This window comes from Curtobacterium sp. MCBD17_021 (genome assembly GCF_003234525.1).
Classification (GTDB): Bacteria; Actinomycetota; Actinomycetes; order Actinomycetales; family Microbacteriaceae; genus Curtobacterium.
Map to the genome: position 1 here is coordinate 1 of NZ_QKTS01000001.1, position 115088 is coordinate 115088.

The 115088-nt window shown below is 71.5% G+C and carries 102 protein-coding genes, 3 tRNA genes and 1 pseudogene (1 of these 106 running past the window's edge); 37 read left to right on the forward strand and 69 right to left on the reverse strand.

The features are described 5' to 3' along the window. Positions 1-516: 516 nt before the first annotated feature. The 15 genes from tyrS to infC form a co-directional block, all read right to left on the reverse strand. The gene (gene tyrS / locus DEI83_RS00005; protein WP_181431006.1) at positions 517-1830 is read right to left on the reverse strand and encodes a tyrosine--tRNA ligase; all 1314 of its coding nucleotides are present in this window, start codon (positions 1828-1830) and stop codon (positions 517-519) included. Between the two features lie 32 nt (positions 1831-1862). Further along, the gene (locus DEI83_RS00010; RefSeq protein WP_309146576.1) at positions 1863-2543 is read right to left on the reverse strand and encodes a DNA-3-methyladenine glycosylase; all 681 of its coding nucleotides are present in this window, start codon (positions 2541-2543) and stop codon (positions 1863-1865) included. Positions 2544-2546: 3 nt separating this feature from the next. Beyond that, the gene (argH, locus tag DEI83_RS00015) at positions 2547-4016 is read right to left on the reverse strand and encodes an argininosuccinate lyase (protein WP_181431007.1); all 1470 of its coding nucleotides are present in this window, start codon (positions 4014-4016) and stop codon (positions 2547-2549) included. Positions 4017-4177: 161 nt separating this feature from the next. Further along, positions 4178-5374: an argininosuccinate synthase gene (locus DEI83_RS00020; protein WP_111079800.1), complete on the reverse strand. Its 1197-nt coding sequence runs from the start codon at positions 5372-5374 to the stop codon at positions 4178-4180. Between the two features lie 28 nt (positions 5375-5402). Next, on the reverse strand, positions 5403-6329 hold the full coding sequence (argF, locus tag DEI83_RS00025) for an ornithine carbamoyltransferase (RefSeq protein WP_111079801.1): 927 nt from the start codon (positions 6327-6329) through the stop codon (positions 5403-5405). After that, positions 6326-7552: an acetylornithine transaminase gene (locus DEI83_RS00030; RefSeq protein WP_111079802.1), complete on the reverse strand. Its 1227-nt coding sequence runs from the start codon at positions 7550-7552 to the stop codon at positions 6326-6328. Before DEI83_RS00030 ends, argF begins: the two co-directional genes overlap by 4 nt. Beyond that, positions 7549-8625, reverse strand: coding sequence for an acetylglutamate kinase (gene argB / locus DEI83_RS00035; protein WP_258370979.1), 1077 nt, complete (start codon positions 8623-8625; stop codon positions 7549-7551). Before argB ends, DEI83_RS00030 begins: the two co-directional genes overlap by 4 nt. Further along, positions 8625-9776, reverse strand: coding sequence for a bifunctional glutamate N-acetyltransferase/amino-acid acetyltransferase ArgJ (gene argJ, locus DEI83_RS00040; RefSeq protein ID WP_111080101.1), 1152 nt, complete (start codon positions 9774-9776; stop codon positions 8625-8627). Before argJ ends, argB begins: the two co-directional genes overlap by 1 nt. 59 nt (positions 9777-9835) lie before the next feature. After that, a complete protein-coding gene (locus DEI83_RS00045) occupies positions 9836-10933 on the reverse strand; it encodes an N-acetyl-gamma-glutamyl-phosphate reductase (protein WP_111079803.1) in 1098 nt (365 codons plus the stop codon). Positions 10934-11006: 73 nt separating this feature from the next. Beyond that, positions 11007-13499, reverse strand: a complete 2493-nt coding sequence (pheT, locus tag DEI83_RS00050; RefSeq protein ID WP_111079804.1) for a phenylalanine--tRNA ligase subunit beta — start codon at positions 13497-13499, stop codon at positions 11007-11009. Beyond that, positions 13499-14539 (reverse strand): phenylalanine--tRNA ligase subunit alpha, encoded by a 1041-nt coding sequence (pheS, locus tag DEI83_RS00055; RefSeq protein WP_111079805.1) that lies wholly within the window; start codon positions 14537-14539, stop codon positions 13499-13501. Before pheS ends, pheT begins: the two co-directional genes overlap by 1 nt. 147 nt (positions 14540-14686) lie before the next feature. Further along, on the reverse strand, positions 14687-15544 hold the full coding sequence (locus tag DEI83_RS00060; protein WP_111079806.1) for an RNA methyltransferase: 858 nt from the start codon (positions 15542-15544) through the stop codon (positions 14687-14689). A gap of 119 nt (positions 15545-15663) precedes the next feature. Beyond that, complete coding sequence (rplT, locus tag DEI83_RS00065; RefSeq protein ID WP_110824044.1) at positions 15664-16047, reverse strand: 50S ribosomal protein L20; 384 nt, start codon at positions 16045-16047, stop codon at positions 15664-15666. Between the two features lie 29 nt (positions 16048-16076). Beyond that, positions 16077-16271, reverse strand: coding sequence for a 50S ribosomal protein L35 (rpmI, locus tag DEI83_RS00070; RefSeq protein WP_110824045.1), 195 nt, complete (start codon positions 16269-16271; stop codon positions 16077-16079). A gap of 59 nt (positions 16272-16330) precedes the next feature. Further along, a complete protein-coding gene (infC, locus tag DEI83_RS00075; protein WP_111079807.1) occupies positions 16331-17002 on the reverse strand; it encodes a translation initiation factor IF-3 in 672 nt (223 codons plus the stop codon). Between the two features lie 336 nt (positions 17003-17338). On the opposite strand from infC, the gene DEI83_RS00080 reads away from it, so the two are divergent. Continuing rightward, the gene (locus DEI83_RS00080) at positions 17339-17662 is read left to right on the forward strand and encodes a DUF1844 domain-containing protein (protein ID WP_181431026.1); all 324 of its coding nucleotides are present in this window, start codon (positions 17339-17341) and stop codon (positions 17660-17662) included. A 73-nt stretch (positions 17663-17735) separates the two neighbouring features. Here the strand turns inward: DEI83_RS00080 and DEI83_RS00085 are convergent, their stop codons facing one another. Next, entirely contained in the window at positions 17736-19055 is a 1320-nt protein-coding gene (locus tag DEI83_RS00085) for a phosphotransferase (protein ID WP_111079809.1), read from the reverse strand. 195 nt (positions 19056-19250) lie between these two features. Between DEI83_RS00085 and DEI83_RS00090 the strand changes: the two genes are divergently transcribed. After that, positions 19251-20681: a CHAD domain-containing protein gene (locus DEI83_RS00090; protein ID WP_111079810.1), complete on the forward strand. Its 1431-nt coding sequence runs from the start codon at positions 19251-19253 to the stop codon at positions 20679-20681. Positions 20682-20739: 58 nt separating this feature from the next. Then, positions 20740-22590, forward strand: a complete 1851-nt coding sequence (locus DEI83_RS00095; protein WP_111079811.1) for a glycoside hydrolase family 2 protein — start codon at positions 20740-20742, stop codon at positions 22588-22590. 105 nt (positions 22591-22695) lie between these two features. Here DEI83_RS00095 and DEI83_RS00100 read toward each other — a convergent pair whose 3' ends face one another. Then, entirely contained in the window at positions 22696-23547 is an 852-nt protein-coding gene (locus DEI83_RS00100) for an alpha/beta fold hydrolase (RefSeq protein ID WP_111079812.1), read from the reverse strand. 117 nt (positions 23548-23664) lie between these two features. Between DEI83_RS00100 and DEI83_RS00105 the strand changes: the two genes are divergently transcribed. Then, the gene (locus DEI83_RS00105) at positions 23665-24921 is read left to right on the forward strand and encodes a hypothetical protein (protein ID WP_181431008.1); all 1257 of its coding nucleotides are present in this window, start codon (positions 23665-23667) and stop codon (positions 24919-24921) included. Between the two features lie 43 nt (positions 24922-24964). Here DEI83_RS00105 and DEI83_RS00110 read toward each other — a convergent pair whose 3' ends face one another. The 6 genes from DEI83_RS00110 to galU form a co-directional block, all read right to left on the reverse strand. Further along, positions 24965-26017 (reverse strand): amidase domain-containing protein, encoded by a 1053-nt coding sequence (locus tag DEI83_RS00110; RefSeq protein WP_111079813.1) that lies wholly within the window; start codon positions 26015-26017, stop codon positions 24965-24967. Positions 26018-26082: 65 nt separating this feature from the next. Then, positions 26083-26505 (reverse strand): VOC family protein, encoded by a 423-nt coding sequence (locus tag DEI83_RS00115; protein ID WP_181431009.1) that lies wholly within the window; start codon positions 26503-26505, stop codon positions 26083-26085. 107 nt (positions 26506-26612) lie between these two features. Next, a tRNA-Ala gene (locus DEI83_RS00120) sits at positions 26613-26688 on the reverse strand. A 75-nt stretch (positions 26689-26763) separates the two neighbouring features. Beyond that, complete coding sequence (locus DEI83_RS00125) at positions 26764-27891, reverse strand: hypothetical protein (RefSeq protein WP_111079815.1); 1128 nt, start codon at positions 27889-27891, stop codon at positions 26764-26766. 132 nt (positions 27892-28023) lie between these two features. Beyond that, entirely contained in the window at positions 28024-28683 is a 660-nt protein-coding gene (locus DEI83_RS00130) for a GNAT family N-acetyltransferase (protein ID WP_111079816.1), read from the reverse strand. Positions 28684-28772: 89 nt separating this feature from the next. Then, complete coding sequence (gene galU / locus DEI83_RS00135) at positions 28773-29663, reverse strand: UTP--glucose-1-phosphate uridylyltransferase GalU (protein WP_111077980.1); 891 nt, start codon at positions 29661-29663, stop codon at positions 28773-28775. 103 nt (positions 29664-29766) lie between these two features. Here galU and DEI83_RS00140 point away from each other — a divergent pair, with 103 nt between their 5' ends. The 4 genes and pseudogenes from DEI83_RS00140 to mscL all read left to right on the forward strand — a co-directional run bounded on the left by DEI83_RS00140 (position 29767) and on the right by mscL (position 31313). Further along, entirely contained in the window at positions 29767-30351 is a 585-nt protein-coding gene (locus DEI83_RS00140) for a 5-formyltetrahydrofolate cyclo-ligase (RefSeq protein ID WP_111080103.1), read from the forward strand. A gap of 1 nt (position 30352) precedes the next feature. After that, a pseudogene (locus DEI83_RS16300) lies at positions 30353-30445 on the forward strand (FmdB family zinc ribbon protein); the annotation flags it as partial. Next, positions 30445-30753 (forward strand): hypothetical protein, encoded by a 309-nt coding sequence (locus tag DEI83_RS00145; RefSeq protein ID WP_309146579.1) that lies wholly within the window; start codon positions 30445-30447, stop codon positions 30751-30753. The pseudogene DEI83_RS16300 and the gene DEI83_RS00145, both read left to right, overlap by 1 nt. A gap of 50 nt (positions 30754-30803) precedes the next feature. Then, positions 30804-31313, forward strand: a complete 510-nt coding sequence (gene mscL, locus DEI83_RS00150) for a large conductance mechanosensitive channel protein MscL (RefSeq protein WP_111079818.1) — start codon at positions 30804-30806, stop codon at positions 31311-31313. Positions 31314-31350: 37 nt separating this feature from the next. On the opposite strand, the gene DEI83_RS00155 is transcribed toward mscL, so the two are convergent. Together DEI83_RS00155 and DEI83_RS00160 are read right to left on the reverse strand one after the other, a co-directional pair. Next, complete coding sequence (locus tag DEI83_RS00155; protein WP_111079819.1) at positions 31351-31938, reverse strand: CDP-alcohol phosphatidyltransferase family protein; 588 nt, start codon at positions 31936-31938, stop codon at positions 31351-31353. A 383-nt stretch (positions 31939-32321) separates the two neighbouring features. After that, positions 32322-36074: an AAA family ATPase gene (locus DEI83_RS00160; protein ID WP_258370981.1), complete on the reverse strand. Its 3753-nt coding sequence runs from the start codon at positions 36072-36074 to the stop codon at positions 32322-32324. Positions 36075-36246: 172 nt separating this feature from the next. On the opposite strand from DEI83_RS00160, the gene DEI83_RS00165 reads away from it, so the two are divergent. From DEI83_RS00165 to DEI83_RS00175, 3 genes are all read left to right on the forward strand, one after another. Continuing rightward, on the forward strand, positions 36247-37119 hold the full coding sequence (locus DEI83_RS00165; protein WP_111079821.1) for a CoA ester lyase: 873 nt from the start codon (positions 36247-36249) through the stop codon (positions 37117-37119). A gap of 10 nt (positions 37120-37129) precedes the next feature. Next, positions 37130-37624, forward strand: coding sequence for a DUF6264 family protein (locus DEI83_RS00170; RefSeq protein WP_111079822.1), 495 nt, complete (start codon positions 37130-37132; stop codon positions 37622-37624). Between the two features lie 61 nt (positions 37625-37685). Continuing rightward, positions 37686-38567, forward strand: a complete 882-nt coding sequence (locus DEI83_RS00175) for an aldo/keto reductase (RefSeq protein ID WP_111079823.1) — start codon at positions 37686-37688, stop codon at positions 38565-38567. 98 nt (positions 38568-38665) lie between these two features. On the opposite strand, the gene DEI83_RS00180 is transcribed toward DEI83_RS00175, so the two are convergent. Next, positions 38666-39169: a hypothetical protein gene (locus tag DEI83_RS00180; protein WP_111079824.1), complete on the reverse strand. Its 504-nt coding sequence runs from the start codon at positions 39167-39169 to the stop codon at positions 38666-38668. A gap of 177 nt (positions 39170-39346) precedes the next feature. Between DEI83_RS00180 and DEI83_RS00185 the strand changes: the two genes are divergently transcribed. Beyond that, positions 39347-40324: an NAD(P)H-quinone oxidoreductase gene (locus tag DEI83_RS00185; protein ID WP_111079825.1), complete on the forward strand. Its 978-nt coding sequence runs from the start codon at positions 39347-39349 to the stop codon at positions 40322-40324. 45 nt (positions 40325-40369) lie between these two features. Here the strand turns inward: DEI83_RS00185 and DEI83_RS00190 are convergent, their stop codons facing one another. The 7 genes from DEI83_RS00190 to DEI83_RS00220 form a co-directional block, all read right to left on the reverse strand. Further along, the gene (locus DEI83_RS00190; protein WP_111079826.1) at positions 40370-41116 is read right to left on the reverse strand and encodes an amino acid ABC transporter ATP-binding protein; all 747 of its coding nucleotides are present in this window, start codon (positions 41114-41116) and stop codon (positions 40370-40372) included. Continuing rightward, positions 41113-41991, reverse strand: a complete 879-nt coding sequence (locus DEI83_RS00195; RefSeq protein WP_111079827.1) for an amino acid ABC transporter permease — start codon at positions 41989-41991, stop codon at positions 41113-41115. The genes DEI83_RS00190 and DEI83_RS00195 overlap by 4 nt, the downstream gene beginning before the upstream one ends. Before the next feature lie 7 nt (positions 41992-41998). Beyond that, complete coding sequence (locus tag DEI83_RS00200; RefSeq protein WP_111079828.1) at positions 41999-42820, reverse strand: ABC transporter substrate-binding protein; 822 nt, start codon at positions 42818-42820, stop codon at positions 41999-42001. Positions 42821-42902: 82 nt separating this feature from the next. After that, positions 42903-43409 (reverse strand): cupin domain-containing protein, encoded by a 507-nt coding sequence (locus DEI83_RS00205; protein WP_258370982.1) that lies wholly within the window; start codon positions 43407-43409, stop codon positions 42903-42905. Next, positions 43406-44734, reverse strand: coding sequence for an amidohydrolase family protein (locus DEI83_RS00210; RefSeq protein WP_111080105.1), 1329 nt, complete (start codon positions 44732-44734; stop codon positions 43406-43408). Before DEI83_RS00210 ends, DEI83_RS00205 begins: the two co-directional genes overlap by 4 nt. A gap of 59 nt (positions 44735-44793) precedes the next feature. Further along, on the reverse strand, positions 44794-46518 hold the full coding sequence (locus DEI83_RS00215; RefSeq protein ID WP_111079829.1) for an adenosylhomocysteinase: 1725 nt from the start codon (positions 46516-46518) through the stop codon (positions 44794-44796). Between the two features lie 58 nt (positions 46519-46576). After that, positions 46577-47584: a PrsW family intramembrane metalloprotease gene (locus DEI83_RS00220; protein ID WP_258370983.1), complete on the reverse strand. Its 1008-nt coding sequence runs from the start codon at positions 47582-47584 to the stop codon at positions 46577-46579. Between the two features lie 75 nt (positions 47585-47659). On the opposite strand from DEI83_RS00220, the gene DEI83_RS00225 reads away from it, so the two are divergent. From DEI83_RS00225 to DEI83_RS00235, 3 genes are all read left to right on the forward strand, one after another. Then, positions 47660-47923 carry a glutaredoxin family protein gene (locus DEI83_RS00225; protein WP_111079830.1) on the forward strand — a complete coding sequence of 88 codons (264 nt, stop codon included), beginning with the start codon at positions 47660-47662 and terminating at the stop codon, positions 47921-47923. A 106-nt stretch (positions 47924-48029) separates the two neighbouring features. After that, entirely contained in the window at positions 48030-48308 is a 279-nt protein-coding gene (locus DEI83_RS00230) for a GlsB/YeaQ/YmgE family stress response membrane protein (RefSeq protein ID WP_111079831.1), read from the forward strand. Positions 48309-48480: 172 nt separating this feature from the next. Next, positions 48481-48885: a hypothetical protein gene (locus DEI83_RS00235; protein WP_146241636.1), complete on the forward strand. Its 405-nt coding sequence runs from the start codon at positions 48481-48483 to the stop codon at positions 48883-48885. Between the two features lie 80 nt (positions 48886-48965). Here the strand turns inward: DEI83_RS00235 and nadE are convergent, their stop codons facing one another. Continuing rightward, complete coding sequence (gene nadE, locus DEI83_RS00240) at positions 48966-49793, reverse strand: ammonia-dependent NAD(+) synthetase (protein ID WP_111079833.1); 828 nt, start codon at positions 49791-49793, stop codon at positions 48966-48968. Positions 49794-49911: 118 nt separating this feature from the next. On the opposite strand from nadE, the gene DEI83_RS00245 reads away from it, so the two are divergent. After that, positions 49912-50871 carry a DMT family transporter gene (locus DEI83_RS00245; protein ID WP_111079834.1) on the forward strand — a complete coding sequence of 320 codons (960 nt, stop codon included), beginning with the start codon at positions 49912-49914 and terminating at the stop codon, positions 50869-50871. Between the two features lie 87 nt (positions 50872-50958). Here the strand turns inward: DEI83_RS00245 and DEI83_RS00250 are convergent. From DEI83_RS00250 to DEI83_RS00270, 5 genes are all read right to left on the reverse strand, one after another. Beyond that, a tRNA-Arg gene (locus tag DEI83_RS00250) sits at positions 50959-51033 on the reverse strand. A gap of 115 nt (positions 51034-51148) precedes the next feature. Next, positions 51149-51643 carry an HNH endonuclease gene (locus DEI83_RS00255; RefSeq protein WP_111080107.1) on the reverse strand — a complete coding sequence of 165 codons (495 nt, stop codon included), beginning with the start codon at positions 51641-51643 and terminating at the stop codon, positions 51149-51151. Positions 51644-52053: 410 nt separating this feature from the next. Then, positions 52054-53070, reverse strand: coding sequence for a C40 family peptidase (locus tag DEI83_RS16305; protein ID WP_181431010.1), 1017 nt, complete (start codon positions 53068-53070; stop codon positions 52054-52056). Between the two features lie 586 nt (positions 53071-53656). After that, the gene (locus DEI83_RS00265) at positions 53657-54055 is read right to left on the reverse strand and encodes a hypothetical protein (protein ID WP_181431012.1); all 399 of its coding nucleotides are present in this window, start codon (positions 54053-54055) and stop codon (positions 53657-53659) included. A gap of 468 nt (positions 54056-54523) precedes the next feature. Beyond that, positions 54524-55219: a metal-dependent transcriptional regulator gene (locus DEI83_RS00270; RefSeq protein ID WP_111052613.1), complete on the reverse strand. Its 696-nt coding sequence runs from the start codon at positions 55217-55219 to the stop codon at positions 54524-54526. Positions 55220-55391: 172 nt separating this feature from the next. Here DEI83_RS00270 and serC point away from each other — a divergent pair, with 172 nt between their 5' ends. Continuing rightward, positions 55392-56510, forward strand: a complete 1119-nt coding sequence (serC, locus tag DEI83_RS00275; protein WP_111079837.1) for a phosphoserine transaminase — start codon at positions 55392-55394, stop codon at positions 56508-56510. A gap of 175 nt (positions 56511-56685) precedes the next feature. Here the strand turns inward: serC and DEI83_RS00280 are convergent, their stop codons facing one another. Beyond that, complete coding sequence (locus DEI83_RS00280) at positions 56686-57288, reverse strand: DUF3027 domain-containing protein (protein WP_111079838.1); 603 nt, start codon at positions 57286-57288, stop codon at positions 56686-56688. 2 nt (positions 57289-57290) lie between these two features. Further along, positions 57291-57668: a cold-shock protein gene (locus DEI83_RS00285; protein ID WP_111079839.1), complete on the reverse strand. Its 378-nt coding sequence runs from the start codon at positions 57666-57668 to the stop codon at positions 57291-57293. Between the two features lie 54 nt (positions 57669-57722). Between DEI83_RS00285 and DEI83_RS00290 the strand changes: the two genes are divergently transcribed. The 5 genes from DEI83_RS00290 (at position 57723) to DEI83_RS00310 (ending at position 64162) form a co-directional block, all read left to right on the forward strand. Next, the gene (locus DEI83_RS00290) at positions 57723-58025 is read left to right on the forward strand and encodes a multidrug ABC transporter ATPase (protein WP_111079840.1); all 303 of its coding nucleotides are present in this window, start codon (positions 57723-57725) and stop codon (positions 58023-58025) included. A gap of 26 nt (positions 58026-58051) precedes the next feature. After that, complete coding sequence (locus DEI83_RS00295; RefSeq protein ID WP_111079841.1) at positions 58052-59836, forward strand: helicase-associated domain-containing protein; 1785 nt, start codon at positions 58052-58054, stop codon at positions 59834-59836. Positions 59837-59894: 58 nt separating this feature from the next. Continuing rightward, positions 59895-61592: a DNA repair helicase XPB gene (locus tag DEI83_RS00300; protein WP_111079842.1), complete on the forward strand. Its 1698-nt coding sequence runs from the start codon at positions 59895-59897 to the stop codon at positions 61590-61592. Positions 61593-61673: 81 nt separating this feature from the next. Next, positions 61674-62369 carry a response regulator transcription factor gene (locus DEI83_RS00305; RefSeq protein ID WP_110824090.1) on the forward strand — a complete coding sequence of 232 codons (696 nt, stop codon included), beginning with the start codon at positions 61674-61676 and terminating at the stop codon, positions 62367-62369. A gap of 83 nt (positions 62370-62452) precedes the next feature. Further along, positions 62453-64162, forward strand: a complete 1710-nt coding sequence (locus tag DEI83_RS00310; RefSeq protein WP_111079843.1) for a cell wall metabolism sensor histidine kinase WalK — start codon at positions 62453-62455, stop codon at positions 64160-64162. Between the two features lie 97 nt (positions 64163-64259). On the opposite strand, the gene DEI83_RS00315 is transcribed toward DEI83_RS00310, so the two are convergent. The 7 genes from DEI83_RS00315 to DEI83_RS00345 all read right to left on the reverse strand — a co-directional run bounded on the left by DEI83_RS00315 (position 64260) and on the right by DEI83_RS00345 (position 70317). Then, positions 64260-65189, reverse strand: a complete 930-nt coding sequence (locus tag DEI83_RS00315) for a hypothetical protein (protein ID WP_146243199.1) — start codon at positions 65187-65189, stop codon at positions 64260-64262. 283 nt (positions 65190-65472) lie between these two features. Then, complete coding sequence (gene groL / locus DEI83_RS00320) at positions 65473-67095, reverse strand: chaperonin GroEL (protein WP_111079845.1); 1623 nt, start codon at positions 67093-67095, stop codon at positions 65473-65475. 214 nt (positions 67096-67309) lie between these two features. Continuing rightward, the gene (locus tag DEI83_RS00325) at positions 67310-67513 is read right to left on the reverse strand and encodes a cold-shock protein (protein ID WP_022903461.1); all 204 of its coding nucleotides are present in this window, start codon (positions 67511-67513) and stop codon (positions 67310-67312) included. Positions 67514-67781: 268 nt separating this feature from the next. Continuing rightward, complete coding sequence (locus DEI83_RS00330) at positions 67782-68378, reverse strand: LytR C-terminal domain-containing protein (RefSeq protein ID WP_111079846.1); 597 nt, start codon at positions 68376-68378, stop codon at positions 67782-67784. Continuing rightward, a complete protein-coding gene (locus tag DEI83_RS00335) occupies positions 68375-68674 on the reverse strand; it encodes a DUF3263 domain-containing protein (protein WP_111079847.1) in 300 nt (99 codons plus the stop codon). The genes DEI83_RS00330 and DEI83_RS00335 overlap by 4 nt, the downstream gene beginning before the upstream one ends. A gap of 123 nt (positions 68675-68797) precedes the next feature. Next, positions 68798-69841 carry a DUF2332 family protein gene (locus tag DEI83_RS00340; RefSeq protein WP_111079848.1) on the reverse strand — a complete coding sequence of 348 codons (1044 nt, stop codon included), beginning with the start codon at positions 69839-69841 and terminating at the stop codon, positions 68798-68800. Next, on the reverse strand, positions 69841-70317 hold the full coding sequence (locus tag DEI83_RS00345) for a GNAT family N-acetyltransferase (RefSeq protein WP_111079849.1): 477 nt from the start codon (positions 70315-70317) through the stop codon (positions 69841-69843). The genes DEI83_RS00340 and DEI83_RS00345 overlap by 1 nt, the downstream gene beginning before the upstream one ends. 73 nt (positions 70318-70390) lie before the next feature. On the opposite strand from DEI83_RS00345, the gene msrB reads away from it, so the two are divergent. Both msrB and DEI83_RS00355 read left to right on the forward strand, forming a co-directional pair. Further along, the gene (gene msrB, locus DEI83_RS00350) at positions 70391-70792 is read left to right on the forward strand and encodes a peptide-methionine (R)-S-oxide reductase MsrB (protein ID WP_111079850.1); all 402 of its coding nucleotides are present in this window, start codon (positions 70391-70393) and stop codon (positions 70790-70792) included. A 72-nt stretch (positions 70793-70864) separates the two neighbouring features. Then, positions 70865-70937 (forward strand) — tRNA-Thr (locus DEI83_RS00355). A 12-nt stretch (positions 70938-70949) separates the two neighbouring features. Here the strand turns inward: DEI83_RS00355 and DEI83_RS00360 are convergent. Together DEI83_RS00360 and DEI83_RS00365 are read right to left on the reverse strand one after the other, a co-directional pair. Beyond that, on the reverse strand, positions 70950-71981 hold the full coding sequence (locus DEI83_RS00360) for an aldo/keto reductase (RefSeq protein ID WP_111079851.1): 1032 nt from the start codon (positions 71979-71981) through the stop codon (positions 70950-70952). Positions 71982-72266: 285 nt separating this feature from the next. Next, the gene (locus tag DEI83_RS00365) at positions 72267-73052 is read right to left on the reverse strand and encodes an alpha/beta fold hydrolase (protein ID WP_111079852.1); all 786 of its coding nucleotides are present in this window, start codon (positions 73050-73052) and stop codon (positions 72267-72269) included. A gap of 34 nt (positions 73053-73086) precedes the next feature. On the opposite strand from DEI83_RS00365, the gene DEI83_RS00370 reads away from it, so the two are divergent. Next, positions 73087-73851, forward strand: coding sequence for an NAD(P)H-hydrate epimerase (locus tag DEI83_RS00370; protein WP_111079853.1), 765 nt, complete (start codon positions 73087-73089; stop codon positions 73849-73851). Between the two features lie 147 nt (positions 73852-73998). Further along, positions 73999-74892: a neutral zinc metallopeptidase gene (locus DEI83_RS00375; protein ID WP_111079854.1), complete on the forward strand. Its 894-nt coding sequence runs from the start codon at positions 73999-74001 to the stop codon at positions 74890-74892. A 78-nt stretch (positions 74893-74970) separates the two neighbouring features. On the opposite strand, the gene DEI83_RS00380 is transcribed toward DEI83_RS00375, so the two are convergent. Further along, entirely contained in the window at positions 74971-75885 is a 915-nt protein-coding gene (locus DEI83_RS00380) for a thioredoxin domain-containing protein (protein ID WP_111079855.1), read from the reverse strand. A gap of 262 nt (positions 75886-76147) precedes the next feature. Between DEI83_RS00380 and DEI83_RS00385 the strand changes: the two genes are divergently transcribed. Both DEI83_RS00385 and DEI83_RS00390 read left to right on the forward strand, forming a co-directional pair. Next, a complete protein-coding gene (locus tag DEI83_RS00385; RefSeq protein WP_111079856.1) occupies positions 76148-77248 on the forward strand; it encodes an ABC transporter ATP-binding protein in 1101 nt (366 codons plus the stop codon). 204 nt (positions 77249-77452) lie between these two features. After that, the gene (locus DEI83_RS00390) at positions 77453-78745 is read left to right on the forward strand and encodes a DUF4032 domain-containing protein (RefSeq protein ID WP_111079857.1); all 1293 of its coding nucleotides are present in this window, start codon (positions 77453-77455) and stop codon (positions 78743-78745) included. 269 nt (positions 78746-79014) lie between these two features. Here the strand turns inward: DEI83_RS00390 and rlmB are convergent, their stop codons facing one another. The 4 genes from rlmB to DEI83_RS00410 form a co-directional block, all read right to left on the reverse strand. After that, positions 79015-80034, reverse strand: coding sequence for a 23S rRNA (guanosine(2251)-2'-O)-methyltransferase RlmB (gene rlmB / locus DEI83_RS00395; protein ID WP_111079858.1), 1020 nt, complete (start codon positions 80032-80034; stop codon positions 79015-79017). 28 nt (positions 80035-80062) lie between these two features. Further along, complete coding sequence (gene cysS / locus DEI83_RS00400; protein WP_111079859.1) at positions 80063-81472, reverse strand: cysteine--tRNA ligase; 1410 nt, start codon at positions 81470-81472, stop codon at positions 80063-80065. Between the two features lie 170 nt (positions 81473-81642). After that, a complete protein-coding gene (ispF, locus tag DEI83_RS00405; RefSeq protein WP_181431014.1) occupies positions 81643-82968 on the reverse strand; it encodes a 2-C-methyl-D-erythritol 2,4-cyclodiphosphate synthase in 1326 nt (441 codons plus the stop codon). A gap of 7 nt (positions 82969-82975) precedes the next feature. Then, a complete protein-coding gene (locus DEI83_RS00410; protein ID WP_017888066.1) occupies positions 82976-83458 on the reverse strand; it encodes a CarD family transcriptional regulator in 483 nt (160 codons plus the stop codon). A 187-nt stretch (positions 83459-83645) separates the two neighbouring features. Between DEI83_RS00410 and DEI83_RS00415 the strand changes: the two genes are divergently transcribed. Next, a complete protein-coding gene (locus DEI83_RS00415; RefSeq protein ID WP_146241518.1) occupies positions 83646-84233 on the forward strand; it encodes a hypothetical protein in 588 nt (195 codons plus the stop codon). 126 nt (positions 84234-84359) lie between these two features. Here DEI83_RS00415 and DEI83_RS00420 read toward each other — a convergent pair whose 3' ends face one another. Together DEI83_RS00420 and DEI83_RS00425 are read right to left on the reverse strand one after the other, a co-directional pair. Then, a complete protein-coding gene (locus tag DEI83_RS00420; RefSeq protein ID WP_111079861.1) occupies positions 84360-85040 on the reverse strand; it encodes a response regulator transcription factor in 681 nt (226 codons plus the stop codon). Further along, a complete protein-coding gene (locus tag DEI83_RS00425) occupies positions 85037-86203 on the reverse strand; it encodes a cell wall metabolism sensor histidine kinase WalK (protein ID WP_111079862.1) in 1167 nt (388 codons plus the stop codon). Before DEI83_RS00425 ends, DEI83_RS00420 begins: the two co-directional genes overlap by 4 nt. A gap of 146 nt (positions 86204-86349) precedes the next feature. Between DEI83_RS00425 and phoU the strand changes: the two genes are divergently transcribed. Beyond that, positions 86350-87021 carry a phosphate signaling complex protein PhoU gene (gene phoU / locus DEI83_RS00430; protein WP_111079863.1) on the forward strand — a complete coding sequence of 224 codons (672 nt, stop codon included), beginning with the start codon at positions 86350-86352 and terminating at the stop codon, positions 87019-87021. Between the two features lie 167 nt (positions 87022-87188). Further along, positions 87189-87731: an AAA family ATPase gene (locus DEI83_RS00435; protein WP_111079864.1), complete on the forward strand. Its 543-nt coding sequence runs from the start codon at positions 87189-87191 to the stop codon at positions 87729-87731. Positions 87732-87987: 256 nt separating this feature from the next. Here DEI83_RS00435 and DEI83_RS00440 read toward each other — a convergent pair whose 3' ends face one another. After that, entirely contained in the window at positions 87988-88734 is a 747-nt protein-coding gene (locus DEI83_RS00440) for a phosphoglyceromutase (RefSeq protein ID WP_111079865.1), read from the reverse strand. Positions 88735-88777: 43 nt separating this feature from the next. On the opposite strand from DEI83_RS00440, the gene DEI83_RS00445 reads away from it, so the two are divergent. Beyond that, complete coding sequence (locus DEI83_RS00445; RefSeq protein WP_111079866.1) at positions 88778-89566, forward strand: class I SAM-dependent methyltransferase; 789 nt, start codon at positions 88778-88780, stop codon at positions 89564-89566. 99 nt (positions 89567-89665) lie between these two features. Here the strand turns inward: DEI83_RS00445 and DEI83_RS00450 are convergent, their stop codons facing one another. The 3 genes from DEI83_RS00450 to DEI83_RS00460 form a co-directional block, all read right to left on the reverse strand. Next, positions 89666-90742, reverse strand: coding sequence for a folate-binding protein YgfZ (locus tag DEI83_RS00450; protein WP_111079867.1), 1077 nt, complete (start codon positions 90740-90742; stop codon positions 89666-89668). Further along, complete coding sequence (locus DEI83_RS00455; RefSeq protein ID WP_111079868.1) at positions 90742-91344, reverse strand: FABP family protein; 603 nt, start codon at positions 91342-91344, stop codon at positions 90742-90744. Before DEI83_RS00455 ends, DEI83_RS00450 begins: the two co-directional genes overlap by 1 nt. A 153-nt stretch (positions 91345-91497) precedes the next feature. Next, positions 91498-91803 carry a hypothetical protein gene (locus DEI83_RS00460; protein WP_111079869.1) on the reverse strand — a complete coding sequence of 102 codons (306 nt, stop codon included), beginning with the start codon at positions 91801-91803 and terminating at the stop codon, positions 91498-91500. A 99-nt stretch (positions 91804-91902) separates the two neighbouring features. On the opposite strand from DEI83_RS00460, the gene DEI83_RS00465 reads away from it, so the two are divergent. The 3 genes from DEI83_RS00465 to DEI83_RS00475 are packed head-to-tail and all read left to right on the forward strand — an operon-like array spanning position 91903 to position 95581. Then, positions 91903-92583, forward strand: coding sequence for a response regulator transcription factor (locus tag DEI83_RS00465; protein WP_111079870.1), 681 nt, complete (start codon positions 91903-91905; stop codon positions 92581-92583). Next, positions 92583-93404, forward strand: a complete 822-nt coding sequence (mshD, locus tag DEI83_RS00470; protein WP_111079871.1) for a mycothiol synthase — start codon at positions 92583-92585, stop codon at positions 93402-93404. The genes DEI83_RS00465 and mshD overlap by 1 nt, the downstream gene beginning before the upstream one ends. Positions 93405-93451: 47 nt before the next feature. Further along, positions 93452-95581 (forward strand): serine/threonine-protein kinase, encoded by a 2130-nt coding sequence (locus tag DEI83_RS00475; protein ID WP_111079872.1) that lies wholly within the window; start codon positions 93452-93454, stop codon positions 95579-95581. A gap of 150 nt (positions 95582-95731) precedes the next feature. On the opposite strand, the gene DEI83_RS00480 is transcribed toward DEI83_RS00475, so the two are convergent. The 8 genes from DEI83_RS00480 to DEI83_RS00520 all read right to left on the reverse strand — a co-directional run bounded on the left by DEI83_RS00480 (position 95732) and on the right by DEI83_RS00520 (position 111980). Continuing rightward, on the reverse strand, positions 95732-100015 hold the full coding sequence (locus DEI83_RS00480; protein ID WP_111079873.1) for an FtsK/SpoIIIE domain-containing protein: 4284 nt from the start codon (positions 100013-100015) through the stop codon (positions 95732-95734). A gap of 167 nt (positions 100016-100182) precedes the next feature. Then, a complete protein-coding gene (locus tag DEI83_RS00485) occupies positions 100183-101544 on the reverse strand; it encodes a hypothetical protein (RefSeq protein WP_111079874.1) in 1362 nt (453 codons plus the stop codon). After that, entirely contained in the window at positions 101541-104231 is a 2691-nt protein-coding gene (locus DEI83_RS00490) for a hypothetical protein (RefSeq protein WP_111079875.1), read from the reverse strand. Before DEI83_RS00490 ends, DEI83_RS00485 begins: the two co-directional genes overlap by 4 nt. A 562-nt stretch (positions 104232-104793) precedes the next feature. Further along, on the reverse strand, positions 104794-105216 hold the full coding sequence (locus DEI83_RS00500; RefSeq protein WP_111079877.1) for a hypothetical protein: 423 nt from the start codon (positions 105214-105216) through the stop codon (positions 104794-104796). 48 nt (positions 105217-105264) lie between these two features. Next, positions 105265-105585: a hypothetical protein gene (locus tag DEI83_RS16100; RefSeq protein WP_111079878.1), complete on the reverse strand. Its 321-nt coding sequence runs from the start codon at positions 105583-105585 to the stop codon at positions 105265-105267. 175 nt (positions 105586-105760) lie between these two features. Further along, entirely contained in the window at positions 105761-106210 is a 450-nt protein-coding gene (locus tag DEI83_RS00510) for a hypothetical protein (RefSeq protein ID WP_111079879.1), read from the reverse strand. A 27-nt stretch (positions 106211-106237) separates the two neighbouring features. Then, the gene (locus DEI83_RS00515; protein ID WP_111079880.1) at positions 106238-111592 is read right to left on the reverse strand and encodes a DUF6531 domain-containing protein; all 5355 of its coding nucleotides are present in this window, start codon (positions 111590-111592) and stop codon (positions 106238-106240) included. Positions 111593-111698: 106 nt separating this feature from the next. Continuing rightward, positions 111699-111980: a pyrophosphorylase gene (locus DEI83_RS00520; RefSeq protein ID WP_110824133.1), complete on the reverse strand. Its 282-nt coding sequence runs from the start codon at positions 111978-111980 to the stop codon at positions 111699-111701. A gap of 208 nt (positions 111981-112188) precedes the next feature. Between DEI83_RS00520 and DEI83_RS00525 the strand changes: the two genes are divergently transcribed. Both DEI83_RS00525 and DEI83_RS00530 read left to right on the forward strand, forming a co-directional pair. After that, positions 112189-114354 (forward strand): RNA degradosome polyphosphate kinase, encoded by a 2166-nt coding sequence (locus DEI83_RS00525; RefSeq protein WP_111079881.1) that lies wholly within the window; start codon positions 112189-112191, stop codon positions 114352-114354. Beyond that, positions 114351-115088, forward strand: partial view of an NUDIX domain-containing protein gene (locus tag DEI83_RS00530; RefSeq protein ID WP_111079882.1) — the 5' portion only. The gene runs 210 nt beyond the window's last position; only the first 738 of its 948 coding nucleotides appear in the window; the start codon lies at positions 114351-114353; its stop codon lies beyond the right edge, outside the window. Before DEI83_RS00525 ends, DEI83_RS00530 begins: the two co-directional genes overlap by 4 nt.

The following is a 115088-nucleotide window of genomic DNA, read 5'->3' on the forward strand; positions in this document are numbered from 1 at the left end:
GAATTGCTCCACACCCGATCAGCCGAAACCGACCAGGCACGGGGTCAATAAAATTGGCATTGACAATGTGCACGCTGTTGAGTTCTCAAGGACCAGACGCACTCCCCACTCCGCACCACCAGGATGCTTCGCCAGAGAGGCTGTCGTTCTCGAACCCACCGATGTCGTCGAACCCGCCAACACGATCCGTGCTGTCAGATCCAGTGGCTCATCCCGTAGGAGAGAACCGGTGGAGTAGTCATCCTAAGCGTCGAAGCGACCCAGCACAAGGCTAGATCTGAACTCCAGTGGAGGATGGTCCCGCTTGAGGGCCGACGTGCTCTGGGCTTTCGCTCCAGCCGCTCCGCCGCACCTTTGGGGTGACGAGGGATTACTTTACGCAGCCCCCACACCCACCACCAACCCACCCCACATCCCGGGCGTGTCGCACACTGCAACAGGGTCTGCGAACACCGCGGACGACGGAGACGCCCGGCTCCTCGAGGGAACCGGGCGTCTCCGGGGTAACGCAAGGGGTCAGGCGACGGTCACGCCGGCGAGGGTCTTCTTCCCGCGCCGGAGCACGACGACTCCTGCCGGCAACACCACGGAAGACAGGGTCGCGGCGGGGTCGTCGACCCGCTCGTTGTTGACGTACACGCCACCCTGGGTGATCGCACGCCGGGCCTCACCGAGGGACTTGACCAGCTCGGTCTCCACCAGTGCTCGGGCGAGGTCGGCATCACCGGCCAGGGTGACCGACCCGGGGACCTCCGCGATCGCCGACCGCAGGGTCTCCGGATCGAGCGCGGCGAGGTCGCCGTTCCCGAACAGCGCCGCCGACGCGTCGATCGCGGCCTGGGTCGCTGCTTCCCCGTGGACCAGGGCGGTGACCTCGAAGGCCAGGGTGCGCTGGGCCTCCCGGCGGAACGGCTCGTCGGCGACGGCACGCTCGAGGCGCTCCACCTCGGCGCGGGACAGGAAGGTGAACTCCCGCAGGCGCGCGACCACGTCGGCGTCCGCCGTGTTGAGCCAGAACTGGTAGAAGGCGTACGGCGAGGTCATCGTGCCGTCGAGCCAGATCGCGTTGCCCTCGCTCTTGCCGAACTTCGTGCCGTCCGAGTTCGTGATGAGCGGTGTCCCCAGCGCGTGCGCGGACACGCCCTCGGTCCGACGGATGAGTTCCGTGCCCGAGGTGAGGTTGCCCCACTGGTCGGACCCGCCGGTCTGCAGGGTGCACCCGTACTGGCGGTAGAGTTCACGGAAGTCCAGGCCCTGCAGGATCTGGTAGCTGAACTCGGTGTAGCTGATGCCGGCGTCCGAGTTCAACCGGGCGGCGACCGCGTCCTTCTTGAGCATCGAGTTGACGCGGAAGTACTTGCCGATGTCGCGCAGGAAGTCGATCGCGGACAGCGGCGCGGTCCAGTCCAGGTTGTTCACCAACCGGACGCCGTTGTCACCGTCGGCGCTGAGGAACCGGGAGACCTGGCCCTGCAGCCGTCCGACCCATTCCTCGACGGTCTCGCGGGTGTTCAGCGTGCGCTCGGCGGTCGGCCGCGGGTCCCCGATGAGCCCGGTCGATCCACCGACGAGCGCGAGCGGCTTGTGCCCGGCCAGCTGCAGGCGACGCATGGTCAACAGCTGGAGCAGGTTCCCGCAGTGCAGCGACGGCGCGGTCGGGTCGAACCCGCAGTAGTAGGTGACCGGGCCGGCATCGAGGGCCTCTTGCAGTGCGGTCTCGTCGGTGGAGACGTGCACCAGACCACGCCAGCGCAGTTCGTCCCACACCGAGGCGAAGGCGGGGTCGTTCTGCTGGCGCGTCAGGACGTCGGGAGCGGTATCACTGGACACCTCGTCATCGTACCGGCGCGCTCGGCGCCACCTCAGCCGATCGCGCCCTTGTGCCGGCGGTACGCCGACACGGTCGGGTCTCCCGGCAGCCAGAACCGCCACGGGAACGCCGCTCCCCCGGCGACCCCGCCCACGCCGGTCCGCGGACCGCGGGCGACGAGGCCGCCGGACAGGAGGTCGTCGACGACCTGCGCCACCGGGACGGAGGCGAGCCGGGCCTCCAGGGCAGGAGCCAAGCGGAGCGTGTACGGGCCGGAACCATCGAGGACCGAGGTGCCGTCGTCCGCGCCGAGGACCGCGCCGAGCGCGACGCCGAGGTTCCCCGGTCCGCGTGCCAGCGCGACGTCGGCCACGGTGGGCCCGCGACGCTCGCGGGCGACCTCGGCGCCGACCACCACGGCCGCCCCGCGGAGCAGGGAACCGGACGACAGGCCAGCCGGACCGCTCACGACGTTCACACACGTGTGGATGCCGTACGACCGGTAGGCGTACAGCGTCCCCGGCGGACCGAAGAGGTGCCGGTTGCGCTGCGTCATGCCACGGTGGCCGTGCGAACCCGGGTCGACCTCGCCGGAGTAGGCCTCGACCTCGGTGATCCGCAGCGTCACGCCCTTGCCCGTGATCGTCGCGCCGAGGAGTGCGGGCGCGCACACCGGCGCGGGCTCGCGCAGGAGCGCGAGCAGCGCGTCCGACGGCATCTCCTCAGCCGACACGGTTCACCGGGTGAAGGGGGTCCCGGCCGCGATCTCCCGGACGGACCGGGTCAGGGCGGCGAGCTGCTCGGCGACGCGCTCGGGTGCCGTGCCACCGACCCCGCGACGGGACGCGACGCTGCCCTCGATCGTCAGGACCCCGCGGACCTCCGGGGTCAGGTGCTCGGAGACCGCGGCGTACTCCGCATCGGTCGGGTCGTCGAGGTCGATGCCGCGTTCCTCGCAGTACCGGACGAGCGCGCCGGACACCTCGTGCGCATCGCGGAACGGCACGCCCTGCCGGACCAGCCACTCGGCGACGTCCGTCGCCAGGGAGAACCCCTGCGGTGCGAGCTCCGCCATCCGGGCGGTGTCGAAGGACAGGGTCGCGATCATGCCGGTGAAGGCGGGGAGCAGGACCTCGAGCGTCGCGACCGAGTCGAAGACGGGCTCCTTGTCCTCCTGCAGGTCGCGGTTGTACGCCAGCGGCAGGCCCTTGAGGGTGGCGAGGAGCCCGGTCAGGTTGCCGATCAGCCGGCCCGACTTGCCGCGCGCGAGCTCGGCGATGTCGGGGTTCTTCTTCTGCGGCATGATGCTCGACCCGGTCGAGAACCCGTCGTGGAGCCGGACGAAGCCGAACTCCTTCGTGTTCCAGAGGATGACCTCCTCCGCCAGGCGGGAGACGTCGATGCCGATCTGGGCGAGGACGAAGGCGAACTCGGCGACGACGTCACGCGCGGCCGTCGCGTCGATCGAGTTGTCGGCAGGACGGTCGAAGCCGAGCTCGTGGGCGATCGCGGTCGGGTCGAGCCCGAGGGAACTGCCCGCCAACGCACCCGCGCCGTAGGGGCTGACGCTCGCGCGGCCCGCCCAGTCGCGGAGGCGCTCGAGGTCCCGCACGAGCGGCCAGGCGTGGGCGAGCAGGTGGTGCGCGAGGAGGACGGGCTGCGCGTGCTGCAGGTGCGTCCGGCCGGGCATGACGGCGCCCTCGTGCTCGGACGCCTGCTGGCTGATCGCGTCGACGAGGTCGATCACCATCCGGCCGATCCGCCGGCCGTGGTCGAGCATGTGCATGCGGCCGAGCGTCGCGATCTGGTCGTTGCGGCTCCGGCCGGCGCGGAGCTTCCCGCCCAGTTCCGGCCCGAGGTCCGCGATGAGCAGCCGCTCGAGCGCGCCGTGCACGTCCTCGTCGGACTCGTCCGGCTGCAGGGAGCCGTCGGCGTGCGCGTCCTCGAGGCGGTCGAGGCCGGCGAGCATCCGGTCGAGTTCGTCGGCCGTGAGGTAGCCCGCCACCTGGAGCGCCCGGGCGTGCGCACGTGAGCCGGCGATGTCGTACGGGGCCAGCTGCCAGTCGAAGTGCGTCGACTTCGACAGGGCGGCGAGTTCCGCGCTCGGACCGTCCGCGAACCGACCACCCCACAGGGCGCCCGTGTTCGTCGCGTCGGTCTTGCTGCTGGCTTCTTCCGGCCGGGAGGCTCGGGGGGCGTCCGTCATGAGGGTCCTGCGTCGTCTCGGGTCGGGTCGGTCGGGGGTCGGGGGATCCGGGTTTCCGGGCTACGCGCGCCTGCCGGACCGGCGGCGACGGGACGGGCGCGTGCCGCGCCTCCCGTCCGGCGAGGACGGCGGGACCGACCGGTCCCGCCGTCCTCGGTCGCTCAGTTCGCCAGGTCGCGGCGAGCGGAGATCTTGCTCGGCAACGACCACAGTTCGATGAAGCCCTTCGAGAGCGACTGGTCGAACGTGTCGCCGGTGTCGTACGTGGCGAGGTCGAAGTCGTAGAGGCTCTGCTCCGACCGACGACCGGTCACCGTGGCTCGACCGCCGTGCAGCTGCATGCGGATGTCGCCCGACACGTACTCCTGCGTGGAGTCGATGAAGGCGTCGAGGCTGCGCTTCAGGCCACCGAACCAGAGACCGTCGTAGACCAGGTCGGCCCACTCGGACTCAACACCGCGCTTGTAGCGGTTCACGTCGCGCTCGAGCGTCAGGCTCTCGAGCTCCTCGTGCGCGGCGATGAGCGCCATCGCGGCCGGGGCCTCGTAGACCTCGCGCGACTTGATGCCGACCAGGCGGTCCTCGACCACGTCGATGCGGCCGACGCCGTGCTTGCCGGCGAGGGCGTTGAGCTCCTGCACGATGCGCAGGACGCTGAAGCGCTGGCCGTCGATCGCGACCGGGACGCCCTGCTCGAACGTGATCGTGACCTCGTCGGCCTCACGGTCGACGGCGGGGTCCTGCGTGTACGCGTACAGGTCCTCGATCGGGGCGTTCCACGGGTCCTCGAGGAACCCGGTCTCCACCGCGCGACCCCAGACGTTCTGGTCGATCGAGTACGGCGACTTCTTGCTCTGCAGGATCGGCAGGTCGTGCTCCTGCGCGTAGACGATCGCCTTGTCGCGGGTCAGCGCGAGGTCACGGACCGGGGCGACGCTCGTCAGGTCGGGGGCGATCGCGGCGACCGCGGCCTCGAAGCGGACCTGGTCGTTGCCCTTGCCGGTGCAGCCGTGCGCGACGCTGTCCGCTCCGAGCTGCTTCGCCGTGGTGGCGAGGTGCTTCGCGATGAGCGGCCGGCTCAGCGCGGAGACCAACGGGTAGCGCTTCTGGTAGAGCGCGTTGGCCTTGAGGGCCGGGACGAGGTAGTCGTCCGCGAACTCGTCCTTCGCGTCGATGACGACCGACTCCACCGCGCCGCAGTCGAGCGCGCGCTGGCGGATGGCGTCCATGTCCTCGCCGCCCTGGCCGACGTCGACGGCCAGTGCCACGACCTCCTTGCCGGTGGCGTCCTTGAGCCAACCGATCCCGACGGAGGTGTCGAGCCCTCCTGAGTACGCCAGTACGACGCGGTCTGCCATGTGATGTCTCCTAGGGGTGTTGGGGGAATCAGTTGTTCGCGGCGAGGAGCCAGGCGAGCAGGGCCTTCTGGGCGTGCAGGCGGTTCTCCGCCTCGTCCCAGATGATGCTGCGCGGTCCGTCGATGACCTCGGCGGTGACCTCGTAGCCGCGGTCGGCGGGCAGGCAGTGCATGAACACGGCGTCGTCCGCGGCGTGCGCGAGCAGCTCGTCGTCGACGCGGTACCCGGCGAAGGTCGCGAGCCGCTGCTGCTTCTCGTCCTCCTTGCCCATCGAGACCCAGGTGTCGGTCACGACGACGTCGGCACCGGCCACCGCGGCGACCGGGTCGGTCACGACGAGCACGGACCCGCCGGTCTCGGCAGCGCGGTGCTCCGCGTCGGTCACGACCTGCGGTGCGGGCGAGAACGCGACCGGCGATGCGACACGCACGTGCATCCCGGCCGTCGCGCAGGCCAGCAGGTACGACTGCGCCATGTTGCTCGCGCCGTCGCCGACGAACGCGATCGTCTGCCCGGCCAACGCGCCGCGGTGCTCGCGGATGGTCAGCAGGTCGGCGAGGAGCTGGCACGGGTGGAAGTCGTCGGACAGTGCGTTCACGACCGGCACCGTGGTGCTCGCCGCCATCTCCTCGAGCCCGGCCTGGCCGTAGGTGCGCCAGACGATCGCCGACACCATGCGCTCGAGCACGCGGGCGGTGTCGGTCGGGGTCTCCTTGCCACCGAGCTGGCTGTTCGCGGTCGAGATGATGAGCGGGCTGCCGCCGAGGTCGCTGATGCCGACGTGGAAGGACACCCGGGTGCGGGTGGACGACTTGTCGAAGATCACGGCGACGCTCTGCGGACCGGCGAGGGGCTTGGCGCCCCACCGGTCGCGCTTCATCTCGACGGCGAGGTCGAGGATCGCGGACTGCTCGGCCTGGGTCAGGTCGTCGTCCCGGAGGAAGTGGCGGGTCATGCGGAGGTCTCCTGGTCGGCGCCCTCGACGGCCGCCATGCTCTGGGCGAGGATCGCGAGGAACGCGTCGATCTCGTCGTCGGACACGATGAGCGGCGGCGCGATGCGCAGGCTCGACTCGTTCGGTGCGTTGATGATGAGGCCGCGCTCGAGCGCGGCGGCCGAGACCGCGGCGGCGACCGGGCGACGGAGGCCGACGCCGATGAGCAGGCCGCTCCCCCGGACCTCCTCCACCAGGTCGGAGCCGAGCGCGGTGATGCCGGCGCGGATGCGCTCGCCCTTGACGACCGCACCGGCCACGAGGTCGGCGCGCTCGATCTCCGCGAGCACCGCGTTCGCGACGCGGGTACCGAGCGGGTTGCCGCCGAAGGTCGAGCCGTGCTGGCCCGCCGAGAACAGGTCGGATGCCCATCCGAAGGTCACGAGCGCCCCGATCGGGAAGCCGCCGGCGATGCCCTTGGCGACCGTGATCGCGTCCGGGACCACGCCCGTGTTCTGGAAGGCGAACCAGGCTCCGGTGCGGCCGATGCCCGTCTGGATCTCGTCGAGGATGAGCAGGGCGCCGTGCTGTTCGGTCAGGGTCCGGGCGGCCTGCAGGAAGCCCTCCGGCAGGTCGACCACGCCGGCCTCGCCCTTGATCGGCTCGAGGATGAGCGCGGCGACGGTGTCGTCGATCGAGCGCTCGAGTGCCTCGATGGAGGTCTCGATGTGCTCGACGCCCGGGATCATCGGCAGGAAGTCCTGCTGGAGGGCGGGCTTGCCGGTGAGGGCGAGCGCGCCCATGGTCCGCCCGTGGAACGCCTGCTGCAGCGCGATGATCCGCGTCTTGCGACCGTCCTCGCCACGGTTCAGCCGGGCCAGCTTGAAGGCCGCCTCGTTCGCCTCCGCCCCGGAGTTGCCGAAGTACACGCGACCCGCTTCGCCCGCGCCGGAGATCCGCTTGAGGCGTTCCGCGAGCTCGAGCTGCGGCGGGGTGGCGAAGTAGTTCGACACGTGCACGAGCTTCGCGGCCTGGTCGCTGACCGCCTCGACGAGCGCCGGGTGGGCGTGGCCGAGCGAGTTCACCGCGATGCCGGCGAGGAAGTCGAGGTACTCGTTGCCGTCGACGTCCCACACCCGACAGCCCTCACCGCGCTCGAGCATGATCTTCGGCGGGGTCAGGGATCGCATGAGCGACGCCCCGAACCGGTCGTTCCAGGTCTCGGTCTGCGTCTCCGTGCTCACCGTGCTGTGCCCTTCTCGTCGTCGTGCTGGATCGTCTGGTCGTCGCCGCGTCGAGCGACGTGCTGACCACCCGGGGCGTCGTCGTGACCGCTGCCCGGGGCGTGGACCGCCGCGCGTCGGCCGATCTCGGCGTGGGTGTTCTGGTTCTCGGTCCGACGGCTCGGGTCCGGGATGACCTCGGTGCCCGCGCCGCGGAGCGTGAAGACCTCGAGCAGGATCGAGTGCGGGATGCGGCCGTCGATGATGGTCGCGCCACCGACCCCGCCGACCACGGCGTCGAGGCACGCGGTCATCTTCGGGATCATGCCGGACTCGAGCGACGGCAGCAGCTGGCGGAGTTCCTCGACCGCGATGAGGTCGATGATCGAGTCGCGGTCCGGCCAGTTGCGGTACAGCCCGGGCACGTCGGTCAGCATCATCAGCTTCGACGCGTTCAGCGCGATCGCGAGTGCGGCCGCGGCGGCGTCGGCGTTCACGTTGAGCGCCTGGTCCGGGTGGGCGTCGTCGATCGCGATGCTCGACACCACGGGGATCCGGTCGGCGCGGATCGCCGCGAGGACCCCGGACGGGTCGACGTGCGTGATGTCGCCGACGTGGCCGAGGTCGAAGTGCTCGCCGTCCACGACGACGCCCTTCTTCTCGCCCGTGAACAACGACCCGCCGTCACCGAACACCCCGACGCCGAGTCCGTCACCGTGCTCGTCGATGAGGTCCACGATCTCGCGGTTCACCTCACCGGCCAGGACGTCGCGGACGACGGTGATCGCCTCGGTCGTGGTGACGCGGTAACCGCCGCGGAACTCGGACTGGATGCCCTGCTCCTTCAGCGCCGCCGAGATCTGCGGACCGCCGCCGTGCACGACGACCGGGTGCAGGCCGGCGTACCGGAGGTAGACCATGTCCTCGGCGAACGCCCGCTTGAGGTCGTCGTTCACCATCGCGTTGCCGCCGAACTTGACGACGACGATCTTGCCCGAGAACCGCTTCAACCACGGCAGGGACTCGATGAGCGTCGCGGCCTTGACGGTCGCGAGCTCGTGCTCTTCTTCCTTCGAGAGGTCCGCGTCGCTCATCAGCTGGAGTACGCGCTGTTCTCGTGGACGTAGTCGTGCGTCAGGTCGTTCGTCAGGATGGTCGCCGAGGACGATCCCACCCCGAGGTCGATGAGCACGTGGGTGTCCCGCGGGGTGAGGTCGACGGCGTCGCTCGGCTGATCGGGGGCTCCGGCGTGGCAGACCCGGACGCCGTTCATCGAGACGTCGACCGCGTACGGGTCGAACTCGGCGTCGGTCGTCCCGATCGCCGCGAGGACGCGGCCCCAGTTCGGGTCGTTGCCAAACACGGCTGCCTTGAACAGGTTGTTGCGGGCGACGCTCCGGCCGACCGTGACGGCGTCGTCCTCGCTCACCGCTCCGACGACCTCGATCGTGATGTCGTGCGCGGCGCCTTCGGCGTCCTGCTGGAGCTGACGCGCCAGGTCCGCGCAGACCGCGGTCAGGGCCTGCTGGAACTCGTCGGTCCCCGGCGTCGTGCCCGACGCTCCGGAGGACATCAGCACGACGGTGTCGTTCGTCGACATGCAGCCGTCGGAGTCGACCCGGTCGAAGGTCACCCGCGTGGCCGCACGCAACGCCCGGTCGAGGTCGTCGGACGGCAGAGCGGCGTCCGTGGTGATGACGACGAGCATCGTCGCGAGGCCCGGTGCGAGCATGCCCGCGCCCTTCGCCATGCCGCCGACGGTCCAGCCGCCTGCCGTCACCACGGACTGCTTCGGCTTGGTGTCGGTCGTCATGATCGCGGTCGCGGCGTCCGCGCCCCCGTCGTCGGTGAGGGCGTCGGCCGCGAGCGAGACCCCGCGCAGGACGTTGTCGCGGAACGTCTGGTCGCCGACGCCGATGAGCCCGGTGGAGCAGACGACGACGTCACCGGCACCCACACCCAGGGCGCCACCGACGGCTTCCGCGGTGAGGTGCGTCGTCTGGAAGCCGAAGGGACCCGTGAAGCAGTTCGCGCCTCCCGAGTTGAGCACGACGGCGCGGGCGACACCGTCACCGACCACCTGCCGGGACCAGATGACCGGGTGCGCCTGGGCGCGGTTCGTGGTGAAGACGGCGGCCACCGCGTCGGACGGACCGTCGTTGACGACGAGCGCGACGTCCGGCCTGCCGCTCGCCTTGAGACCGGCGGTGACACCGGCCGCGCGGAACCCGGCGGCGGCGGTCACGCCCCGCAGCGCGAGAGCCGGGAGGCCCGTGGTCGGCTCGGACTGGTTGCTGGTGTCGGTCACGGGGCGACTCCGTCCACGCTGAGGCCGAGGGTCTCGGGGAACCCGAGCGCGATGTTCGCCGACTGGACGGCGGCACCGCCGGTCCCCTTGGCGAGGTTGTCGAGCGCGGTCACCGCGACCACGCGGCCGGCGGCCTCGTCGACCGCGATGCCGACGAGCGCGGTGTTGGCCCCGATCGTGTCGGCCACCCTGGGGAAGACGCCCTCGGGCAGGAGGTGCACGAAGGGCTCGTCGGCGTAGGCCTGCTCCCACGCGAGGCGCACGTCGTGCGCGGTGACCCCCGGAGCGAGGCGAGCCGTCGTGGTGGCGAGGATGCCACGGGCCATCGGCACCAGGACGGGCGTGAACGAGACGCGGACGTCGGAAGCACCGGCCACGCGCAGGTTCTGCTGGATCTCCGGGACGTGCCGGTGCTTCCCGCCGACCGCGTAGGCACTGGCGGAGCCCATGATCTCGGCCGCGAGGTACGTGGGCTCGAGCTTCTTGCCGGCACCGCTCGGGCCGACGCTGAGGACCGCGACGACGTCGTCCGACTCGACGAGACCGGCCTGCACGCCGGGCTGGATGCCGAGGGTGATCGCCGTGACGTTGCACCCGGGCACGGCGATCCGCTTCGTGGCGGCGAGCTCGGTGCGCTGCCGTCCCTGCGGCACGATGTCGTCGACGTCCCGCCACTCGTCGGCAGCACCCGGAGCCGGCGGGGCGTGCAGGAGTTCCGGGAGACCGTAGGTCCACGCCCCGTGGTACTCGCCACCGTAGAAGGCGGCCCACGCGTTCTCGTCCGTCAGGCGGTGGTCTGCACCACAGTCCACGACGAGGGTGTCCGCGTCGAGCTCGGCCGTGATCGCGCCCGACTGGCCGTGCGGCAGGGCGAGGAACACCACGTCGTGCCCACGGAGGTTCTCCGGGGTCGTCTCCACGAGGGTCAGGTGCGCGAGCGACCGCAGGTGCGGCTGCGTCGCGATCAGCGGCTGTCCGGCGTTCGAGAACGCCGTCACCGTCCTGACGTCGAACTCGGGATGAGCGGAGAGGATGCGCAGCAACTCGCCACCCGCATAGCCGCTGGCTCCCGCCACGGCGACGGATACGGACATGGGTTCCACCTTTGGTCGGACTGTTCGTCGAGAGAGTCGGAGGCGGCGACCCCGGGCGGTGATCCGTCGTGGATCAGTCGCGCAGGGTCGCCCCGAATCGCTCGCCGGCACGTCGGACGGCGCCGTCACGGGCCTCGGAGGCCTCGGCAGCGGTCAGCGTGCGGTCCGTGGCACGGAAGCGCAGGGCGAACGTCAGGGACTTCTGTCCCTCGTCCACGCCGGCACCCCGGTAGTCATCCACGAGCCGAGCATACTCCAACAGCTCTCCGGCACCAGAGCGGACCGCGGCCAGTACGTCACCGGCGGGGACCGCCACGTCGACCACGAGGGAGAGGTCCTGCGTCGCCGCGGGGTAGGAGACGATCGCCGCCACGTCCACGACGTCGGGGGCCGCGCCGACGAGGGCGTCGAGGTCGAGCTCGACGACCGCCACCACCCGCGGGAGGTCGGCGTCGGCCGCGCGCTCCGGCAGCAGTTCGCCCGCGACCCCGACGACGGTCCCGCCGACGAGCAGCGCGGCAGCACGACCGGGGTGCAGCGACGGGTGGCTGGTATGCGCGACCGACAGCTCGACGCCGACCGCCCAGGCGACGGTCCGCGCGACGTCGAGGGCGTCCGCGATGCCGAACGGCTCCGGCGCGGTGCCCGGCTGCTTGACGACGGCGTTGCCGAGGAGCAGGGCGCTCACGTGGAACGGCTGCGGCGGCAGGGCGGCGTCGAGGCCCGCGAGGGTCTCGACGGACGGCAGCTGCGCTCCCACGGGCACGTCGGTCGTCCCGAGCTGGACGCCCTCCTCGGGCAGGAACACGCGGGACGTCTCGTACACGGCGACGTCGACGAGTCCGCGCGACACGTTCCGCCGTGCGACGTCGACGAGGGCCGGCACGCCGCTGCGACGCAGGTGGTCCTGCGCGCTGTCGAGCGCGTTCGCGAGCACGACGCTCGGACCGCCGGCCGGGTCGATGCCGGGGTAGGCGGCAGCGGTCGTCGCGGAGACGAAGGGCGCGGTGACGACCTCGGTCAGCCCGGCGGCGGCCAGCGCGGCGGACACCCGCCGGCGCGCCTGCTGGTGCCGGGTGAGGCCACGGCCGGGCGGTGCGACGGGCAGGACGCTCGGGATGCGGTCGTAGCCGACGACACGGGCGATCTCCTCGACCAGCGAGACGTCGTCGCCCAGGTCGGGGCGCCACGTCGGCGGGGTGACGGCGAGCACGTCGCCGTCGAGGTCCACCGTGGCACCGATCGCCCGGAGGGTGTCGAGCACCTCGGCGTCGGTGTACTCGACACCGATGAGCTCGGCGGCCCGGGCGAGACGCATCGTCACGGTCGCACGCGGCGTCTCGTCGACCAGGGTCGATCCGAGCGCGTCCGGCGTCCCACCGGCGAGGTCGACGAGGAGTTCGACCGCGCGGTTCGCCGCGGCCTCGGCGACGAGCGGGTCGACGCCACGCTCGAAGCGCCGCGAGGCCTCGCTCGGGAGCTTGTGGCGGCGCGCGGTGCGCGCGATCGAGACCTGGTCGAAGCCCGCGGCCTCGATGAGGACGTCGGCGGTCCCCGCGGTGATCTCGGTGCGGGCACCGCCCATCACGCCCGCCAGCCCGACGGCGCCCGCGTCGTCCGCGATGACGAGGTCCTCGGTGTCGAGCGCCCGCTCGACGTCGTCGAGGGTGGTCAGGCGCTCGCCGGCCGTGGCGCGACGGACCGTCAGCCCGCCCTGCACCGTCGCGAGGTCGTACCCGTGCAACGGCTGGCCCAGTTCGAACATGACGTAGTTCGTGATGTCCACGGGCAGTGAGATGGAGCGCACACCGGCCAGGCTCAGACGTGCGACCATCCAGGCCGGAGTCGGTCGGGACGCGTCGATCCCACGGACGACACGGGTGACGAAGGTGTGCGCGCCGACACGACCGCGGATCGGGGCGGCGTCGTCGATGGTCACCGGGAAGCCCTCGCCCGTGCGCGGCAGGACGCGATCGGCCGGGTCCGAGAAGGTCGCACCGGTGGCGTGCGCGTACTCGCGGGCGACACCGCGCATGCTCATCGCGTAACCGCGGTCGGGCGTCACGTTGATCTCGACCGCGGCGTCGTCGAGACCGAGCAGTGCGATGGCGTCCGCACCGACCTCGGGCTCCATCCCGAGGTCGGCGAAGCGCAGGATGCCGTCGTGCTCGTCGCCGAGCCCGAGTTCACGAGCGGAGGCGATCATGCCGTCCGACACGTGGCCGTAGGTCTTGCGCGCGGCGATCGGGAACGGACCGGGGAGCACGGCGCCGGGGAGCGTCACGACCACGAGGTCGCCGACGTCGAAGTTGTGGGCACCGCAGACGATGCGGCGGGGCTCGGGCTCGCCGACGTCCACCTGGCACCAGTTGATCGTCTTGCCGTTCTTCTGCGGCTCCGGCACGCGCTCGAGCACCCGACCGACCACGACGGGGCCGGTCAGGTCGAAGGTGTGCACGGCTTCCTCCTCGAAGCCGACCGACACCAGTGCGGCGTGGACGTGCTCGAGGGAGACGTCGTCGGGGAGGTCGACGGACTCGCCGAGCCAGCGGAGTGGGACGCGCATCAGACCACCGTTCCGAACTGCTGCGAGAAGCGGATGTCGCCCTCGAGGAAGTCACGCATGTCGTTCAGGCCGTTGCGGAACTGGAGCGTCCGCTCGATGCCCATGCCGAAGGCGAAGCCCTGGTACTCGTCCGGGTCGATGCCGGCCGCACGGAGGACGTTCGGGTTCACCATGCCGCAGCCACCCCATTCGACCCACCGCGCGCCGCCCTTGGCGTTCGGCTGCCAGACGTCCATCTCGGCGCTCGGCTCGGTGAACGGGAAGTAGTTGGGGCGCAGGCGGATCTGCGCTTCGGCGCCGAACATCTGGCGCGCGAAGTGCTCGAGCGTGCCACGCAGGTGCGCCATGGTCAGGCCCTTGTCGATCGCGATGCCCTCGACCTGGGTGAAGACCGGCAGGTGCGTGGCGTCGAGTTCGTCGGCACGGTAGACCCGCCCCGGAGCGATCACGTAGAGCGGGAGCTCACGGGACAACAGGGAACGCACCTGCACCGGCGAGGTGTGCGTGCGCATGAGCAGGTGCCGGTCGACCGGCTCGACGAAGACCGTGTCCGCCATCGCCCGTGCCGGGTGGTCCTGGTCGAAGTTCAGCGCGTCGAAGTTGAACCACTCGTGTTCGAGCTCGGGGCCTTCGGCGACCTCCCACCCCATCCCCACGAAGATGTCGGCGACGGTCTCGTTGAGGAGCGAGAGCGGGTGGCGCGAACCGGGCGTCCGTCGCGACGGCAGGGCCGTGACGTCCACGCGCTCCGACTCGAGCCGCGCGCGCTCTTCGGCCTCGGCCAGCACGGATTCCTGCGCCGCGACGGCCTGGTTCACCCGGCCACGGGCCTGACCGACGAGCTTGCCCGCGGCGGCCTTCTGCTCCGGCGGGACGCTGCGCATCGACGCGTTCATCCGGGCGAGCGTCGACTGCTCACCGGTGTGCTCGGCACGGGCCTGCTTCAGCTCCGCGACGGTGGTCGTGGCGTGGACGGCGGCCAGGGCCGCGTCCACGGCGTCGGCGACCGCCGATTCGCTGATCTCGAGAGGTTCTGACACGAGAGCCAAGCCTACCGGCCGATGGGATACCGCCGTCCTGCACCGATCGGACGGTCCCCACGCGTCGCGGACCCCGTGGAACGACGTGTCGGCCGAGGCCGCGGGGAGGGACGTGTCGGCCGAGCCGCGGGGAGGGTCGGCGCGCCGTCAGTCCGTGGCCGTGGCGGGACCGGTCCGCTGGGCGAACGCGCTCTCGTACAGGCACACCGAGGCCGCCGTCGCCAGGTTCATCGACTCCGCGCGACCGTAGATCGGGACCTTCACCGCACGGTCGACGAGCGCCAGGTCCTCTGCCGTCAGCCCCCGCGCCTCGTTGCCGAACACCCACACGGTCGGTCCGTCGAGCATGCCGTCGGCCCGGACGTCCGGCAGGTCGTCGCCGGAGACGTCGGCCGCCAGGATCGTGTACCCGAGGCCGCGGGCACGTTCGATCGCGTCCGCCAGGGTCACGCCGACGGAGACCGGCACGTGGAAGAGCGAACCGGTGGTCGAACGGACGACCTTCGGGTTGTACGGGTCGACGCTGCGACCCGTGAGCACCACGGCGTCCGCACCCGCGGAGTCCGCCGCGCGGATGATGGTCCCGGCGTTGCCCGGGTCGCGGACCTCCTCGAGGATCGCGACCAGTCCGGGCCGGGCGTCCGACCCGTCGGCGTCGGCACGGGCGCCCGCGCGGGCGTCCGGGAAGACGTCCTTCACCGACGTCGGGAACTGTTGGCACACCGCGACGACGCCCTGCGGGGTCACCGTGTCGGCCATCGCGTCGAGCACCTGTTCCGTCACGAACCAGGTGTCGACCGGCGCGTCGTCCAGACCGTGGCGCGCCGCCGCGGTCGGTGTGACGTACAGCTCGCGGAGCAACTCGGGGCGGTACTCGATCGCCTCGCGCACGGCCTGTGGCCCCTCGAGCAGGAACAGCCCGGTCTCGGCACGGACGTCCTTCTTGGCCAGGGCAGCCACGGCCTTGACGCGGCCGGCACGGGGGTTCTCGAGGAGATCGCTCACGTGCCCAGTCTAGGAACGACGCGACGGCGACCCCGCACCGGTGTGCGGTCGGCCGTGCCCGGGGACGACGGAACCCCCACTCCCGGAGGAGTGGGGGTTCCGGTGCACGGCGACGTGGCTCAGGCGGCCTTCGGCGCCGAGGTGTCGGCCGGCAGGGCCTTCTTGGCGGTCTCGACGAGCGCCGCGAACGTCTCGGCGTTGTTCACGGCGAGGTCCGCGAGGATGCGACGGTCGACCTCGACGCCGGCCAGGTTGAGACCCTGGATGAGGCGGTTGTAGGTCAGGCCGTTCGCACGCGAGGCAGCGTTGATGCGCTGGATCCAGAGGCGACGGAACTCGCCCTTCTTCGCGTGACGGTCGCGGTACGCGTAGACGAGGGAGTGGGTGACCTGCTCCTTCGCCTTGCGGTACAGGCGCGAACGCTGGCCGCGGTAGCCCTCGGCGCGCTCGAGGATGACGCGGCGCTTCTTGGCGGCGTTGACCGCTCTCTTCACTCTTGCCATTGATCTGTTCCTTTACGTTCCGGGACGGCTCAGTGGCCGAGGAGCTTCTTGACGGCCTTGACGTCGGCCTTGGCGAGGACCTGGTCCTCGTTGAGGCGGGCCTTGCGCTTGGCGGACTTGACCTCGAGGTTGTGGCGCATACCGGCCTGCTGCTTCATGATCTTGCCGCTGCCGGTGACCTTGAAGCGCTTCTTCGACCCGGAGTGGGTCTTCTGCTTGGGCATCGTGTGCCTTTCCGTGGGGTGGATGGGGGCCGCGCGAGCGCGGGATCGGTCTGGGGGACCTATTCGGCCGACGAGTCGGCCGGGGCTGCTGCGGCGGTCCCGGACGTGGTCTCGTCCGCCGGCTTGGTCTTCGCGGAGTGCTCGGAGGCCTTGCGCTCGGCCTTCTCGGCGGCGCGCTTGGCGTTCTGTTCGCCCTTGACGTCCGACTTGTTCTTGAGCGGCGCGATGATCATCGTCATGTTGCGGCCGTCCTGGGTCGGACGCGACTCGACGACGCCGAACTCGGCGATCTCCTCCGCGAACTTCTGGAGGAGTCGGACACCCTGTTCCGGGCGCGACTGCTCGCGACCGCGGAAGAGGATCATCGCCTTCACCTTGTCGCCACCGAGGAGGAACCCCTCGGCGCGCTTGCGCTTCGTCTCGTAGTCGTGCACGTCGATCTTCAGGCGGAAGCGGACCTCTTTCAGGTCGGTGTTGACCTGGTTGCGGCGGGCTTCCTTGGCCTTCTGAGCGGCTTCGTACTTGAACTTGCCGTAGTCCATGATCTTGGCAACGGGCGGCTTCGAGTTCGGCGCGACCTCGACCAGATCCAGCTCGGCTTCCTGCGCGAGGCGCAGTGCGACGGCGATGGGGACAACGCCGACCTGCTCGCCCTGGGGGCCGACGAGTCGGACCTCGGGGACGCGGATTCGGTCGTTGGTACGGGGATCGGTGATGCGGAGCTCCTTCAATCAGGTGGTGGCCGTCCGGGGCGTGTGCCCGGGACGACGGCACGAGAGAGGAGATCTGACGCACGGATCGAGACCCGCTCGGCAGCCGCCCGACGCCGACCCTTGCGGTCCGGCCGACCGGTGCGCACTTCGTGAGCGCCGGCGGAGCGGTGGTGACCCGGTAGCCTTGGTGCAGCCACGGGTGGGAGGAACTCCTCTTTCGTGACACTGTCCTGACTTCCGGAGGGATCCGGGCGCGCGGACAGCGTCTGCCGTCGGCGAGTCTAGCAGAGGAGCACCGTGACCGACACCCCGAGCAACCCCGACCCCGATCTCGACCAGAACGGGCTCGACGGTGTGGACGACGCCGCCAGGGACATCTCCGAGGTCCCCGCGGTCGAACTCATCAACACCGTGGCCGTGCACCTGCTCAGCGCCGCCGCCGTGAAGGTGGGCCTGGCCGACGACCCCGAGCAGCAGACCGACCTGGACGAGGCACGCAAGCTCATCACCTCGCTCGCCGGCCTCGTCACCGCCGCGGCCACCGAGATCGGCGACCACCACGCCCGCCCGCTGCGCGACGGACTGCGGTCCGTGCAGCTGGCGTTCCGCGAGGCCTCGGCCATCCCGGACGCGCCGGGCAAGGGCCCGGGCGAGAAGTACACCGGGCCGGTCAACTGACCGGGTCCCCCTGGACGGACGGGAGGCCCGTGGCGGTGTCGCCACGGGCCTCCCGTCCGTCGTCCGGGCCGGGTCAGCCGGCCGAGCGCGCGACCAGGCGGTCGACCGCCGCGACCGGGATCCCGACCCAGGTGGGGCGGTTGCGTGCCTCGTACACGACCTCGTACACGGCCTTGTCGAGCTCGAACGCGTCGAGCAGCGCGCGGTGCGCGCGCAGGTCGGAGCCGCTGCCCCGCTCGTACCCGTCGAGGAACGCGCTGCGGGCTTCGTGCGCCCAGTCGCCGGTGTCCACCGGCGACTCGTCGTGCGCGAGCGCGCCGGCCACGTAGTCGAAGGACCGCAGCATGCCGGCGACGTCCCGCAGCGCGACGTCGGGGCGGGACCGCTCGGGCATCGGACGGAGCGGTTCGCCCTCGAAGTCGAGGAACACCCACCCTCGTGGCTCGGGTGCGGACAGGACCTGTCCCAGGTGCAGGTCGCCGTGGATGCGCTGCATGGTCGGCCACGGCACCGTCGCCGCGCGGTCGTAGACACGGGCGACGGCCTCGGCGTGCTCGGCGACCTGCGGCACCTCGGCCGCTGCGGTCTCGAGGCGGCGGCGCATGGTCGCGACGGCCTCGTCGACCTGGTCTGGTCCGGCGGTCGCCGTCGGCATCGCGTCCGCGAGCACCGTGTGGACCTCGGCGAGCGCTGCTCCGAGCCGGTCCGCTGCGCTCGCGAAGGACGCACGACCGCGGGCAGCGGTCAGGGCGACGCGCCAGGCGTCCTCGAGCCCGGGCAGGAACTCCTGGGCGAAGGCCAGGTGACCGTGGGCGGTGCCGCCGGGCTGCGCGTCGTCAGGCCACTCCCCCGCGAGCGCGCCGAACGTCCGCGGCACGCGGTCGGACCCGGCGGCCGACAGGGCACGCTGCGTCACGACGTCGGGGTTGTCGCCGTCGTGCAGCACGCGGAAGACCTTCGTGATGACCTGACCGCTCTGCTCCGTCCCGCAGATGATCGAGGTGTTCGACTGTTCGCCGCTGAGGACGCGGGCGTCCGTGACGGGCCCGATGTGGTCGCCGTCGGCCTCGATGCGGGCGAGCAGCCACCGTGCGTAGGCGACGTCGTGCGGCGCGTCGTAGACGTGGACCCCGTCGACCTCGGCCACGAGGGCGTGCGCGAGTCCGGGTTCGGGCGCCTGCCGGAGCGTGAGCGGCACCTGGTAGAGGACGGCCCCGGTGGGTGCGTCGTCGAGGACGAAGAGGGTGCGGATGCGGGCATCGGCGGTGTCGTCGCTGCGTTCGGCGAGGACGCGGATGCTCGGGGTCCCACCCTTCGCCGCGTACCAGCGTTGGTCGGCCATCCAGCCGGCGACGGCTGTCTCGAGGGGGTCGGCGTGCACGGCATCGGTCATGTCGGGGACGCTACCCGTCGCGGCTGCACCGGTCCGGGGGTTCGGGTCGCACTGTCCGTCCGCGGCGGTCCGCGACCCGGTCGACGCCGTCCGGGTGGCGCGCGTGCTCCTGCACAGGCGGCACTCGCCGGGTCTGTTGTCCACAGGTCGCGGCTGTCGGACCGCTGCCGGGCACTGCGGACGACACTGACTCGCATGCACGCTCCTGACGAACCCCGGCACGACGGCCTCCCGGCACCGCGCCGCACCTGGCGCATCCCCGACGCTCGTCGGTTGCCGGCACTCGAGCCGTACGCGGACGACGTCCTGCGGGTCCCCGTCGTGTCCGTCCGCGAGACCGTCTGGGACAGCGAGGACGGAGTGCTCGCCGCGGCCGGCGTCGAGGTGCTCCGCGCCGAGGACGGCACGTGGACGATCGACCGGGGGGCGGGCCCACAGGTCGTCGACGGTGCCGGTGCCGGTGCCGGCGCGGACGGGCTCCGGGACCAGGTCGAGGTGTTCCTCCGGGGCCGCCCGCTCGCCGTCGTCCGCGTTCGTGACACGGTGACCACGCTCCTCGTCCTGCACGGCAAGGACGGCCGACGGCGTGCCGAGGTGGCGGACGTCCGCGTCGACGAGGGTTCACCGGACTCGGCCGTGCTGCGGTCCGGGCGATGGTGGGCGCTGACCGACGACGGCAGCACCGGCTCCCTCGTCCGCGGGGTGGAGCGGGCCCTCGACGACGCAGCCTCCGACGCCCCGGCCGATGACCACCCGGCCGGACCGGTCCCGCGACTGGCCCCGGTCCGGCGACCCGGCCGCCCGCACCGGCCACGCTCCGGGACGTCGGCGCGGTTCGTCGTCGACGTCCTGGCCGGGCTCCGGGCCGACGTGGTCGAGGCCGACCCGTACGCACGTGCCGACGCTCCCGAGGCCGTGCACGACCTGCGCAAGGTGTTGCGGCGACTCCGGAGCGTCCTGGCGGCGTACCGCGGAGCGCTCGACCGAGCGGCGACGGAGTCGCTCCGGCGGCGCCTGTCGGTGATCGGTCGCGCTGCGGGGCGGGTGCGGGACGCCGAGGTGCTCGCAGCCGGGCTGACCCCGACCGCGGAGCGTGCGCCGACGGGTCTCGTCGAGGACGGTGCCCTCGGGGCGCTCCGTGACCGGTTCCTCGACGAGCGCCGCGCTCGGCTCGCGGACCTCCAGGACGCGCTGCGATCGCCCGAGTGGTTCGCGGCGCTGGACGCACTCGACGCGCTGATCGCAGCGGCACCGCCGGGACCGCGCGCAGATGACCCCGTCCGCGGCTTCGTCGAACGTCGGCTGCACCACGAGCGACGCCGGGTCCGGCGAGCCCGAGACCGCGCCGCGAGCCGGGACGACCTGGCGACGCTGCACGAGGCGCGGAAGGCGGCACGACGACTCCGGTACGCCGTCGAGGCCGCCGGTGGGTTCGCGGCGAGCCACCAGCACCTCGGACGCCTGCGCCGCGTGCAGGAGGTCCTCGGTGCCGGGCTCGACGCAGCCCACGCCGCCGAGGCACTCCGCGACGAGTCCGGGTTCACCGCCGGCGTCCTCGCGACGGTCGACCAGCAGCGGTCCGACCGTCGCGTCCGACGGGGGCGGGAGCTGCTGGCCCGGATCTGACCGACCAGCGGACCGCGTCCGCCTTTACATCGATGTACACCGCGACCAGCATGGACCCATGAACGCACACCTCGGCAACGACGCCGCCCCCGGACTGCCCCTCGCGACCCGCCAGGACGGCGAGTACCCGCGGCCCCAGATGATGCGGGCTCGGTGGGCCGACCTCGACGGGACCTGGTCGTTCCGGAACACCGGCGACGACCCGTCGTGGCGTGCGGGCTTCCCCGAGCCCCGGGACATCGTCGTCCCCTTCCCGCCGGAGTCGGTCGCATCCGGCATCGACGAGCCCGGCTTCCACCCGGTGGTCTGGTACTCGCGGACCGTCACCGCGGCGGACCTCGAGACCGCCGGCCACGACGAGGACACCCCGCGCCTCCTCCTGCACTTCGGCGCCGTGGACCACCGTGCCCGGGTCTGGATCGACGGGCAGTTCATCGGTGGGCACGAGGGCGGCCACACCCCGTTCACCCTCGACGTCACGGACGCCCTCACGGGCACGGGCACGGGCGCCGATGCCGCGCACACCCTCGTGGTCCGGGCCGAGGACGACCCGCACGACCTCACCCAACCCCGCGGCAAACAGGACTGGCACGAGCAACCGCACGACATCTGGTACCGCCGCACCACCGGCATCTGGCAGACCGTCTGGCTCGAGGCCGTGCCGACGACGTCCGTCCGCCACCTCCGGTGGACGAACGTCGACCACGAGACGATGCGGCTCACCGTCCGGCTGACGGGCACCCATCCGGCCGGGACGCGCCTGCGGGTGGAGGCGCACTGGACGGAGCACGACGAGCACCTGGCGACCGTCGAGGTCACCGTCGCCCCGACGGCGCACGAGGTCGACCTCGTCGTGCCGATCGCCCGGCAGGCGAACGGGCAGGCCGAGCAGGAGCTGCAGTGGAGCCCGGACGCACCGCACCTCGTCGACGCCGTCGTGACCCTCGTCGCCGCCGACGGCGCACCCCTCGACGCCGTCAGCTCCTACTTCGGCATCCGCACCACCGCGATCGGAAGCGGCCGGTTCCTGCTCAACGACCGCAGCATCGACGTGCGGAGTGTCCTCAACCAGGGGTACTGGCCGGAGTCGCACCTGACCGCGCCGACCCGCCAGGCCCTCCGCCGCGAGGTCGAGCTCATCAAGGAGCTCGGCTTCAACGCTGCTCGGAACCACCAGAAGATCGAGGACCCGCGGTTCCTGTACTGGGCGGACCGTCTCGGCCTCATGGTCTGGGGTGAGGCACCGGGCGCGTACGCGTTCTCCCCCACCGCCGTGCAGCGACTCATGCGCGAGTGGATGGACGCCGTCGAGCGGGACGCCTCGCACCCGTCGGTCGTCACCTGGGTCCCCGCGAACGAGAGCTGGGGCGTACAGCACATCGCCAGCGACCCGGCTCAGCAGGCGTACGCCCGTTCCCTCGCCGACGTGACACGGGCGCTCGACCCCACCCGCCCGGTGATCTCGAACGACGGGTGGGAGCACCCGGACTCGGACATCATCTCGGTGCACGACTACGAGGGGGACGGTGAGCGGCTGGCCCGCACCTACGCGGACGACGCCGCGCGTCGACGACTGCTCGACGGGATCGGTCCGGCCGATCGTCCGATCCTGGTCGGCGGCGCCCAGGACCACGGACAACCGGTGATGCTCACGGAGTTCGGCGGCGTCAACCACCAGCCCGGCGTGCAGCGCGACGACGCCTGGGGGTACACCACCGCGGCCGACGGTGACGACTGGATCGCCAGGATCACCGCCCTGTACGACGCCGTCCGGGCCAGCTCCTTCCTGGCGGGCAGCTGCTGGACGCAGCTCACCGACACGATGCAGGAGACGAACGGCCTGCTCAACGCGGACCGGACGCCGAAGGAGCCGATCGACCGGATCCGGCGCGCCGTCCTCGGCGGCTGACGGACGGGGCGCGGCGGACGCAGCCCTCGACGGACGTCAGGCCCGTGACCAGCTGGTCACGGGCCTCCCGTCGGTCGGTGCCGGCCCCGGCGGGACCGCGCCGCCCTACTTCGCGAGGAAGCGCAGCACCGCCTCGTTCCACTCGTCCCGGTGCGAGGCGAGCACACCGTGCGGCCCGCCCTCGATGACGTGCAGCTCGGCGTTCGGGATCGCCTCGGCGGTGCGCTTGCCCGAGACCTCGAACGGCACGATGCCGTCCGCGTCTCCGTGGATGACGAGCGTCGGGACGTCGATCCCGGTCAGGTCGTCACGGAAGTCGGTGGTCGCGAACGCGACGGTGCAGTCGAGCGTGCCCTTCGGGGACGCGAGCTCGGCGATCGCCAGGTCGTAGGCGCGCTGGTCGTCACTGACGAGGGGTTTGTGGGTCAGCGAGACCTTCCCACCCGCCGTGTAGAACATGTCGACGAACTCGTGCAGGAACGCGGGACGGTCTCCGGTGATCCCGTTCGCGAACCAGTCCGCCAGGTCCTGGTCGACCCCGCCGTCGGGGTTGTCGTCCGACTTCCACAGGTACGGCGGCACGGCGCTCGCGAAGACGAGCTTGGCGACCTTGCCGGTGCCGTAGGTGGAGACGTAGCGGGCGAGCTCGCCGCCGCCCATCGAGAACCCGATGAGCGTCACGTTCGTCAGCCCGAGTGAGTTGATCAGGGTGTCCAGATCGGCCGCGAAGGTGTCGTAGTCGTAGCCGTCCCACGGCTGCGAGGACTGGCCGAAGCCCCGACGGTCGTACGCGATGACGCGGTGGCCGGCGGCGACGAGGGCCGGGACCTGGCCCTCCCACGAGCGGCCGGACAACGGCCATCCGTGGATGAGGACGACCGGGTCGCCCGTCCCGAAGTCGTCGTAGTGCAGGTCGATGTCGTGCCCGTTCTCGGCTCCGACGGTGATGAACGGCATGTTTCCTCCGTGGTGGTTCGTTTCCAGGGAACGGAACGTGATGCAACGCCCGGCCACTGAGCGCGGCCTGGCCCGGTGCGGTGATCGGACAGTGCGCCGTCTGCCAGGATCGACCGGGTGACGGACCTGGCGGAGACGACCCGAGCCTCCCGACCGACCCGCCTCCGACGGATGCTGACGGACGGCCTGGCGGCGCGGCACAGCGGGTGGACCACGCCCCTCCTGCTGTGGCTGGCCTCGCGGATCGTCAGCACGGCGCTCCTCGGCTCCGTCTACTGGCTCGCGACCACGAACGGCTGGCACTTCGCCTCGTACCGGCGCGACCCCTCGTTCGCCACCTTCTCGGGGTCGTGGGACGCGTCCTTCTACCGGACCATCGCCGAGGACGGGTACCCACGGGTGCTGCCGACCGACCCGGACGGGCACGTCGTCCCGAACCCGTGGGCGTTCCTGCCGCTGTTCCCGGGCGTCGTGCGTGGGCTGATGGTGACGACGGGGGCGTCCTTCTGGGTCGCGGGCCTCGTCGTCGCGAGCGTGTGCGGCGCCGGCGCCTGCGTGGTGTTGTTCCGTCTCGTCCTCGCCGTGGCCGACGCGCGCCGGGCGCGGTGGACGACGGCGTTCTTCGCCTTCGGCGCGACGGGTTTCCTGCTGCAGGTCGCCTACGCCGAGAGCATGTTCCTGCTCCTGCTGTTCGGCGCCCTGCTCGCGCTCGTCCGGCGGCGGTACTGGCTGGTCGCCGTCCTCGGGGTTCTCGCGGCGTTCACCCGCCCGGGGGTGTTGGCGCTCGCCGTCGCCCTCGCCGTGCACCTCGTCGTGCGGTGGGTGGCGGCACGGCGAGCGGTGGACGCCGAACCCCGGGGACGGGAGTCGTTCCCGTGGCGGGAGCGGGTGGCGGTCGTCGCCGCCGGGCTCGTGGTGGCCGCGGCGGGTCTGGCGTGGCCGGTGGTGGCGACGGCGGTGACCGGCCGCCCCGGTGCGTACCTCGACACGGAGCTGTCCTGGTGGGTCGGGTTCGTCGGGCGCCAGCACTTCGCCCCGCTGACCCCGTGGTTCCTCATGGCGGGACGCTGGTTGGGGCCGGCCGGCATCGTGCTCGTGGTGCTCGTCCTCGCCGCGACGGCGTGGTTCCTCCGTCGGCGCGACCTCCGTGTGCTCGGTCCCGAGGTCCTCGGGTTCGCCGTCGCCTACATCGCGTACCTGGTGGCGGTGTTCCTGCCGCAGCAGAGCCTGCCCCGGCTGCTCATGCCGGTCACGCCGTTGCTCGCGTCCGATGCGTTCACCGGGACGCGCAGACGGGCCACCGGGTGGCTCGTGGTCGGCGTCTGCCTGCAGGCGGTCGCGGTGGTCCTGCTCTGGTTCCTCGGGTTCCCCTGACCGCGGGCGGGTGCTCGCGCCGGCGGTGCCCGCCCCGCCGCTGCTAGGCGTCGAACGTGTGGAACCAGGCGGTCCCGCCCGGGTGCTGCACCGTGATCATCTCGTCGAGGTCGCGGTAGGGGCCGTCCTGGTTGTGGCTCGCCGACTTGATGCGGATCGTGCCGTCGGTCTCCGTGAACACCTCGGACACGATGGTCGTGTGGTCCGGCGAGCCGTTCGCGTTCCAGTCGAACATCACGATGTCGCCGACCTTCACGTGCTCGCGCTCGTCCGAGGTCCGGCGGGTGAGGCCGAAGGTCGCCGCGTTCTGGTCGAGCCAGGGGTCCATCGCCGGGCAGTACGTCCAGGTGGCGGAGTGCTCCGCGCCGCCTGCACGGTTGTACCAGTCGTCGCGCTGTTCCCACCCGCGCGCCTGCAGGGTCTGGTTGACGTAGTTCGCGCAGTCCCCGCCGATCGGGTTCATCGTCCCGAACTCGGCGGTGTTGTAGTCCGACCAGTGGCGCATCGCGTACTCGAGCTGTCGGTCGACGGCGGTCGTCGCCGCGTAGGCGATCGTCGTGGTGGCCACCGCGGTGTCCGCGTCCGGGCCGGTCGGTGCGGCCGGGGTCGGCGTGGCGGCGGTGTCGTCCTGCGTCGCCCCGACCTGGCCGTCGTTCGCCTGGCTGCCGTTGCCGTCGGACGTCTGGTTCGCCGAGGCGACGGGTTCGACCGGCTCCGTGAACAGGGCCACGTCAGCCGGGCCCGCCGTGTACATCGCCTGGTGCGGCGCGGTGAAGGTGACCCGCTCGGCACGGGCGACGACGTCCCGCGCGGCGACACCACCGACGGTGACGCCCTTGACGGCGGCCAGACCGACCCCGGTGACGGTCACGGTGACCCCGCCGGCGAGGGGCAGTTCGGCGGGTTCGACCGCCGAGGCCGACGGCTGCACGGCCGAGGCGGTGCTGCCCGCGCCGGACGACGCCGCGCCGGACGCACGGCCCGTCGACGGGGAGGTCGCTGCCGGCCCGTCCGAGGAGCAGGCGGCGGCGACGAAGCCGACGCCGGTGATGCCGGCCAGGGACAGGAGGGTGCGGCGCGTGATCGGAGCAGTCATGACCGGTCCAGGCTAAGCGAGATCCCCCGGAGAACGACCGACCGCACCGCCGGGAGCAGTGCGCCTCAGGCCGTGGGAGCGCTGACGTTCACGAGCCAGGTGATCCCGAAGCGGTCGGTGACCATGCCGAACTCGTCGCCCCACGGCGCCTGCGTCAGCGGTTCGAGCACCCGGCCGCCCTCGGCCAGGGCCGCGAAGTACCCGCGGAGGTCCCCGGCGTCGTCGGCGTCACCGGAGAGCGACAGCGAGATGTTGTTCGTCTCGGAGCGCCCCATCGACGCCGGGGTGTCCGACGCCATGAGCACGTAGCCCCGGGTCGTGTCGAGCTGCCCGTGCATGACCTTGTCGGCGTCGGCCGGGTCGCCCTCGGCGCCCATCTCGGCGAACGTGCCGATGCGCAGGTCCCCGCCGAACACCGACTGGTAGAACTCGAGCGCCGGTCGGGCGTCGTCCCGGAAGCCGAGGTAGGGGTTCAGTCGTGAGGTCATGATGGGCTCCTTCGTCCGTCGGCTCATCGTCCCAGCCGATCCGGAGCCCCGCAAGGGTGACGCGGACGAAGAAGGCCCGGATCCGAGGACCCGGGCCGTCACGTGCTTGGTGGAGCTAAGGGGATTCGAACCCCTGACCTTCTCATTGCGAACGAGACGCGCTACCAACTGCGCCATAGCCCCAAGTGCTCGACCACGATAGCACCGGGGCGCAGCGATCCCGAAATCGAGGCGCAGCGGCCGGGCGTGCCGCGTGGATCAGACCGCGCGGCGACGACGCATGATCGCGTCGAGGTCCGTCTGCCCGTAGGCATCGTCACCGATCACGCCCATCCCCGCCCACCGGCTCGGCGCAGCGGGCGCCTCCGGCTCGGCAGGAGCGGCAGCGTCCCCGGCACCCGCGGCGCCGGTCGACCGACCGGCGGTCGGTCCCGCAGGAGCATCGGCGGCGGCCCGGAGCCCGAGCCGTTCGGCCAGGCGTCCCTGGTCGTGCGACGACAGCGCCGCGGCGGCCTCCTCCACGTCCGAGCGCATCCGCGACACGCGCGCGAGCGACGGGTCGGACTCGCCGGCGCGGATCGCAGCGGCCTCGGCGTCCGCCTCGGCCTTCGCCTGCGCGACCCGCTCGCGCAGTCGGGCGGCGAGCTCCGCCGACGACTCCGGCGACGGATCGGGCTGCGCCGGCGTCTGCACGTACAGCGGCTTCGGGAGCGGGCCCGGTGTCCAGGTCCGGTCCGCCGGGGTGGGCTCCGGGCGCTCGGTGGGCAGCGGCGGCGCGGGGTCGGTCCAGGTGCTGCCCGGACGGGAGGCCCTGGCCCGCTCCGGCGCGCCGGCGGCGGCCCGGCGGCGACGAGCGGTCGCGACCTGGTGCAGCTGGGCGAGCACGGCGGCGGACCCTCCGGCCGCGACGAAGCCCGCCACCGCGAGGAGCCAGGCACCGGGCGCGACGATGAGGACGACCACGGCGAGCACGAGCCCGAGCGTGCCGAGCGTCGTCGCGCCGAGCCGGGAGCGCCGCATGCGCATCGCGGTCAGCGCGGGCACCGACGAGGCCTGCTCGAGCACGGGCGCCTGGGCGGCGAGACGACGGGTGATCTCCCGCTGCCGCGCAGCCTCGTGGGCGCGGACGATCGCGGCGCGCTTCGCCTCTTCCGAACGGGCGACGCGCTGCGCCTCGGCGAGGGACTTCGCGTTCATCTCGATCCGCACCTCGTCCGGCAGCTCAGCGGTCTGCGCCAGGATCCGGAGCGTCTGCTGCAGCCGGATGGCGTTCCGCTCCGTCGCGAGGTACTGCCGTCGAGCGGCCCAGGCGGGCATCAGGTAGACGACCCAGAGCACCGCCGCCACGAGCAGCACGACGCCGCCGCCCCAGGTCCCGAATCCCATGGGGCAACGGTAGGGGGAGCGCACCGCCCGGACGCCCATTGCCGGGAGCGTGTCGAGCGAGTCGTGACGGATCCACCGAGCGTGCTGCGGGCCTCCGGGCCGGACGGCCGGCGCTGACGTGTCGGGCGGTGGTCAGCCGCGCGGCGACGTGGACAGCGGCACGGCCGCCTCGTCCCAGGCGTCCTGCGGCACCCGGCCGGCACCGTGCGGCACCTGACCGCGCACCCAGCGGTCGAGGACGCCCTCGCGGATCTCCTCGGCGACCAGGCCGAAGCAGAAGTGGTCCCGCCAGTCACCGTTGATGTGGATGTAGCGGCGGCGCAGGCCCTCGTACCGGAACCCGAGCTTCTCGACGACGCGGAGGCTCGGCGCGTTCTCCGGTCGGATGCAGATCTCGAGACGGTGGATGCCGACGGACCGGAAGCAGTGGTCGGTCGCGAGGGCGACCGCGGTCGGGGTCACGTTGTGCCCGGCAGCGTCCTGCACGACCCAGTACCCGATCGACGCGCTCGCGAGCGAGCCGTACGTGATGCCGGACACGTTCAACTGCCCGACGAACCGACCGTCCAGCTCCATCGCGAACGGGAGGCCCAACCCGGCCCGGGCGTTCGCCTGCAGCGCGCGGATGCTCCCCCGCACGTCCGAGGACACCAGACCGGAGGGGTTGGTCGCCTCCCAGGTGCGGAGCCACGAGCGGTTGCCCGCCAGGGCGAGGTCGAGGTCGCGGGAGTCGCGGATCCGGAGGGGGCGGATGGTGACCCGCCCGTGGGTGAGGGTCGGGATGGTCGTCATCGCTTCTGGTTCCTCCGGTGTCCCGCACTCGGCGGGACGGGTGTCCCGCACGGGGCCGGGGTCACCGGGCCCGTGCGGGATGGGTCGACTCATTCGCCCGCGTTGAACTCCTTGAGCCAGGACTTGAGGTCCGGGCCGAGGTCCTCGCGGTCCGAGGCGAGCTGCACGATCGCCTTGATGTAGTCGAGTTTGTCACCGGTGTCGTAACGGCGTCCACGGAAGACGACGCCGTACACGCCTCCTGTCCATTCCTCGGCGCTCGCCATCTTCATGAGGGCGTCGGTGAGCTGGATCTCGCCGCCCTTGCCCGGCTCCTGCTTCTCGAGGACGTCGAACACCTCGGGGCGGATCACGTAGCGGCCGATGATGGCCAGGTTCGAGGGGGCCTCGCCCTGCGCCGGCTTCTCGACCAGGCCGGTGATCTTCACGACGTCGTCGGTGTCGGTCTCCTCGACGGTCGCGATGCCGTAGAGGTGGGTCTGCGACTCCGGGACCTCGAGCAGTGCGACGATCGTCGCGTTCTTCTCGCCCTGGACCTCGATCATGCGCTTGAGCAGCGGGTCGCGGGCGTCGATGATGTCGTCGCCGAGCAGGACGGCGAACGGCTCGCGGCCGACGTGCATCTTGGCGCGGAGCACGGCGTGACCGAGGCCGAGCGGGTCGCCCTGGCGCACGTAGTGCATGTCGGCCAGGTCCGTGGACTGGTTGACCTTCTGCAGCTTCTCGTGGTCGCCCTTCTTCCTGAGGGTCTCCTCGAGCTCCGAGACGTGGTCGAAGTGGTTCTCGAGCGCGTTCTTGTTGCGCCCGGTGATCATCAGGACGTCGGTGAGGCCGGCGTCCACGGCCTCTTCCACGACGTACTGGATGGCCGGTTTGTCGACGACGGGGAGCATCTCCTTCGGCATCGCCTTGGTCGCGGGGAGGAAGCGCGTGCCCAGCCCTGCGGCGGGGATCACGGCCTTCGAAATCTGGAAGCCCATGGAGCGACCGTATCCGAAACCCTTTTCCTGGGCATGTCAACCGATAGGAGGACAGGCAGATCAGCGGGAAGCCGCATCACCCGTGCTCGCTACACTCGTCGCCATGACCGCCGATCTCGGGAACGAGAAGCGCGCCCTGCGAGCCGACCTCCGGCAGCGACGGCGCAGCCGGACCTCGACCGAACGCGACGCCGACTCCCTCGCCCTGACCGCCACGCTGCAGCGGTTCGTCGAGGAACGCCAGATCGCCTCCGTCGCCGTGTACCTGTCCGCGCCGGACGAACCCGACGTGCGGCCGTTCCTGAACTGGGCGTTCGAGCAGGGCATCCGGGTCCTGCTCCCGATCACCCGCGACGACGGTCTGCTCGACTGGGCGGTCGGCGACGGGGCCTCGGAACGCGAGGGCCTGTTCGGGATGCCCGAGGTCGTCGGCGAGGTCCTCTCCCCCCTCGCGATCAACGACGTCGACGCGATCATCACTCCCGCTGCGGCGGTGGGCCACGACGGCGTGCGGATGGGTTGGGGACGCGGCTACTACGACAAGACCCTCGGGTCCATGGCGAACCGGCCGCCCGTCTATGCTGTGGTGTTCGACACGGAGTACCTCGACGAGGTCCCGCGCGAACCCCACGACGAACCCGTCGACGGCATCATCACGCCGTCACGCATCATCACGTTCCGGAGCTGACGTGCCCACCTACTCGTACCGCTGCACCAAGTGCGGCAACGCGTTCGACATCAAGCAGGCCTTCTCCGACGACGCACTCACCGAGTGCCCGGTGTGCGGCGGCGTCCTGCGGAAGGTCTTCTCGCCGGTCGGCGTGACCTTCAACGGTGGTGGCTTCTACCGGACGGACTCGCGCGCGACGCCCTCCGGGTCCGGCTCCGGGTCGTCGTCGTCGGGCTCCGGCTCGTCGTCGTCGGGCTCCGGCTCGTCATCCGGATCGGGGTCGTCCTCCGGCTCCTCGGGATCGTCCGGGTCGTCCTCCGGATCCTCGGGATCGTCCGGCTCCTCGGGATCGTCCGGGTCGTCCGGCTCCTCCGGGTCGGGGTCGTCCGCGTCCTGACCTGCCCCGCGCCTCCTGGATAGGTTGGAGCGGGTCACCGAGCGGTGGCCGTCCACGACAGAAGGGGGCTCGCGTGAAGGGCTTCAGGGAGTTCCTGCTCCGCGGGAACGTCATCGACCTCGCAGTGGCGGTCGTCATCGGCGCCGCGTTCACCGCCATCGTGACGGCGGTCGTGACCGCGTTGATCAACCCGCTCATCGGTGCGGTCTTCAACGCCTCCAGCCTCGACAAGGCCCTGATCGTGTCGTTCCCGACCGTGTCCGGCGGGGACACCGAGCTGCTGTTCGGCAAGGTGATCGGCGCGGTCCTCAACTTCGTGATCGTGGCCGCGGTCGTCTACTTCGCGCTCGTCGTGCCGGTGAACCACCTCAAGAAGGTCGCCTTCGACCGGACGAAGCACAACGCGGAACAGCCGCCCGCCGACGTCCCGCCCACGGACGTCGAGGTGCTCCTCGAGATCCGCGACCTGCTCCGTGCACAGCAGGGCGGAGACTCCGGACCCGGGGCCGGCGGCGGCGGCGCGCACGTCGCACCGTCGGACGCGCCGGAGGGAACGGGGATCGCCGGGACCACCAAGCTCTAGCCGCGGGCGAGGTCCCGCGGACGCGACCGCGCCGAGCCTAGGCGGGGGCGCGCTGCAAGCGGTGCTTGCGGGACATCTCGGCCGCGTACTGCAGCCCGGCCAGGACGTGCCCGACCGTTCCGAGCCAGACGAACACCAGACCCACACTCCGGACCCAGTCGTGGTCGGCGGCCACCGACGTCGACGAGAAGAGCAGCACCGGCAGGCCGACGAACAGCAGCGCGGACCGGATCTTCCCCGTCCAGGTCACGCGGAGGTCCGGGTTGCCGCGGAACCACGCGCTCGAGAGGGCCAGCAGCGCCAGGTCGACGGCCACCACGACCACGACCACGATCCACGGCAGCAGCCCGACGAGCACGAGCGACAGCACGATCGCGACGATCGCCAACCGGTCGGCGATCGGGTCCAGCGCCTTGCCGAGCGCGGATTCCTGGTGCAGTCGGCGGGCGAGGAACCCGTCCGCCCAGTCGCTCACGCCGAGGACCACCAGGGAGGAGAGCGCCCATCCAGGGTGCCCGGCGACGACCAGCCCGACGTAGACCGGGATGAGGGCGAAGCGCACCAGCGTGATGAGGTTCGGCAGCGTCTGCCAGTCGGGCCGGGTCCGCCGGGAGGGCTCCGTCATCACACGCTTCCGTTCGGGGTTCGCAGACTGCCAGCGTACCGGTCAGCCCCAGTGCGGCGGCCGGTCGCCCAGCAACCGGGCGTCGTTCTCCCCGGTCCCGTGCCGCGGAGGCTCCGGCACCGGGGCGGGGTCGCTGCCCGGCGCGGGCTGGGTGGTGACACGCCTGCCGGAGCGGGCCGGCCCTCCCGAGCGGGTGGGTCGGACCGACGGAGCGGCGCTGCCGGGCTGTCCCCCGCCCGCGTGGCCGGGAGGCGCGTCTGCGGACGGCAGCGCGTTCCCCGTCGACGGGGCGGTCACCTCGGGCGTCCAGGCGCCGGTGAGGTGGTCCGTCGTCGGCGTGACCGGCCCCGCAGGCCGCGAGGCCCGGCGGGAAGGCCGGGGCGTCATCGGCGTGCGGGAACCGGGGGGATGGAGATCTCCTGCGTGGCACCGCGGTCGACACCGAGCACCTGCGCGACCGTGTTCGCGACCCGGTCCGGGTCGGAGAACAGCTGGAACGCGTGCACGCGGACGTAGTGCCACCCGAGACGACGGAGCACCTCGGGACGGAGCCGCAGGGACTCGCGGAGCGACCCCTTCACCAGCGACGCGTCGGTCTCGATCGTGACGCAGACCCCGCCGTGCGCGGCGACCAGGCCGAGCTTGCCGCGGTGGCCGAGCGCGACCGGGATGCCGCGCATCTCGAGTCGGCGGGCCAGGTCGACGAGCAGCGGGTCGGAGTCGTCCGGCACGTACTCGGCGGTGGTGCGGGCACGGACCTCGGCCAGGATCTCGGCGAGGGCGACGGTGCCGTGACCCATGCGCTCGGCCTCGATGTCCGACGGCTGGAAGCACGTGACGATGACCATCGAACGACGGGCCCGGGTCATCGCGACGGCGAGCAGCCGCTCCCCGCCGGGCTTGCCGAGTGGACCGAAGTCACGCAGGACGCGGCCGTGCGGGGTGCGGCCGTAGCCGATCGAGAACACGACGCGGTCGCGGCTCTGCGCCACGGACTGCTCCAGCGTGGCGACGATGAACGGCTCGGGCCGGTCACCGATGACGAACTCGGTGAGGTCCTTGTGCCCCTGCGCCGCGGCGAGCACGGCCTGCTCGACCCGGACCGCGTGCTTCGCCGAGGCCGTGATGACCATGAGCGACTCGGTCGGCCGGGTGCGGGCGTGCTCGATGACGTGCCGGACGACGCGGTCCACCTCGGCGTCGACGCTCTCGACCGCTCCGGACTCGGGGTCCGGCACGGCCTTGCCCTCGCTGACGTAGTCGAGCGCGATGGAGCCGTGTCCGAGGAACGACCCGGCCCACGGCAGCGACTCGATGCGGCCGCCGTAGAAGCGACGGTTGACGAGCTCCGCCAGGTCCTCGCCGCCGGCCCGGTACGAGCGGGTGAGCGACAGCGTCGGCAGCAGGGTGGAGAGCTTCGCGAGGGCGGAGTCGGCGTGCAGGGCGTCGAGCGTCTCCTCGTCCACCTGCAGCGCGCGGTGGTCCGGGTCGACGGCGATGCGGAACGGCGACGGCGTCTGCGTCACCGGGTCCCCGAACACGACGGTCTGCCGGGCACGGCGGACGGCCCCGACCGTCTCGGCGATCGTCACGGCACCGGCGTCGACGAGGATCACGGTGTCGAACGGCATCGTGTCGGCGATCTGCGCGACCTCGTAGGGCGAGGCGAGCCAGACCGGCGCGATGGCACGGGACAGGTGCGGGGCGGAGTCGTGGAGCAGGCGCGAGGTGATCGCACCCTCCTTGAGCTGCGTCTTCAGCGCGGAGGACTCCTCCGGCCAGTCGACGAGCCCGACCTTCCAGTTCTCGGCGAGCTGCCACGCCAGGCCCTGGGAGACCCCGGCGGCGTGCGCGTCGTCGACGAGTCGGAAGTCGGCCTCGACCCGGTCGAGCATGTCGGTGTTCGCGCCGAGCAGGGCCCGGTCGGACTCGAGCATGGTCTCGAGCGCGGACTGCCACCAGGCGAGCTCGAGCTCGGCCGGCACCTGCACGTCCGGCACGTGGCGGTTCGCCAGGTCGGTGAGCAGCGGCTCGAGCTGCAGGTCGCGGAGGGTCTGCATGAGTTCGGTGCGCTCCTGCAGGTTGTGCAGGACGTCCGACTCGGCGGCGAGTTCCGCGATGGTCGGCACGAGCTGGTCGATCGGCAGGTTCGCGAGCTGCTGCTCGCGGCTGGTCCGGCCGAGCGGCTCGTCGAGACGGGCCAGGTCCTCGACCACGTTCGAGAACAGCACCTGGACGTCGGCGATGCCGGTGGGGACCTCGGGGTTCACCCCGGCGGCCACGTAGCGCTGCCAGAGCACGCGCTGCTGCTGGACCCGCGTGAGCGCCTCGTGCAGGTCGGACACGTGCACGCCCGGACGGACGTACTCCCGTGCGAGCTTCTTGAGCCGTCGGCGGTTCGTGCTCGACATCGGCGCGCCCTCGCCCCGGGGTGCGGTCGCGGCCACGAGCTCCGACACGGAACGGTCGAACACGATCGGCAGGAAGCGGTCGAGGGTGTCACGGATCTCGGTGAGCAGGCGGAGGTAGATGCCGAGCTCGTTGATCGTCGTGAACTGTCGCATGTGCGTCGACGCGACGAGGTCGTGCGCACGCTGCAGGAGGGCCGGCAGCGCTCCGCCGTCGAGCTCCTGCGCGGTCTTGTGGGCGCGCTGGGCGCCGTCGCTCGAGGTGAACTTCGCGCCGTACCAGGGCGAGTCGTCCGGGCCGTACCGGAACTCGCCGAGGTTCGCCGCGCTGACCATGGTCTCCGCGACACGGGCGCGGCCGGTGACCATCGACACGACGGACTGCTTCGAGAGCCGGGCCGTGGTGGAGGGGGCGACCGGCAGCAGGGACAGACGGGAGAGCTCGACCAGGCAGTCGAGCACGCTGACCCCGAAGTCGGGGTCCGTGCGGGTCAGGGCACCGCGGTAGTCGGTGAGGACCTTGCGGAGCCGGACCAGGGCGTCGTCGACCTCGCGCAGGTTCGGACGGCTGGCCTTCTCGTTCCGGGCGATGGCCCGGACGACGTCGCGGCGCAGCGTGCCCGGTGTGACGGCGACACCGGGCAGGTGCACCTCGCCGAAGCGGGCGGCGATGCCACGCAGGGTGGCGCGGCGGGGGCTGACCACGAGGACGCGCTTGTTCGCGGCGACGAGGCCACCGAGCGCGTTGACGATCGTCTGCGTGCCGCCGGTGCCCGGCAGGGTCTTCACGACGATGGAGTTGCCGGCCGTGATCTGTGCGATCACGTTCTCCTGCTCGTCGTCGGCGTCGAGCAGCAGGGTGTCCGTCTCCGGGCTGCGCTCGTCCGACGGGGTCTGCTCGACCGGGTGGTACGACTGCTCGACCTGCCACTTCGCGCTCGGGTTGCCGGCGAGGGCGTCGAGCACCGGGTGGGCGAGGTCCTTCGTGTCCTCGACGAGCCCGGTCGCGACCTCGGCGAACGTCGAGACGACGAGCCGGGCGTGCACCGAGAAGCCGGGGATGTGCGCGGTCAGCCCGCGGAGCCGGTCGATCACCGGGTTCGGCGTGAACGAGCCGTCCTGCTGCGCGAGCGCGACGAACGACTGGGCGTCGAGGGTGACACCGAACTGCTCGCGGAGCGCGTCGGACAGACCCGGGTTGAGCACGGGCTCGCCGAGCAGTCGGACCTCGAAGTCGCGGCCGTGACGGCGGATCGCCAGCGGTCGGAGCAGCACCGGGCCACGGAAGTGCTCGTCGCCGTGCTGCCAGTCCGCGATGCCGATGCCGAGCTTGACGGCGTCGATCCCGCGGACCGTGGCGAGCTCGGTGCCCTTCGCCTCGACGTGCCCGGCGGCGACGCGGGCTGCCCGCAGCGCGACCTCGTCGCGGATCAGGCTCGAGAGCAGCGTCGTCTTGCCGGTGATGAACTGGGCCAGGCCGCCGGGGTGCGTGGTCGAGAGTTCGATGCGCGCACGGGGGTGGTCGGCGAAGTGCACGAGGGGACTCGTCCCACCGACACCGGCGAGCTGCTCGCGCCAGGCGTCCCACGCGGGCTCGGCGGCGTTGCCCGCGGTCAGGCGGGGGTCGCCCAGGCTGATCGCGTGCGGGCTCGTGACCTGGAGTTCGGGACGCAGCGGGGACTGCTCGTCGGGCAGGTCGTTGCCCTCGACGGGGGCGTCGTCGTTCACGTCGTCCTCATCGTCGGTCGCCCTGTCCACTCTCCACACCCGCCCACTGTAGGCGGAAGCGCCACAGCACTCTGGCAATGAGCCCCCTGTTTCGGGTTTTCGTCCCGCCGGGCCGCACACCGCCCCCTCGCCCGGCCGGAGCCCGGACCCTCGGGTGTGGTACCAACGGTGCATGGCCATCGACGACCGTCCCACTCCGTCCACTCCCGCGCCGTCCCGGCGTCGAACGGTCCCCGCCGAGATCTCGCGCTCGTGGCTCCTCGTCGCCGGCACCGCCGCCGAACGCTTCGACCGGGCCACCCGCTCCCGCGCCGACCAGGTGATCCTCGACATCGAGGACGCCGTCGACCCGGCAGCCAAGCCCTCCGCCCGTGCCACCGTCGCCGCGTGGCTGGCCGGCGGCGGTGAGGCCTGGGTGCGGATCAACGACGTCACGACCGACTTCTGGGCCGACGACGTCGAGGAGCTCCGCGGGCTGCCCGGGCTGCAGGGCGTGATGCTCGCGAAGACCGAGTCGCCGGCGCAGGTGACGGACACGTGGCACCGGCTCGGCGGGCAGACCCCCGTCATCGCGCTGGTGGAGTCGGCGGTCGGCATCGAGGAGTCGGTCTCGATCGCCCGCGCGCAGGGAGCGTTCCGCCTGGCGTTCGGCAGCGGCGACTACCGCCGCGACACCGGCACGAGCGCCGACACCCTCGCGATGGCGTACCCCCGGTCGCGCCTGGTGGTGGCGTCCCGCGTCGGTGACCTGCCCGGTCCGATCGACGGACCGACGGTCGGGTCGTCGCACCCGATCCTCCGCGAGCAGTCCCAGGTCGCCGTGTCGCTCGGCCTGACCGGCAAGCTCTGCCTCGACACCGAGCAGCTGCCCGTCATCAACGAGGTCATCTCGCCGACACCGACCGACGTCGCCTGGGCGCAGGACTTCCTCGACGACTTCGAGGCCCGTGGCCGGGTCATCCGCGACGGATCGGACCTGCCGCGACTCGGACGGGCGCAGAAGATCCAGCGGCTCGCCCAGGCGTTCGGCGTCGAGCCCCGGTAGGAACGGTGCCATGACCTGGTCGAACGTCCCCGGATCCGGACCGCAGCACCACGCGGGGTCCCAGCAGCACAGCGAGGCCGAGCGCATCGCCTGGGAGCAGGGCGCGTCGTCGCTGTTCCCGCCCGGGAAGATCGCCGACCGGGTCTCGACCGTCCTGCTCCTGGCGGCCGGTGCCGTCCTCACCGCGATCGCCGCTGTCACGGGCGTCATCGCCGTCGCCACCACGACGACGTCCTGCGGCGCCGCCGGTGACTGTTCCCCCGGCGGGACCATCGCAGGCGCGGCGATCGCGGTCGGCGGAGCGTTCGTCATCGGGGTCGTCACGCTCGTGTTCGCGATCGGCGCCTGGATCCGGCGACGGACCTCGTGGTGGATCGCCGGGATCGGCTTCGTCCTGACCGTCGCCGTCGTCACCTGGGGGACGGTGCTCTTCGTGCAGGCGCTCGACGAACAGGGCGTCGGCCCGGGGCGTGGGTTCGGCACCGCACAGCTCCCCGTCCCATGAGCACCCCGCCCCCGAGCCCGCGGCTGGACGTCCGCCGACCGGTGCGGCGCATGCTGGGCGGATGAAGCAACGAGTCATCGGAGACACGTCCGTCAGTGCGATCGGTCTCGGCGGCATGCCGATGTCCATCGAGGGGCGACCGGACGAACGGCGCTCCGTCGCCACCGTCCACGCCGCCCTCGAGGCCGGCGTCACCCTCATCGACACCGCGGACGCCTACCACCTGGCCGCGCACGACGAGGTCGGCCACAACGAGGAGCTCATCGCCCGCGCCGTCCGCGAGTACGGCGGGGACACGTCCGAGCTGCTCATCGCCACCAAGGGCGGGCACATGCGGCCGGAACCCGGGGCGTGGGCCCAGAACGGCGACCCGGCGTACCTCAAGGAGGCGGCGAAGGCGTCCGCGAAGCGCCTGGGCGTCGAGGCGATCGGCCTCTACCAGTTCCACCGCCCGGACCCGGCCGTCCCGTACGCGGACTCGGTCGGTGCGCTCGCCGAGCTGCTCGACGAGGGCGTCATCCGGATGGCCGGCATCTCGAACGCGACGGTCGACCAGATCCGGCAGGCGAACGAGGTCCTCGGGGGTCGGCTCGCATCCGTGCAGAACCGCTTCTCCCCCGTGTTCCGCTCGAGCGAGCCGGAACTCGAGCTCTGTGACGAGCTCGGCATCGCGTTCCTGCCGTGGAGCCCGCTCGGCGGCATCGCCGGCGCGGCCGACCTCGGCACCACGGCCGAGGACTTCGCCGTCCTCGCCCAGGAGCGGGACGTCACCCCGCAGGTCATCGCGCTCGCCTGGGAACTCGCGAAGAGCGACGTCGTCATCCCGATCCCGGGAGCGTCCCGTCCGCAGTCGATCCTCGACTCGGTGACGGCCGCGACGGTGAAGCTCCGTCCGGAGGAGGTCGAGCGTCTCGACGCCTCGCGGCCCGAACAGGCGGCCTAGGCCTCGCACGCTGCGGCGAGCCGACCGGCTCGCGCACCACGGGCCTCCCGTCCGGATGACGGGAGGCCCGTGGTGCGTCCATCAGTCGACGGCGCCGCTCAGGACGCGCAGGTCGAGTCGAAGTCCGTCCCGGCGGTCTGGACCGCCTTGGCCGAGTCCTGGAACGCGCCGAGGTCAGCCGACTGCGGGTCCTTCGTGATCGCCTCGAGCCGCGTCACCATGTCGCCGTAGGCGCTCTGGAAGGCCTCGGCCTTGCCTTTCACCTCGGTGTTGCTGACCGCGTCGACACCGGCGTCGATGTCCGCGTCGAGCTCCTTGAGCTTGGCGACCGCGGCGTCGGGGTCGGACTGCAGCTTCGTGGCCTCGGACTGCAGCCCCTCGGCAGCGGAGCGCACCTTGCTCTCGAACGCGGCACACGCGTCGGCCTTGGACTGCGAGCCCGACTGCTCCTCCGCGGCCTTCGTCGGTGCGCTCGAGGACCCGCTCGTGGCGCCCTGGCCCTGGGTTCCCTCGGCCGTCGTGCTGCCGCCCGAGGAGCAACCGGCGAGCAGGACCGCGGCGAGTGCGGCGGTCGCGAGGACGGAGACGTGCTTCGTGGACATGGGATCCCCCCTGGTTCGTGACGCGTCCCCGGATCGGTGACCCGTTCCGGCCCGACAGTACTGATCGATCGCTCAGGGAGTCCGGTCCCGCGTGACGGACGGCCTCGACCACGCGTCGGGCCCCGGCCGGCTCGGCCCCGATGCTCGCCGGCCGGACGGACGCGTACGGTCGAGGCCATGCGTGCCATCACCATCTCCCAGCCCGGCGACGTGGACGTCATGTCCCTCGGCGAGCTCCCCGACCCGGTCCCGGGCGACGGCGAGGTCCTCATCGAGGTCGCGGCCGCCGGCGTCAACAACGCGGACCTGCAGCAACGGCAGGGGAACTACCCGCCGCCGCCGGGCGCGTCCGACGTCCTCGGGCTCGAGGTCTCCGGCACGGTCCGCTCGCTCGGTGCCGGGGTGACCGGGTGGTCCGTCGGCGACCGCGTGTGTGCGCTGCTCAGCGGTGGCGGCTACGCGTCCCTCGCGGTGGTGCCGGCCGCGCAGCTCCTGCCGGTGCCGGACGACCTGGACCTGGTGGCCGCGGCCGGGCTCCCCGAAGCCGCGTGCACGGTCTACTCGAACGTCGGGATGCTCGCCGGACTCCGGCCGGGGCAGACGCTCCTCGTGCACGGTGGCACCGGCGGGATGGGGTCGCACGCGGTGCTCTGGGCGAAGGCCCTCGGCGCCCGGGTGGTCGCGACGAGCGGCGGCGCGCGGAAGGTCGCTGCCTCCCGCGAGCTCGGCGCGGACCTGGTCGTCGACCACCGCGAGGAGGACTTCGTCGAGCGTGCCCTGGCCTTCACGGACGGTGTCGGTGTGGACGTGGTCCTCGACGTGGTCGGCCCGTCGTACCTGCACCGGAACCTCGAGGTCCTCGCACCGAACGGACACCTCGCGATCATCGCCGCCGGGTCCGGGCCGGACGCGACCCTGCCGATCGGGCAGCTCATGCGGAAGCGCGCCTCGGTCAGCGGGACGACGCTCCGGGCACGGCCGGCGTCCGAGAAGGCCGAGATCGTCGCAGCCGTGCGGCGGGAGGTGTGGCCGTTCGTGGAGGACGGGCGTGTGCGTCCGGTCGTGGACGCCGTGTTCCCCCTCGCCGACGCGGCCGAGGCCCACCGGCGCCTGGCGTCGGGGGACGTCGTCGGCAAGCTGCTGCTCGCCCTGTAGCGCTGGCGGCGGCCGCGCCACCGCCGGTCGTGTCCGGCCCGCGCGCTACGCGTGCACCCGCGCCAGGAACGCGCGGAGCGCCGGGTGCTGCGGGTCGTCGAGGAGCGCTGCGGGAGCGCCCTGCTCGACGACCTCGCCCTCGTGCAGGAACACGATCCGGTCGGCGACGTTCCGCGCGAAGCGCATCTCGTGCGTCGTCATGAGGATCGTGGAGCCCTGCTCCTTGAGCTCGGTGACGAGGTCGAGGACCTCGCCGACGAGCTGCGGGTCGAGTGCACTCGTCACCTCGTCGAGCAGGAGCAGTTCCGGGTCGGACGCGATGGCCCGGACGATCGCGACGCGCTGCTGCTGTCCGCCCGACAACCGGTCCGGGAACGCACCGGCGAAGTCGCCGAGGCCGATCCGGTCGAGCAGGCGACGAGCGGTCGCCTCGGCATCCGTCCGGGAGGCGCGGTGCACCTTCCGGGAGGCCAGGGTCACGTTGTCGAGGACGCTCATGTGCGGGAACAGGTTGAACTGCTGGAAGACGACGCCGATGCGTGCGCGGGTGGCGTCGACGTCGACGCGCGGGTCCGACACGTCCTCGCCCTGGAGGAGGACCTGCCCGTCGTCGATGCCCTCGAGCAGGTTGACGGTCTTGAGGAGCGTCGACTTGCCCGAGCCGGACGCGCCGATGACGCAGATGACCTCGTGGCGGTGCACGGTCAGGTCGATCCCACGGAGGACCGGCCGGTCCCCGAAGGTCTTCCGCAGGCCGCGCAGCTCGAGGACGGGGGCGGTCGACCCGGTCACACCGCGCCTCCGATCTGTTCACGCTGCTGCTGCTTCCGCGCGATCGCATCGGTGATCCGGATGAGCGGCAGACTGATGACGACGAACAGGAGCCCGGCCACCAGGTAGGGCGTGAAGTTCGTCTGCTCCGCCTGCGCGATCTGCGCGCTGCGGACCGCGTCGACGGCACCGAGGATCGAGACCAGCCCGACGTCCTTCTGCATCGACACGAAGTCGTTCATCAGCGCCGGTGTGACCTTGCGGATCGCCTGCGGCAGCACGACCGACCGCAGTGTCTGCGCGTGGGACAGGCCGAGCGACCGGGCGGCCAGGCGCTGCGACGGGTGGACCGCCTCCATACCGGCGCGGAGCACCTCGGCGACGTACGACGAGTACGTCAGCACGATCGCGATCGTGCCCCAGAACTCCGGGGCCAGCCGCGGGAACACCCCGAGCCCGGGCAGGCCGAAGCCGACCAGGTACAGCACGATGATGAGCGGCAGGCCACGGAACAGGTCGGTGTACGCGGTGGCGAGCATCCGCAGCGGGAAGAACACCGGGCTCCGCAGGCCGCGGACGACCGCGAGCAGGGTGCCGAGCACGGCGACCCCGACACTGGCGAAGAACAGGATCCGGACGTTCAACCAGAGCCCGAGCAGGATGTCGGGCAGGGTCTCCCAGGCGACCTGCGGGTCGAAGAACGACTGCTGGACGGCCGCCCAACCGGGCGTGTTCACGACGCCGATCCAGACGAGTGCGACGACGACGAGCGTGGAGACGACGGAGACCGTGGCGGATCGACGGCCGCGCTGCCGACGGTACAGCTGCCGTTCGCGCTCGACCTGGCTCACCGCCGGTGCGACCACCGGGGTGCCGGCGCCTGCGGGCAGGGTCATGCCCGCGTCACTTCAGGACCGGGGCGTTCGTCTCGGCCGACAGCCACTTCGTCTGCAGGTCCTGGAGGGTGCCGTCGTCCTCGAGGGTCTCGAGGGCGTCGTCCACCTTGCTGGTGAGCTCCGAGTCCTTCGGCAGCACGATGCCGAACTGGTCGCCCTCGCCGTCGGCGGGGAACTGGGCGGACACGGTGCCGTCGTCGACCTGGGACGCAGCGATGAAGAACGCGGTCGGCAGGTCGGTGACGATCGCGTCGATCTGCCCGGACTGCAGGGCCAGGACGGCGTCGTCGTTCGAGTTGAACACCTGCGGGGTGACACCGAGGACGTCCTTGACGCTCTGGATGCTCGTCGAGCCGGCGGCGACCCCGATGGTGTCCTGCTCGAGCGCCGCGATCGTGGTGTGGTCGGCGGCGGGCGATCCCTCGGCCGTCACGACCGCCTGGGTGGTCGTGTAGTAGGGCGTGGACATGTCGACGGCCTTCTTGCGCTTGGCGTCGATCGAGAACTGCTGGAGGTTGAGGTCCCAGTCCTTCGCACCCGGGGCGATGGCGCTGTCGAACGTGCTGCGCTTCCAGACGACGTCGTCCTCGTCGTACCCCATCTCCTCGGCGACGGCGTACGCGACCGCTGCCTCGAACCCCTTGCCGGACTCGGGGTCGTCGTCCTCGACCCAGGGCGAGTACGCGGGCTGTCCGGTGGCGATGGTGAGCTTCCCGTCCGTGACGGTGCCCTCCGCGTTGCCCCCGCCGCCGGCCGAGCAGCCGGCGAGTGCGGTCACGGCCACGAGGGACGCGGCGAGAGCGGTGGTCAGGCGGAGGGGACGGGTCACGATCGGGCCTTCGTCAGGGGGAACAGGGCAGCTCGAAGTGTACTTCGCCGTGGGATACCAGCGCGAAGCGGATGACCCCTCGCTACTCGGAGGACTCCAGCATCGTGAAGTCGTCGAACGAGAAGCCCGGCGACACCAGGCAGCTGAGGAGCACCTCGCCGTCGCCCGGGATCGTCCGCTGCCACACGCCCCCGCGGACGAACGCCTGCGCGTCGTTCACCCGGTCCCGTCCGGCGTCCGGTCCGAGGGTGATCCGCGCGCCGGGCTCCGGCTGGTCCCCCGACCCGCCGAGTTCGAGCTCGACCGTGTCCGGTCCGTGCCACATCCAGATCTCGTCGCTCGTGACCCGGTGCCAGGCGGAGGCCTCGCCCGGGGGCAGGAGGAAGTGGATCAGCGTCGCCGCGGGTCGCTCCCCCGCGGTGGTCTGCACGGTGGCGGGCGAGGTCCAGGTCCGGACGTACCAGCCACCCTCGGGGTGCGGCTCCATGCCGAGCGCCCGGGCCCGCTGCGGGACGTCGAGCCACTCGACCACGTCTCCGGAGACGGTGCGGCGGGCGACCATGCCGGGGCGGGGTGCGGTGTCGGTCATCGGGACTCCTTGCTGGTGACGGCGGGTGCTGGGGACGACGCGGGGGTCGGGATCGAGGGGGCGGCGTCGGCGGTCCGGACGACACCGCGGATGACGGTCGCGGCAGCGCGGCCGGCCCCGTCCTCGACGAGTTCGGCGAGCGCGTCGGGGACGGTCCGGGCGTCGACGTCGAACACGGCGAGGTCGGCCCGGGCTCCGACGGCGAGGTGCCCGACCCGGTCCGGTCCGACCGCCAGGCCCATCGCGTGTGCCCCACCGAGGGTCACCGCGGCGAGCAGACGCTCGTGCAGGTCCCGCCCGGAGTAGCCCTGGGCCCGGGCGATGGCGTGCAGCGCGGTGACGTCGGCCATCGGGTCGAGGGACGGCGAGGACGACAGGGAGTCCGTGCCGATGGCGATCGGGCTTCCCTCGCGCAGGTAGTCGGCGACCGGAGGCGGGTCGAGCCCGATGACCGCGTTCGACCGGGGACAGAGCGCCACCGCGGTGCCCCGGGCCCGGAGCAGTGCCCGGTCCGCCGCGGTCATGTAGACGCCGTGCGCGATGTGGCAGTCCGGCCCGAGGACGCCGAGTCGGTCGACGAACGACGTCGCGCTCGCGCCGAACCCGAGCGCGCGCATCGCCCGGAAGGACGGCACGTTCGCCAGGTGCCAGTCCGAGCCGTGCCCGACGCCGACGACGCCGTCGAGTCCGGGGATCGGCTCGATCGCGTTGCGCTCCCCCTCGAACGCGGCCTCGCCGAGGTGCAGGTGCAGGCGGAGTCCGCGCTGCCGCACGATGTCGGGCAGTTCGAGGAGCGGTGCGACGTCCAGCGAGTACGGCGCGTGCGGGGAGAGCCCGGCTCCGGGGGTGGTCGGGACGTGTTCGAGTTCGGCGAGGACCTGGTCGCGCCCGTGCTCCTGCCAGGCGGCGTTCTCCCAGTCCATCACCTCCCAGTAGGCGATGCCACCGAGGCCCGCTCCCTCGAGTGCGGTCACCGCTTCGAGGTCGGTGACGACGTCGGCGATGCTCGTCACCCCGGCGGCGACGGATTGCTCGGCGCCGACCGCGGCCTCGGCGCGCCAGTCGTGCGGCTCGGCGTAGACGTCGTTGAACGCGGACGCCCAGTCCTCGAACCCGTCGTACTGACGGCGACCGACACTGGCCATGCCGGTGTACTGCAGATGCGTGTGCGCGTTGACGAGCCCCGGCAGCAGGGCGCCACGCCACCGTCGTTCGGTGAACGGTGTGCCGTCGAGCTGGTCCACCACCCACGAGCGTTCGCCGACGTGCAGGATGCGCCCGTCGCGCACCGCCACGGCCCCGTCGGCGATGGGCGGCGCGGTCATCGGCACGACGATCCGCGCGGAGTGCACCGTGGTCTGCGCCGACGGCTCCGGCCGACCGGTCACGACGGGTCCCCGAAGCGTCGGGTGCGGACGTCCGGCTCGCGGTCGGCGGGTTGCGCGGCGAGCGCGTCGCCCGTCGCGCCGTCCGTTCCGCCCCCGCCGCCGGGAGGCCCGCCCCGCGCCCCGGACACGGCGAGCGCCACACGGGCGGTCACCTCGTCCACCTCGGGGTCGATCGGCACGACGGCACGGTCCAACTCGTCACCCCGCTCGACGAGCATCCGCACGGCACCGAGTTGCACCGCGAACGACAGGTCCATGATCTCGATCGGGTTGCCCTCCGCCGCGGTGATGTTGATGCACCGGCCGCCGTCCAGCAGCAGCACGCCCTGGCCCCCCGGCACCGCGAGCCGCTCGACCTTCCGTCCGACCCTCGTGCGGACCGCCCCCGCTGCCACGGCTGCGTCCACCGCGACCTCCTGGTCGACGCCGCCGGCCACCGCGACGACCGCTCCGGGAGCGCAGGCGCGGAGCACGTCCACGCTGACGGTGTCGGCCACACCGGTCGCGCTCATCACCAGGTCGGTGGTCCGGACCGCCTCGACGAGCGGGGCGACGGCGTACCCGGCGAACAGGGCCTGCAGCGCCCGTACGGGGTCGGTGTCCGCGACGGTGACCCGGAAGCCGAGTGCGCGGAGGACCAGGGCGACCCCCTCGCCGACGTGACCGAACCCGGCGACGACGGCCGAGCCTCCTCCCAGGTCGGGCCGGACGTCGTCGTCGAGCGCGTCCACCAGGTCGAGCGTCGCGAACACCGTGGACTGTCCGGTGCCGTACCGGTTGTCGAAGAACGTCTTCGTGCGGGCGTCGTTCACCGCGACGACCGGGATCCCGAGCTGCCCACGTGACGCCATGACCCGGAGTGGACGGAGGCCGCTCGTGGTCTCCTCGGCCGCTCCGAGCATGGTCGGCAGCAGGTCGGGACGGTCCTGGTGCACGAGCCGGATGACGTGCGAGCCGTCGTCGACCAGGACGTGGGGCCGGGTGTCGAGCATCGCCAGTGCCAGCGCGCGCTGCTCCGCCACCGTCGCGGTGCTGCTCGCGTGCACGGGGACGCCGGCACGGCGGAGGACCTCGGCGACGGCGTCGTCGGTCTCGTCCGCGTGGGCGTAGACGACGACGTCGGCGCCGGCGTCCTGCAGCAGGAGCGAGAGCACCGCGGTCTTCGGCTCGAGGAACAGGCTGACGCCGATGCGGGTGCCGCGGAGCAGGCCGCCCTGCCGGAGCTCGTCGGCGACCGCGCGGGAGACCGGCATCGAGCGGCGCGCCCAGCGCAGGCGGGCACCCGCTGCGGGGTCGTCCTCGGGTTCGCGCCCGGTGGAGACGAGGAACACGTCGTCGGAGAGCGTCGGCACGCCGAGGACCCCAGGTCGGGCGAGCGTCGTCGGTCCGAAGGCGTCCTCGTCGACGGCCGGGACGTGGCGGCCGACATCGACCACGAGCAGCAGGGCGCCGCGGGGCCGGTCGGCGCTGGCGGCTTCGACGGCGGCGGTGCTCTGCTCGGGCGTGCCGAGACACCAGAGCTGGTCGACGGCCGCGTCGTCGCCGCTGTCAGCGGGACGGGCACCGAGCCCGGTGAGCAGGTCGTGCAGCACGATGACGTCCCGCGGATCGCCGCCGACGATGCGGAAGCGCCGGGCGGCGATGAGCATGTTCGTCACGCGGGCGGTGTGTCGCACCGCTGCCCCGGCCCAGGCGCGGGTCGTCGGATCGGCTCGCGGCATGGGGCCATCGTAGAGCGACGGCGGTCCCCGTCCGGCCCTGCCCGTCCCGCCGGTGAGGTCAGAGCGCGTGCGGCGGCGGCGTCCGGTGCCAGACCTGCTCGGCACCTTCCGAGGGCGCACTCCACGGCCCGGCGGGCGCGTGCCAGGAGCCGAGCGCGGCCGACCCCTGCTGCGCCGCGACGCGTCGCGCCTGCCGCCGGTAGTGCAGGAGCACGCCGACGAGGACGGCCACGCCGATGACCGACACGACGGCGAGCCCGGCGATGTACAGCGACGTCACGATGCCGGCCAGCGAGGACGGCACGTACCCGTTCTGCGCCGCCGAGAACGGCGTCCCGGTGAGCACGAACGCCAGCAGGGTCGAGATCGTCGAGTTCGAGTCCCACAGCCCGTGCAGCACCGACACGACGACGTAGGCGGCCAGCACCTGCCACGTCCACCGGAACCGCGGGCGTCCGTGCGCCACCCCGAAGAGCACGGCTCCGAGGATCGCCGTCCAGAGCACGTGGCCGACCGGGGAGAGCACGGCGCGGGCCACCTCGGTCTGCAGCAGCGACGCCAGGTCGATGCCGCGGGTGGTGATCGCCGCGTTGAAGGCGTACCCGGCGGACTCGAACGCCGAGAAGCCGGCGCCGACCGTCGCGCCGAGCAGTGCCCCCTGCCGGGCCGTCTTGGGCCGGACCCGCCACCCGACGACGACGAGCAGCACGCCCTTGACGAGCTCCTCCGCGAACCCGACGAGCAGGTACAGGGTCGCCCCGGGCCGCAGGTCGGACTCGAGGAGCGACGCCCCGAGCACGCCGAGAATCCCGCCGACGAAGAACGCCGTGACGAGCTGCAGGGTGCTCACGGTCCCGGTGACCCGTTCGATGACGAACAGGACCACGGTGAAGGGCACGAGGAAGCTGCCGAGCAGGATGATGGTCGGCACCAGGTTGGTGTTCTGCGTCGCGACGGTGACGATGATCGTGACGACCCACAGCAGGAACCCGCTGAGCAGGGTCTTCCACCACCAGCCGTGCCGATGGTGGGGGTGGGTGCCGACGTGCGCGGTCTCGAGCGTCATGCGCCTCATCGTGCTCCGCGGTGCGTCGGCGGGGTCACCGGGAATACGGAAGACGCGGTCTGCGTAGTCCTGCACATGACTGACGAGACGTTCGACAAGGTGACCGTGTTCGGCGCGGACTGGTGCCGCGACTGCCGCCGCTCGAAGGCGCTGCTGGACCGTCTGGGCGTGGACTACGAGTACGTCGACGTCGAGGCCGACCTGTCCGCGGCGGACCGCGCCGAGGCGATCAGCGGTCGGAAGAACATCCCGGTCGTGGTGCTGCCGAACGGCAGGCACTTCGTCGAGCCGTCCGACGCCGAGCTGCAGTCCGAGCTGGAGGCGTCCGGCGCCCGCTGACCGTTCCTGGGAACGCACTGAGCCGAGGGAGTGTTGTCTCGGGCGTCGGCCCTGAGCGCGGCGAACCGCCGCAGCCTCGGACCGGCCGCAGAACAAGGAGAACACCGTGCTCGGTCTCATCATCAGCCTGATCATCATCGGCCTCATCGCCGGTGCCCTCGCCCGACTGATCATCCCCGGCAAGCAGCACATGTCGATCCTCATGACGATCGTCCTCGGCATCGTCGGGTCGTTCGTCGGTGGTCTGCTGGGCTTCCTGATCTTCCAGCACGACCCGTCGGACGGCTTCTTCCAGCCGGCCGGCATCATCGGGTCGATCATCGGCTCGGTCATCGTGCTGTTCCTCTACACCCGCTTCGCGGGCAAGGGTGCCAACCGTCGCTGACGGCGCACGCAGCGCTGACGCGCTGACCACACGACGCGAGGCCCGGTACCAGCTGGTACCGGGCCTCGCGTCCGTCGTGGGGCCGGTCGTGACCACGGAGTCCTCGGACCGCATCGGGCACCGTCACCCGATGTCCGGAACGCGCGCAGGCACGGAGCGTACGGTCCACGACATGACAGACGAGAACGACATCCGTCGCCCGGAGCAGGACGCAGCTCGACTCGGTCTCGTCGTGGTCGGTGAGGCTGCGGCCCTGCAGTCCGGCGACGAGGCCGCCATGGACGCGAGCGAGGCGAACATCCGCGACGCCGTCGACGAACTGGTCGACGTGCCGCTCACCCCGCGTCAGGAGGAGGTCGTCGAACGGCTCGCGCAGGCCGGTGGCACCCTCACGGCCGGACTCAGCGGAGCGCTCGCCGCCCGCACCGGCAGCAGTGTCGACGACGTGCTCGAGGGCGCGGCCCGCAGCATCCTCTGGCAGGAGCGCCTGGCGGACGACCGCGAGGACGCCGGCCGACAGGACGCCGGACACCCCGACGTCGACCCCGACGGACGCGGCGACCGCGACCCCGCCTGACCCATCGACGCGACGGACGGGAGGCTCCCCACCGGTCCGGTGGGGAGCCTCCCGTCCGTGGTCGGCCGCTCCGACGCCGGTCAGGCGGTTGCGCGCCACCAGTCGTCGAACGGCGACGCCGGGACCTGACGCTTGTGCTCCGTCGAGCGGTACCGGGCTTCGATCGCCTCGGCGACCTCGACCGGGACGTCGTGCCCCTGCAGGTAGGCGTCGAGCTCCGCGTAGGTGAGGCCGAGGTTCGCCTCGTCCGTCTGCCCCGGCAGGTCGTCGAGCAGGTCCGCGGTCGGGGCCTTCTCGTACAGGCGGGCCGGTGCCCCGAGGTGCTCGAGCAGCTGCCGGCCCTGGCTCTTCGTCAGACCGGTCAGCGGAGTGAGGTCGACTCCACCGTCGCCGTACTTCGTGAAGAAGCCCGTGACCGCCTCGGCCGCGTGGTCCGTCCCGATGACCAGGAGCCCGCGCTGCCCGGCGACCGCGTACTGCGCCACCATCCGCATGCGGGCCTTGACGTTGCCCTTGACGAAGTCACTCAGCGCCACGCCGGCCTCCGCGGTGTCCTGCACCACGCCGTCCACCCCGTGCTCGATGTTCACGACGATGCCCGGGTCGGCCGCGATGAACTGCAGGGCGAGCTGCGCGTCGTCCTCGTCGGCCTGCACGCGGTACGGCATCCGGACCGTGACGAACTCGACGGCGTGCCCCTCGGCCCGGAGCGACTCGACCGCGAGCTGCGTCAGCCGGCCGGCCAGGGTGGAGTCCTGCCCGCCGCTGACGGCGAGGACGTAGCCGTTCGCGCCCGTGGTCAGCAGGTAGTCGCGCAGGAAGCCCACGCGCCGCGAGACCTCCTGCTCGGGGTCGATGGTGGGCTGGACGTTGAGGTCCGCGGCGATGGCGGCTTGGAGTTCTCGCACTCCCCCAGTATCCGCCCGAGCCGCGCCGGACGCACGGGGTCCGCGCGCCGTGCTCGCTAGAGTGGCGCGCACACCGCTCGGGAGGCCGCACCCGCACCGGTGATGACGGAGGTGTGCTGTGACGGACGGGCACCGTGCCGGCCTCCTCGCGATCGCGGTGACCTCGCTGCTCTGGGGCACCACCGGGACGGCCGCGACCTTCGCTCCGGACGTCGGCCCGCTCGCCGTCGGCGCCGCGGCGCTCGGCATCGGCGGACTCCTGCAGGCCGTCGTCGGCGCGCGGTCCCTCCAAGCGAGCGCCCCGTTGCTCCGGCCGCGTCGGATGCTGGTCCTCGTCGGTGCGCTCGCCGTCGCGGTGTACCCGCTGGCGTTCTACACCGCCATGCACACCGCCGGGGTGGCCGTCGGGTCGGTGGTGTCGCTGGCGTCAGCGCCCCTGGCGTCCGGTGTCCTGGAGCGGGCGCTCGACCGGCACCCCCTCAGTCGTTGGTGGGTGCTGGCCGCGGTGCTCGGCGTCCTCGGGAGCGTGCTGCTCTGCCTGTCGAGCGTGACCGGCTCGCCCGCTCCCGAGGGCCCGCACGGCGCGGACGGGACCGCCGGCGCTCCCGGGTCGACGACCGTCGGCGTCGCTCTCGGTCTCGTGGCCGGAGCCTCGTACGCGGTCTACTCCTGGGCCTCCCGGCGCCTCATGGTGGACGGCGTCCCACGAGCGGCCGCGATGGGCGCGGTCTTCGGCGGTGGTGGCCTGCTCCTCGTGCCGGTGCTCGCCGTCACCGGGGCACCGCTGATCGCGTCCGCGCAGAACGCCGCGGTGGGGGCCTACATGGCGCTCGTGCCCATGTTCCTCGGCTACCTGCTGTTCGGGTACGGCTTGTCACGGGTCCCGGCGAGCACGGCCACGACCGTCACCCTGACCGAGCCGGCCGTCGCGACCGTGCTGGCGGTGCTGGTCGTCGGCGAGCGACTCACCGCGGTGGGGTGGGCAGGCCTCGGGGTGATCGCGCTCGTGCTCGTCGTCCTCGCGGTGGCGCCGACGAACACGACGGCCGGAGGTCCCCCGGACCGGCGACCGCGGTGACACAGCCGCTACCGCGACCACCGTGGTGCCCCTGGAGGGACTCGAACCCCCAACCCTTTCCTGAGGACGGAACCGGGCGGACCACCGTGGTGCCCCTGGAGGGACTCGAACCCCCAACCCTTTCCTTAGGACGGAACTGCTCTTCCATTGAGCTACAGAGGCCGGCCCGTCCACTCTAGCGGGAGCCGGGACGCGCTGGACGGGAGGTCCGGGGCGCGCACCCCGGGCCTCCCGTCCGGCGGCTGCCGCGACCGTCCCCGGTCGCGACCGTCGCCGTCTACGCGGCGACCAGGTACTCGTCCCAGTCCGGCTGCGGCCGCTCGATGCCGCGCACGACCCAGGCCGAACCGTGCGGGGCCTTCGGCGGGAAGCGCAGCGTCCACCCCATCTCACGCGGGGTGCGGTCACCCTTGACGTTGTTGCAGGCCAGGCAGCAGGCGACGAGGTTCTCCCACGAGTCGCGGCCGCCGCGGGACTTCGGCTGCACGTGGTCGATCGTCGTGGCGTGCCGGCCGCAGTAGGCGCACCGGTTGGCGTCCCGGCGGAGCACACCGCGCCGGGACACCGGGATCAGCCGGGACTGCGGGATGCGCACGTACCGGGTCAGGATGATGACGGACGGACGGTCGTAGCTGACGGCTGCGCCCGTGACCGGGTGCAGGGTGTCGGCGGCGACGACGGAGGCCTTCTGGTTCATGACGAGGACCAGGGCTCGACGGAACGAGATCACCGCGAGGGGCTCGTAACCGGCGTTGAGGACGAGAGTGCGCATGGGTTCCCTTCCGACGTGCCTGGACGGCTTCCAGGCGGTGCGGGCACCGGTTCGGTCGGCGTCGAGCGGGGTGGTCACGGCCTCCGGCACCGGGATGGCACCGGCCGGCGCTGCCCCACCGCGGTGGGGAGGGCCGGAAACACGAAGAGCACCACCCGTCAGGGCAGTGCTCTGGTCAGTCGCGTGCGGGTCGAGGCCCGCAGGCTGTGGTCGTCCGTATGTCGACGTGCGCGCGCCGACCCATGGTGCGGGTCGTGCGTGACGTCGACATGTGGTCTCCCGTTCGGGTCGAGTCGAACCGATGCATGGAGGCTAACCCAGAAACCGGCCCCGCACGAGGGGTGCGGGGCCGGTTCGGACGGTGTTCACATGGTCGACGGCAGGACGTCGGACACGGTGCTCCGGGGAGGTCAGATCCCGAAGCGCACGATGTGGTAGTCGGTCGTCCAGATCGGACGGATCGAGATCGCGCCACCGGGCTTCGGGGCGTCCATGATCATGCCGTTGCCCATGTAGAAGCCGTCGTGGGCCTCGTTGTCGAAGATGACCACGTCGCCGGGCTGCGCCTCGGACTCGGCGATCGTCGTGCCGGCCTGGTCCTGCAGCGGGACCGAGTGCGCCAGGCTGATGCCGTACTGCGCGTACACGTACATGACGTAGCCGGAGCAGTCGAAGCCGGCCGGGGTGGCGCCGCCGAAGACGTAGGGCGTCCCGATGTACTGCTTCGCGGTGGCGACCACGGCGGGCAGCGAGAACGGGGTGCCGGCGGCGGGGGCGGCAGCGGCCGGCGCGGCCGAGGTGGTGGTCGCGGCCGCGTCCGTGGTGGTGGAGGTCGTCGTCGAGTCGGCGAGGTAGTCCTTCGCCGTCTTGCCGTCGTAGGCGAACTCGGCGGCCTTCGCGGCGCGGGCGGCCTCGACCTCCTTCGCGTGCTCGGCCTGCTTCTCGGCGGCGAGCGTCGCGGTCGAGGTGGCGCCGAAGCCGTCGCGCGAGGTGTCGGCGGTGCCCGCGGCGGCGAAGACGTCGAACTCCTGCGTCTGGACCGGGGCTGCGGCGCGGGCGTCGGCCGCGGTCGTCGGCTGGGTGCTCGCGAAGGCGGCGGGGACGGCCATCGTGCCGAACATGCCGGCGGCGACCGCGAGCACGACGGGCGCCATGAACTTCCGCTTGCGCGAGGAGGTCGTCGGCGCTGCTGCCGAGCGGGTGGCGGCGGTGCGGGTGACACCGAGGGCGCTGCCGGTGCGGGCCGCCGCCGGGCGGGCCGCGGTCGTGCGGGCGGGGGTGGACGCCGTGCGGGCGAGCGGTCGGCGCGTGGCACGCTCGGCTGCTTCGCGTACTGCCCTGCGGGTCAGGGGAGCTGCGGTGGCGTCACCAGAGGTCGTCGGGTTCGCGGTCGTCGAGTCGTCCGCGGCGGTACCGGTGTGGGTCAAGTGGGTCTCCGGCGTCTCATCGACACGCACCCGGTGGTCGACCGAGCGTGTGCAACCCCATCCGTTCGTCATCGTTTCCGATACAGGCAGGAGACGGGTCGTGAGACGTCCTGCCACGGGTCCCCGCGATCGCTGCTCCCGGGGACTCGTCGAGTGTACGGGCGCTCGGTCACGCTGTCGAGATGAAACCGTGATCTGGTAACGAACAGGTGAAGAAACCCCGGTCAGAGCGCTGCCAACGGCGTTACACCGGTGCGTCCGATTCTTGTACGTCCGTAAAGGTGTTGCACCCCTGACGTGTACCCCCTATAATTCGCCCACCACGAGGACCCAGGCGCGAGCTCACCGCGGCGATCCCGGTCCACCAACGGACCCTCGTGCTGTGACGCCCGGCACCTGCACCGAGTGATCGCAGCGACAGCACACGACCGACCGGCCGGTCCAGGACGGGTTGCCGAACGTCGACAGGGACGGTCACGGGATCGCGGTGCACATGTGACGAGGACGGAATGCAGGTACCCCGGAGTGCGGGCTCCGGTGCACCCCGACGCAGCGCCTGGCCCGGGCTGTGCCGGCGGGCGACAGGTCACTCGCCGGAGAGGTCCTCGGCGATGTCGTCGGCGTTGCCGGGGAAGCACAGCGAGTCCGCCTGCACGGTGTAGTTCCCGGGGTACGCGTACGCGCTGATCGACGCGATCTTCCCGCCACCGCTGCCGATGACCGCCGGACCGTCGCTCGACTCGCGGCGGACGACCTGCATCCCCTGGGACTTCCAGTGCTCCTCCATGCGGGTGGCGTCCTCGTCGGGCGACCCCTCGAGCGTGCTCCCGGTCAGGTAGCGCCACTGCGCCCCTCGCGTGCCGTCCTCGAGTTCGCAGTCTTCCGGGTAGTCCGGGCCGGTGCGCGCCTTCCACTCCCCACCGAGTCGCTCGGTGGCGTCGTCGACGGCTTCGATCATCTGCTGCTTCGCGGTGTCGGCGTCCACGGTCGGCTCCGTTCGTCCTGGTGCTGCGGTGTCGGGTCCCCGCAGGACACAGCCTGCGAGCACGGTGGTGGTGGCCGTCATGACGAGGACGCCCGCGACGGCGCGCCTCGCCGTGGTCCATCGTGCGGTGGTCGTCGTCGTCATCGTCCCGCCATCCACCAGGGCTTCCCGTCGATCAGGTCCTGGTCTCGCTTCGTCGGTGGTTTCGGGTGGTACGCGGTCGCATCGTCCTCGTGCCCCGTCGTGACCCGCCCCACGTTGTACGGTGTCGGCGTCCAGGTAGCCGGACCTGTCACCGGTGAGCGGGTCGTGGTCGAGGACCGGCTTCCGGTCCGCCGCGTCGGCGGGGTTCGAGTCAACACCTTCACGTCCTCGTGCGGGTCGTCCGACGGGCGTCCAGGGAACGGACGGGGCACGCCCGGACAGGGCAGACCGTTCCTGCCCCTCGGTGCGGCGGGCGAGGAGACGTCAGTCGGTGCTGATGTAGACGTGCTGCGCGACCTCGGTCGGCAGTTCGATCCCGGCGTCCTCGCCGTCGACGCGGACCGACACGTAGGCGCCCGCACGCTGCACGCTCGCCGTCCGCCCGGGCATGACCCCGGCACTGCGGAGCTGGTGCAGGAGCTCCGGTTCGAACTGCACCGGCTCACCCAGGCGCCGGATGACGCCGGTCGCGACGGCGTCGGTGTCGTCGGTGGCCGCCACGATGTTCCGCACGCCGTCCAGGAAGCCCGGAGCGGTGGGACCGCCGATCTCCGCCAGGCCCGGGATCGGGTTGCCGTACGGGGACTCCGTCGGGTTCCCGAGCATCTCGAGCAGGCGGACCTCCACCTGCTCGCTCATCACGTGCTCCCACCGACAGGCCTCGTCGTGGACGAAGGCCCAGTCGAGGCCGATCACGTCGGCGAGCAACCGCTCGGCCAGACGGTGCTTGCGCATCACGTGCGTGGCGCGGGACCGACCGGTGTCGGTGAGTTCCAGGTGCCGGTCGCCCGAGACGACGACGAGGCCGTCGCGCTCCATGCGGGCGATCGTCTGCGAGACCGTGGGGCCCGAGTGCCCGAGGCGCTCCGAGATCCGGGCGCGCAGCGGGACGATGCCCTCTTCTTCGAGGTCGAGGATGGTGCGGAGGTACATCTCCGTGGTGTCGACGAGATCGGTCACGCCTCCGCCTCTCCTGATGTGGACCCAGCCCGACCCACACTACTTGCTGGCGCCGACGCACCGGGACCGACACCTGCGCTCTGCGCGGACGCCGGCCGGGAGGCCCGTCCCGGCCCCGCCCCGTCCGGCCGGTCCATGGGGGCGACCGCGGGGCCGTCGGTAGGATCGGCCCATGGCAGACATCGTCATCCCAGCCGACCTCCTCCCCACCGACGGCCGCTTCGGATGTGGTCCGTCGAAGATCCGCGGAGCGCAGCTCGAGACCCTCGTCACCCGCGGCGCGACCGTCCTCGGGACCTCGCACCGCCAGAAGCCCGTCAAGGACCTGGTCGGCTCCGTCCGGCAGGGCCTCGCCGACCTCTTCCAGGTGCCGGACGGGTACGAGGTCGTCCTCGGCAACGGCGGGTCGACCGCGTTCTGGGACGCCGCCGCGTTCGGGCTCATCGAGCGCCGGGCGGAGAACCTGTCCTTCGGTGAGTTCGGGTCGAAGTTCGCCAAGGCCGCCGCCGCCCCGTGGCTCGAGGCACCGCACGTCGTGGAGGCCCCGGGCGGGTCCCGCGCCGAGCTCGAGATCGTCGAGGGTGTCGACGTCTACGCCTACCCGCACAACGAGACCTCGACCGGCGTCATGGCCCCGGTCGTCCGGGCCGCGGGCGACCCCGGCGCATTGACCGTCGTCGACGCCACGAGCGCTGCCGGTGGTGCCGCGTTCGACGTCGACCAGACCGACGTCTACTACTTCGCCCCGCAGAAGAACTTCGCCTCGGACGGCGGGCTCTGGCTCGCACTGTTCTCCCCCGCGGCGATCGAGCGTGTCGAGCGGATCGCCGCGTCCGACCGCTACATCCCGGAGTTCCTGTCGCTGAAGAACGCCGTGGACAACTCCCGGTTGGACCAGACGCTGAACACCCCGGCGATCACGACCCTGCTGCTCCTCGACGACCAGGTGCGGTGGATGAACCAGTCCGGCGGTCTGGCGTGGGCCGACGGCCGCACGAAGACGTCGTCCTCGACGCTCTACGACTGGGCCGAGGCCTCCGACTACGCGACGCCGTTCGTCACCGACCCGGCGCACCGGTCCCAGGTCGTCGTGACGATCGACCTCGACGACTCGATCGACGCCAAGGCCGTGGCCGCGACGCTCCGGCAGAACGGCATCGTCGACACGGAGCCGTACCGGAAGCTCGGCCGGAACCAGCTCCGCGTCGCGACCTTCACGGCGATCGACCCCGACGACGTCACCAAGCTCACGCGGGCGATCGACCACGTGGTGGCTGCCCTGGCGAGCTGACCCCGCCGCCGGACGCGACGAGGGCGGTGTCCCGCAACGGTGTTCCGTTGCAGGGCACCGCCCTCGCCGTGTCGCGTGGGTCCGCGTGTCGCATGCGTCGACGTGTCGCGTGGGTCGGGCAGGACCAGACCGACGGGTCAGGTCCTGCCCGACGGGTCAGGACCGGAGTGACCGGTCAGGACCGGTGGAAGCCGGGATCGGTCTCGCCGGCGTCGAGCTGGTCCAGGTCCAGGTCGTCGTCGGGGTCGACGGGACGGACGCGGCGGGTGCGGCGACGACCACGGGTGCGGGCGGGCGGGGCGACGGGCTCGTCGTCGTCCGACTCCTCGTCGTCGTCGTCATCCGAGTCGTCGTCGTCCGAGTCGTCGTCGTCGTCCGAGTCGTCGTCGGACTCGTCATCGTCGTCCGACTCGTCGTCGTCCTCGTCCGCCTCGTCGTCGAAGTCGTCCTCGTCCTCGTCCTCGTCCTCGTCCGACTCCTCGTCGTCCTGCGCGGCCCGGTACTCGGCCAGTCGCTCCGACCACGGCACCCACTCCGGCGCGAGCAACGAGCCGTCACCCGGCATCAGTTCGACCTCGAGCACGGTGGGCTCGTCACCCTCGACCTGGGCGATGCTGACGGTCCAGCGCCACCCCGGGTACCCCGGCATGCGGTTGGCGAAGAGGACGGAGACGACGCCGTCGCCCTCCTCGACCGTGCCGACGGGGCTCCCGACGGTGGCTTCGGGGGTGATCTCGAGCAGTGCGCCGCGGGCGAGCTCGGTGAGGTCGGTGGTCATGTTCACGCGTCCAACTGGTCGGCGACGTGTCGCAGGATGGTGGCGATCCGCTCACCGTTCTTCGGGTAGCGGCCCCGCTTGAGGTCACCGCTGATGCGGTCGAGTTCCTTCACCAAGTCCTCGACGATCACGGCCATGTCGTCGGCCGAGCGTCGGGTCATCTTGGCGAGCGAGGGCTGCGCCTCGAGGATCCGGACGGTCAACGCCTGCGATCCCTTCTTGCCCTGCACCACCCCGTACTCGAGCTTGGTGCCGGCCTTCACCGTGGTCACACCGTCGGGCAGGGAGGAGGCGTGCAGGAAGACCTGGTCGCCGTCGTCTCCGGAGATGAAACCGAAGCCCTTCTGGTCGTCGTAGAACTTGACCTTGCCGGTGGGCATGCTGGGACTCCTCGTCACATGAACGGCCGCGGTGCGTCGGACTATCCTGGGTGGATGGCCAAGCCGACCCGATCCACCGGGGACTCCCGCACTGCTGCGGAACCCCCGGCGACGTTCAATCGTACCGAACGCACGCTCGCGTTCATGGTCGGTGGGATCGTCCTCCTCATCCTGGCGTGCTTCATCGTCATGATCACCGGGTGGCTGACGCTGCAGCAGATCCCGGGGGACGGCATCTGGCCGGTCGCCCTGGGGGTCGTCTACTTCGGTCCGCCGGTCGCGTTCGTCCTCATGCTGACACTCCTGGTCGTCACCTGGACGCGCAAGGCGCGGCAGCACCGCACAGAGGCGCGCTGACGTCCGCCCCGGACGCCCGCAGGACGATGACGACCACGACGGACCTCGCCGCACGCCTGCGCGAGCTCCCCGACGACGCGCTCGAGCGACTCGTGCTCGCGCGCGCCCTGCCCGCCGCCGCGCTCGGCGAATCCGGCCCGCAGCACATCGCGGACTTCTTCGACCTCGCCGAGGCGCTCCGCACGGACGACGCTGTGGACGCCGCCATCGAGCGGCTCCCCCGGCGCACGCTCGTCGCGCTGCGTGACGGCGGCTCCCCCGAGGACCTCGCCCCGGCCGTCGCACTCGGTCTGGTCGCCGAGGACGGCGCCGTGGACGACGCGGTCGCGGCCCGGTTGGCGGCCCGGCCCGGCCTGGTGCCGGACGGCCCGGGAGGCCCGGCGCCAGCCCGCCCCGCACCCGCCACCCCGCAGGACCCCGGAGACGGCGCGGACGACGCCCGCACTCGCGCCGCCGGGGCCGAGCACGCCTTCGAGACGCTCACCGTGCTCGCGGAACTCCTCCACGCGGCCGACGCCGGCGCCGTCCGGGAGCTCGCGAAGGGCGGGATCGGGGCGCCGCTCGCCAGACAACTCGCCGAACGCACGGGAGCGGACGCCGCCGTGGTGCCGGACCGCCTCGCGCTGCTCGACCGCGTCGGCGCCGCGCACCCGGAGGACGGCTCCTGGAAGGTGTCGGAACGCGGGCGGGCCTGGCTCCGGTCGTCGTGGCCCGATCGCTGGGCCTCGCTCGTGCACGACTGGCGGCGTGCCCTCGCCCCCGCCGTGGTCGAGGTCCTCGACCTCGCGGAGGACGACCTCACCGACCTGGTGGCGACGGGCCGTTGGGCGTACCCGGCCGGGTCGCGCTGGCTCGACGCCGCGCTGCTGGACGCGGCGGGCACGGCCAGGGTCCTCGGGCTCGCGGTCGACGGACGCCTGACCTCCACCGGCCGTGCCCTGCTCGGGGACGACCCCGACGCAGCCCGGGCCGCCGCCGATGCCGATCTGCCCGGGACGGTCGACGGCGTGTACCTCCAGCCGGACCTCACCGTCATCGCACCGGGCCCGCTCTCGCCGGTCGACGACGACGACCTCCGCGCCGTCGCCGACCTCGAGGCGCCGGGACTCGCGGCGCGGTACCGGGTGTCCGAGGACTCGATCCGCCGGGCGCTGCGTGCCGGCCGCACCCGCGACGAGGTCCTGGCGCTCTTCACCCGACTCGGCGCCACCGACGTCCCGCAGCCCCTCACCTACCTCGTCGACCAGGTCGCCACGCGGGACGGCAGCGTCGTCGTCGGCCGCGGCGAGGGCGGCCTCGGCTCGGTGGTGCACGGGACCCCCGAGCAACTCGACCTCATCGGGGTGGACGCCGAGCTCCGCCAACTGGCGTGGGAGCGGCCCGACCTCACCACCCTCGTGACGAAGTACCCGCCGCACGTCGTGGCGAGCGCCCTCGAGGACCAGCGCTACCCGGCCGTGCTCGCAGCCGACGCCCGCCCCGAGGCGCGATCCGGGCCTCCCGTCCGACGGCGCACGCCGAGCCGTTCGCCCGGACAGGCGGCCCACGCGCTCGTGCAGCGCCTGCGTCTGACGACGGAGCGTGGCGATGCGGAGCCGGAGCAGGAGTGGATGGCCCGGCAGATCGACATGGCGGTGCGCGGACGGACACCGGTCCGGGTGACGGTCCGGATGCCGGACGGGTCGGAGCGGCCGTTCTCGATCGTCCCGACCTCGGTCGCCGCCGGTCGGGTGCGTGGGAAGGACACCGCGGTGGACGTCGAGCGGACCCTCCCGCTGTCACTCGTCGTCGCGATCGAGAGCGATGCCTGACGGGCGTCCTGTGGACAACCGGGCGTCGCACCAGCTGCGCCGCCTAGGCTGATCCGTCATGAACGGACCGCTGATCGTGCAGAGTGACCGCACCGTCCTGCTCGAGGTCGCGCACCCCGAGGCAGAGGACGCCCGCCACGCGCTCGCGGTCTTCGCCGAGCTCGAGCGGGCGCCCGAGCACGTGCACACCTACCGCATCACGCGGCTCGGGCTGTGGAACGCGCGGGCTGCGGGACACGACGCCGCGTCCATGGTCGACACCCTCGAACGGTTCGCGAAGTTCCCGGTGCCGCAGAGCGTCACGGTCGACATCGAGGACACCGTCTCCCGCTACGGCCGTCTGGTGATCCGGCGCGAGGAGCGCGAGGACGCCCCGGTCATCGCGAACTCCCCGTCCGAGGAGCTCGAGCAGCAGCCCGCGCTCGTGCTGACCGCGTCGGACCCGGCGCTCCTCGCCGAGGTCACGCGGTCGAAGCGCATCCAGCCACTCCTCGGCGAGCGCCGCTCGGACACCGCCGTCGAGCTGCAGGCCTGGGCCCGCGGGCAGGTCAAGCAGGAGCTCGTGAAGATCGGCTGGCCCGCCGAGGACCTCGCCGGCTACACGCCCGGACAGCCGCACGACATCGAGCTCGACACCGCGGACTGGGACCTCCGGCCGTACCAGCACGACGCCGTGGACAGCTTCTTCCAGCAGGGCTCCGGGGTCGTCGTGCTGCCCTGTGGCGCCGGCAAGACCCTGGTCGGTGCCGGGGCGATGGCGACCGTCAAGGCGACGACGCTCATCCTCGTCACGAACACCGTCTCGGCGCGGCAGTGGCGGACCGAGTTGCTCAAGCGCACCACCCTGACCGAGGACGAGATCGGCGAGTACTCCGGCAGTGTCAAGGAGATCCGGCCGGTCACGATCGCGACCTACCAGATCCTCACCGCCCGTCGGAAGGGCGCCTACACACACCTGTCCCTCCTCGACGCGCTCGACTGGGGGCTCGTGGTCTACGACGAGGTCCACCTGCTCCCCGCGCCGGTGTTCAAGCTGACCGCCGACCTGCAGGCGCGGCGGCGGCTCGGGCTGACGGCGACACTCGTGCGCGAGGACGGGCGCGAGGGTGACGTCTTCTCCCTGATCGGGCCGAAGCGCTACGACGCCCCGTGGAAGGAGATCGAGGCGCAGGGCTACATCTCCCCCGCCGAGTGCTACGAGGTCCGGATCGACCTCGCGCACGAGGACCGGTTGGAGTACGCGGCCTCGAGCGACGACGAGCGGTACCGGCTCGCTGCGACCTCGCCGGCCAAGACGCCGGTGGTGCGGGACCTGATCGAGAAACACCGGGGTGAGCAGATCCTCGTCATCGGGCAGTACATCGACCAGCTCGACGAGCTCGCGGGGTCCCTCGACGCCGCCGAGATCACGGGCGCGACGCCCGTCGACGAGCGGGAGCGGCTGTACCAGGCGTTCCGCGAGGGCTCGATCGACGTGCTCGTCGTGTCCAAGGTCGCGAACTTCTCCGTCGACCTGCCGGACGCGACCGTGGCGATCCAGGTGTCGGGCTCGTTCGGGTCCCGGCAGGAAGAAGCGCAGCGGCTCGGCCGACTCCTCCGCCCGAACAAGGACGGCGTCCCGGCGTCGTTCTACACCCTGGTCACGCGCGACACCGTGGACCAGGACTTCGCACAGAACCGGCAGCGCTTCCTCGCGGAACAGGGGTACTCGTACACGATCCTCGACGCCGACCAGGTGGCACCGGCCACCGCGTAGTACCCGGCGCCTCAGTGCGCCTCTGGCCAACACACGAAGTGCTCCCAGGAAGCAGCCAGGGAACAGTCAGAGGATGGGGTCATGACCGACGGACCCAAGATCCTCATCGTCGACGACGAGCCGAACATCCGCGATCTCCTCACGACCTCGCTGCGCTTCGCCGGATTCGCGGTGCGGGCGGTCGGGAACGGCGCACAGGCGATCTCCGCCGTGCTCGAAGAGGAGCCGGACCTCATCATCCTCGACGTCATGCTCCCCGACATGAACGGGTTCGGCGTCACCAAGCGCCTCCGTTCCTCGGGCTACACCTCGCCGATCCTCTTCCTGACGGCGAAGGACGACACCGAGGACAAGATCACCGGGCTCACGGTCGGTGGTGACGACTACGTCACCAAGCCGTTCTCGCTGGACGAGATCGTCGCCCGCATCAAGGCGATCCTCCGTCGCACGATGAACGACGAAGAGGACGCGATCATCCGCGCCGGCGAACTCACGATGGACCAGGACACGCACGAGGTCACCATCGGCGACGCGCAGATCGAGCTCTCCCCCACCGAGTTCAAGTTGCTCCGCTACCTCATGCTCAATCCCAACCGGGTGCTGTCGAAGGCGCAGATCCTCGACCACGTCTGGGAGTACGACTTCAACGGCGACGCCGGCATCGTGGAGTCCTACATCTCGTACCTGCGTCGGAAGCTCGACCAGTACTCGGCCGAGCCGATCATCCAGACCAAGCGCGGCTTCGGCTACATGCTCAAGGCGACCAAGGCCTCCTGAGCGCCGAGCTGGCCAGGTCGCACAGCTGACTGTCGGCGGCCGTCGGGTTCTTCCCGGCGGCCGCCGCTTACTGTTGGGGAAGCATGCACGAGCGAATGAGCAACTGGTGGGACGGGATCTCCCTCCGCACCAAGATCACCGGGATCACCGTCCTCCTGGTCGCACTCGGTCTGCTCGTCGCCGGGCTCGGGACCATGACCGTCCTGAGCACCTACCTCAACCTGCAGCTCGACACCCAGGTGAAGACGACGAGTTCGCAACTCGAGGGGCAGAACGTCAGCGACGGCGAGCAGTACTGCAAGCTGTCCGTCGTCCTCGAGAAGAGCTCCTACGTCGCCGCCTACGACGGAGACGGTGAGCAGATCTGCGACACCCAGTCCTCGTCGCAGCCGGACATCACCCGCGTCGACTTCACTGCCGCGGCGACCGCCGTGCACCCGTTCAGCCTGTACGACAAGCAGCACAGCCACGAATGGCGTGCCCAGGTCATCCCGGCGAACCTGCAGAACCTCTCGACGGGCGCGACCGAGACCGGGTACGTCCTCGTCGCCGTGTCGAGCGCGGACACCGATCAGACCATCCTGCGCTTCACCGTCATCTTCCTGTTCTTCGGCATCGCGGTGATCCTGCTCGGCGCGATGCTCACGCGCCTCCTCGTCACGGCCACGTTCGACCCGCTGCGCAACGTCGAGGACACGGCCGCGCGGTTCGCCGCCGGTGACTTCAACCAGCGACTCGACGCCGACACCCCGAACACCGAGGTCGGCCGCCTCAACCGCTCCCTCAACGCGATGCTCGAGCGGATCGACGACGCGTTCGAGGACCGTCAGCGCACCATCGACCAGATGCGCCGCTTCGTCGGTGACGCCTCCCACGAGCTCCGGACCCCGCTCGTCTCCCTCCGCGGGTACGCCGAGCTCTACCGGATGGGGGCGCTCCGCAAGGAAGAAGACGTCGCCCAGGCGATGGAACGCATCGAGAAGGAGGCCCAGCGCATGGGCCTGCTCGTGCAGGACCTCCTGCAGCTCGCGCGCATCGACGAGTCGAAGCCGCTCGAGCTCGGGCCGGTCGACCTCGTCGCCATCGCCCGCGACTCCGCCCTCGACACGATGGCGTCGAACCCGGACCGCGAGATCCAGGTGCTCGTCGAGGACGCCCTGACCGGTGAGAACGTGCCGCAGGCCGTGCGCCCGGCCAGCGCCTTCGGTGCCGCTGCCGACGGCGACCGTGCCCCCGCCGCGCCGGCGTCGCCCTCGCTCAACACCACCGGGCCGATCGCGTTCTCACGCCAGACCATCGCACGCCTGCGTGCCCGTCGGTCCCGGGCGATGAACGTCGACACGAAGAACCCGACGGACGAGACGACCCCGCTGCCGACGATCGTGCTGCCGAAGCGCCCGCCGATCGTCCTGGCCGAGGAGAACAAGATCCGTCAGGTCATCACGAACCTGATGGGCAACGCGATGCGGTTCACCGAGCACGACGACCCCATCGAGATCGGCATCGGGGTGGACGACGACCGCGGCATGGCGCACATCGACGTGATCGACCACGGCGAGGGCATCCCGCCGCAGCTGCGCGACAAGATCTTCCAGCGCTTCTGGCGCGCGGACACCTCTCGTGCGCGGGACACCGGCGGCTCGGGCCTCGGGCTCGCGATCGTGTCGGGCATCGTGCACGCGCACAACGGGTCGGTGGAGGTGTTCGACACCCCCGGTGGTGGTGCGACGTTCCGCGTGTGGCTGCCGCTCCTGCCCCGCGAGTCCGCCCCCGCCGCGCCCGTCCTGTCCTGACCCCCGGCCGGGCGCCGGGCACCCGCCGGCGGCGGCGGCGCGGGGTTCCGCAATTCTGGAACCTCGACGGTCGAGAGGCGCCGATCGTGGAACCTCGTCAGTACTCACGCGGCGCGTCGTGGAACCGCCGCGTCGGACCTGCCGCCCGCTCGACGCGCCGTTGCTCGAACGCCTGTCGGAGACGCTCGAACAGCACTGCGGGACGGTCCGCGTCGAGCGCAGTCGCGTGCACGACGATCCAGTCGTTCACGACGAAGCCGTTCGATCGCCGTCGATCATGTCGGAAGGTCTGCTGTTCACGGTGGTGGTCGCCGTCGTACTCGAGGGCGATCCGGAGGTTCGGCCATGCCATGTCCGCCCGCCCCAGGAACGTGCCCGACGCGTCGAAGACGTCGTGGTTCACCTCCGGCTCCGGGAACCCCGCATCGACGACGCGGACACGCATCCTGCTCTCCATCGGTGACTCCGATCCTGCCCGGACCCGCGCCAGCGCGGCTCGCGCCCGGCGAACGTGTCGTCCCCTGGGCGGGATCGCCGCTCGCAGTCCGTCGAGCGTCGCCAGATCCGCAGGACCGACGAAGTAGTCGCCGAGCACGACGAGGTCCTCGAGGCTCGACGACCCGGCACACTCGTACCACGAGCGCGCCGGCGCGCTGAGCCGGAACCCGTTCCGGTACCGCACGTCGACGGTCGGGTCCCGGACGCGATGTGGGACGACGTGCGGGCGTCGCATGACCGGAGCGACTCCGACGGACGTGACGTGGACCTCCTCGCCTCCGAAGTGGCCTGACACCGGCGCTCCCCAGAGCAGTGCCGCAGTGCCATGGCTGAAGAACTGGTCGTCGCGGAGCACGAGTGCGAGCGCCTCGACCCTGGACACACCGAGGCCGGAGGGAGCGCGGACCCCGTGGATGGGCGCTTCCAGGTCCGTCCGACTGAGCCGTGTGCGGGTCGCGCCAGCGGCCACCGCGTCCCGCACGCGGAACGGACCGTCGTCGGGCACGGGGAGTTCGGCTGGTCTGCTCATGGCCGTGAGCCTCGTCGACGAGGACCAGCGTGGACACGACGTGGATCGCGCTTGTGGAGACGGAGGCGAGCCGGGCCTCCTGTGCGACGGAGCGAACGCGACGGAATCCTCCGGCGCCTGCCCGACACCGCCGGTTCCACGACGTGCCGTCAGCGTTCGTCGCGGTTCCGCAATTCTGCGATCCCGGCGCGCGAGATGCGCGAATTACGGAACCTCGGAGGGGCCCGCATGCGGAAGGGCCCCCGCACGCGCAGCGTGCGAGGGCCCTTGCCAGCAGGACGGACTAGAAGTCCATGCCACCCGTCGGGTCGCCGGCCGGCATGGCCGGGGTCTTCTCCGGCTTGTCGGCGACGACGGCCTCGGTCGTGAGGAACAGACCGGCGATCGACGCGGCGTTCTGCAGCGCCGAGCGCGTGACCTTCGCCGGGTCGATGATGCCCGCGGCGATGAGGTCGACGTACTCACCCGTCGCAGCGTTGAGGCCGTGGCCGGCCTCGAGCTCACGGACACGAGCGGCGACGACACCCGGCTCGAGACCGGCGTTCAGCGCGATCTGCTTGAGCGGCGCGTCGATGGCGACGCGGACGATGTTCGCACCCGTGGCCTCGTCACCCTCGAGCGAGAGACCGTCGAGCGCGACCTTGCCGGCCTGGATGAGGGCGACGCCACCACCGGCGACGATGCCCTCTTCGACGGCTGCCTTCGCGTTGCGGACGGCGTCCTCGATGCGGTGCTTGCGCTCCTTGAGCTCGACCTCGGTCGCGGCACCCGCCTTGATGACGGCAACGCCACCGGCGAGCTTGGCGAGGCGCTCCTGGAGCTTCTCGCGGTCGTAGTCGGAGTCGGTCGCCTCGATCTCGGCGCGGATCTGACGGACGCGGCCGGCGATCTGCTCGGCGTCGCCGGCACCCTCGACGATCGTGGTCTCGTCCTTGGTGATGACGACCTTGCGGGCACGACCGAGGAGGTCGAGCGTCGCGTTCTCGAGCTTGAGGCCGACCTCTTCCGAGATGACCTGGCCGCCGGTGAGGATCGCGATGTCCTGGAGCATGGCCTTGCGGCGGTCGCCGAAGCCCGGGGCCTTGACGGCGACGGACTTGAAGATGCCGCGGATCTTGTTCACGACGAGCGTGGCCAGGGCCTCGCCGTCGACGTCCTCGGCGATGATCAGGAGCTGCTTGCCCGCCTGGATCACCTTGTCGACGACCGGCAGGAGGTCCTTGATGTTCGAGATCTTCGAGTTGACGATCAGGATGTAGGCGTCCTCGAAGACGGCTTCCTGGCGCTCGGGGTCGGTCACGAAGTACTGCGACAGGTAGCCCTTGTCGAAGCGCATGCCCTCGGTGAGCTCGAGCTCGGTGCCGAAGGTGTTCGACTCCTCGACGGTGACGACACCTTCCTTGCCGACCTTGTCGATGGCCTCGGCGATGAGTGCGCCGATGGTCGGGTCAGCGGCCGAGATCGACGCGGTGGCAGCGATTTGGTCCTTGGTCTCGATCTCCTTCGCGTCGGCGAGGAGCTGGTCGGAGACGGCGGCGACGGCCTTCTCGATGCCGCGCTTGAGCGACACGGGGTCGGCACCGGCGGCGACGTTGCGGAGGCCTTCACGGACGAGGGCCTGGGCGAGGACGGTCGCGGTGGTCGTGCCGTCACCGGCGACGTCGTCGGTCTTCTTGGCGACCTCCTTGACGAGCTCCGCACCGATCTTCTCGTACGGGTCGTCGAGCTCGATCTCCTTGGCGATGGAGACACCGTCGTTCGTGATCGTGGGGGCGCCCCACTTCTTCTCGAGGACGACGTTGCGGCCGCGCGGGCCGAGCGTCACCTTCACGGCGTCGGCCAGCTGGTTGAGGCCGCGCTCGAGGCCGCGTCGGGCCTCTTCATTGAAAGCAATGATCTTTGCCATGTGAGTTCTTCGTCCCTCCCGGACGTCGTCATCGGGGTCGTTCTGGCACTCAGCCTGGCCGAGTGCCAAGCCCGATTCTGGCACTCGCCACCCGAGAGTGCAACACAGTCGGGAGGCTCTGCCCCAGTCCACAGGTCCGCTCGGTGCCCCGTCCCCGTGACGACGAACGCGCCGCCCCGGACGGGACGGCGCGTTCGCGAGCGGTTCTGGGCGACTAGGCGGGACGGACCGACTCGGCCTGCGGGCCCTTCGACCCGGTGCCGACGTCGAACGTCACTGCCTGACCCTCTTCGAGGACCTTGTAGCCGCTCATGTCGATGGCCGAGTAGTGCACGAACACGTCCTGGCCCCCTCCATCCACGGTGATGAAGCCGAAGCCCTTCTCGGCGTTGAACCACTTCACGGTTCCGTTGGCCATGTTCCTTGCTCCCTGCGGTACTGCTGTTGCGAACGACGGCACCATCGCACGTGGCGTCCGTCGGGTCCGAGCGCGTGTCGACTCACCCGGTTTCACGCCGGACGGGTCTCGGGAAGAGGCGTCGTCGCGATCGCGGGGTGACCAATGGTGACTCTGACCGAACCTCGCTGTTTCGGCAAGGGGTGTGACACGCATTTCACGCAGTGAACCCCGATCCGCAACGTGTCGGAAACACGACGACCGCGTGCGACGCCCGCGGACCGTGCGGTCAGCCCGTGTAGTCGGACCCGAGCACCACGGAGACGTCGGCGTTCGGGAACGCCGACGACTGCTGTACGGCACTCACCCCGAGGGACTGCGCGACGCCCTGCGCGACGGCCGCCTGCGACTCCTGCTGGTAGTACACGATCGTCTGTGTCGCCCCGGTCGTCCCGGCGTCCCCGGTCGAGGTCACGGTCCACCCGGCGCCGCCGAGTTCCGTCGACGCGTTCGCGGCGAGGCCCGCCGTCGAGGTCCCGTTCAGCACGACGAGCGTCGTCGCACCCTGGTCGGCAGCGGTCGCGCCCGCTGCGGCGGAGGGCGACTGCGTCGCCCCGTCTTCCGCGCCTGAGTCCGTCCCGGGGGAGGCACTGGCCGACGGCGACGCGGACGCGGAGGGCGTCGACCCCCCGCTGCCCTCCGTGAACTGCACGCTGCCGTTGAGCAGTGCGAGCACGAGCACCCCGATGCCGACGAGGACGCCGGTCGCGAGCGCCGCCCACGCGAAGACGACCCACCCGCCGCCTCGTCGCGCGGCACCGCGGTGCGCGCCGACGCGGGGGCCGTCCGGGACCTCGTCGAACCGGTCTCGCTCGAATCTCGTCATCGTTCCTCTTCACGTCCTTCGTGGTCGGCCGGGGGCGCGACGAAGCTGCGGGCAGCGCGTGCGCTCGTCCGGGCCCGGCGGAGCCGCTGCAGTCGGGTGACGAGCTGCGGGTCGTACGCGAGGGCTGCCGGTGAGTCGATCACGCGGTTGAGCACCTGGTAGTACCGCGCTGGCGACATGTCGAACTCGACCCGGATCTCCGCTTCCTTCGTCCGGTCGTGCCGTGCCCGGACGAGCTCGAAGGCGAGCACGTGCTTGGCGAGCTCGGTGAGCTCGTCGGCGGGGAGGGCGGTCACAGCGTGGTCCGATCACGAACGGGTTGCAGGTCTCGCACATCGTAGGGGTGGACGGCAGGTCGACCCTGGCACGGTGCTGGACTGTCGCGGAACCCGCTCAGCGCACGGCCCGCGCACCCTGGTTCAGGGGAACCACCGGACGCGCGTGCCGAAGGCGTCCGACACCGCGAGCGCCCGGCCGTCGAGTGACAGGGTCGCGAAGGCGTCCGGGTCCGCGGGGTCGACGTCGTCCGGCAGGGTCGCTGCGACCCCGGCGAGGATCCCGGTGCGTTCGAGCGCCACCCAGCGGACGCCGCGTTCGTGCAGCCGGTCCACGAACCGCTGCCGCTCGACACCGGGCACGTACACGAGCGTCCCCGTGGTGAGCACGACGGGTTCGCAGTCCTCCGGCAGCGCGTCGAGGGCACGGTCGAGGTCGTCCGGCACGCTGCCCCGGATCCGGACGGGAGGCTCGACCAGCGTCGCCTGCAGCGCGTCCCGCATCAGGGCGGTACGGTCCGTCGCCTCGGGCGGGACGGCCTCGACGAGACGCTCGAACGCCTCGGGTGCCCGGGGGTCGATCGGGTTCGGGTCGAGGGCGACGCGCGCGCCGATGCGGATCGGCCCCGCCGCCGGTGCGGGTGGCGTCCCGGTGACGTCGGCGACGAGGTGCACCGCGGGCCCGGCGACCGCGGTGTGCATCCGGACGACCCGGTCCTGCGCTCCGGTGCGGTCGTCGCTCCCGGACGTGTCGGGGCGCGCGGGACGGGCCGAGGGGCGCTCCCTGTGGTCGAGCGTGACCCGGTCCGGGATCGAGCAGAGCCCGGCGGCCGCGCCGACGTCGAGCAACCCGAGCGGTCGGGCCGACGCCGCCGAGAGCGCGGCGAGCACCGGGACGACGGGGGCGAGCCGGCGCGGGTCGTTGGCCTGCACCGTGGCGGTGGTGAGGGCCGCGACCAGGGCGGGGCGGGCCTCCCGGCCGATGACGCCCAGCGCGGCCGGGTCCGCCGGGTCGGCGCCGAGCCGGCGTGCGACGGCGAACAGCAGCTCCGGTTGACGCTTGGTCTCGGGCACGGCGTCGAGCAGGTCGGCCAGTGACCCGTCGACGGAACGCGCCCATGCCGCGTACGAGGGTGAGACGGCCTCGATCCGGTCGGCGTAGGCGCGGTAGCGCTGCCGCGTGTCCATCAGGACCCCGGGCGGTACATGCCGACGTGGGCGATGCCGGCCTCGTCGTACGGGGCACCGAAGCGGACGAAGCCGTGCCGTTCGTAGAGCGCGGCGACGTACTGCTGGGCGTGCAGGACGAACGGTTCGTGGCCGTGCCGGTCGAGCACCGCAGCGACGAGTCCGCCGGCGATCCCCCGGCCACGGTGGTCGGCGCGGGTGGCGACGCGACCGACCACCCGGGTGGGAGCGTCCGTGCCCTCGGGGTGCGGCTCGGCGTCCGCCGGTCGGACGAGGCGGAGGTACCCGACGATGCTGCCCTCGCCGGTCGTCGACCACCAGTGCTCGGTGTCGGGCTCGCGGTCGCGGCCGTCGAAGTCCTCGGCCGAGACGCGTTGTTCGAGGGCGAACACCCGGTTCCGCAGGCGCACGATGTCGTACAGTTCGTCGGTCGTCAGGTGCTCCCAGCGGGCGTGACGGACGGAATGTTCGGACATCCCTCGGAGTTTACCGAGGTGACGCACGATGACCGGTGGCCACCAGTCCCGGTCGGAACCAGGAGGTACGCACATGGCATACAACGTCGACAAGTCCGACGCCCAGTGGCGCGAGGAGCTCTCCCCGGACCAGTACGCCGTGCTGCGTCAGGCCGGGACGGAGCGCCCGTGGACCGGCGAACTCCTCGACGAGGAGCGTGCCGGCGTGTACACGTGTGCGGCGTGTGGTGCGGAGCTGTTCAAGAGCGGCACGAAGTTCGACTCCGGGTGCGGTTGGCCGTCCTTCTACGAGTCGGTCGACCCGGACGCGGTGCAGCTCATCGAGGACAACTCCCTCGGCATGGCGCGCACCGAGGTCCGCTGCGCGAACTGTGGCTCGCACCTCGGCCATGTGTTCCCGGACGGCTTCGGGACGCCGACGGGCGACCGCTACTGCATGAACTCGATCTCGCTCAACTTCTCGGCGGAGAAGTAGCGGGTCGACGACGGCGCTCGGGCTCCGGCCCGGGCGCCGTCGTCGTATCCGCCCGGTACGATGGGCGGGTCAGCCGGCATGGCGCAATTGGTAGCGCACCGTACTTGTAATACGGGGGTTGCGGGTTCGAGTCCCGCTGCCGGCCCTCAGAGCGGCTTCACCGTCCGCCGGCGATCTTCCGCTCGCGCTGCGCGACACCGGCCGTGCCGTACGGGTAGTCGTCGACCCGGGGTGCGCTGGCGTCGGTCAGCGTCTGCAGCTCGGACTCGTCGAGCACCAGGTCGGCCGCGCCGAGGTTGTCCTGCAGCTGGTCGACCGTCCGTGCGCCGAGGATGACGCTCGTCACCGCCGGCCGGGCGAGCAGCCAGGCGAGGGACACCTGGGACCGCGAGGCCCCGTGCGCTTCGGCGACGCTCGAGACCGCGTCGAGCACCTGCCACGTGCGCTCGTCCGCGTTGCGGGCCTCCCACGCCTCCATGCCGCGCTTCGGGTCCTCGCCCAGGCGGGTCGAGCCGGTCGGGGCCTCGTCACGCTGGTACTTGCCGGAGAGCCACCCACCCGCGAGCGGCGACCACGGGAGCAGGCCGATGCCGGCGTCGAGGCAGGCGGGCACGATCTCGTGCTCGATGTCGCGCACGAGCAGGTTGTACTGGGGCTGCAGGGTGACCGGCGGTGCCCAGCCGTGGGCCTTCGCCTCGTAGACGGCCTTCGTCACCTGGTGGCCGAGGTAGTTGGAGAACCCGTAGGAGCCGATCTTGCCGGCGGACACGGCGTCGTCGAGGAAGCGCAGGGTCTCCTCGATCGGGGTCAGGGCGTCCCACGCGTGCATCTGGTACAGGTCGATGTGGTCGACACCGAGCCGCTCCAGCGACGCGTCGAGGGCGACGCGGAGGTGTCGTCGTGACAGGCCGAGGTCGTTCGGGCCGTCGCCCTGCGGGAAGCGGCCCTTGGTGGCGAGGACGACCTGCTGCGCCTCCGTGGGGTGGTCGCGGAGCCACCGGCCGATGATGCGCTCGGACTCGTTGCCCGAGTACACGTCCGCCGTGTCGACGAGGGTGCCGCCGGCGGCCACGAAGGCGTCGATGATCGCGTGGGAGGTGGGTTCGTCGGCCTCGCTGCCGAACGTCATGGTGCCGAGGGTCAGCGAGGACACCGCTGTCCCGCTGTTGCCGAGGAGTCTGTGTTCCATGCGGCGGACGCTACGCCGCGCCTCCTCGGCGGCGGGAGGGTCCACGAGTACCCGTCAGGACCGCCAGCGTCAGTCCCGCTCCCCCAGGAACGCGATCGCCGCCTGGCGGAAGTGCCTCGACGTCGGGGCACCGAACCGGTGTCACAGCGTGGTCCCGCCCCGTCAGGACCGCCAGCGTCAGTCCCGCTCCCCCAGGAACGCGATCGCCGCCTGGCGGAAGTGCCGCGACGTCGGGGCACCGAACCGGTGTCACAGCGTGGTCCCGCCCCGTCAGGACTGCCAGCGTCAGTCCCGCTCCCCCAGGAACGCGATCGCCGCCTGGCGGAAGTGCCGCGACGTCGGGGCATTGAAGTGGTTCCGCCCCGGGATCTCGACGAAGGTCGCGTGCGGCGCGGTCGCGGCGAGCCGCACGGCGCTGTCCTTGATCCCGTCCTCGCTGCCGGCGGCGAGCAGCAGCGGCTGCGCCGGCGCGTTCGCGGGGGTCGGCTCGACGCTGTCGCGCATGCCCTCGACCATCGCCACGAGCGCACGGAGGTCGTTGCCCTCGACGTTCGCCGCCATCGTGAGGTAGCCGTTCGTGACGCGGTCCTCGACCGGCGTGCCGTCCGTGATGTACGCCCACGCCTGGTCGACGCGGACGCGGCGCATCGGGTCGGCGTCGGGGATGCCGCCGAGCACCGCACGGGAGACCCGGTCGGACATCCGCTCGGCGGCGTGCCACCCGACGCGGGCGCCGAGGGAGTACCCGAGGAACGTGACGTCGTCCAGCAGGTAGGTGTCGACGACAGCGGTGACGTCGTCGACGAGCAGGTCCATGGAGTAGCTGTGCGGGTCGTGCGGCTTCCCGCTGGCGCCGTGGCCGCGCTGGTCGAACGCGATCACGCGGTGCCCGGCACGCACGAGGTCCCGCGTCCACCCCGAGGCGTGCCAGTTGAGGACCGCTCCGGACGCGAAGCCGTGCACGGCGAGGACGGCAGGTGCGTCGGGGGCACCGAAGTCGTAGGTGGCGAGCGGCACGCCGTCCGGGGACATGACGACGCGGGGACGGGGCGCTTCGGGGACGAGTGACATGTCCCGTCCAGGGTAGTGGGACCACAGTGGCCTCATGGACGGCTACGGCGGCGACCAGATCCGGGCGGCGGAACGCCCCCACCTCGAGGCGGGCGAGCCGCTCATGCAGCGCGCGGCGGACGGGCTCGCCGCGGTCGTCGGCGACCTGCTCGACGACCCCGCGATCCGTCCCGGTGACGGACCGGGGTCCGTCCTCGTCCTGGCCGGGAGCGGTGACAACGGCGGGGACGCCCTGTTCGCGGGCGCGCGCCTGGCTGCTGACGGGAGGCACGTCACGGTCCTCCGCGTCGGCTCACGTGTCCACGAGGCGGGCCTGGCGGCGGCCCTGGCGGCCGGGGCGGGCCTCCTAGACGGCCCCGAGGAGGACGGATCGGGTGCCGGCACCGCAGGCGCCGCCGACATCCTGCGTGCCGCGGCCACACCGGTCGGCGAACGTGTGGCGCGGGTGGCCCGGGAGGCGGCGCTCGAAGCGGACCTGGTGCTCGACGGGATCCTGGGGATCGGTGGCGGTGGGCCGCTGCGCTCCCCCGCGCGCGAGGTCGTGGCGGCGCTCCGGGAGCTCGCACGTGAGCAGCGGGCGCCGTTCGTCGTGGCGGTGGACGTCCCGAGCGGCATCGACGTGGACACCGGCGGCATCGCGGACGACCACGTCCTGCACGCCGACGTCACGGTGACGTTCGGCGGGGTGAAGGCGGGGCTCCTCCGCGGGCCGGCGGCGACGCTCGCCGGGCGGATCGAGCTCGTCGACGTCGGGATCGGCGCGGACCTGGCGACCGTGGAGCCGCTGGTCCGCACCTGACCTGCGCCGCCCGGGCCAGCGTCGGTACGGCGGGACCGGCACGACCGGGATCGTCCGGCCGTGTCGGCTCGACGCCGGTGTCCGCGCAACGCCCGGAGGTCGCGCTGGGGCGGACGTGCGCCGTGCGACGTCCGTACGTTCGATCGCATGACGTTCAACGACGACTCGCAGCTCAGTGGCGGCAAGGTCAAGCGGCGCGGGCCTGGGCGCGGTGTGGCGATCGGCGGCGGGAGCATCGGCACCGTGATCGTGGTGTTCCTCATCGCGCAGTTCACCGGCGTCGACCTCAGCGGGGTCGTCGGCGGTGGCGGCCTGACGACCATCCAGCAGGGCGGCGCCGAGGCCTCGCCGGTGGCGGAGTGCCGCACGGGCCGCGACGCGAACGCGAGCATCGACTGCCGCATGGAGGGCGCCGCGGAGTCCCTCGACACGTACTGGTCGGCCGAGGCGCGCGAACTCGGGGTGAGCTACTCGACGCCGGAGTTCTTCCTGTTCACCGGGTCGACCGACACCGGGTGCGGGACGGCCTCGGCGTCCACGGGGCCGTTCTACTGCCCGCCCGACCGTGCCCTGTACGTCGACACGGACTTCTACGACGAGCTGCGGTCCACGTACGGGGCGTCCGGCGGGCCGCTCGCCGAGATGTACGTCGTCGCGCACGAGTGGGGGCACCACATCCAGCAACTCGAGGGCACCTTCGCCGAGACCGACCGCAGCGGCAGCGGGGCCACGTCGGACAGCGTCCGTGTCGAACTGCAGGCGGACTGCTTCGCCGGCGCCTGGGTCGGGGACGCGGCGACCACGAAGTCGGCGAACGGCGAGACGTTCTTCGAGCCCGTCACCCGCGCCCAGGTCGCCGATGCGCTGTCGGCCGCGAGCGCCGTCGGTGACGACAGCATCCAGGAGCGCGCCACCGGACGGGTGGACCCCGACTCCTTCACGCACGGCACGAGCGAGCAGCGGCAGGACTGGTTCGAGCGGGGCTACGAGCAGGGTGCGACGAGTTGCGACACGCTCACCGTGCCCGCGTCGGCCCTCTGAACGACGACGGCCGGGCCACCTCGCGGAGGTGTCCCGGCCGTCGTGCGCGTCAGGTCGTGTGCGTCAGGCGCCGGGGTGTCACCGGGCCGAGGGCGACGCGGACGCGCTCGGGGTCGGCGTCGGTGTCGTCTCACTGCTGCCCGCGGCGCTGACGACGAAGGTCCGGAACTCGTCGTTCGTCGAGGCGGTGGAGTACGGGTACTGCTCACCGTTCACGAGCACCAGCGGGGTGCCCGGGAAGGTCGTCAGGTCGGAGCCGGGGATGTCGCCGCCGGTCACCGCGGTGGTCCGCTCGTCGACCCACTTGCCGTACCGCTGGTCGTCGATGCACTGCTCGATCGTGGAACCCTTGCGCACACCCGGCACGGTCGTCACGACGTCGGCGAGCTGCTCGTCGGTCAGACCCGCGGTGCCCTCCTCGGGTTGGGCGGCGAACAGCGCACGGTTCACGGCGAAGAACGAGTCCGGGGACTCCTGCGCGACGCAGGCGGCGGCGTTCGCGGCGCGGAGGGAGTACTTGGTGCCCTGGGAGCGGTTCGACAGGATCGCGACGGGGTGCACGTCGAGCGTCGCCGCGCCGGAGTCGACGAGGCCCTCGATGTACTCGCTGTTCGTCTGCTCGAACGATCCGCAGATCGGGCAGAGGTAGTCGACGTACAGGGTGATCCGCACGGTGTCGGCCGAGTCGGTCGAGCTGGGTGACGGGGCCGAGGACGCACCGGGCTCGACGGCCTTGAGTCCGGCGCCGATCGTGATCCCGCCGTCGGCCATCGTGTCCGGTCCGGGGCCTGCCGGCCGCGAGGAGTTCACGAGCACGAGCGTGACGACCGTGGCCGCGGCGACGAGCACCACGCCCAGTCCGACCTGGAGTCCGATGCGGACACCCCGCTGGCGGCGCTTCTGCTGGGTACGGGTTCGCTGGGCTCGTTCGCGCGCGGCGGCGCGACGCGCGTTCCGCTCAGCGCGGGCGTCGCCTTCGGGGCGGTTGGTCATCGTGCGGTCGTCCTCCTGGTCGGTGTCCGCTCGGCCTCCCCCCGGTCGGCGGACGGACCCGGCGATTGTAGTGGCGGCCGATGGGAACCAGCCAACCAGCAGGTGACCTCCGGGCGACCGTCAGGGAAGCACTGGCGCGGACCGGAGAACTCGTGTTGTATGAACAGCGACGGTCGACGGCGACCGTCCGGGGCCCTCGCGGGCCGCCGCTTCACTACGGATCGTCCGGCACGTACCTGCCGGTGGAGAGGACCGAACGCTCATGGCGTCCGTCACCTATGACAAGGCAACCCGTCTGTACCCCGGAGGCAACCGCCCTGCGGTCGACTCCCTCGACCTGGACGTCGCCGACGGCGAGTTCCTCGTCCTCGTCGGCCCCTCGGGCTGTGGCAAGTCCACGTCCCTGCGCATGCTCGCCGGCCTCGAAGAGGTCAACTCCGGCGCCATCCGCATCGGCGACCGCGACGTCACCGACGTCCCGCCGAAGGACCGCGACATCGCGATGGTGTTCCAGAACTACGCGCTGTACCCGCACATGACCGTCGCCGAGAACATGGGCTTCGCGCTCAAGATCGCCGGCGTCGGCAAGGAGGAGCGCGCCACCCGCGTGCAGGAGGCCGCCAAGCTCCTCGACCTCGAGCAGTACCTCGGCCGCAAGCCGAAGGCCCTCTCCGGTGGTCAGCGTCAGCGCGTCGCCATGGGCCGTGCGATCGTCCGTCAGCCGCAGGTGTTCCTCATGGACGAGCCGCTGTCGAACCTCGACGCCAAGCTCCGCGTCCAGACCCGCACGCAGATCGCGTCGCTCCAGCGTCGCCTCGGCGTCACGACCGTCTACGTCACGCACGACCAGACCGAGGCCCTGACGATGGGTGACCGCATCGCGGTCCTCAAGGACGGCATCCTGCAGCAGGTCGGCAGCCCGCGCGACCTGTACGAGAAGCCGAACAACGTCTTCGTCGCCGGCTTCATCGGCTCGCCGGCCATGAACCTGCTCCCGGCCTCCGTGGTCGAGGGTGGCATCACCTTCGGCTCGCTCAACCACCCGATCGACCGCGACACCCTGTCGAACGCCCGCTCGGGTTCGGTCACGGTCGGCGTCCGCCCGGAGGACATCATCGTGTCGCAGTCGGGCGAGGGCCTGCCGGTCACGGTCGACGTCGTCGAGGAGCTCGGCGCCGACGGCTACCTCTACGGTCACGCCGACGTCGCCGGCACGCGCACCGACATCGTCGCCCGCGTCGACGGCCGCTCGCACCCCTCCATCGGGGACACGATCGTCGTGAGCCCGAAGCAGGGCCACGTCCACGTGTTCGACGCCGAGTCGGGCGAGCGCCTCGACGACAAGGCCGTCGTCAGCGCCTGATCAGCACCACCGGGAGCCCGTCAGCCGCCGCACCAGGCGGGTGGCGGGCTCCCGCCGTTCCCCCTGACGGACGGGAGGCGCGTGCACAGCCCGTGACCCGCCTCCCCCATCGACACGACCCGGACGGCGCTGGCGCGTCGCCCGGGAACCGACGGTGGGGGCCCAGTTCCGCAGACCCACCGCCGAGCACCCGAGGAACCAGTCGTGCCCGACTCCATGACCATCACCGCCGCCACCGTGGACCCCGGTCTCCTCGACCTGCCGTGGGACCTGCCACTCGACGCCTGGCCCGACGAGACGATCGTCGCGCTGCCGAAGGGCATCTCGCGGCACCTGGTGCGCTTCGTGCACCTCAGCGGCTACGTCGTCGCGGTCAAGGAGACGAGCGCTGAACTCGCGCGCTCCGAGTACGACATGCTCCGCACCCTGCAGCGCATGGACGTGCCGTGCGTCGACCCCGTCGCGGTGATCACGAACCGCATCGGCCGCGAGGGCGAGGAGCTCCAGCCGGTCCTCGTCACCCGGCACCTGCGCTTCTCGCTCCCCTACCGCGCCCTGTACTCGCAGACGCTGCGCCCCGACACGGCCACCCGTCTCGTGGACGCCCTCGCGCTCCTGCTCGTGCGGCTGCACGTCATCGGCTTCTACTGGGGAGACGTCTCGCTCTCCAACACGCTCTTCCGCCGTGACGCCGGGTCCTTCGCCGCGTACCTGGTGGACGCGGAGACCGGCAAGCTCTACCCGGGCGGGCTGTCGAACGGGCAGCGTGAGAACGACCTCGAGGTCGCCCGGGTCAACATCGCCGGCGAGCTGCTCGACCTCGAGGCCGGTGGACGCCTCGACGAGAACGCCGACCCGGTGGACGTGTCGAACCGCATCGTCGCCCAGTACCGCACCCTGTGGACCGAACTCACCGGCACCGAACAGTTCGACGCCGCCGAGCGGTGGCGCATCAATGACCGGGTCGAGCGGCTCAACGCGCTCGGCTTCGACATCGAGGAGCTGTCGATCCGCACCGCCGAGTCCGGCGCGCAGGTCCGCATCCAGCCGAAGGTCGTCGACGCCGGGCACCACCAGCGTCGACTGCTGCGCCTGACCGGTCTGGACGCCGAGGAGAACCAGGCCCGACGGCTCCTCAACGACCTTGACGCGTACCGGGCTCGGAACGGCCGCGAGGAGCTCGACGAGGAGATGGTCGCCCACGAGTGGGTGTCCCGTGTCTTCGAGCCCGTCGTGCGGGCGATCCCGCGCGACCTCCGCGGACGGCTCGAGCCCGCCGAGGTGTTCCACGAACTCCTCGAACACCGCTGGTTCATGTCGCAGCAGGAGGAGCGCTCGGTCTCGCTCCCCGAGGCCACCACCGCCTACATCAACGACGTGCTGCGGCACCGGCGGGACGAGCGGACGCTCATCAACCCGCCGACGTCGTCGATCGCCCTGCCGCTCGACGGCGAGGACGACGACGAGGACGTCGACGACTGGCGCGCGTCCGTCTGACGCGACCGCGACGGAGTTCCGCCCCGTCGCGCCTGCCCGCCCCCACTCCCGCACGGGGTTCCAGAATTCGCGCATCTCGCGCGTCGCGGTTCCCCGATCGCGGAACCGCGACGGACGCGGGCGGCATGTCATGCGACCTCGACGAGCGGGGGCGGGCGGGCGAGTCCGCGCCACGGCGAACCGGCACCTCGACCTCGACCTCGACAGACGGGAGGCCCGGTGCCGGTCTCGTGGACCGGCACCGGGCCTCCCGGGTGTCGTGGTGCTCGCTACGCCGAGCGACGGCGCCGCGCGACCTCCCACAGGGTGACGCTCGCGGCGATGCCGGCGTTCAGGGACTCGGTCGCGCTGGAGATCGGGATCGAGACGATCGCGTCGCAGGTGTCGGTGACGAGGCGGGACAGCCCCTTGCCCTCGGAACCGACGACGATGACGATCGGCCGGTCGGCGAGCTCGAGGGCGTCGAGTTCGACGTCCCCACCGCCGTCGAGGCCGAGCACGAACAGCCCCATCGACTTCAGTGACTTGAGGGTCTGCGTCAGGTTCGGCGCCATCGCGACCGGCGTCCGCGCTGCCGCACCGGCCGAGGTCTTCCACGCCGACGCCGTGACGCCGACCGAGCGACGCTGCGGCACGATGACGCCGTGCCCGCCGAACGCGGCGGTCGACCGGATGATCGCACCGAGGTTGCGCGGGTCCGTGATGCCGTCGAGGGCGACGAGCAGCGGGACCTGGTCGCGGGAGAACGCGCGCTCGACGAGGTCCTCGGCGACGGCGTACTCGTACGCCGGGACCTTGAGCGCGACGCCCTGGTGGACGCTGTCGTGCCCCGTGATGCGGTCGAGCTCGGGGCGCATGATCTCCATGATCGGCACGCCGCGGTGGTTGGCGAGCGCCAGGATCTCCTTGACGCGGTCGTCGACCTCGATGCGGGCGGCGATGTAGAGCGTCGTCGACGGGGTCTTCGTCCGGAGCGCCTCGAGCACCGAGTTGCGGCCGGTGACGAGCTCGCTGTCGTCCGTCTTCCGGGCCGGCGGACGACCACCGGAGCGGGTCTGCGGCGCCGAGGCACTGCTGCCGCCGCGGCGGGTGCGCGCCGCTTCGAAGCGTTCCTTGGCGGCCTTGCGCTTGCCGGCCGGGTGGTAGGGGCGGTCCTCGGCCTTCGGCGTCGGCTTGCGACCCTCGAGCGCCTGGGCGCCCTGACCACCGGAGCCGACCTGCTTGTTGCCCTTGCGGCCGGTCCGGACGGCGCCCGGACGGCCCTTCTTGCTCCCCGAGACGTTCTTCATGCGGTTCTCCTGTTCGGCACTGCCGTGTTCAGGCGATGCTCCAGCGTGTTCCGGACGGTGTGTCCTCGATCGTGATGCCCGCGCCTGCGAGATCGTCCCGGACGCGGTCGGCCGTGGCGAAGTCCCGCGCGGCCCTGGCGTCGGCGCGCTCCTGCACGAGGCGTTCGACGAGGGCGGCGAGCGGTGCTGCTGAGGTGTCGTGCGCACCACCCGACCAGTGCGGTGCACGCGGGTCGATGCCGAGCACCTCGACCATCGCAGCCACCTGATGGTACGCGACCCCGAGCGCTTCCGCATCGTCGGCGTCGAGCGCCGCGTTGCCGGACCGGACGGTCTCGTGCAGCACCGCCAGTGCCTGGGGCACCGCGAGGTCGTCGTCCATGGCGTCGGCGAAGCCCTGCGGGACCGATGGGGCGTCGGCCAGCCGGACCCCTTCGAGGCGCTCGGCGGCGCGCGCGAGGAAGCCCTCGATGCGGTCGAGCGCCGCCTCGGCCTCGGCCAGGGATCCGTCGTGGTGGTCGATCGTGGACCGGTAGTGCGCGGCGCCGAGGAAGTAGCGGACGACGACCGGACGTGCGGCGGCGAGGAAGTCGGCGGCGAAGATGGAGTTGCCGAGCGACTTCGACATCTTCTGGCCGCCCACGGTGACGAGACCGTTGTGCAGCCAGTACGAGGCGAAGGGGTCCCCCGCCGCGGTCGACTGGGCGAGCTCGTTCTCGTGGTGCGGGAAGCGCAGGTCGAGTCCGCCGCCGTGGATGTCGAACGCCGGACCGAGGTACCGGCGCGACATCGCGGAGCACTCGATGTGCCACCCGGGTCGACCCGCGCCCCACGGCGAGTCCCAGCTGGCGGTCGACGGTTCCCCCTGCTTGCTGCCCTTCCACAGCGCGAAGTCCCGGGCGTCGCGCTTGCCACGGGGATTGGCGTCGGTGGCGTCGACCATGTCGTCGCGGCGCTGCCGGGTCAGGGCGCCGTACTCGGGCCAACTGGCGGTGTCGAAGTAGACGTCACCGCTGCCGTCGGCGGCCGGGTACGCGTGGCCGTTGTCGATGAGGCGCCTGATGATGTCCTGCATCTGCGGGATGCTCGCGGTCGCCCGTGGCTCGTAGGTCGGCGGCATGATGCCCAGCGCGGAGTAGGCCGCGGTGAACTCGAGCTCGACACGGTAGGCCCGCGCCCACCAGGGCTCGTCGGTGCCCGCGGCCAGGTCGAGCACCTTGTCGTCGATGTCGGTGACGTTCCGCACGAGCGTGACCCGGTACCCGCGGTGGCTCAGCCAACGACGCCAGATGTCGTAGACGAGCGCGGAGCGGAGGTGTCCGATGTGCGGGGACGACTGCACCGTCGGGCCGCAGACGTAGATGCTGACCTGTCCGTCGACCAGGGGCACGAGGTCGACGACGTCGGCGGCGCGGGAGTCGTACAGGCGAACGGTCACGGGTCAAGCCTAGAGGGAGACGCCCGCCGCGCTCCGGGACCGACCCGGCCTGTGGAGAGCGGGGCCGGACTGTGGAGGGCATCCGGCCGGTGGAGAGCGTCCGGCCCCTCGACGGGGAGCGGGTACACGAACGATCCGCCCGGCCTGTGCGCGGAGACGGGGGCGGTGGCTCAGACCGCGCGGACGACCGCCGTGGCGATCGCCGCGAGGCCGTCCCCTCGTCCGGTCGCACCGAGGCCGTCCGTCGTGGTGCCGGACACCGCGACCGGGGCCCCCACCGCGGTGGCGAGTGCGTCCTGCATCTCGACGCGTCGGGAACCGATGCGGGGGCGGTTGCCGACGACCTGGACGGTGACCCGCACGGGGACCAGTCCGGCATCGCGGAGCAGGTCGACGGCACCCCGCACGAAGACGTCACCCGCAGCTCCGGCGAACCGCGGGTCGGACGTGCCGAAGCGCCCCCCGATGTCCCCGAGGCCACCGGCCGACAGCAGGGCGTCGCAGATCGCGTGCGCGACCGCGTCCCCGTCGCTGTGCCCGGAGAGCCCCGGCTCACCGGGGAAGTCGAGCATGCCGACGCGGCACGGGACCGCCGGGTCGAAGGCGTGCATGTCGATCCCGAGTCCGACGCGGACGTCGACGGCGGCGGTGCTCCCGGCAGCCGCGGCCGGTCCCGCAGCGGTTCCGGCGCGTTCGGCGACGACGGCCTCGGCGCGGCCCAGGTCCCACGCGGTCGTGATCTTGAAGGCGTCGGCGTCCCCCGGGACCGTCAGCACGGTGCCGCCCGCGGCGTGGAACACCCCGGCGTCGTCGGTCTCGGCCTGCGCCGCGAGCGCGTACGCCCGACGGAGTCCGGCGAGCGGGAAGCCCTGCGGCGTCTGCACACCGACGAGCGCCGAGCGGTCGACCGTCTCGACGACGGCGTCGCCTGCGACGCGCTTGACCGTGTCGGTCACCGGCAGCGCCGGCACGACGCCGACGCCGACGCCGACGCCGACCACGGAAGCCCCAGCGTCAGCGCCGTCGCCACCCACCGAGCCCACCGCAGCATCGCCGTCGGCGTGCTCCACGACGGCAGCGAACACCCGCTCGAACTGCGACGCGGGCGTCAGACAGCGTGCGGCGTCGTGCACGAGCACCGTCGCGACGGAGTCGGGCAGCGCTGCCAGGCCCGCCTGGACGGAGGCGTGGCGATCCGCGCCTCCCGGCACGACGGCCGTGTACGCGACCGCAGCACCCGCGACGGCGGCGACCAGCGCCCGGCACTCGTCGACCCGGTCGGCGGGCGCGACGACCACGACGATCGTCGGCTCGGCCAGCGTGAACAACGTCCGCAGGGCGCGCGCGAGCATCAGCTCGCCGGCGACGGGCACGAACGCCTTCGCCGTGCCGAGCCCGAGCCGGGTGCCGGAGCCCGCCGCGACGACGACGACCGCACGGGCTGCCAGAGCGGGGCTCTGCGCCGGTGCGGTCGTCGTGGTGTCGCTGGTGGTCAAGCGGGGATCAGGACGCGAGGACCTCGTCGAGGACGGTCGATGCCTTGTCCTCGTCGGTCTTCTCGGCCAGCGCCAGCTCCGAGATGAGGATCTGCCGGGCCTTGGCCAGCATCCGCTTCTCGCCAGCGGAGAGCCCGCGGTCCTGGTCGCGGCGCCAGAGGTCGCGGACGACCTCGGACACCTTGATGACGTCCCCCGAAGCGAGCTTCTCGAGGTTCGCCTTGTAGCGGCGCGACCAGTTGGTCGGCTCCTCGGTGAACGGTGCCCGCAGGACCTCGAAGACCTTGTCGAGGCCTTCCTTGCCGATCACGTCGCGGACACCGACCAGGTCGACGTTGTCCGCCGGGACCTCGATCGTCAGGTCACCCTGCGTGACGCGCAGCTTCAGGTAGACCTTCTCCTCGCCCTTGATGACGCGAGTCTTGACTTCAGAGATGGTTGCCGCCCCGTGATGGGGGTAGACGACGGTCTCGCCGACCTCGAATTGCATGTATCAGGCTCCGTTCCCAGACTTCCAGTTTACCACAAGGACTGTTCGGGTAAGGGGACCCTGACCGCGGTGCCCCCGCAGGGAAGCCCGCGACCGCGCGGACCCTGACCTCCCGGCCTCCCGGGGCCTGGGTAGGATGATCGCCAGGGCCGTACGGTCCGCCAACGTGAACTTCCGGAGGAACCTCTTGCGAGCTCGGGTACTCGTGTCCGTCGCCGTCGCTGCGACCATCGCCCTCGGCGCGACCGGCTGCGAATTCTTGTCGCCGTCCCGCACCCAGGAGATCCGTCAGATCACCGACGGCGTCGACGTGTCGACCGGCACCATCGACGTGCGCAACGCCCTGCTCATCACGGACACCGGCGAGGACGCCCGGTTCGTCGGGACGCTGGTGAACACGGGGAACGACGACCGCACCGTCACGCTCGAACTCGACGGCACCGACCAGACCGTCGAGGTGCCGAGCAACTCCACCGTGGTCCTGGCCGACGACGAAGAGCACGACACCGTCGACTTCGACGACGTCACCGCGAAGCCCGGCTCGCTCGTGAAGATGTACTTCTCGTACCAGGGCGCCGAGGGCGCCTCGGCCACCGTGCCGGTCCTCACCAGCGCGCAGGAGGAGTACCAGACCCTCGCGCCGACCCCCACGCCGACGCCGACCGAGACCTCCCCCTCCGTCAGCGGCACGCAGCCGACCGGCGGCGCAGACGCCCCCGGCACGCAGGAGGGTTCGCAGACCGACTCGTCCGAGGGCGACAACGGCACGGAGTGAGCCCCGGCGGGAAGTGATCCCAGCGCTCGGACAGGAGGCCCGGAGCCGGTTCCGCAGAACCGGCCCGGGCCTCCTGTCTGTCCGGATCCGGCGGACGGGACCAGGTCGTTCCGTCCGCCCCCGGCGCTACGCCTCGATGCGGTACCCGAGCCCGCGGACCGTCACGAGGACCTCCGGGGTGCTCGGCACGCGCTCGATCTTCGACCGGATGCGCTTGATGTGCACGTCGAGCGTCTTCGTGTCACCGAAGTAGTCCGACCCCCAGACGCGGTCGATGAGCTGCCCGCGGGTGAGCACACGACCGGCGTTGCGGAGCAGGAGTTCGAGGAGCTCGAACTCCTTCAGGGGCATCGGGGTCTCGGACCCGTCGACGCTCACGGTGTGGCGTTCGACGTCCATCCGGATGCCGCCGACCTGCAGGATGCCGATGTCGCCCGGGTCGTCCTCGGTGCGGCGACGGAGGACCGCACGGATCCGGGCCAGGAGTTCGCGTGTCGAGTACGGCTTCGTGACGTAGTCGTCGGCGCCGAGTTCGAGCCCGACGACGATGTCCACCTCCGAGTCCTTCGCGGTGAGCATGATGATCGGCACGTTCGACCGGGTGCGGATCTGCCGGCACACCTCGGTGCCGGACAGGCCCGGCAGCATGAGGTCAAGCAGGACGAGGTCGGGGTTCTCCGCGTCGAACTTCGACAGCGCGGTGACGCCGTCGGCAGCGACGGAGGTGTCGTACCCCTCCCGCTGCAGCAGGAACTCCAGGGGTTCGCTCAGGGCCGGCTCGTCGTCGACGATGAGGATCTTGGTCACGATGGCTGCTCTTCCAGTTGCTCTTCGAGTGCTGTGGTCAGTTCGGGATCTGCTTCGGGGAGACGGATCGTGAAGGTCGACCCCTTGCCGGGCTGGGACCAGACACGGACGTCTCCGCCGTGGTTGCTGACGATGTGCTTCACGATCGCGAGACCGAGGCCGGTCCCGCCGGTCGCGCGGGACCGAGCCGGGTCGACGCGGTAGAACCGCTCGAACACGCGGTCGAGGTCGGACTGCGGGATGCCGACCCCCTGGTCGGTCACGGCGATCTCCACGAACCCCTTCACGCGGCGCACGCCGACGCCGACGCGCGTGTTGTCCGGGGAGTACTTGACCGCGTTCGCGATGAGGTTCGACACCGCCACCTGGAGCAGGCCCGGGTCGCCGATGACCCGCAGCTTCGACCGCTTCGCACGCACGAGTTCGATGTTCCGGGCGCGGGCGACGACCTCGTTGCCGTCGATCGCGGCCTGGACGACCTTGTCGATCGCCGTCTCCTCGCTGGCCTCGAGCGCGTCGACGGACTGCAGACGGGACAGCTCGATGATGTCCTTGGTGAGCGCGCCGAGCCGCTCCGACTCGGAGACGAGCTGTGCCGCGAACTTCCGCACGTGGGCGGGGTCGTCGGCCGCGAGCACCAGGGTCTCGGAGAGCAGCCCGATCGCCCCGATCGGGGTCTTCAGTTCGTGGGAGATGTTCGCCACGAAGTCCCGTCGGACCTCGTCGATCCGGCGGCTCTCGGTCAGGTCGTCCGCCGTCACGAGCACGTACCGGTTGCCGAGCTGCGCCGCACGGAAGCTCAGGTAGCCGATGACCTCGCCCCGACCGCCGCGCGGGAGTTCGAGGTCCTCCGACCCCATCTCTCCGCTGCGCCGGACCTGGTCGACGAGTTCGGCGAGTTCGGCGTGCACGAGCTTCCGCCGGACCACCAGCCCGACCGCGAGTGCCTGCGGCGACGCGGCGACCACGGTGTTCGACGGGTCGACGACGACGGCGGGGTTGTGCATGGTGGCGATCACGGCCGCGACACCGTCGGGGAGGCTCCGTTCCGCCACGTCGGCAGCCCGGGCCGTGCGCTCGGCGGTGATGATCAGCACCACGACGCCCGCGCCGAACACACCGCCGAGGAGCATCGACAGTGGCACGAGCCACGCGTTGTCCATGCCGCCAGTGTAGGAGTGGTCACACGCGGTTCGGACGCCGTTCACCCCTCTCCAGAGGCCGGATCGCGAACCGTTCAGCCGCAGGTCACCGATCGTTCACCTGGGCTGACGACACTCGTCCGGTACGCAGAGAGAGGTTCTCCCCCATGCGCGAAGTGTTCCAGCAGGAGCTCCAGGACGTCCAAGAGCGTCTGACCGAGATCGCGGGGCTCGTCGAGTCCGCGATCACCCGAGCCACCGAGGCGTTCAGCGAGTCGGACGTCGCCCTCGCCGAAGAGGTCATCGCCGACGACGCCAAGATCGACGCCGCGGCGTCGAGCCTCGACGAGATCGCCATCGACATCCTGGCCCGCCAGGCCCCCGTGGCGCGCGACCTCCGTGTCGTGGTCACCGCCCTCCGCGTGAGCTCGTCGCTCGAGCGGATGGGTGACATGGCCGAGCACATCGCGCAACTCGCCCGCCAGCGCTTCCCGGAGAAGGTCGTGCCGAAGGGCCTCCGTGGCACGTTCAAGCAGATGGGCGCCCACGACGTGCAGATGGCGCAGAAGCTCACGCGTCTGCTCGCCACCGAGGACATCGCCCTCGCCGCCGAGATCCGCGACGAGGACGACGCCGTCGACGAGCTGCACGCCAGCGTCTTCGACTTCGTGCTCGGTGAGGCGTGGAAGGGCGGGCCGGTCGACACGGTCGACGCCACCCTGGCCTCCCGCTACCACGAGCGGTTCGCCGACCACGCGGTCTCGATCGCCAAGAAGGTCGAGTACCTGGCGACCGGCGACTGGGCCGGCGCTGCGAACGTCACGACCTCCCCGGCCTGACGACTCCGGCTGCCAGACAGCCCGGCTGCCTGACGGCCCGGCTGCCTGACAGCCCCGGCTGCCTGACACGCCGCCGAACCGGCGAGACGCCGCCGCATCCCTCGGGGTCGGCGGCGTCCTGCTGTCTCGGCGGTGTGCTGTGATCGGAGACCTGGGAGGATCGGGGCATGGCCCAGGTCGCGATCATCGTCAACGGCATGCCCGGTTCCGGCAAGAGCACGGTGGGTGCCGCCCTCGCCGAGGTGCTCGGCTGCCCCTTCCTGTCGAAGGACCGTATCAAGGAGCTCCTGGCCGACATCGCCGGACCGATGATCGACCCGCGCACGCTCGGCGGCGTCGCGATGGACACGATGTGGTCGATGGCCGGCGCGGTCGAGAACGGCGTCGTCGTCGACGCCGTCTGGCTGCCGTCCCGTGACCGTGCCTTCCTGGAGGCCGGGCTCACCACCGCAGGGTCGCCACGCGCCGTCGAGGTGTGGTGCGACGTCGACCGGGCCACGGCCGAGGAGCGGCTCCGCGACCGCTACGACCCCGGCACGCTGCCGGTGCGCCACGACGTGCACGGTGACCTCGCCTCGGTGCTCGCCTTCTGGGACGAGCACGGCGTCGCGGCCGGGCCGGTCGGGGTGACGCCCGTCGTCCGGGTCGACACTGCCCGACCGTACGACGTGGGCGTGCTCGTCCAGGAGATCGCCGCGCACTTCGCCTGACGCGGCCCTGAGCCGACGCCGGACCGCCCGACACCGGACCGCCCGACGCCGGACCGCCCGGCCCGCGGACCGCCCGGCGCTCGGCGCTCGGACCGCCCCGTCGCCCGATCCAACCACCCCGGACGGCCGGATGGCCGGACCCTCGGATGGCCGGACCCTCGGATGGCCGGACCCTCGGATGGCCGGACGCGAGGAGGCCCGCCCCAGCCGGGACGGGCCTCCAGACCGGACGCGACCTGCGTCGCCCCGGGTGGTCCTACTTCTTGGCGCCCTGCGCGGCGACGGCCGCAGCACCCGCGGCGGCGGCCTCCGGGTCGAGGTAGTACGCGGGCTTCGTCGGGCGGTGGTGGTCGTCGAGTTCGTACACGAGCGGGATGCCCGTCGGGATGTTGAGCCCGGCGATGTCGTCGTCGGAGATGCCGTCGAGGTGCTTCACGAGCGCGCGCAGCGAGTTGCCGTGCGCCGTGACCAGGACGGTCTTGCCCGCGCCGAGGTCCTTCGTGATGTCCGACTCCCAGTACGGCAGCAGACGGTCGATGACGAGCTTGAGGGACTCCGTCCGGGGCAGCTGGTCGCCGAGTTCGGCGTAGCGGCGGTCACCGGCCTGCGACCACTCGGCGTCGTCCGCGATGGGGGGCGGCGGGACGTCGAACGAGCGGCGCCACTCCATGAACTGCTGCTCGCCGTACTGCTCGAGCGTCTGGGCCTTGTCCTTGCCCTGCAGGTCTCCGTAGTGGCGCTCGTTGAGGCGCCAGTCGCGCTTCACCGGCAGCCAGGCGAGATCGGCCTCGAGCAGGGCTATGTCCGCGGTCTGGATCGCGCGGGTCAGCAACGACGTGTACAGGACGTCCGGGACGATGCCGGAGTCGGCGATGAGTTCGCCGGCGCGCTTCGCCTCCTTCTCGCCCAGCTCGGAGAGCCGGACGTCGACCCAACCGGTGAACAGGTTCTTCTGGTTCCAGTCACTGTTGCCGTGACGGAGCAGGACGAGCGTGGAGGTCATGGGCCGAGTCTACCGAGCACGACTCCACCCGTACCCTGGTCCCATGCCCGGGAACGCGTCGCCGATCGGCACCGTCACACGTGGGACGACGGGGCACAACCGGCTCCGTCGTGTCGACCGGTGGATCGCTTCCCTCCCGGTGCTCCGGCGGACCGACGACCCGCTCGTGGCCGACGTCGGCTACGGCGCGAGTCCGACGACGACGCTCGAGCTCCGCGACCGTCTGGCCCGGGTCCGTCCGGACGTCGAGGTCACCGGGATCGAGATCGAACCGTCCCGCGTGGCCCTGGCGAACGCCGGCACGCGTGACGGGGTGACGTTCCGGCTCGGCGGCTTCGAGACGCCCACCCCGGACGGACGACGACCGGCGGTGATCCGCGCCTTCAACGTGCTCCGGCAGTACGACGAGTCCGCCGTGGTCGGGTCGTGGCGGATCATGCAGGACCGCCTGCAACCGGGCGGGCAGCTGGTCGAGGGCACCTGCAACGAGGTCGGGCGGGTCGCGTCGTGGGTCACGCTCGACCGGGAGGCACCGCACACCTTCACCGTCGCCCTGCGGCTGGCCGGTCTCGACGTCCCGAGCATCGTGGCCGAGCGACTGCCGAAGGCGCTCATCCACCGGAACGTCCCCGGCGAACGGGTGCACGCGTTCCTCCGCGACCTCGACCTGTCCTGGGCGGTGGCGGCGCCGCTCGGCACGTACGGGCCTCGGCAGCGGTGGATCGCGACCGTCGGCGGCATGCGTGACCGCGGGTGGCCGGTGCTGCACGGGGTGACGCGGTGGCGGCTCGGCGAGCTCAGCGTGCCGTGGTCGGCGGTCGCCCCCGCCTGAACGCCGCCGCCGGCGCACCACGCATCGCGCCCGCTCACGAACAACGCGCCCCGTCGGAACGGGGCGCGATGTTCGTGCCGGGGCGCGATCGGCGGCGGGTCAGCCGCGGCGGGCGGCCCCGAGGCGCGGGAGGCGCGGCACGTCGGCCGTCGCGCCGGCACCGGGAGGCACGATCACCTGTTGCGCGGCGGTCACCACCACGTCGTCGGCGGTGAGGGTCAACACCGCCGCCGGGTCGAGCGAGCGCTTGACGACGGCGAGCCCGACCGGCCCGAGCTCGTGGTGCGTGGCCGAGGCGACGAGCCGCCCCACCTCGGTGCCGTCGAGCGTGACGGGGGTCCCCGGCGCGGGGACGACCCCGTCCGAGCCGTCGAGGTGCAGCATCACCAGGCGCCGGGGCGGGCGTCCGAGGTTGTGGACCTTCGCGACGGTCTCCTGTCCCCGGTAGCAGCCCTTCGACAGGTGCACGGCCGAGCGGAGCCAGTCGAGCTCGTGCGGGATCGTCCGCTCGTCGACGTCGGCGAGCACCGGACGCCAGGCGGCGATCCGCAGGGCCTCGAGCGCGAGGAGCCCGGCCACCGGCATGTCCGAGGCGGCGACGGCAGCGACGGTGTCGGGGGTGACCACGGCGATCCGGAGGGTCCAGTCTGAGGCGGGGTGGGCCTCCAGGTCGGCGTAGCTCCAACCGCCGGGCGCCACCGACGACCACGGGTCGACCCAGAGCGCGAGGGGCTCGGCGCCGCCGAGCGGTTCAGCGCCGTCGAACCAGCCGAGCGTCGCGAGGTCTGCCGACCGGTCGGTGACCTCGACCCGGAGCATGAAGCGCATCGACGACAGCCAGGCCGCGAGCGGTGCCGCGTCGTCCGCCTCGGTGAGCAACCACGTCGTCTCGCCGTCGTCGACCACGCGCGCGGCGTGCTCGACGCGGCCGGAGGCGTCGAGGACCAGTGTCTCGGTGCTGGCGCCCGGCGCGAGTCCGGTCAACAGCTGCGAGGTGATCGAGTTGAGCCAGGACAGGCGGTCCGGCCCCGTCACCGTCACGATGCCGAGGCCGAGCTCGACGACCGCGCGACCGCGGGCCAGCAGACGCTGCTCCCCCAGCGGGTTGCCGAAGTGCGCGGCCGGCCCCGCATCGGTGGCGACGAAGCCGTCACGGTCCGCGAACGGCGAGCCCATCAGTCGACCTTCGCGAGTTGCCCCGAGGCGTGCGAGGTGAGTTCCCGGCCGAGGGCGGCGATGTCCCACGCCCAGAAGAGCTTGCCCTCGACCAGGCCGTACATGCGCGTCGCCGCCGAGTACTCCTTGGCGTTGGCGGAGCGCATGACGGCGTCGGTGGCGAGGTCGATGCGACCCTGCTTGACGCGGCCCACGTAGAGCTCGTTGACCCCCGTCGGGTGGATGATCGCCGCTTCGACGTCGAAGCCGTCGGTCTGGTTGCGCAGGGTCTCGACGCTCTGCGTGGTCGAGAACGGCACCGGGCCGTCACCGAGCAGCATCGCCGGGCCCCGGTCGCCGGGCTCGGACGGCCGGTCGAGCCGCCAGTAGCCCATCTCGGCGGCGAGCGGGGTGTGCTCGTCGTCGAGCAACCACGTCGTCGACGAGTAGTTGAGGTAGGGCAGGCCGTCGTGGCTGAAGCTCACCCGCTGGCCGAACTCGTAGGTCCGGACGGTGTCGTCCTCGCCCACGGGGTACTCGACCACGCCGGTGCCCTCCCAGACGCCGACCAGCCAGGACAGCGGGACGAGCTCGGCCGACAGGCCCTCGGGCAGTTCGATCACCGCTGGCCCTTGAAGAGCTTGACGACGACCGTCACCGAGATGAACGTGATCGCGAGCGACGCCAGGCCGAGCAGGCCCACGTAGAAGAGCTCGAGCGCAAGCAGCGAATCCATGCCCGGAGTCTACGCGGCCGTCACCGACACCGCAGGAGGCTCAGCGAGCCAGCAGGACGAGGGCCGTCACGAGCACCACCACGAACGACCCCGACGAGGCGATGCTGATCCGCTCGACCAGGCCGTCCTTCGTCTGCGTGGCGAGCTGCAGGACGAAGCTCACGAACACCGTCGCGACGAACACGAGCAACAGCCAGGCGAAGGAGTCCTTCGCCGTGAGGGTGAGCACGAGCACCGCACCGACGACCGCGAGCAGCCAGACCGGCACGACGGACGCCAGGCGCAGTCGGCGCTGGCTCGGCCCGGCGGCCGGCTCGGCCGTCACGGGGTCCGTCGTCTCGCTCACGCCCCCATCATGACAGTCGCGCGCTGGACCGTCCGTCCGGGTGGGTCGCGCCGGGCTCACTAGGATGGCGCAACGACGTCTTCTCCCTCTGGAGGTCCTGTGGCACAGCTCCTGGTACTCACCTCGGCCGCGCCCGGCGACGTCCTCCCGAGTCTCGGCCTGCTGAGCCACCGGATCCGCCACGTGCCGGCCGAGGCCGCGCAGCTGGTCAACGCACCGCAGAGCGACCTCATGTTCGTGGACGCCCGCACCGACCTCGTCAGCGCGAAGGCCCTGTGCAAGATCCTCGCCACGAGCGGCTCGACAACCCCGGTCGTCCTCGTGGTCACCGAGGGCGGCCTCACCGCGGTCACCACCGAGTGGAACATCGACGACGTCGTCCTCGAGTCCGCCGGCCCCGCCGAGGTCGACGCCCGGATCCGTCTCAACGCCGGTCGCGCCTCGAAGAACCCGACCGGGTCCAAGATCCAGGCCTCCGGCGTCGTCATCGACGAGGCGAGCTACTCCGCGAAGGTCCGCGGCCGGCCACTCGACCTGACGTTCAAGGAGTTCGAGCTCCTCCGGTTCTTCGCGTCGCACCCCGCCCGGGTGTTCACCCGGGAGCAACTCCTCAGCGAGGTCTGGGGCTACGACTACTTCGGCGGCACCCGCACCGTCGACGTGCACGTCCGACGCCTGCGCGCCAAGCTCGGCGACCTCGAGTCGCTCATCGGCACCGTCCGCAACGTCGGGTACCGCTTCAACGTCCACGACGACGACGACCGGCTGCAGGGACAGTAGTGCTCGCCGTCGTCGAACAGCTCGCCGCCGCCGCGGTCGCGGACGGCGAGGCTCCCCCGTTCTCCGACCAGACCCTCGTCGACCTGCGCGCCGGTCGGGCGCGCGTGCTCGGCGACGACACCGGGGTCGCGGTCATCCGCGACGGTGAGGTCGAGGTCGTGGTCCGCCGGGAGGCCCGTGGGCGCGGCATCGGCGCCCGTCTCGTCGAGCAGGCACTCGCCCTCGACCCGGCCCCGGTCCGCGCGTGGTCCCACGGCGACCACCCGGCCGCCCGGGCCCTCGCCAAGCGACACGGCTGGTCCGCGGAGCGGACGCTGCTGCAGCTGCGCGCACCGGTGCCGACGGCGCGGCCGGAGCCGGGCCTCCCGGACGGCTACCGGCTCGACGCGTTCCGCCCCGGTTCGTCGGAGGACGAGACCGACTGGCTCGCACTCAACGCGGCCGCCTTCGCGTCGCACCCCGAGCAGGGCCGGATGACGCTCGAGGACCTGCGGGCACGCGAGTCCGACGCCTGGTTCTCCGGCGACGACCTCGTCCTGCTGCGCGACGCGGAGGGACGCCTGGCGGGGTCGTGCTGGCTCAAGGTCGAGGACGGCGTCGGCGAGTACTACGCCGTCGCCGTCCGACCCGACCTGCAGGGCCGGGGACTCGGCGGTGTCCTCATGCGCGCCGGGTCCGCACGACTCGTCGACCGCGGACTCGACGCCGTCGCCCTCTACGTCGAGGGCGACAACGCCCCCGCACTGGCGCTCTACCGGCGCCAGGGGTTCGTCGACCACACCATCGACGTCCAGTACACCGCGCCGAGGTCCGGCCGGTAACATGAGGCCGTCGGCGACGCGCCGGTGATCGTGGGTACGGGGGATCTGTGGCGCAGGACGGGCAGCACTCTCAGTACGGCCGCGGGGAACCGCTCGGCGCGTCCTACCGCCTGGTCGAACTGCTCGGGACGGGGGCGTCCGGCGAAGTCTGGCGGACCGAGCACACCGCGACGGGTGAGCAGTTCGCCGCCAAGCTCCTGCGTGCCGAACTCGCCGCGGAACCCGACGTCGTCGAGCGATTCGTCCGCGAACGCTCGGTGCTCCTCGCGCTCGAGCACCCCTCGATCGTCCGGGTGCGGGACCTCGTCGTCGAGGGCGACCGCCTCGCCATCGTCATGGACCTGGTGGGCGGCGGTTCGGCCCGCGACCTCCTGCTCGCCGTCGGCACACTCCCGCCGCGGGACGCCCTGACGATCACCGCGGAGGCGCTCGACGCCCTCGCAGCAGCACACGAGCAGGGCGTCAGCCACCGGGACGTCAAGCCCGACAACGTGCTGCTCGACCACGAGTGGACCGCGGGCAGCACGGGCGACGTACGGGTGTCGGACTTCGGCATCGCGTCGGTCGTCGCGGAGCGGGACCGCAAGACCACCGGACTCCTCGGCACGCCGCAGTACATGGCGCCCGAATCGATCAGCCAGGGCCGATCGGGTCCGGCGGCCGACGTCTACGGCGCCGGCGTGATGCTCTACGAGCTCCTGTCCGGGCGGACGCCGTTCGCCGGGCCCGGCACCGACTTCGCGGTGGCGTACCGGCACGTGACCTCCACCCCGCCGCGGCTCGACGTACCGGATGCACTGTGGGCCGCCCTCTCGTCGCTCCTCGCCAAGGACCCGGCCGCGCGTCCCTCGGCGGTCGACGCCGCGGCCACCCTCCGCCGACTGGCACGGTCCCTGCGGGACGCGCCTGCCCTGCCGCGGGCCGACGACCCCGAGTCGTTCGACGAGATCGAGCGGCCGGCGACGGTGGTGCGCGGCGGGTCCGGCGCTGCGGGTGCGGTCGGTGGCGGTGCCGGCACTTCGTCGGCCGATGCGGGTGCTTCCCCGGCCGGTGCGGCTGACGGGGACGCGGGCAGCGCGCTGGCGGCCGCCGACGCAGCGGGACCCGAACCCGAGCTCGGGCAGGCTGGGTCGCAGACCGTCATCCGTCCCCTCGCCCGCCCGCCGGTGGCCGTCGCCGCGGCCGAACCCGAGCCGCCCCGTCGCCGCTTCCGTCGGCCCGACTGGCTGACGAACCGGATGCTCGCCCTCGGCGTGGTCGGGGTCGTCCTCGTCGTGGTGCTCGTCGTCGCCGCCGTCGTGTGGCTGCCGGGCGCGGGGCGCAAGGGACCCGCCACCGGCACGGGGACAGCGCAGGCGGCGAGTGCGTACCAGCAGGACCGGCCCCTCCCGACGGGGCTGACCACCACCCGCAAGGCCGTCGTAGACCCCCAGGCCGGCACCGTCGAGGTCTCGATCACGTACAGCGCGCAGACCGCACCGCTCAGCGGACCCCTGCTCGAGGTCCTCCCCGGCGCGGACGAGGACGCCGACTGCCCGGCGGTGACGTGGAGCGGCGAGGGCGTGACCGCGAAGCGGAACCAACCGTCCCTGACCGGCGTCGACACCGCCTGCGCGTGGAGCCTGACGGGGGTCGAGATCGAGGCGGGCGGCTCCGTCACGGTGCAGGCCTCCGTGCCGCAGGACGTCGTGGCGGCCGCTGGCTCCGGGTCGGGCGGCACCGGGTCCGGCGGCTCGGGGTCCGGCGGAACGGGGCTGCAGGAGTGGCTCGACGCCGTCGGTGCAGCGACCACCGCCGCGGTGACCGACCAGGAGGTGACCGGCACCGCGTACCCGGTGCAGCGCCTCCAGGGCGTCGACGTCCGGACACCCGACCGGACCGTCAGCCAGACCACGCTGCCGGTGACGCTCGTGCCCGTCTGGCCGAGCGGTGCGGATGAACTGAACCCGCTCTACCGCAGCCCGAGCGCCGGGAAGCCCTCGGAGATGCTGACCGACGTCGCAGGCGGCGAGTCCGGCGTCCGGTTCGCCGACGGGTGCTCGGGTGCCCTGGCGGTGTCGTCGGACGGACTCGTCGTGACCGCGCTGTCGGTCGCGCCGTCGTGCACCGTGCGGGCGACCGTGGGCAACTTCACCAACCTCGAGAGCCAGCCGTTCGGTATCACCACGCGCGACTGACCAGGGTGCTGGCGGCGTGCCCGTCGGCCGGGAGGTCAGTGTGGTCGTGGAGCCGACAGATCACCGCGGGAGTCCTGCGGTGATCTGTCGGTTTTGCGGCCGGATGCGGCTGGGCCCGGACCGGACGGGTGCCGCCCGGGACCGGGTCGGTCAGCTCGCGGCGGAGGCCGTCTGCACGAGCCGCACCGCGCCTCCCGAGGCGACGTACCCACGGCCGGTGGTCAGCGCGACCGGTGATCGTCGGGGCAGCGTGACGCCGAGGAGCTCGCCGTCGTAGTCGACGTCGGGCTGCAGGAGCACGCCGCAGCGGGCCTTCCGGACCGCGCGGGTCCAGTGGCTGTACAGCGAGCGGAGGTCGGCCGAGCGGCCGGCCGCGACGACGCAGAGGCCGGGGCGCTCGGTCGCGAGGAGCGACGCGATGCCCTGGTCACCGTCGTCGAAGCGTTCGGCGTCGTCGATGAGGAGCAGGACCGGTCCCCGCTCGAGGCGGATGCCGGCGAGGAGCGCCGGGACCTCGTCGGCACCGACGGCGAGCCGGTCGACCGTCCCGTGCTCGAGTGCGTTCGCGAGCGGCGAGCGGCGGTCGCAGATGCCCCACACCGCCGGCTTCACGCCGTCCGCGCTCCGTGCCGCTGCCGCCAGGGCGAGCAGCACCGAGGACTTGCCGGAACGCGCGGGACCGGCGACGAGGACGTGCTCGCCGTCGTACACCTCGAGCACCGCGGTGCCGAGGTCGTCCTCCGCGATCCCGACCGGCAGCTGCCACGGTTCCGTGTCGAAGCGGGCGGGCACGGCCAGGTCGGTGACCGAGACGGACCCCGGGAGACGACCGACCGCACTGGCCTTGGGCGCGACGTCGCCCCACTGCTCGCGCACGGAACGGACAGCCTCGGTGAGGGTCCCCGTCGGCGTGCCCACGTGCGACTGCAGCTTCGCCGTCGAGTCGATGAACCGCCCCGGGACGGGGGGCGGGACGTCCTTCGGGCGGACACCGATCGTCGCGTAGTCGTACGGGTCCGCGAGGCGGAAGAGCCACTTCTGCGTCGTCACCTCGTCCATCGCCGAGGGGACGGCCTTCGCCCGGGTGGTGGACACGGCGAACGAGATGCCGAGCGCCGGCCCCTCGGCGTACACGCGGTAGAGCGCGTCGAGCAGCTGCTGTCCCTCGAAGTCCTGGTACTCGTCGCGGAGCGCCGCCAGACCGTCGAGGAGGACGACCGCGCGGCGACCACCCGGCGCAGCACGGCGGCGGTCGAGCTCGGTGCGGAGGTGTCGGAGCATGCGGGTCTGCAGCTCGGCAGCGCCGGCACCGGACCCGACGTAGGCGCTCGTGTGCGGCAGGTCCGCGAGCGGCGAGAGGTCACCCGCCCCCATGTCGAGGACGAGCAGGTCGAGGTCGTCGGGGCTCGTCGTGCGGGCCAGCTGCAGCGCGATCGACGCGAGGGCCGTGCTCGTGCCGCTGCCCGGGATCCCCATGAGCATGAGGTTGCCCTCGGCGAGGTCCCACCCGGTCCGGATCTGCCGCTGGTTGTCGGGGTCGTCGGCGAGTGCGACGGGGACGCGCGACGGGACCGGCGACCTCGGGGCGTCCTCCGGCAGGAGCGCGTCGAGCGGGACCGAGGTGCCGAGCGCTTCCGGCCAGATCGGACGCGGCGGCGCGTAGCCGGCCTCGTCGTTCGCCGTCCGGATCGCGTCGATGAGGACGTCGAGGTCGGTCAGGTCGTTCGACGCCGGTGCCGAGAACGCCACGGGCGCGGGGACACCGAAGACGTCGGTGGGCCGGACGGTGACGGGCTGCTCGGCGCGGGCATCGCGAGCCCGACCGGTGACGAGTGCGGTCTGCACGGGCGTGATGTCGTCCTGGCCGAGCTTCACGTAGGCGCGGCCCGTCTGCTGCCGCCCGATCCCCGCGGCCGAGGGCACACCGATCACGTTCGTCGAGTCCTCGCGGCTCTGCACGCGCAACGCCACGCGCATGTTCGTGTTCGCCAGGATGTCCTCGCTGACCACACCCGCCGGTCGCTGCGTCGCGAGGACCATGTGCACGCCGAGGGTACGACCCACGGCGGCGATCGCCACGAGGGAGGTCAGGACGTCCGGGAAGTCCTTCGCCAGCATCGCGAACTCGTCGACCACGAACAGCAGCCGGGGCATCGGTTCGGACGGCTTCGTCGCGAGGTAGGCGTCGAGGTTGTCGATGTCGGCACCCGCTGCGGCGAACACGCGCTGGCGTCGCCCGAGTTCGGCCTCGAGCGCCCGGATGGCGCGATCGGCCAACTGCTCGTCGAGGTTGGAGATCGTGCCGATCGTGTGCGGCAGACGCTCACACGCGGCGAACGCGGCACCGCCCTTGAAGTCGACGAGCAGGAAGTTGAGGCGCGTCGGGTCGTTGCGCGCGGCGAGCCCGGCGACGAAGGAACGCAGGAACTCGCTCTTGCCCGAACCCGTCGTGCCACCGACCAGACCGTGCGGGCCGTCCCGGACCAGGTCGATCTCGAGGACGCCGCTCTCCGACGACCCGATCGGCGTCGAGAAGCCGGTGTGGGCCTGCCAGGCGGCGCGGATGGCCGCGGCACCGCTCGGCTCCCCGGCGGCGGTGGGGGCGGCGCTCGCGAGCAGGTCGGGCAACCGCACGAGCGCTGGCAGCGAGGCACCCGGCACGAGGAGCTCCGGGTCGTCGAAGTGGGCGACGTGCCGGGCGCACTGCTCGGCGTCGGCCGGGCTCAGACCGGCGAGCACGACGTCCTCGACACGGATCCGCTCCTCCGGGCGGTAGACCGTGGCGGCCGCGTCGGACCCGACCGTGATGATCGTCGTGCACGCGGCGGGGAGCTGCTGTTCGTTCGTCGCGATCACGATGCCGCTCACCCGGCGCGGTCGTTCGCCGGGGCGGCGCACCTGACCGAGCGCCGACCGACCGTGGCCGAGCAGGCTCCGGGCCGGGGCCTCACGACCCTCGGTGAGGACCTCGGAGTCGATGAGGACGAGGAGTTCCGGCGTCGGCAGCTCGTCGATGGACTCGCGCAGGCCGCGGAGCACCGCGGCGCCCTGGTCACGCTGGGCCGACATCCACCGCTGACCGGTGCTGCTCCCCGCCACTCGGGTGTGCGGCAGCCAGGAGGCCCAGGACCAGTCGTCCTCGCGGCCCCGGTCGCAGAACACCCCCACGGTGAGGTCTGCGGGTCCGCAGTGCACCGTCGCCTGGACGAGGAGGCTCCGAGCCAGGGCGAGGGCGCCCTCGCGGTCGCCGACGATGCCGACGACACCGGCGTCGCTGAGGTCGGCGACGACCGGGGCCGCGGTCAGCTTGCTCTCCTCGATGGCGGTCTTCGCTGCCTCCTCGAGCTTCATCTGCGTCGCGCGCGAGTCGAGTTGGGGACGCCAGGGGGCGTCGCCCGTGCCGGCGTGCAGGCTCAGGAAGTCGACGTCGTCGGCCCGACGTTGCCAGAGGGTGGTCGCGGGCAACAGCGCGCGTCGGACCACGGTCGCCGGGTCGGGGACGAGCTCCTGCCGACGGGCGGCCTCGACGGCGGCGGCAGCGGTGATCTCGCCGCTGAAGTCGCGCACCGCCTCGGCGAAGCGCTCGTCCTCTTCCTTGAGGTTCTTCGCGCGCCGGTGCTTCTGCTCGAACCACATGCCGATCGCCGTGACGGGGCTGAGCAGGGCGAAGAGCGCGAACCGGGCATCGCCGAGGAGGGCGACCATCGCCCCCGCGAGGACCAACGGCGCGGCGACCGTGATCCAGCTGAACTTCGACGCGGGCGGCACGTCACGCTTCGCCGGCGGGGACACCGGCTCGACGTCCCGGTTCCGCCCGGGGCGCGGAGGCCGGTTGAACGGCGCCGTCGCCGCGGGCGTCAGGTTCGGCAGCGAGCCGGGAGCGGGGACCGTCGTCTCGTGCAGGTCCGGGCGCACGAGCAGCACGGCGCCGCCGACGATGACGCTCGTACCGACCTCGACGAGGACGCCCTCCTCGTCGAGTCGTTGCCCCGCCACCACGGTGCCGTTCGTCGAGCCGGAGTCGCGGATGCGGACGCCGTCGTCCTCGAGCTCGAGCGTGCAGTGCTCCCACGAGGCGCTCTCGGTGGGCAGGACCAGGTCGGCCTGGGGTGCGCGACCGACCACGAGCCTCCTGGACCGGGGGATCGGGACGACCGCCCCCGTGTCGAGGCCGCCCGCGAGGGTGACGGTCCACCCGTCCACCAGCTGCGGCCGTTCCTCCGGCGCGCGTGCGATGCGGGACCCCTCGAGCAGGACGAGGTCGCGGAGCGGGGTGTCCACGCTCGTCCGGTGTCCGTCGACCGCCAGGGTCGTGCCGGGCTCCAGGGTGATGCCAGCGGCGGACTGGACGAGTTCGCCCAGGCACGACGTGGCGGCCCACCCGTCGACCTCGACCGCTTCACGTCGGTCGTCGAGTTCGATCAACAGACGCATGTTCGCGCTCCTCGTGGTCCGTGCGGCGGGGGGGGTGCCGCGGTGTGTGTCGCCGCGGGTGCGGTGCTGCGACCGGATGGGGACCGGTGCCTTCCCGCGCCTGCTTCGACTGCCCCGGCGGTCAGCGTGCGGTCATCAGCAGCAGGTCATGGGCGTGCGGGTGGTCATCAGCGAGCGGTCGAGTCCTGGAACCACACCAGCGACGCCGTCGGTTCGGCCGTCGTCGGACGCAATCCGAGCGTCTGGGAGGAAGCCGCCAGCACCGTCGCGTCGCTGCGCAACGCCTGCTGCTGCCGGAAGTCCAGCGCCGGTCCGGCGATACCGTCACCAGCGCCGAGCCGCAGGGAGGACAGGGCGTCCGCGACGGCGGACGGATCGTCACTGCGCGCGGACCCCACGGCCCGGACGAGCGCGACGACCGCGTCGTGGCTGCGGGAGTCAGCGGCCCAGGCGACGGCGGAGAAGGGCTGGTCGGCTGTGAGGTTCTGCGCCGCCGCATCGTCGGCGAGGACGCGGACACCGTTGAGGAACGCCGACATCGCGCGTCCCTGCTCATCCGACGTGAGGGCGCGCGCATCGTCCGTCGCCACCCCCGCCGACACGAACGTGCCCGACAGGCTGCCGTCGGCGTCGGCCAGGGCCGTGCCGAATGCGGGGCTGGTCGCCTGCGGGGTGAGGACCACCGGGACGGTGACGTCTGCGGACTGCAAGGCGGCGACGAACGCCCCCTGTCGTGCGGCCGGCCCGCTCACGACGACCGCGTCGGAGTCGACGGGAGCCTGCTCGTCCGCTTCCTCGTCGCCGGCTGCGGGGGTGGCGGTGGATGCGCCCGTGACGGCGCCGGTCCGCTCCGCGACGGTTGCCGCGAGGGCAGTGTCGTCGGCGACGTCGTCCGCGGTCAGCACGTGCGCGACATCGAGACCGGACGGAGCGCCACCACCGAGGTCGACCAGGAGCGGTGACTCCGCACCCCGGAGCGCCTGCTCCATCGCCGCGCTGACCGATGCGGCGGAGGGGGCGGTGGACCACGAGTCACTGCCACTCGACGCGTACGGGAGGACCACCGGGACGCCGGCGTCGGCCGCGGCCTCGAGCGCGCCGGAGACGTGTGCTCCGGACGAGGCGACCACGATGCCCGCGACACCGCTGTCGACGAGGGCCTGGACGGCTCGCTCCCCGCCGCCGGCGCTGCCGCCGTCGTTCCGGGTGACCAGTTCGACGTCGACGCCACCGAGCGCCAGTCGACGTTCGGCGACGAGGGCCCCCTGTGCCGCTTCGTCCCACTCGGACCCTTCGCCGTCACCGAGGGTGACCACGACTCCGATCTTGGTCCCGTCCGGCACGTGCGCGACGCGGAGCGGGACGGGCACGGTCGCCGGGACCGCCTCGGCGGCCGGTGTGTTCCGGTCGACGACGAACACGACGGCGGCGAGGACGACGGCGATGACGAGCACCGCGACGGCAACGATGACGAGCGGCTGACGCGGGCCGCGGGTGCTCTGGACCTCGTCGACGGCCTGGTGCGTCATCGTGCGTCCCCGATGGTGAAGGTGTACAGCGTCGTCGAGGTCGCACCCTCCGGCACGTCCATCCGGAACGCCGGCAGGGTCGTGGCGGCGTCGAGCGAGGCGCGGAACTGCTCCTGCTGCAACAAGATGCCCGACACGTCCTCGGCGCGGACGTTCGCGTACCCGGCGGCGTTCTGGGACGCGAGGGCGAGCTGGTAGTCCGCGGAATCGGACTTCGCCGCACTCGTGGCCATCGCGCCGAGGATGCCGGAACCGTTGACCTTGCGGTCGCCGAGGTCGAGCATCACGCGGTTGAGGTCACCGGTCAGGAGGGTGCGCGCACCTTCGATGTCACGGGTCGACGCGGTGGTGCTCGCGTTGATGCGCTCGAGGCTCTGCCTCGTCTGCTCGTCGACCGCGCTCGCGAGGGCCGCGTTCTCCTGCTCGAGCTTGCCCTTCTGCTCGTCGATCGTGCCCTTGGCACCGGAGGTGACGTCGGTCGAGGTCGAGCGGAGGCCGGCGATGGACTGGTCGAACGCCTCGATCACCGCGGTGTTGCTCGTCTCCGCCTGCTCCGAGACGTCGCGGACCTGCTGGTCGATGAGGTCGTCGACCTTCTTTTTTGTCTCTTCGTTGGCATCGGCGAAGCGCTCCTCAACCTTCTCCGCCAGCGCATCCTTCTGCGTTACGACCGCTCCGAGGCCGGTCGCCACCTTTTGGTCGGACTCGACGAGACTATTGACGAGCCGTCGAAGTTCATGCAGCGAGTCCTGCACACCTCCGTCGCCCTCCTCGGTGGCCGTCCTGACGGCATCCATTGCCGTCCTGACCTGGTCAATGCTCGTCTCCAGGTCTCCGAGCGTGGCGCCGATTGCGGACTTCGTGTCATCGACGTTCGTGGCGCTCACGATGGCGTCCCATGCGTCGTGCTGGTCATCGAGCCGGACGTCCATCGGCTTGGAGAACGGGAACGGCGGGTCGAGCGGCTCCTCGACCGTCTGGTCGTCACCGTCCTCGCACGGCGTCGCCGTCAGGTAGGAGCGCAGGTCATTTGCTTGGTTCTCGGTGAGCCCCGAGGTCGTTGGCAACAGCGGTATCCCGCTCGCGTCGCGTCCGATGAGGCGGCAGATCTGTTCCGCAAGTGCAGCGTTCTGCGCCTGCATCGACGGTCCGGACGGGTCCTCTATCTCGCCGAGCGCCGTCCGCGCACCCTCCGCCTGGTCGTGCACCGCGCGGAGCTGACCCCGGACGGCGTCGATCTTTCCGGGCATCTGCTCCACGCTTGCTCGCAGCACCTCGAGGGCCTTCCGAGTCTCGCCGGAGTCGGACGTCGACCCGAACGTGAGCTGTGCCAGCTCTTCGTCGATGCCACTGACTGCGGCACTGACCTTGCCGTAGTCGGCCAGGGCGTCCTCCGCGAACTGCGTCTTCCTGAGACTGTCCGCGAGGTCCTTGCCGGTGGCGACGAGCCTGGTCAACGCCTGCATGATCGTCGTCGAGGACGCGAACAGCGCACACGTGAGGGAGGAGCGGGCGGCCTCGGCCGCGCACTTCTCCGCCGTCGGATCGCTCGGCCCGACCGACGATGCGAGCTGCGCGCTGACCTGCTGCTTGCAGGCTTCACTCGCCTCGGCGTACCCGGCGAGCTGCGCGGACACCCGCAGGAGGTTGCCGTACACGCTGGCACCACCGGTGGCCGGCTGCGGTTCGGCAGCGCAGCCGTTCCCGTCGATGGCCGGCGTCGGCACGGTGGCCGACGTGTCGCCGAGCAGCGCGTCGAGGCTGCCGGTGGTCTCCTGCAACTGCTGGAGGACCGTGGACCGGGTCCCGCTCACCGTCGCGCCGAGGTCGGTCTGCAGGGACCCGAGCTGTCCCGACAGGGACTGCATGGTGCTCGCCAGCGAGGTGCTGCTGTCCTCGAGCCGCTCCGCCGTTCGGACACCGAGCGTGGCCGAGGTCGTCTCGAGGTTCGAGCGGACCTCGGTGATCGTGCCGCCCGCGCGGGCGAGGACCTCGTTGACCTGCGAGATGAGGTCGATCGTCCGCCGCTGCAGCGCGAGCTCGGAGTCCTTCTCGGACCCGAACGCGGCGTTCATGACCCCGGTGGAGGACAGGTCCGTCGAGACCCCCGGCTGCGCGGCCATGTCGAAGGAGGGTGCGGCGAAGTCCTCGACATCCGCGACGAGGTGGAGCGTGCTGCTCGCACCAGAGGTCGGCGGAGCCAGCAGACGGCCCCACTGCACGACGGCGTCGCCGTCCCCGTTCGCGCTGACGACGCCGTCGGTCGCCGTGCCCGCGTCCGCGGTGTCGGTGACGACGCGGTTCGGCGCGGTCCCCGACAGGACCGTCGACGCCGCGATGCTGAACGGCGCACCCACCAGCGCCGGGGTCGTCCGGGAGGCTCCCGCCACGTCGTAGGTGAGGTTGCGCGAGCGGACGGTCAGGTTCTCGACGGTCAGGTCGATCTCGACCCGACCGGAGTAGCCCGCCAGGTCCGCGAGGTCGGTGCCGCTCTTCTTCGCCGTCGTGTACTGCGTCGTCACGCGCAACGGCAGGTCGGAAGCAGCTTTGGCAGCCTCGTGCTCCGTGACTTCGGACGACGAATCGTCGGCACCGACGGAGATGGCGGTGTCGGAGATCGTGGTGATCGATCCGTCCGCCGCCAAGCGCGTGTCGACGGTCTGCAGGACGCGGGACGGGTTCTCCACCGCGCGATCCGTGGACGTGCACCCCGCCAGGACCACCGCAGCAGCGCCCGCCATCGCGACAACGGCGAGCGCGCGGCCGTTCTTCGTTCGTACCCCTGGATGCTGCATGCGCAACGACATTGGCGATCGTCCCCCTCAAGAACCGACAAGCGACTCGATCCTAACGGGGCTGCAGCGTCCAGGGACGACTGTCCACAGGCCCACGAGTCCCCCGTTCGGGCGACACGATCAGCGGTGACGACCCGCAGGCCGTCGGGCGAGCGGTGAAGCGATCACCGAGACCAGGACTACGCCGATCGCGAGAACGTCAGCACCAGCGCGCCGAGCTCGCTCTGGAGAGGCCAGGAGTCTGCGACCATCCGTCCGGCCTCCCGCACGATCGACCGGGACACTGGACTCCCCTGTTCCTGCGCCAGAGCACGGGCGAGGACCGACCGCACTGCAAGGATCTGCTCGGCGGAAGCAGCGTCCCCATCTCCGCGCTGATCCAGGGCGTCGACCAGGTCACGCAATCCCATGTCGTTCCCTCCGGTCGTACCCACGCGGGTCACGGGGCGCAGACTCAAGAGCGACGGTATCCGAGGAGTTCCGGAGAGGCACCGAACACCCCCAGCAGACCTCGCATCTTCAGGGATCCGTCGCCGGCCTCGAGATCGTACTTCTCCCCGATCTCGAAGCCAGATGCGATGTCGTCGCTGTTGTCCGCGGTGACACCCTCGCGCAGCACGAACCTCCCACATTCGCCCGACTCGATGACCACCTGCGGAACCGATGCTCCGACGCCTCCTGCCGAGCGCGTGGACCCGCTACTTGCCTCAGCCGAAGAGATGACACATGACAGCTGGACATGATGTGCATCGTCGTACGACTGGAGTACCGCGGGTCCCGCGAGGAAGAACGCACTCACGAAGACGATCACGAAGGCCCACAGTGTGAACAACACCCAGGCCTTGGTCTTCGACATCTTCCACTTCGCGGCAGTCACCGATACGTCTCCTGGGAGCGCGATGTGATCAACAGCTGCAGGCCCCTGTCACGGTTCCTCCGAGAAACCGAAGACGACCACCTTCTCGCGCACACGAACGAGGGCCTCCCGATGTCGGAATGACGCTTCGCCGATCTCGAACCGACTCGAGCCTCCTGCTTCGAGCCTCGCGGCGATCGCGTCCTTGTTGTCGGCTGTCATCCCTCGCCGGAGGACGAGCGGACCACATTCCTTCGTTATGATCGTGACCTGGTCGAACGACGATCCGATTCCCGTGCCGGAAGCGCTCGACCCGATGTCTCCTTCGGCACCCGTCACGGTGCACGTAACGGAGATCACGTGCGTGCGGTCGCAGGCCTTCCACGCCATGAACCTCCGAGGACCAGCGCGGCGATGAGCATCATCGCGCTCAACATCAAGATCACCAGCACGTTCCCGCGGCGCCTTTCTGCTCCCACGTTGCTCCTCGTCGATGGACCCCGCAAGTAGTGGGTCGCCCTGTCGACTTCTGCTGTGAGAGCGCTGTGGCGCTTTCAGGCAAGCCTCACCCGTCGATTCCGGCTTGCACATCGAAGACATTAGGGGCGACACCGACGGCCTGGAAGATCCCCTTGAGACGTGCGGAGCCCTCACCAATCTCGACGTCGTAGCGCTCACCGCGCACGACCTCGTCTGCCTTCTTCTCGGCTGCCTCGGTGGTCAAGCCTCCGCTCATCACGAGCGTGCCACAGTCGGGCGAACGGTACTCAACCTGATTGGAGGATGTACCGACTCCCTTCAATGATCGACTCGAAGCGGAACCGGCGTAGGCCGCCGTCATTTTGCAACTGATCGTCGTTCTGTGCGCGCTGTCGAAATTCTTGAGCATCGTGGGGCCGATCAAGAAAACAAAGAGCACGAGCGCGAAGAGTCCCAACACCAGCAGAGAAATTACCCACTTGACCGGGGTCGACAAGTGCCGACCACCCCTCATCGGTTGCCCGAAGGTATCCATAACTGCTCCTTACTTTCTTTCACCTGTTCAGCGATTGGGCCCTTCCGCCCCCTGCATCACGCCGCCCAGGAAAGAGTTCCTGAGTTGTTCGATCGAGGGACCGTCGCCCGGATCTGCAGGCTTCGTCACCTCATTGACCACGCTCGCCGCGCCGTTGACGACATGATCCGTGGCCGTTTCCAGCGCCTTGCCCATACCTGGCAGTGCAGAAAGCCCAGGAGCCCTCGCCGCAAGCGGCGCGAGAGTACTCGATGCACCGCTGGCCACCATACCCAGCTTGAAGCCGTCGGCCGTGGTGTCCCAGAATTCGGCGGCCGATTTGCCGTGCTTGTCACCATCCGCGAGATAGGAAAGCCCGTTCGACGTCGCACCCTGAGCACCTGCGGCCAGTGCTGAACGCCCTGCCTCCCCCGCCGTCGCAGTTGCAACCTGTCGGAGGAGTGGGCTGCCGATACGCGAGACGGCCGGCGCGGCGAATGCTTCCACCGCTGGTGCCGCCTTGGTGAGCAGATTCGCTGCCCCACCGCCGACGAGACCGGTCACGCCGCCGATGGCGGTGTCGATGCCGACTTTGCCCCAATCAACCTTGCCGTCCTCCGACTTTTGCTGCAAGACCGACAGTCCTCCGCTCATAGTCGCTCCAGCTCCGACCATCGCCAACACAGTCAGCGGACCGACCGGCGTGAAGAGCGACGCCACAGCCAAGACGACGCCGAGTCCCACCGCCACCTTCCCGATGACATCAGCGTTGTCGTCGAGGATCTGCTTTGCTCGTCCGAGCACGCCCTGGTGCGCATCCCGGTACGCCTGCAGGTCCTTGTCCGTAGCCGGCCGCAGCCCCAGCGGGTCGACCTCGTGCAGCGGGTCGTTCCCCGCGTACGAGTAGGGGTTCCCCGACCACCCAGCTCCGACGACCGGAGCGAGCGGGTCCGTCGACAGGAAGCCCTTCGCCACGGGGTCGTACACCCGGGCCCCGAGCCACTCCATTCCGGCGATGCTCAAGCTGCCGCCCGGGGTCAGCCCGACGCCGGACGGCAGGGCCGCTCCGCCGCCGATCCCGTTCGTCGATGCGAGGAGCACCCAGGGGTCGGTCGCATCGGTCGCACGCGCCCCGCGCCAGGTCGATGCCGTCCAGTTCCCGTCGATGGCCACGATCCCGCCTGGAGCCTCCAGGACAGGCGTCGCGCCGACGGAGGCCAGGACCGGGACACCCGCAGCGGTGTCCCACCAGGTGTCCGATCCTCCGACTTCCGCGACCTCGCCCAGGGCGTCGGTCCACACCTCGAGTCGGCCGGTCTCGTCGTACGTCGCGTCCCGTTCGACGACGCCGGCCAGGAACCCGAGGTCCGACCATGCGTACTCGGTGGTCGAACCGTCCGGAGCAGTCCGTCGGACGCGCCGACCGAGTCCGTCGTGCACGTACTCGGTCCGCGCACCGTCGGCACCGGTGGTGGCGACGAGTTGCCCGGCAGCGTCGTACTCGTGCCGGAGTTCCGCACCGTCGACGGTCTCGGCGACGAGGCGTCCGGCCGCGTCGTACCGCCAGGTCCGACCACGGCCGCTGTCGTCGAGTGCGCTGACGAGCTGCGCCGAGGCGTCGTGGACGTAGGTCCGGTGACCGTCCGCACCGGTGATCGCCGCGATGCGGTCGTCCTCGTCGTGGTCGATGCGGGTCGTCGTACCGCCTTCCGGCGTGGTCACGGTGTGTTCGACGAGCGACCCGCGCTCGTACGACCACGACTGGACGACGTCACCGGTCGAGGCCTGGACGATGCGGCCGAGTGCGTCCAGGGTGAAGGCGGCGGGCGTGAGCCCTTCCCGTTCGACGCCGACGACGCGGCCAGCGGCGTCCCTGCGCCATGTCGTGCGGTTGCCGTCCGGGTCCGTCCGCGCAGCACGACGGCCGTCGACGTCGTACTCCCACGACATCGCCCGCCCACCACGGCTCCGCCGGATGAGCAGACCCCGCCGGTCGAAGCACAACTCGTGCTCGATGTCCCGTCCGGGGCCACGCGTGTGGTCGGTGACGACGACCGCCCGGCGAGCCCTGTCGTGCGTGGTCTCCGCCACGAGGGCGCCGTCCACCGAGAGCCGCTGCTCACGTCCTGCAGCGTCGTACGCCCACTCGACCACCCCGCCGTCGGGGTCCGTCTGCTGGACGCGGCGGCCGGCGGCGTCGAGTCGTGCGGTGGTCGTCCTGCTGAGCGGATCCGTGATGGCAGTCAGCCGTCCGGCGCCGTCGTAGGTGTACCGGGTGATGCCGCCCACCGGGTCAGTCGCGCTGGTCAGGCGCCCGTCGACGTCGTACGTGTAGGCGGTCACTCCACCGACGCCGTTCTCGGCCTCGGTGAGCTGACCCGCGGCGTCGTAGCGGAACCGACGTCGACCGTGACGTGCGTCGTGGACGGAGACGAGCCTCCCGGCCGCGTCCCAGCGGTAGCGAGCCGTTCCTTCTCCGGGTGCGGTCCGCGCGACGACGCGCCCGACGACGTCGTACTCGATGCGCTCGACGTCCCCCGTCGGCAGGGTCCGCGCGACGACCCGTGAGTCTGCGTCGTAGGTGATCGTCGTCCGGGCCCCGAGCTGGTCGGTGGCGGCCGAAGGTCGGCCACAGGCGTCGTACTCGAAGGTCGTCCGCCCGCCGCTCGGCGACACGATGGCGCTGATACGACCACTCATGTCGCGCTCGATGCGGGTGAGGCCACCCTCACCGTCCACGAGCTCGACCGGTCGGCCACACGCGTCGTACGTGACGAGTTCGGAACCGGTCTCATCGGACCTCACCTCGACGGGGCGTCCGAACTCGTCGGACCGGACCGTGGTCGTCGCGAACGCGTCCGACAACGTGGAGATACCGGTGGCCGGGTCATCCGAGAACTCCGTGCGGACACCGGTGGGGTCGGTCACGGCGCGCAGGTCGCCGTTGACCCCGTACTCCCGGCGCCACACTGCGCCGGTGGGATCGACGACGGACTGGAGGCGCGACAAGGCGTCGTGCGCGAAGGTCCAGGATGCACCGCTCGGCAGGGTGACCTGCAGCGGGTTGGCCTGGTCGTCGTACGTCCGACGAGTGGTCCGTCCGAGCGCGTCGGTCGTGGAGGCGAGTTCGCCGTCCGAGCCGTAGGCGAGGACGGTCCGCGCACCGATCGGGTCGGTGACGGCGCTGACGCGCCCACCCGCGGTGTACTCGACCGTCCACGTCGCGCCGTCGGGGTCTCGGCGAGCGACGACCTGACCGGCGGCACCGTAGCGGTACTCCGTGCGGGCGCCGGTGGGGCTGATGGTCGCGACGGCGTGACCGGCGGTGTCCCGCTCGATCCGTGCGATGTGCCCGGCTGCGTTCGTCACGGCGACCAGCTCAGCCGACGCGTCGTGGTCGAGGCTGAGCGTGACACCGGCGGGGTCGACGACCCGCACGAGCAGGCCGCGCTCCCAGGTGAGTTCGGTCCGGCCTCCCATCGGGTCGGTGATGACCGACGGGTCACGCTCGTCACCCTCGTACTCGTACGTGACGACGCTGCCGCTCTCCGTGACCACGGTCGTGACGCGGTCGGCGTCGTCGTAGCCGTACGTGAGGTCACCACCGGTCGGCGTGACCGTCCTCGTGCGCCGACCCCGTGCGTCGTAGGCGTGCACGGTGACCGAGCCGTCGCGTTCCGTCGCCGACACGAGGTTGCCGTGCGGGTCGTAGTTCATCGACTGTCGACGGTCATCCGAGTCGATGACCCCGACGAGTCGGCCCTTCGGGTCCGCGATCCAGGCGTTCGATCGCGTTCCGTCCTGATCGGAGACCACGGTCACGCGGCCGGGCAGGTAGGCGAACCGGACCCGACGGCCGTGGGGGCTGGTCTGCTCGACGACACGACGCTGCCCGTCGTACACATTGTCGACCTCGAGCACGCCGTCGGCACTCGTGACCGTCACGATGAGGTCGTCGTCGTCCCAACCGTACGTCCTGGTCCCGAGTGGGGTCGTGGCCGAGACCAGGCGCCCGCGGTCGTCGTACTCGTACTCCACCCGGCGTCCGTCGGAGGCCTGCAGGACGGCGACACGGCCGTCGACGTACTCGACGTCCACGGAGCGACCGCGTTCGTGCCGGAGACGCACGACCGCGTCGACAGCGTCGCGTTCCACAGACACGGCGGTACCGGGTCCGTCGCACTCGCCGACCCAGAGACCAGCCGGGGTGAAGTCGATGCGGCCACCCTCGTTGTCCCGCACGACCAGGAGCTCGCCCTCCGCCGCGAGCCACCGGTTCTCGCCGACACCGCGCGCCCAACCGCTGCCGGACCGGGGGAAGCGGACGAGCCGGCCGTCGGCGCCGACGAAGGACGCGCCCTCGTCATCGAGGAGCAGCCGGGTCTCGAGGACGGACGCCCACCCCGGACCGAACACCCCGACGCGCTGATCGAGGGAGTTGTACATGCGCGAGATCCGGAGGGACGCGGATGCGCCGTCGAAGGAGAGGTCGAGCTCCGGCTCGAGGAAGTTGCCGGTCGTCGTGTTGATCGGGTCCATCGAGTAGCCGGTCGTCGGCTGCGCGCCGTAGGCGGTGGGCGGGTCGATCTGCAGGTCGGTCCGGTTGGCCGACACGCCCGCAGACTGCAGGGCTGCGCCGAGCGCTGCGTCGGACACGGTCGAGACCGAGCCCTCACCCCCGGCGGCGGCGAAGGCGTCGGCGATGGTCTTCGCCCAGGCGACGTCTTGGTCGTTGGCTACGAGCCACCGATCGAAGCCGGTGACGAGCCCGTCGGCGGTGATCGTTCCCCACGAGCAGCGGGACGCGAAGTCGGACAGCTTGCCACGGAGCACTGCGGGCTTCCCGGACAGCTCGGTGTTCAACGTCGCGGAGCCCGTGGCGAAGGACCGGAGGTCTTCTGGCTTCGCCGACGACGTCCCGCCCCTTGCGCCGCCGCCGGAACCCGGCGAGGGCGTCTGCCTCGACTTCGGCTGCACGTCCGCAGAACCGAAGGCCGGCGCGGGCTTGTTCTCGATGTCCGGCGAGTTCCCGGTGCCGAACGTGTCGTCCCACCACTTCTCGAACCCGTTGCGGTCAGCCTGCTGCTCCTGCCACTCACGGGCCTGGCGACGGCGTTCGCGTTCTTCCGCGGCAGCCGTCTTCATCTGGTCGACCCAGCCGGCAACCGTGCGCATCATGTCGGAGATGGTCGTGCCGTCGCTCTTCGCGATGGTCGCGTTCTCGGTGAACAACTCCGAGAAGTGGCCGCGGAACTCATGCGAGGCCGTTGACACGTACGACTGACGACTCCCGCTCTGGCCGTCGATCGCACTCGCCGCGCTGCGCATGGCACTGGCGAGCGCGTCAGCAGTGGCGTCGTCGAACTCGATCGGATCGGTGTTGGCGTGCAGCTGTCCTGACACGGTTGTCGTCCCCCCGGAAGAAGTGGTGCTGGTCGTGATGGTCCGCGTCCAACGCGGGAACCCGGGCCGCCGAACTCGTCGACGGCCCGGGCGCTGTCATGCGGTGTTACGCGCCGCCACCCGCGGTGAAGATGTCCTGCGAGATCTTGTCGAGCTGCGTCCGGAGCTGCTCCAGCTCCGTCTTCGCCTTGTCCAACGCAGCCTTGGTCTCCGGCCACGTCGAACCACGGAAGTTCGACGCCAACGGGCCGTCCCACACGTTCGAGTCGGACAGGATGCGCCCCTGCGCATCGAGCTGCGAGATCTGGTCCGTGAACCCACCGTTCACGATGGACTGGATCTGACGGATGGCGGTCTTCGCCTGCTCGGTCGAAAGCACACGCGACATGGTGAACCCCTCTTCTCTTCGTACCTGCACCCCCGCGCAGAAGATCCCCCGGAGGCTCTGACGCGCACCACCATACCGATTCGTCCACCCGCTCGTACCCTCCTGTGGACGGCTGATCCGGCCTCCGACAACGGCTCGTTCACCGGCTGTCTCCACAGGCGCAACCTGGGCCGCTCCCGGTGCAGGGTGCTGGTGGCAGGATGTGGCCATGGACACCGAACCGCAGCTGGACGGCGACTCCGTCGCGAACGACCTCGACGACTTCGACGAGGTTGTGGAGATCGAGCACGAGTCGCTTCCCTCGGACCGGTACTTCGACCGTGAGCTCAGCTGGCTCCGCTTCAACCAGCGCGTGCTCGAACTGGGCGAGGACCGGACGCAGCCGCTGCTCGAGCGTGCGAACTTCCTCGCGATCTTCGCGTCGAACCTCGACGAGTTCTTCATGGTCCGCGTCGCCGGCCTGAAGCGCCGCATCGACACCGGCATCGCGGTCCCCACCAACGTCGGTCGCGCCCCGAGCGACGTCCTGCGCGACATCGCGATGAAGGCGCACGAGCTGCAGGAACGGCACGCCAACGCCTTCATCGGGTCGCTCAAGCCCGACCTCGACGCCGCCGGCATCCACGTCGAGCACTGGTCCGACCTGGGCGAGGACGACCGCCTGCGGATGCGTGAGTACTTCAGCGAGCAGATCTTCCCGGTGCTCATGCCGCTCGCGGTCGACCCGGCACACCCGTTCCCCTACATCTCCGGCCTCTCGCTCAACCTGGCGGTGCGGGTGCGCAACCCGAAGTCGCAGCGGCAGGAGTTCGCGCGCCTCAAGGTGCCGCAGAACTACCCGCGCTTCATCAAGCTCCCGGACGACAACTCGGGGCGGTTGCGCTTCATCCCCCTCGAAGACCTCATCGCGAACCACCTGCCGGACCTGTTCCCGGGAATGGAGGTCCTCGAGCACCACGTGTTCCGGATCACCCGCAACGAGGATGTCGAGATCGAGGAGGACGAGGCCGAGAACCTCATCCAGGCGCTCGAGCGCGAGCTGCTCCGCCGTCGCTTCGGCCCGCCGATCCGGCTCGAGATCACCGAGGACATGGACCCGGTGACGCTCGACCTCCTGGTGCGCGAGCTCGACATCACCGAGCAGGAGGTCTACCGCCTGCCGTCGCCGCTCGACCTCGGCGGGCTGTTCGAGATCGCCAAGATCGCCCGCCCGGATCTGCACTACCCGCGCCACGTCCCGACGACCCCGGTGCAGTTCCAGCCGGGCGAGCCGAACACGAAGCCCGACCTGTTCCGCGCGATCGCCAGCCGCGACGTCCTGGTCCACCACCCGTACGAGTCCTTCGCGACCAGCGTGCAGGCGTTCCTCGAGCAGGCCGCCGCCGACCCGAACGTCCTCGCGATCAAGCAGACGCTGTACCGCACGTCGGGCGACTCCCCCATCGTCGAGGCCCTGATCGACGCCGCAGCAGCCGGCAAGCAGGTCCTCGCCCTGGTGGAGATCAAGGCGCGCTTCGACGAGCAGAACAACATCACGTGGGCCCGGAAGCTCGAGAAGGCCGGCGTGCACGTCGTCTACGGCCTGGTCGGGCTGAAGACGCACTCCAAGCTGGTGCTCGTCATCCGCCAGGAGGGCGGCACGCTCAAGCACTACAGCCACATCGGCACGGGCAACTACAACCCGAAGACCTCGCGGATCTACGAGGACATGGGCCTGTTCACCGCGGACGACACCGTGGGCAAGGACCTCACCCGCCTGTTCAACGAGCTGTCCGGGTACGCGATCGAGAAGAAGTTCAAGCGACTGCTGGTCGCGCCGCTGCACCTGCGGAAGGGCCTCATCAAGCGCATCCAGACGGAGGCGCAGAACGCCCGCGACGGCAAGCCGTCGGGCATCCGCATCAAGGTCAACTCGATGGTCGACGAACAGATCATCGACGCGCTGTACCTGGCGAGCCAGGCCGGCGTCCCGGTCGATGTCTGGGTCCGTGGGATCTGCTCGCTGAAGCCCGGGCTCGAAGGGGTGAGCGAGACCATCCGTGTCCGGAGCATCGTCGGACGGTACCTGGAGCACTCCCGGGCCTTCGCCTTCCACAACGACGGTGACCCGGCGGTCTTCATCGGCAGCGCGGACATGATGCACCGCAACCTCGACCGTCGCGTCGAGGCCCTGGTGCGGCTCACGGCCCCGGCGCACATCAACGAGGTCCAGGAGATGTTCGACCTGGCGATGGCCGAGACCACCAGCTCCTGGCACCTGGAGTCGGACGGCGAGTGGACGCGCCACTCGACGGACGGGGACGGACGTCCGCTCGACGACGCCCAGAACGTGCAGATGCGGACGATCTCGGCCCGGAAGCGCTCGACCCGGTGAGTGGCGGTCAGGCAGGCCCGGTCGTCGCGGCCGGGGCCGTGGTGTGGCGTGAGCAGGACGGGGTCCCGTTCGTGCTCCTCATCCACCGGGAGCACCACAAGGACGTCTCGTTCCCGAAGGGCAAGGTCGATCCGGGCGAGAGCGTCCCCGAGGCCGCCGTACGTGAGATCGACGAGGAGACCGGGTACCGCGTGCACCTCGGTGCTCCCCTCGGTCGGGCCGAGTACGTCCTGCCCAGCGGACGCGACAAGGTCGTGCACTACTGGTCGGCGCGGGTGAGCCGGAAGGAGTTCGAGCGGGCGGGCGCCTTCCGTCCGAACGACGAGGTCGCCGCGGTCGAGTGGGTGTCGATCGACGACGCCCGCGCACGACTCACCTACGAGCGGGACGTGGCGATCCTCGACCGCTTCGCCGAGCGGGCGGCAGCGGGCGAGCACGACACCTTCGCCCTGATCGCGCTCCGGCACGCGAAGACGGTGCCCGGTTCGGACTGGGACGGGCCCGACGCGACCCGCCCACTCCTGCCGGTCGGCCGGGCGCAGGCGAAGTCCGTGGCGGCACCGGTCGCGGCGTTCGGTCCGAAGAAGATCGTCAGCAGCACAGCGGCGCGGTGCCTCGCGACCGTCGAACCGCTGTCCGCCAGGACGAAGCTCGGTGTCTCCGACACCCCCGACATCAGCCAGGACGCTCACGAGCGCGGGACCGCCGACGTGAAGGGCGTCATCCGGAAGCGC

Excerpts from the sequence above, each read along its gene's own strand:
- DEI83_RS00445 (WP_111079866.1), top strand. The coding sequence starts at position 88,778 with ATGCCCGGGAACGCGTCGCCGATCGGCACCGTCACACGTGGGACGACG.
- DEI83_RS00295 (WP_111079841.1), top strand. The coding sequence starts at position 58,052 with ATGACGACCACGACGGACCTCGCCGCACGCCTGCGCGAGCTCCCCGAC.
- argH (WP_181431007.1), bottom strand. The coding sequence starts at position 4,016 with ATGACGGACGCCCCCCGAGCCTCCCGGCCGGAAGAAGCCAGCAGCAAG.
- DEI83_RS00280 (WP_111079838.1), bottom strand. The coding sequence starts at position 57,288 with ATGACCACCGACCTCACCGAGCTCGCCCGCGGCGCACTGCTCGAGATC.
- DEI83_RS00285 (WP_111079839.1), bottom strand. The coding sequence starts at position 57,668 with ATGCCCACCGGCAAGGTCAAGTTCTACGACGACCAGAAGGGCTTCGGT.
- rlmB (WP_111079858.1), bottom strand. The coding sequence starts at position 80,034 with ATGAAGAACGTCTCGGGGAGCAAGAAGGGCCGTCCGGGCGCCGTCCGG.
- DEI83_RS00365 (WP_111079852.1), bottom strand. The coding sequence starts at position 73,052 with ATGTCACTCGTCCCCGAAGCGCCCCGTCCCCGCGTCGTCATGTCCCCG.
- DEI83_RS00300 (WP_111079842.1), top strand. The coding sequence starts at position 59,895 with ATGAACGGACCGCTGATCGTGCAGAGTGACCGCACCGTCCTGCTCGAG.
- galU (WP_111077980.1), bottom strand. The coding sequence starts at position 29,663 with ATGGGCTTCCAGATTTCGAAGGCCGTGATCCCCGCCGCAGGGCTGGGC.
- phoU (WP_111079863.1), top strand. The coding sequence starts at position 86,350 with ATGCGCGAAGTGTTCCAGCAGGAGCTCCAGGACGTCCAAGAGCGTCTG.
- DEI83_RS00380 (WP_111079855.1), bottom strand. The coding sequence starts at position 75,885 with ATGACCAACCGCCCCGAAGGCGACGCCCGCGCTGAGCGGAACGCGCGT.
- DEI83_RS00090 (WP_111079810.1), top strand. The coding sequence starts at position 19,251 with ATGCACGCTCCTGACGAACCCCGGCACGACGGCCTCCCGGCACCGCGC.
- DEI83_RS00225 (WP_111079830.1), top strand. The coding sequence starts at position 47,660 with ATGACTGACGAGACGTTCGACAAGGTGACCGTGTTCGGCGCGGACTGG.
- DEI83_RS00315 (WP_146243199.1), bottom strand. The coding sequence starts at position 65,189 with ATGAGCAGACCAGCCGAACTCCCCGTGCCCGACGACGGTCCGTTCCGC.
- DEI83_RS00340 (WP_111079848.1), bottom strand. The coding sequence starts at position 69,841 with ATGGACACGCGGCAGCGCTACCGCGCCTACGCCGACCGGATCGAGGCC.
- DEI83_RS00305 (WP_110824090.1), top strand. The coding sequence starts at position 61,674 with ATGACCGACGGACCCAAGATCCTCATCGTCGACGACGAGCCGAACATC.
- DEI83_RS00095 (WP_111079811.1), top strand. The coding sequence starts at position 20,740 with ATGAACGCACACCTCGGCAACGACGCCGCCCCCGGACTGCCCCTCGCG.
- DEI83_RS00375 (WP_111079854.1), top strand. The coding sequence starts at position 73,999 with ATGACGTTCAACGACGACTCGCAGCTCAGTGGCGGCAAGGTCAAGCGG.
- DEI83_RS00220 (WP_258370983.1), bottom strand. The coding sequence starts at position 47,584 with ATGACGCTCGAGACCGCGCACGTCGGCACCCACCCCCACCATCGGCAC.
- serC (WP_111079837.1), top strand. The coding sequence starts at position 55,392 with ATGGCAGACATCGTCATCCCAGCCGACCTCCTCCCCACCGACGGCCGC.
- argB (WP_258370979.1), bottom strand. The coding sequence starts at position 8,625 with ATGAGCGACGCGGACCTCTCGAAGGAAGAAGAGCACGAGCTCGCGACC.
- DEI83_RS00140 (WP_111080103.1), top strand. The coding sequence starts at position 29,767 with ATGACCGCCGATCTCGGGAACGAGAAGCGCGCCCTGCGAGCCGACCTC.
- DEI83_RS00480 (WP_111079873.1), bottom strand. The coding sequence starts at position 100,015 with ATGCGTCTGTTGATCGAACTCGACGACCGACGTGAAGCGGTCGAGGTC.
- DEI83_RS00450 (WP_111079867.1), bottom strand. The coding sequence starts at position 90,742 with ATGGGCTCGCCGTTCGCGGACCGTGACGGCTTCGTCGCCACCGATGCG.
- DEI83_RS00210 (WP_111080105.1), bottom strand. The coding sequence starts at position 44,734 with ATGACCGCGCCGCCCATCGCCGACGGGGCCGTGGCGGTGCGCGACGGG.
- DEI83_RS00180 (WP_111079824.1), bottom strand. The coding sequence starts at position 39,169 with ATGTCCACGAAGCACGTCTCCGTCCTCGCGACCGCCGCACTCGCCGCG.
- DEI83_RS16100 (WP_111079878.1), bottom strand. The coding sequence starts at position 105,585 with ATGGCGTGGAAGGCCTGCGACCGCACGCACGTGATCTCCGTTACGTGC.
- DEI83_RS00310 (WP_111079843.1), top strand. The coding sequence starts at position 62,453 with ATGCACGAGCGAATGAGCAACTGGTGGGACGGGATCTCCCTCCGCACC.
- DEI83_RS00385 (WP_111079856.1), top strand. The coding sequence starts at position 76,148 with ATGGCGTCCGTCACCTATGACAAGGCAACCCGTCTGTACCCCGGAGGC.
- DEI83_RS00510 (WP_111079879.1), bottom strand. The coding sequence starts at position 106,210 with ATGGATACCTTCGGGCAACCGATGAGGGGTGGTCGGCACTTGTCGACC.
- rplT (WP_110824044.1), bottom strand. The coding sequence starts at position 16,047 with ATGGCAAGAGTGAAGAGAGCGGTCAACGCCGCCAAGAAGCGCCGCGTC.
- DEI83_RS00185 (WP_111079825.1), top strand. The coding sequence starts at position 39,347 with ATGCGTGCCATCACCATCTCCCAGCCCGGCGACGTGGACGTCATGTCC.
- DEI83_RS00175 (WP_111079823.1), top strand. The coding sequence starts at position 37,686 with ATGAAGCAACGAGTCATCGGAGACACGTCCGTCAGTGCGATCGGTCTC.
- DEI83_RS00255 (WP_111080107.1), bottom strand. The coding sequence starts at position 51,643 with ATGCGCACTCTCGTCCTCAACGCCGGTTACGAGCCCCTCGCGGTGATC.
- groL (WP_111079845.1), bottom strand. The coding sequence starts at position 67,095 with ATGGCAAAGATCATTGCTTTCAATGAAGAGGCCCGACGCGGCCTCGAG.
- DEI83_RS00045 (WP_111079803.1), bottom strand. The coding sequence starts at position 10,933 with ATGTCCGTATCCGTCGCCGTGGCGGGAGCCAGCGGCTATGCGGGTGGC.
- DEI83_RS00325 (WP_022903461.1), bottom strand. The coding sequence starts at position 67,513 with ATGGCCAACGGAACCGTGAAGTGGTTCAACGCCGAGAAGGGCTTCGGC.
- rpmI (WP_110824045.1), bottom strand. The coding sequence starts at position 16,271 with ATGCCCAAGCAGAAGACCCACTCCGGGTCGAAGAAGCGCTTCAAGGTC.
- pheT (WP_111079804.1), bottom strand. The coding sequence starts at position 13,499 with ATGCGCGTCCCACTCCGCTGGCTCGGCGAGTCCGTCGACCTCCCCGAC.
- DEI83_RS00330 (WP_111079846.1), bottom strand. The coding sequence starts at position 68,378 with ATGACGAGATTCGAGCGAGACCGGTTCGACGAGGTCCCGGACGGCCCC.
- DEI83_RS00110 (WP_111079813.1), bottom strand. The coding sequence starts at position 26,017 with ATGACTGCTCCGATCACGCGCCGCACCCTCCTGTCCCTGGCCGGCATC.
- DEI83_RS00440 (WP_111079865.1), bottom strand. The coding sequence starts at position 88,734 with ATGACCTCCACGCTCGTCCTGCTCCGTCACGGCAACAGTGACTGGAAC.
- DEI83_RS00170 (WP_111079822.1), top strand. The coding sequence starts at position 37,130 with ATGACCTGGTCGAACGTCCCCGGATCCGGACCGCAGCACCACGCGGGG.
- DEI83_RS00115 (WP_181431009.1), bottom strand. The coding sequence starts at position 26,505 with ATGACCTCACGACTGAACCCCTACCTCGGCTTCCGGGACGACGCCCGA.
- DEI83_RS00485 (WP_111079874.1), bottom strand. The coding sequence starts at position 101,544 with ATGACGCACCAGGCCGTCGACGAGGTCCAGAGCACCCGCGGCCCGCGT.
- DEI83_RS00370 (WP_111079853.1), top strand. The coding sequence starts at position 73,087 with ATGGACGGCTACGGCGGCGACCAGATCCGGGCGGCGGAACGCCCCCAC.
- DEI83_RS00195 (WP_111079827.1), bottom strand. The coding sequence starts at position 41,991 with ATGACCCTGCCCGCAGGCGCCGGCACCCCGGTGGTCGCACCGGCGGTG.
- DEI83_RS00410 (WP_017888066.1), bottom strand. The coding sequence starts at position 83,458 with ATGCAATTCGAGGTCGGCGAGACCGTCGTCTACCCCCATCACGGGGCG.
- DEI83_RS00425 (WP_111079862.1), bottom strand. The coding sequence starts at position 86,203 with ATGGACAACGCGTGGCTCGTGCCACTGTCGATGCTCCTCGGCGGTGTG.
- DEI83_RS00215 (WP_111079829.1), bottom strand. The coding sequence starts at position 46,518 with ATGCCGCGAGCCGATCCGACGACCCGCGCCTGGGCCGGGGCAGCGGTG.
- DEI83_RS00020 (WP_111079800.1), bottom strand. The coding sequence starts at position 5,374 with ATGGCAGACCGCGTCGTACTGGCGTACTCAGGAGGGCTCGACACCTCC.
- DEI83_RS00125 (WP_111079815.1), bottom strand. The coding sequence starts at position 27,891 with ATGGGATTCGGGACCTGGGGCGGCGGCGTCGTGCTGCTCGTGGCGGCG.
- DEI83_RS00525 (WP_111079881.1), top strand. The coding sequence starts at position 112,189 with ATGGACACCGAACCGCAGCTGGACGGCGACTCCGTCGCGAACGACCTC.
- argF (WP_111079801.1), bottom strand. The coding sequence starts at position 6,329 with ATGACCCGCCACTTCCTCCGGGACGACGACCTGACCCAGGCCGAGCAG.
- DEI83_RS00345 (WP_111079849.1), bottom strand. The coding sequence starts at position 70,317 with ATGTCCGAACATTCCGTCCGTCACGCCCGCTGGGAGCACCTGACGACC.
- msrB (WP_111079850.1), top strand. The coding sequence starts at position 70,391 with ATGGCATACAACGTCGACAAGTCCGACGCCCAGTGGCGCGAGGAGCTC.
- DEI83_RS00085 (WP_111079809.1), bottom strand. The coding sequence starts at position 19,055 with ATGACCGATGCCGTGCACGCCGACCCCCTCGAGACAGCCGTCGCCGGC.
- DEI83_RS00290 (WP_111079840.1), top strand. The coding sequence starts at position 57,723 with ATGGCCAAGCCGACCCGATCCACCGGGGACTCCCGCACTGCTGCGGAA.
- DEI83_RS00130 (WP_111079816.1), bottom strand. The coding sequence starts at position 28,683 with ATGACGACCATCCCGACCCTCACCCACGGGCGGGTCACCATCCGCCCC.
- DEI83_RS00360 (WP_111079851.1), bottom strand. The coding sequence starts at position 71,981 with ATGGAACACAGACTCCTCGGCAACAGCGGGACAGCGGTGTCCTCGCTG.
- DEI83_RS00155 (WP_111079819.1), bottom strand. The coding sequence starts at position 31,938 with ATGACGGAGCCCTCCCGGCGGACCCGGCCCGACTGGCAGACGCTGCCG.
- DEI83_RS00520 (WP_110824133.1), bottom strand. The coding sequence starts at position 111,980 with ATGTCGCGTGTGCTTTCGACCGAGCAGGCGAAGACCGCCATCCGTCAG.
- DEI83_RS00235 (WP_146241636.1), top strand. The coding sequence starts at position 48,481 with ATGACAGACGAGAACGACATCCGTCGCCCGGAGCAGGACGCAGCTCGA.
- DEI83_RS00165 (WP_111079821.1), top strand. The coding sequence starts at position 36,247 with ATGGCCATCGACGACCGTCCCACTCCGTCCACTCCCGCGCCGTCCCGG.
- DEI83_RS00100 (WP_111079812.1), bottom strand. The coding sequence starts at position 23,547 with ATGCCGTTCATCACCGTCGGAGCCGAGAACGGGCACGACATCGACCTG.
- DEI83_RS00435 (WP_111079864.1), top strand. The coding sequence starts at position 87,189 with ATGGCCCAGGTCGCGATCATCGTCAACGGCATGCCCGGTTCCGGCAAG.
- DEI83_RS00205 (WP_258370982.1), bottom strand. The coding sequence starts at position 43,409 with ATGACCGACACCGCACCCCGCCCCGGCATGGTCGCCCGCCGCACCGTC.